Annotated in this window: 96 protein-coding genes, 1 tRNA gene and 3 pseudogenes (2 of these 100 cut by a window edge); 38 read left to right on the forward strand and 62 right to left on the reverse strand. The window is 60.2% G+C overall.

Features of this window, described 5'->3' with window-relative positions:
* Together H4V96_RS21600 and H4V96_RS21605 are read right to left on the reverse strand one after the other, a co-directional pair.
* Positions 1-543, reverse strand: the 5' portion of a protein-coding gene (locus tag H4V96_RS21600; RefSeq protein ID WP_280721152.1) for a response regulator. 2514 nt of this gene lie to the left of the window's left edge; only the first 543 of its 3057 coding nucleotides appear in the window; it begins with the start codon at positions 541-543; its stop codon lies off the left edge, out of view.
* Between the two features lie 113 nt (positions 544-656).
* Positions 657-839 (reverse strand): cysteine-rich CWC family protein, encoded by a 183-nt coding sequence (locus H4V96_RS21605; RefSeq protein ID WP_080570560.1) that lies wholly within the window; start codon positions 837-839, stop codon positions 657-659.
* 231 nt (positions 840-1070) lie between these two features.
* Here H4V96_RS21605 and argB point away from each other — a divergent pair, with 231 nt between their 5' ends.
* Both argB and H4V96_RS21615 read left to right on the forward strand, forming a co-directional pair.
* A complete protein-coding gene (argB, locus tag H4V96_RS21610) occupies positions 1071-1964 on the forward strand; it encodes an acetylglutamate kinase (RefSeq protein ID WP_010393729.1) in 894 nt (297 codons plus the stop codon).
* A gap of 40 nt (positions 1965-2004) precedes the next feature.
* Positions 2005-2079, forward strand: a tRNA-Thr gene (locus tag H4V96_RS21615).
* Between the two features lie 156 nt (positions 2080-2235).
* Here H4V96_RS21615 and H4V96_RS21620 read toward each other — a convergent pair.
* Entirely contained in the window at positions 2236-3123 is an 888-nt protein-coding gene (locus H4V96_RS21620) for a TraB/GumN family protein (RefSeq protein ID WP_280721153.1), read from the reverse strand.
* A gap of 78 nt (positions 3124-3201) precedes the next feature.
* Between H4V96_RS21620 and H4V96_RS21625 the strand changes: the two genes are divergently transcribed.
* The 3 genes from H4V96_RS21625 (at position 3202) to pabB (ending at position 6473) form a co-directional block, all read left to right on the forward strand.
* Entirely contained in the window at positions 3202-3930 is a 729-nt protein-coding gene (locus tag H4V96_RS21625; protein WP_029496082.1) for a pyrimidine 5'-nucleotidase, read from the forward strand.
* 101 nt (positions 3931-4031) lie between these two features.
* On the forward strand, positions 4032-4607 hold the full coding sequence (gene slmA, locus H4V96_RS21630) for a nucleoid occlusion factor SlmA (protein ID WP_029496083.1): 576 nt from the start codon (positions 4032-4034) through the stop codon (positions 4605-4607).
* A 21-nt stretch (positions 4608-4628) separates the two neighbouring features.
* A complete protein-coding gene (gene pabB / locus H4V96_RS21635; protein ID WP_196856180.1) occupies positions 4629-6473 on the forward strand; it encodes an aminodeoxychorismate synthase component I in 1845 nt (614 codons plus the stop codon).
* A 195-nt stretch (positions 6474-6668) separates the two neighbouring features.
* Here the strand turns inward: pabB and H4V96_RS21640 are convergent, their stop codons facing one another.
* Positions 6669-7265 carry a glutathione peroxidase gene (locus H4V96_RS21640; RefSeq protein ID WP_196856179.1) on the reverse strand — a complete coding sequence of 199 codons (597 nt, stop codon included), beginning with the start codon at positions 7263-7265 and terminating at the stop codon, positions 6669-6671.
* Positions 7266-7441: 176 nt separating this feature from the next.
* Between H4V96_RS21640 and H4V96_RS21645 the strand changes: the two genes are divergently transcribed.
* Positions 7442-8569: a poly(3-hydroxybutyrate) depolymerase gene (locus tag H4V96_RS21645; protein ID WP_196856178.1), complete on the forward strand. Its 1128-nt coding sequence runs from the start codon at positions 7442-7444 to the stop codon at positions 8567-8569.
* Positions 8570-8575: 6 nt separating this feature from the next.
* Here H4V96_RS21645 and gabD read toward each other — a convergent pair whose 3' ends face one another.
* The 3 genes from gabD to H4V96_RS21660 form a co-directional block, all read right to left on the reverse strand.
* Positions 8576-10030 (reverse strand): NADP-dependent succinate-semialdehyde dehydrogenase, encoded by a 1455-nt coding sequence (gene gabD / locus H4V96_RS21650; RefSeq protein ID WP_280721154.1) that lies wholly within the window; start codon positions 10028-10030, stop codon positions 8576-8578.
* Between the two features lie 80 nt (positions 10031-10110).
* Positions 10111-10953, reverse strand: coding sequence for a PPK2 family polyphosphate kinase (locus H4V96_RS21655; RefSeq protein ID WP_010393746.1), 843 nt, complete (start codon positions 10951-10953; stop codon positions 10111-10113).
* Positions 10950-11372, reverse strand: a complete 423-nt coding sequence (locus H4V96_RS21660; RefSeq protein ID WP_010393748.1) for a CoA-binding protein — start codon at positions 11370-11372, stop codon at positions 10950-10952. The genes H4V96_RS21655 and H4V96_RS21660 overlap by 4 nt, the downstream gene beginning before the upstream one ends.
* Positions 11373-11525: 153 nt before the next feature.
* Between H4V96_RS21660 and H4V96_RS21665 the strand changes: the two are divergent.
* Positions 11526-11718: pseudogene (locus H4V96_RS21665) on the forward strand (hypothetical protein); the annotation flags it as partial.
* 134 nt (positions 11719-11852) lie between these two features.
* Here the strand turns inward: H4V96_RS21665 and H4V96_RS21670 are convergent.
* The gene (locus H4V96_RS21670) at positions 11853-13484 is read right to left on the reverse strand and encodes an NAD(P)-binding protein (protein ID WP_196856176.1); all 1632 of its coding nucleotides are present in this window, start codon (positions 13482-13484) and stop codon (positions 11853-11855) included.
* Positions 13484-14995 (reverse strand): polyamine aminopropyltransferase, encoded by a 1512-nt coding sequence (locus H4V96_RS21675; protein WP_196856175.1) that lies wholly within the window; start codon positions 14993-14995, stop codon positions 13484-13486. The genes H4V96_RS21670 and H4V96_RS21675 overlap by 1 nt, the downstream gene beginning before the upstream one ends.
* A 58-nt stretch (positions 14996-15053) precedes the next feature.
* On the opposite strand from H4V96_RS21675, the gene H4V96_RS21680 reads away from it, so the two are divergent.
* The 7 genes from H4V96_RS21680 (at position 15054) to H4V96_RS21710 (ending at position 19428) form a co-directional block, all read left to right on the forward strand.
* The gene (locus H4V96_RS21680; protein ID WP_010393765.1) at positions 15054-15440 is read left to right on the forward strand and encodes a DUF350 domain-containing protein; all 387 of its coding nucleotides are present in this window, start codon (positions 15054-15056) and stop codon (positions 15438-15440) included.
* A gap of 31 nt (positions 15441-15471) precedes the next feature.
* Positions 15472-16512 (forward strand): SPFH domain-containing protein, encoded by a 1041-nt coding sequence (locus H4V96_RS21685; protein WP_196856174.1) that lies wholly within the window; start codon positions 15472-15474, stop codon positions 16510-16512.
* A gap of 21 nt (positions 16513-16533) precedes the next feature.
* A complete protein-coding gene (locus H4V96_RS21690; protein WP_196856173.1) occupies positions 16534-17997 on the forward strand; it encodes a DUF4178 domain-containing protein in 1464 nt (487 codons plus the stop codon).
* On the forward strand, positions 17994-18170 hold the full coding sequence (locus tag H4V96_RS21695) for a hypothetical protein (protein ID WP_196856172.1): 177 nt from the start codon (positions 17994-17996) through the stop codon (positions 18168-18170). Before H4V96_RS21690 ends, H4V96_RS21695 begins: the two co-directional genes overlap by 4 nt.
* A gap of 2 nt (positions 18171-18172) precedes the next feature.
* Positions 18173-18544 carry an adenosylmethionine decarboxylase gene (speD, locus tag H4V96_RS21700; protein ID WP_196856171.1) on the forward strand — a complete coding sequence of 124 codons (372 nt, stop codon included), beginning with the start codon at positions 18173-18175 and terminating at the stop codon, positions 18542-18544.
* Between the two features lie 65 nt (positions 18545-18609).
* Complete coding sequence (locus H4V96_RS21705; RefSeq protein WP_010393774.1) at positions 18610-19164, forward strand: hypothetical protein; 555 nt, start codon at positions 18610-18612, stop codon at positions 19162-19164.
* Positions 19165-19239: 75 nt separating this feature from the next.
* Entirely contained in the window at positions 19240-19428 is a 189-nt protein-coding gene (locus tag H4V96_RS21710; RefSeq protein WP_196856170.1) for a hypothetical protein, read from the forward strand.
* On the opposite strand, the gene H4V96_RS21715 is transcribed toward H4V96_RS21710, so the two are convergent.
* The 13 genes from H4V96_RS21715 to mnmG all read right to left on the reverse strand — a co-directional run bounded on the left by H4V96_RS21715 (position 19425) and on the right by mnmG (position 31313).
* Positions 19425-19844, reverse strand: a complete 420-nt coding sequence (locus tag H4V96_RS21715) for a F0F1 ATP synthase subunit epsilon (protein ID WP_010393776.1) — start codon at positions 19842-19844, stop codon at positions 19425-19427. The genes H4V96_RS21710 and H4V96_RS21715 overlap by 4 nt on opposite strands.
* 62 nt (positions 19845-19906) lie before the next feature.
* Positions 19907-21307 carry a F0F1 ATP synthase subunit beta gene (atpD, locus tag H4V96_RS21720; RefSeq protein WP_010393778.1) on the reverse strand — a complete coding sequence of 467 codons (1401 nt, stop codon included), beginning with the start codon at positions 21305-21307 and terminating at the stop codon, positions 19907-19909.
* A 29-nt stretch (positions 21308-21336) separates the two neighbouring features.
* Complete coding sequence (atpG, locus tag H4V96_RS21725; protein WP_070346001.1) at positions 21337-22212, reverse strand: F0F1 ATP synthase subunit gamma; 876 nt, start codon at positions 22210-22212, stop codon at positions 21337-21339.
* Positions 22213-22274: 62 nt separating this feature from the next.
* Positions 22275-23816: a F0F1 ATP synthase subunit alpha gene (gene atpA / locus H4V96_RS21730; protein WP_010393784.1), complete on the reverse strand. Its 1542-nt coding sequence runs from the start codon at positions 23814-23816 to the stop codon at positions 22275-22277.
* 78 nt (positions 23817-23894) lie between these two features.
* The gene (locus tag H4V96_RS21735; protein WP_010393786.1) at positions 23895-24440 is read right to left on the reverse strand and encodes a F0F1 ATP synthase subunit delta; all 546 of its coding nucleotides are present in this window, start codon (positions 24438-24440) and stop codon (positions 23895-23897) included.
* 2 nt (positions 24441-24442) lie between these two features.
* Positions 24443-24913 carry a F0F1 ATP synthase subunit B gene (locus tag H4V96_RS21740; protein ID WP_010393788.1) on the reverse strand — a complete coding sequence of 157 codons (471 nt, stop codon included), beginning with the start codon at positions 24911-24913 and terminating at the stop codon, positions 24443-24445.
* A gap of 43 nt (positions 24914-24956) precedes the next feature.
* Positions 24957-25238 carry a F0F1 ATP synthase subunit C gene (gene atpE / locus H4V96_RS21745; RefSeq protein ID WP_010393790.1) on the reverse strand — a complete coding sequence of 94 codons (282 nt, stop codon included), beginning with the start codon at positions 25236-25238 and terminating at the stop codon, positions 24957-24959.
* 62 nt (positions 25239-25300) lie between these two features.
* The gene (gene atpB, locus H4V96_RS21750; protein WP_196856169.1) at positions 25301-26110 is read right to left on the reverse strand and encodes a F0F1 ATP synthase subunit A; all 810 of its coding nucleotides are present in this window, start codon (positions 26108-26110) and stop codon (positions 25301-25303) included.
* 51 nt (positions 26111-26161) lie between these two features.
* Positions 26162-26530: an ATP synthase subunit I gene (locus tag H4V96_RS21755; RefSeq protein ID WP_196856168.1), complete on the reverse strand. Its 369-nt coding sequence runs from the start codon at positions 26528-26530 to the stop codon at positions 26162-26164.
* Between the two features lie 270 nt (positions 26531-26800).
* Positions 26801-27685: a ParB/RepB/Spo0J family partition protein gene (locus H4V96_RS21760; protein WP_010393797.1), complete on the reverse strand. Its 885-nt coding sequence runs from the start codon at positions 27683-27685 to the stop codon at positions 26801-26803.
* 92 nt (positions 27686-27777) lie between these two features.
* Positions 27778-28548 (reverse strand): AAA family ATPase, encoded by a 771-nt coding sequence (locus tag H4V96_RS21765; RefSeq protein WP_010393800.1) that lies wholly within the window; start codon positions 28546-28548, stop codon positions 27778-27780.
* A gap of 186 nt (positions 28549-28734) precedes the next feature.
* Positions 28735-29379: a 16S rRNA (guanine(527)-N(7))-methyltransferase RsmG gene (rsmG, locus tag H4V96_RS21770; RefSeq protein ID WP_010393802.1), complete on the reverse strand. Its 645-nt coding sequence runs from the start codon at positions 29377-29379 to the stop codon at positions 28735-28737.
* Positions 29376-31313, reverse strand: a complete 1938-nt coding sequence (gene mnmG, locus H4V96_RS21775) for a tRNA uridine-5-carboxymethylaminomethyl(34) synthesis enzyme MnmG (RefSeq protein ID WP_196856166.1) — start codon at positions 31311-31313, stop codon at positions 29376-29378. The genes rsmG and mnmG overlap by 4 nt, the downstream gene beginning before the upstream one ends.
* 473 nt (positions 31314-31786) lie before the next feature.
* On the opposite strand from mnmG, the gene H4V96_RS21780 reads away from it, so the two are divergent.
* Positions 31787-32944, forward strand: coding sequence for an iron-containing alcohol dehydrogenase (locus H4V96_RS21780; RefSeq protein ID WP_196856165.1), 1158 nt, complete (start codon positions 31787-31789; stop codon positions 32942-32944).
* 3 nt (positions 32945-32947) lie between these two features.
* Here H4V96_RS21780 and H4V96_RS21785 read toward each other — a convergent pair whose 3' ends face one another.
* A complete protein-coding gene (locus H4V96_RS21785; protein ID WP_196856164.1) occupies positions 32948-35020 on the reverse strand; it encodes a 3-hydroxybutyrate oligomer hydrolase family protein in 2073 nt (690 codons plus the stop codon).
* A gap of 101 nt (positions 35021-35121) precedes the next feature.
* Here H4V96_RS21785 and H4V96_RS21790 point away from each other — a divergent pair.
* Positions 35122-36491 (forward strand): annotated as a pseudogene (locus tag H4V96_RS21790) (IS3 family transposase).
* Positions 36492-36551: 60 nt separating this feature from the next.
* Here the strand turns inward: H4V96_RS21790 and H4V96_RS21795 are convergent.
* From H4V96_RS21795 to H4V96_RS21820, 6 genes are all read right to left on the reverse strand, one after another.
* Positions 36552-37532, reverse strand: coding sequence for a branched-chain amino acid ABC transporter permease (locus H4V96_RS21795; protein ID WP_010393813.1), 981 nt, complete (start codon positions 37530-37532; stop codon positions 36552-36554).
* Positions 37533-37563: 31 nt separating this feature from the next.
* Positions 37564-38448: a branched-chain amino acid ABC transporter permease gene (locus H4V96_RS21800; RefSeq protein ID WP_010393815.1), complete on the reverse strand. Its 885-nt coding sequence runs from the start codon at positions 38446-38448 to the stop codon at positions 37564-37566.
* Between the two features lie 166 nt (positions 38449-38614).
* Positions 38615-39832 (reverse strand): ABC transporter substrate-binding protein, encoded by a 1218-nt coding sequence (locus H4V96_RS21805; RefSeq protein WP_010393816.1) that lies wholly within the window; start codon positions 39830-39832, stop codon positions 38615-38617.
* Positions 39833-39902: 70 nt separating this feature from the next.
* On the reverse strand, positions 39903-40631 hold the full coding sequence (locus H4V96_RS21810; protein WP_070345997.1) for an ABC transporter ATP-binding protein: 729 nt from the start codon (positions 40629-40631) through the stop codon (positions 39903-39905).
* A complete protein-coding gene (locus tag H4V96_RS21815; protein ID WP_196856986.1) occupies positions 40631-41401 on the reverse strand; it encodes an ABC transporter ATP-binding protein in 771 nt (256 codons plus the stop codon). Before H4V96_RS21815 ends, H4V96_RS21810 begins: the two co-directional genes overlap by 1 nt.
* A 133-nt stretch (positions 41402-41534) precedes the next feature.
* The gene (locus H4V96_RS21820) at positions 41535-43160 is read right to left on the reverse strand and encodes a GMC family oxidoreductase N-terminal domain-containing protein (protein ID WP_010393822.1); all 1626 of its coding nucleotides are present in this window, start codon (positions 43158-43160) and stop codon (positions 41535-41537) included.
* Positions 43161-44636: 1476 nt separating this feature from the next.
* On the opposite strand from H4V96_RS21820, the gene H4V96_RS21825 reads away from it, so the two are divergent.
* Complete coding sequence (locus tag H4V96_RS21825) at positions 44637-45395, forward strand: 5'-methylthioadenosine/adenosylhomocysteine nucleosidase (protein WP_196856985.1); 759 nt, start codon at positions 44637-44639, stop codon at positions 45393-45395.
* Positions 45396-45468: 73 nt separating this feature from the next.
* Here H4V96_RS21825 and putA read toward each other — a convergent pair whose 3' ends face one another.
* Positions 45469-49122, reverse strand: a complete 3654-nt coding sequence (putA, locus tag H4V96_RS21830; RefSeq protein ID WP_196856984.1) for a trifunctional transcriptional regulator/proline dehydrogenase/L-glutamate gamma-semialdehyde dehydrogenase — start codon at positions 49120-49122, stop codon at positions 45469-45471.
* 207 nt (positions 49123-49329) lie between these two features.
* Between putA and H4V96_RS21835 the strand changes: the two genes are divergently transcribed.
* Together H4V96_RS21835 and H4V96_RS21840 are read left to right on the forward strand one after the other, a co-directional pair.
* Positions 49330-49785, forward strand: coding sequence for an Lrp/AsnC ligand binding domain-containing protein (locus tag H4V96_RS21835; RefSeq protein WP_010393827.1), 456 nt, complete (start codon positions 49330-49332; stop codon positions 49783-49785).
* A 202-nt stretch (positions 49786-49987) separates the two neighbouring features.
* Positions 49988-51547: a methyl-accepting chemotaxis protein gene (locus H4V96_RS21840; protein WP_196856983.1), complete on the forward strand. Its 1560-nt coding sequence runs from the start codon at positions 49988-49990 to the stop codon at positions 51545-51547.
* A 52-nt stretch (positions 51548-51599) separates the two neighbouring features.
* Here H4V96_RS21840 and H4V96_RS21845 read toward each other — a convergent pair whose 3' ends face one another.
* On the reverse strand, positions 51600-52580 hold the full coding sequence (locus H4V96_RS21845) for a LysR family transcriptional regulator (protein ID WP_010393829.1): 981 nt from the start codon (positions 52578-52580) through the stop codon (positions 51600-51602).
* Positions 52581-52771: 191 nt separating this feature from the next.
* Here H4V96_RS21845 and H4V96_RS21850 point away from each other — a divergent pair, with 191 nt between their 5' ends.
* Complete coding sequence (locus H4V96_RS21850; protein WP_010393830.1) at positions 52772-53077, forward strand: hypothetical protein; 306 nt, start codon at positions 52772-52774, stop codon at positions 53075-53077.
* Between the two features lie 378 nt (positions 53078-53455).
* Here H4V96_RS21850 and H4V96_RS21855 read toward each other — a convergent pair whose 3' ends face one another.
* The 4 genes from H4V96_RS21855 to H4V96_RS21870 all read right to left on the reverse strand — a co-directional run bounded on the left by H4V96_RS21855 (position 53456) and on the right by H4V96_RS21870 (position 55969).
* Positions 53456-53722, reverse strand: a complete 267-nt coding sequence (locus H4V96_RS21855; RefSeq protein ID WP_010393832.1) for a YfhL family 4Fe-4S dicluster ferredoxin — start codon at positions 53720-53722, stop codon at positions 53456-53458.
* Between the two features lie 14 nt (positions 53723-53736).
* The gene (gene coaD / locus H4V96_RS21860; RefSeq protein ID WP_010393833.1) at positions 53737-54234 is read right to left on the reverse strand and encodes a pantetheine-phosphate adenylyltransferase; all 498 of its coding nucleotides are present in this window, start codon (positions 54232-54234) and stop codon (positions 53737-53739) included.
* 100 nt (positions 54235-54334) lie between these two features.
* Complete coding sequence (rsmD, locus tag H4V96_RS21865; protein ID WP_010393836.1) at positions 54335-54994, reverse strand: 16S rRNA (guanine(966)-N(2))-methyltransferase RsmD; 660 nt, start codon at positions 54992-54994, stop codon at positions 54335-54337.
* A gap of 69 nt (positions 54995-55063) precedes the next feature.
* The gene (locus H4V96_RS21870) at positions 55064-55969 is read right to left on the reverse strand and encodes a DUF6279 family lipoprotein (protein WP_196856982.1); all 906 of its coding nucleotides are present in this window, start codon (positions 55967-55969) and stop codon (positions 55064-55066) included.
* Between the two features lie 27 nt (positions 55970-55996).
* On the opposite strand from H4V96_RS21870, the gene glmU reads away from it, so the two are divergent.
* Positions 55997-57373, forward strand: a complete 1377-nt coding sequence (gene glmU / locus H4V96_RS21875; protein WP_196856981.1) for a bifunctional UDP-N-acetylglucosamine diphosphorylase/glucosamine-1-phosphate N-acetyltransferase GlmU — start codon at positions 55997-55999, stop codon at positions 57371-57373.
* Between the two features lie 439 nt (positions 57374-57812).
* Here the strand turns inward: glmU and H4V96_RS21880 are convergent, their stop codons facing one another.
* Positions 57813-59819 (reverse strand): sensor histidine kinase, encoded by a 2007-nt coding sequence (locus H4V96_RS21880; RefSeq protein WP_196856980.1) that lies wholly within the window; start codon positions 59817-59819, stop codon positions 57813-57815.
* Between the two features lie 56 nt (positions 59820-59875).
* On the opposite strand from H4V96_RS21880, the gene H4V96_RS21885 reads away from it, so the two are divergent.
* Positions 59876-60601, forward strand: a complete 726-nt coding sequence (locus H4V96_RS21885; protein WP_280721155.1) for a response regulator transcription factor — start codon at positions 59876-59878, stop codon at positions 60599-60601.
* 305 nt (positions 60602-60906) lie between these two features.
* On the opposite strand, the gene H4V96_RS21890 is transcribed toward H4V96_RS21885, so the two are convergent.
* On the reverse strand, positions 60907-61380 hold the full coding sequence (locus H4V96_RS21890; RefSeq protein WP_010393847.1) for an Lrp/AsnC family transcriptional regulator: 474 nt from the start codon (positions 61378-61380) through the stop codon (positions 60907-60909).
* A gap of 159 nt (positions 61381-61539) precedes the next feature.
* On the opposite strand from H4V96_RS21890, the gene glmS reads away from it, so the two are divergent.
* Both glmS and H4V96_RS21900 read left to right on the forward strand, forming a co-directional pair.
* Positions 61540-63369, forward strand: a complete 1830-nt coding sequence (gene glmS / locus H4V96_RS21895) for a glutamine--fructose-6-phosphate transaminase (isomerizing) (protein ID WP_196856979.1) — start codon at positions 61540-61542, stop codon at positions 63367-63369.
* Between the two features lie 287 nt (positions 63370-63656).
* Positions 63657-68168, forward strand: a complete 4512-nt coding sequence (locus H4V96_RS21900) for a response regulator (protein ID WP_196856978.1) — start codon at positions 63657-63659, stop codon at positions 68166-68168.
* Positions 68169-68179: 11 nt separating this feature from the next.
* Here H4V96_RS21900 and H4V96_RS21905 read toward each other — a convergent pair whose 3' ends face one another.
* The 5 genes from H4V96_RS21905 to H4V96_RS21925 form a co-directional block, all read right to left on the reverse strand.
* Entirely contained in the window at positions 68180-69181 is a 1002-nt protein-coding gene (locus tag H4V96_RS21905) for a diguanylate cyclase (RefSeq protein WP_280721156.1), read from the reverse strand.
* A 128-nt stretch (positions 69182-69309) separates the two neighbouring features.
* Positions 69310-72012: a hybrid sensor histidine kinase/response regulator gene (locus tag H4V96_RS21910; protein WP_280721157.1), complete on the reverse strand. Its 2703-nt coding sequence runs from the start codon at positions 72010-72012 to the stop codon at positions 69310-69312.
* 30 nt (positions 72013-72042) lie between these two features.
* Positions 72043-73083, reverse strand: coding sequence for an NrtA/SsuA/CpmA family ABC transporter substrate-binding protein (locus H4V96_RS21915; RefSeq protein ID WP_082260938.1), 1041 nt, complete (start codon positions 73081-73083; stop codon positions 72043-72045).
* Positions 73084-73129: 46 nt separating this feature from the next.
* Entirely contained in the window at positions 73130-75604 is a 2475-nt protein-coding gene (locus H4V96_RS21920) for a GGDEF domain-containing protein (protein ID WP_280721158.1), read from the reverse strand.
* Between the two features lie 490 nt (positions 75605-76094).
* Positions 76095-76376, reverse strand: a complete 282-nt coding sequence (locus H4V96_RS21925; protein ID WP_128089120.1) for a hypothetical protein — start codon at positions 76374-76376, stop codon at positions 76095-76097.
* Here H4V96_RS21925 and H4V96_RS21930 point away from each other — a divergent pair.
* On the forward strand, positions 76375-78810 hold the full coding sequence (locus H4V96_RS21930; RefSeq protein ID WP_196856486.1) for a DUF3772 domain-containing protein: 2436 nt from the start codon (positions 76375-76377) through the stop codon (positions 78808-78810). The genes H4V96_RS21925 and H4V96_RS21930 overlap by 2 nt on opposite strands.
* Here H4V96_RS21930 and H4V96_RS21935 read toward each other — a convergent pair whose 3' ends face one another.
* Positions 78811-79299 (reverse strand): DUF2938 domain-containing protein, encoded by a 489-nt coding sequence (locus tag H4V96_RS21935; RefSeq protein WP_196856487.1) that lies wholly within the window; start codon positions 79297-79299, stop codon positions 78811-78813.
* 63 nt (positions 79300-79362) lie between these two features.
* Here H4V96_RS21935 and H4V96_RS21940 point away from each other — a divergent pair, with 63 nt between their 5' ends.
* Together H4V96_RS21940 and H4V96_RS21945 are read left to right on the forward strand one after the other, a co-directional pair.
* On the forward strand, positions 79363-80007 hold the full coding sequence (locus tag H4V96_RS21940; protein WP_010393866.1) for a metalloregulator ArsR/SmtB family transcription factor: 645 nt from the start codon (positions 79363-79365) through the stop codon (positions 80005-80007).
* Between the two features lie 323 nt (positions 80008-80330).
* Positions 80331-81402 (forward strand): annotated as a pseudogene (locus tag H4V96_RS21945) (bifunctional nicotinamide-nucleotide adenylyltransferase/Nudix hydroxylase).
* A gap of 33 nt (positions 81403-81435) precedes the next feature.
* Here H4V96_RS21945 and H4V96_RS21950 read toward each other — a convergent pair.
* The gene (locus tag H4V96_RS21950; RefSeq protein WP_196856488.1) at positions 81436-82293 is read right to left on the reverse strand and encodes a hypothetical protein; all 858 of its coding nucleotides are present in this window, start codon (positions 82291-82293) and stop codon (positions 81436-81438) included.
* 139 nt (positions 82294-82432) lie between these two features.
* Positions 82433-83317, reverse strand: a complete 885-nt coding sequence (locus tag H4V96_RS21955) for a LysR family transcriptional regulator (protein ID WP_280721159.1) — start codon at positions 83315-83317, stop codon at positions 82433-82435.
* 124 nt (positions 83318-83441) lie between these two features.
* Here H4V96_RS21955 and H4V96_RS21960 point away from each other — a divergent pair, with 124 nt between their 5' ends.
* On the forward strand, positions 83442-83996 hold the full coding sequence (locus H4V96_RS21960) for a hypothetical protein (RefSeq protein ID WP_196856490.1): 555 nt from the start codon (positions 83442-83444) through the stop codon (positions 83994-83996).
* 59 nt (positions 83997-84055) lie between these two features.
* On the opposite strand, the gene H4V96_RS21965 is transcribed toward H4V96_RS21960, so the two are convergent.
* Positions 84056-86926 carry an insulinase family protein gene (locus H4V96_RS21965; RefSeq protein ID WP_196856491.1) on the reverse strand — a complete coding sequence of 957 codons (2871 nt, stop codon included), beginning with the start codon at positions 86924-86926 and terminating at the stop codon, positions 84056-84058.
* A gap of 299 nt (positions 86927-87225) precedes the next feature.
* Between H4V96_RS21965 and H4V96_RS21970 the strand changes: the two genes are divergently transcribed.
* From H4V96_RS21970 to H4V96_RS21985, 4 genes are all read left to right on the forward strand, one after another.
* Positions 87226-88638: an ATP-binding protein gene (locus H4V96_RS21970; protein WP_196856492.1), complete on the forward strand. Its 1413-nt coding sequence runs from the start codon at positions 87226-87228 to the stop codon at positions 88636-88638.
* Complete coding sequence (locus H4V96_RS21975; RefSeq protein WP_280721160.1) at positions 88638-89183, forward strand: hypothetical protein; 546 nt, start codon at positions 88638-88640, stop codon at positions 89181-89183. The genes H4V96_RS21970 and H4V96_RS21975 overlap by 1 nt, the downstream gene beginning before the upstream one ends.
* The gene (locus H4V96_RS21980) at positions 89180-90547 is read left to right on the forward strand and encodes a sigma 54-interacting transcriptional regulator (RefSeq protein WP_280721161.1); all 1368 of its coding nucleotides are present in this window, start codon (positions 89180-89182) and stop codon (positions 90545-90547) included. The genes H4V96_RS21975 and H4V96_RS21980 overlap by 4 nt, the downstream gene beginning before the upstream one ends.
* A gap of 287 nt (positions 90548-90834) precedes the next feature.
* Positions 90835-91197 (forward strand): BON domain-containing protein, encoded by a 363-nt coding sequence (locus H4V96_RS21985; RefSeq protein ID WP_196856494.1) that lies wholly within the window; start codon positions 90835-90837, stop codon positions 91195-91197.
* A gap of 65 nt (positions 91198-91262) precedes the next feature.
* On the opposite strand, the gene H4V96_RS21990 is transcribed toward H4V96_RS21985, so the two are convergent.
* Positions 91263-91706 carry a hypothetical protein gene (locus H4V96_RS21990; RefSeq protein ID WP_196856495.1) on the reverse strand — a complete coding sequence of 148 codons (444 nt, stop codon included), beginning with the start codon at positions 91704-91706 and terminating at the stop codon, positions 91263-91265.
* A gap of 285 nt (positions 91707-91991) precedes the next feature.
* On the opposite strand from H4V96_RS21990, the gene H4V96_RS21995 reads away from it, so the two are divergent.
* Entirely contained in the window at positions 91992-93005 is a 1014-nt protein-coding gene (locus H4V96_RS21995; protein WP_196856496.1) for a bile acid:sodium symporter family protein, read from the forward strand.
* On the opposite strand, the gene H4V96_RS22000 is transcribed toward H4V96_RS21995, so the two are convergent.
* The gene (locus H4V96_RS22000; RefSeq protein ID WP_196856497.1) at positions 92957-94420 is read right to left on the reverse strand and encodes a UdgX family uracil-DNA binding protein; all 1464 of its coding nucleotides are present in this window, start codon (positions 94418-94420) and stop codon (positions 92957-92959) included. The two genes, H4V96_RS21995 and H4V96_RS22000, sit on opposite strands and share 49 nt — an antisense overlap.
* Positions 94417-95649 carry a putative DNA modification/repair radical SAM protein gene (locus H4V96_RS22005; RefSeq protein WP_010393895.1) on the reverse strand — a complete coding sequence of 411 codons (1233 nt, stop codon included), beginning with the start codon at positions 95647-95649 and terminating at the stop codon, positions 94417-94419. The genes H4V96_RS22000 and H4V96_RS22005 overlap by 4 nt, the downstream gene beginning before the upstream one ends.
* Before the next feature lie 139 nt (positions 95650-95788).
* Between H4V96_RS22005 and modA the strand changes: the two genes are divergently transcribed.
* The 4 genes from modA to H4V96_RS22025 are packed head-to-tail and all read left to right on the forward strand — an operon-like array spanning position 95789 to position 98775.
* On the forward strand, positions 95789-96559 hold the full coding sequence (gene modA / locus H4V96_RS22010; protein WP_196856498.1) for a molybdate ABC transporter substrate-binding protein: 771 nt from the start codon (positions 95789-95791) through the stop codon (positions 96557-96559).
* Between the two features lie 17 nt (positions 96560-96576).
* A complete protein-coding gene (gene modB / locus H4V96_RS22015; RefSeq protein WP_196856499.1) occupies positions 96577-97248 on the forward strand; it encodes a molybdate ABC transporter permease subunit in 672 nt (223 codons plus the stop codon).
* 17 nt (positions 97249-97265) lie between these two features.
* The gene (locus H4V96_RS22020; protein WP_196856524.1) at positions 97266-97967 is read left to right on the forward strand and encodes an ATP-binding cassette domain-containing protein; all 702 of its coding nucleotides are present in this window, start codon (positions 97266-97268) and stop codon (positions 97965-97967) included.
* Positions 97968-97977: 10 nt separating this feature from the next.
* On the forward strand, positions 97978-98775 hold the full coding sequence (locus H4V96_RS22025; protein WP_196856525.1) for a TOBE domain-containing protein: 798 nt from the start codon (positions 97978-97980) through the stop codon (positions 98773-98775).
* Between the two features lie 99 nt (positions 98776-98874).
* Here H4V96_RS22025 and H4V96_RS22030 read toward each other — a convergent pair whose 3' ends face one another.
* Positions 98875-101961: a response regulator gene (locus tag H4V96_RS22030; protein WP_280721162.1), complete on the reverse strand. Its 3087-nt coding sequence runs from the start codon at positions 101959-101961 to the stop codon at positions 98875-98877.
* Positions 101962-102200: 239 nt separating this feature from the next.
* Between H4V96_RS22030 and fnr the strand changes: the two genes are divergently transcribed.
* Entirely contained in the window at positions 102201-102959 is a 759-nt protein-coding gene (gene fnr / locus H4V96_RS22035) for a fumarate/nitrate reduction transcriptional regulator Fnr (protein ID WP_196856501.1), read from the forward strand.
* Positions 102960-103068: 109 nt separating this feature from the next.
* Here fnr and H4V96_RS22040 read toward each other — a convergent pair whose 3' ends face one another.
* The 12 genes from H4V96_RS22040 to H4V96_RS22095 form a co-directional block, all read right to left on the reverse strand.
* Positions 103069-103593 carry a FixH family protein gene (locus H4V96_RS22040; RefSeq protein WP_010393913.1) on the reverse strand — a complete coding sequence of 175 codons (525 nt, stop codon included), beginning with the start codon at positions 103591-103593 and terminating at the stop codon, positions 103069-103071.
* A 147-nt stretch (positions 103594-103740) separates the two neighbouring features.
* Positions 103741-105126: a cytochrome c oxidase accessory protein CcoG gene (ccoG, locus tag H4V96_RS22045; protein WP_010393915.1), complete on the reverse strand. Its 1386-nt coding sequence runs from the start codon at positions 105124-105126 to the stop codon at positions 103741-103743.
* A complete protein-coding gene (gene ccoP / locus H4V96_RS22050) occupies positions 105126-106046 on the reverse strand; it encodes a cytochrome-c oxidase, cbb3-type subunit III (RefSeq protein WP_010393918.1) in 921 nt (306 codons plus the stop codon). Before ccoP ends, ccoG begins: the two co-directional genes overlap by 1 nt.
* Positions 106039-106251: a cbb3-type cytochrome c oxidase subunit 3 gene (locus H4V96_RS22055; RefSeq protein WP_010393919.1), complete on the reverse strand. Its 213-nt coding sequence runs from the start codon at positions 106249-106251 to the stop codon at positions 106039-106041. Before H4V96_RS22055 ends, ccoP begins: the two co-directional genes overlap by 8 nt.
* Before the next feature lies 1 nt (position 106252).
* Complete coding sequence (gene ccoO / locus H4V96_RS22060) at positions 106253-106867, reverse strand: cytochrome-c oxidase, cbb3-type subunit II (protein ID WP_010393921.1); 615 nt, start codon at positions 106865-106867, stop codon at positions 106253-106255.
* A 15-nt stretch (positions 106868-106882) separates the two neighbouring features.
* A complete protein-coding gene (gene ccoN, locus H4V96_RS22065; RefSeq protein ID WP_010393924.1) occupies positions 106883-108310 on the reverse strand; it encodes a cytochrome-c oxidase, cbb3-type subunit I in 1428 nt (475 codons plus the stop codon).
* A gap of 233 nt (positions 108311-108543) precedes the next feature.
* On the reverse strand, positions 108544-108723 hold the full coding sequence (gene ccoS, locus H4V96_RS22070) for a cbb3-type cytochrome oxidase assembly protein CcoS (protein WP_196856502.1): 180 nt from the start codon (positions 108721-108723) through the stop codon (positions 108544-108546).
* A 3-nt stretch (positions 108724-108726) separates the two neighbouring features.
* Complete coding sequence (locus tag H4V96_RS22075; protein WP_196856503.1) at positions 108727-111168, reverse strand: heavy metal translocating P-type ATPase; 2442 nt, start codon at positions 111166-111168, stop codon at positions 108727-108729.
* Between the two features lie 22 nt (positions 111169-111190).
* Positions 111191-111961: a sulfite exporter TauE/SafE family protein gene (locus H4V96_RS22080; RefSeq protein ID WP_196856504.1), complete on the reverse strand. Its 771-nt coding sequence runs from the start codon at positions 111959-111961 to the stop codon at positions 111191-111193.
* Between the two features lie 9 nt (positions 111962-111970).
* On the reverse strand, positions 111971-113419 hold the full coding sequence (gene hemN, locus H4V96_RS22085) for an oxygen-independent coproporphyrinogen III oxidase (protein WP_070345973.1): 1449 nt from the start codon (positions 113417-113419) through the stop codon (positions 111971-111973).
* Positions 113420-113444: 25 nt separating this feature from the next.
* Positions 113445-115106 (reverse strand): PAS domain-containing methyl-accepting chemotaxis protein, encoded by a 1662-nt coding sequence (locus H4V96_RS22090; protein ID WP_196856506.1) that lies wholly within the window; start codon positions 115104-115106, stop codon positions 113445-113447.
* Between the two features lie 195 nt (positions 115107-115301).
* A protein-coding gene (locus tag H4V96_RS22095; protein WP_280721163.1) for an EAL domain-containing protein crosses the window boundary here: on the reverse strand, positions 115302-115343 show its final stretch. Its footprint extends 372 nt past the window's final position; only the last 42 of its 414 coding nucleotides appear in the window; the start codon falls outside the window, past its right edge — the gene reads right to left on this strand; its stop codon occupies positions 115302-115304.

Genomic DNA, 115343 nt, shown 5'->3' on the forward strand with positions numbered 1-115343 from the left:
TATCCCGGCGGCGCTGTCGCGTATCAAGTGCTGCTGCAAGTCATCGAGCTGGCCCACATGCAGCAGCACTTTTTCCAGCACCGGCAAGGTTTGCGTCTGCACGGCCAGCTCTGCGCCAGCATCGTCACCGCGCTCGGCCAGTTCGAACGTCGTCTTGAGCGTCACGTAGTAGTCGGCGCGTGCAAGGCGCATCTGTTCCAGCAGGCGCCGTTGTTCCGGCCGCGTATCGAGACCATCGAGAATGCGCACCTGCTCGTCGATGGCTTGCTTGATCGCTTCCAGGCGCGCCTGATTCGCCTGGCGGCGTGCCAACTCGTGCTGGCTCGGCAAGCTGCCTATGCGCGCGGCAGCCTCGCGCGCTAGCCCATAGATCTTGCTGGTGGCCTTGGCCGCGATCCAATCGCGCTGCAAAATATCGTCGGTCTCGGCGCGGATGGCATAGATACAACTGCTCGCAAGGGCAATGACGACCAGCATCAGCACGATCAAAATGGCATAACCGGCATTGATACGCACGCCGATGCGGATATCCCTGAAGCGCATGACTTTCCTGTCAGAAATTCTTAAAAATCGAAATCTAAACGTATTCCCCTACGGAAAGCAAGGTTTATTACAAAGCAATTTATACTGCAGCGCTTAATCAGCCAACGTGACCGCTATTGCGAGCGGGGCAGGGTGGCGATATGCGCTTGCAGGCAGGCTGGGCACCAGCAACCGACGACGCGACTGCCGGGCACGGGTATGGCGGGCGGCAAGGCCATGCACCAGCATGCTGCGCCGGCCTGCGGGTCAGTCTGGCCGCACTGGAAGGTGGCGCCGCAGAGAGTGCACTGGCTCATGGCTGTGTTTAAATTAACAAGTGTGTGTCATGCTGCACCGGGGTGTGACGCAGATGTAACGGGCAGTAAAAGGGCTGGCTGGCGGACATATCGAACCAGACTATAGGATCATCAGGGAAAATACAACAAGATCGCCCTATAATGCCGCCAAGATTTTCTTCTTCACTGTAAAATCTCACAAATCTATTTTCCGGACTCGCCATGAATCAACTAGCTAACTTGAACCTGGACATGAATGACGACTTGACGGCGGTGTCGCCACAAATCAAGGCGCAGATTCTGGCCGAGGCCCTTCCCTACATTCGCAATTTCCATGGCAAGACCATCGTCATCAAATACGGTGGCAATGCCATGACGGACGAACGCCTGAAGCACGGCTTCGCGCGCGACGTCATTTTGCTCAAGCTGGTCGGCATGAACCCGGTCGTGGTGCACGGCGGCGGACCGCAGATCGACAACGCACTGAAAAAAATCGGCAAGCAAGGCACCTTTGTGCAAGGCATGCGCATCACTGATGAAGAAACCATGGAAGTGGTGGAGTGGGTACTGGGCGGCGAAGTGCAACAGGATATCGTCATGCTGATCAACCATTACGGCGGCCAGGCAGTTGGCTTGACGGGCAAGGATGGCGGCTTGATCCGGGCACGCAAGATGCAGATGCCAGACCGCGAACATCCGGGCGAATTCCTCGACATCGGCTTTGTGGGCGAGATCGACGCGATCAATCCGGCCGTCGTCAAGGCGCTGCAGGACGATGCCTTCATTCCCATCATCTCGCCTATCGGTTTCGGCCAGGATGGCCAGGCCTACAACATCAACGCCGACGTCGTGGCGGGCAAGATCGCGGAAATCCTGAAAGCGGAAAAGCTGATCATGATGACCAACATCGCCGGCGTCCAGGACAAGCAGGGCAATCTGGTGACCGACCTGTCCGCGCGCGAAATCGACGAGATGTTTGCCGACGGCACGATCTCGGGCGGCATGCTGCCAAAGATCTCGTCCGCGCTCGACGCCGCCAAGTCCGGCGTCAACACGGTGCACATCATCGATGGCCGCATCGAACACTCATTATTGCTGGAAGTGTTGACCGAGCAGGCTTTTGGTACTATGATCCGTTCGCACTAAAGATTAATTCGGCGCAATTCACCCAGCGCCGATTTTTTATGCCCTTGTAGCTCAGTGGTAGAGCACTCCCTTGGTAAGGGAGAGGCCACGTGTTCGATCCACGTCAAGGGCACCATCGACTTATCCCCGTATCTGAAAAATGTCCATGGCTGCGTTGCCTCGCCTCGCCGACCATGCGTACTGTCTTCGGCTCGACGCCTTGCCCTGAACACTTTTCATCTACTCTGCCGCGTGTTTTGCGCGGCTGAGCTGCCGTCATCGCTTCTGCCGTTCAATAAATCCGCTCGACCTTCAAGCCCTTTTGACGCAACAAGTCCGGCACGCTTTTCGTTCCCACCAGATGCAGTATGCCGATAGCGGCCAGGCTATTTTTTTCGCGCGCCAGTAGTTGCGCGATGCCCTCGGCGAGGGCCGGGTTGCGGCCATCTAACAACACCTTTTGCACGAACTGCGCGGCAAACGACGGGTCTTGCGCCGCCTTTGCCGCCAGCGTATCGAAGGCCGCCGCGTCGGCCGTGCGCCAAGCGTCGGCGATCGCGCGCGCTTCCTGACTTTGTTCCTGCTCCTCGATCGAGACTACGCTGTCTTCCAGGAAACGACACTGCTCAAGCGGTGTCATGGCGCCAAACAGTGCCATCTGGCCTTCCATCGATTCGAGTTCCAGCACGGGAATCTTGCGCGCCTTGGCCTGCTGCGCCAGATAATTGTCGACCGCCAGGTCGGAGCGGTAGCCGAGGCTGGAAAATTCGCCGATGGCCAGCATGCTGGCTAGCATCCACGGCTTCATCGGCGCCACCGATTCGGCTGGAATCGCGTATTTTTGCAACAGCGGCGCCAGACGCGGTGCCAGGGTCTGACGGCAATCAGCCGGTACTTTGCTGCCCGGCGCCTCCATGCCATATTTCAGTATGGCGCCCACGGCGGCGCGCGGATCGGCGCCGGGATCGATCTCCAGCGCCAGCGCCCCGGCGTCTTCCAATGCCTGCGTCACCAACGGCTCGAGCGGATAGAAATCAGGCGCGCCGACATGGATGGTGCCGAACAGATACAGAGTGTGGCTGGCGTCCTGCACCTTGAACAAGGCGCCCCGATTTTGTACCAAGGGCGACGCGTCGGCGAGGGCCGCCTGCAACGGCAGCAAGAATAATCCGCAAAACATCACTATAATCTGGCGTCGCATGGTTTTCCTGATTGTTGAATTTTTCATCTTCTCTCGCTAGCAAAGACTCTTGTGCCTGTGTCCCATCTTAACCGCTCGTCGCCGGTCTGGCTGTTTGACCTCGACAACACGCTGCACAATGCATCGCATGCCATTTTCCCCACCATCACGGCCAATATGAACACGTATATTGCCCGCGTACTGGGCGACGGCGTGACGCCGGCCGACGCCGCCATCGTCAATGCGGCGCGCGCGGGCTACTGGCGCCGCTATGGCGCCACCTTGCTGGGCATGGTCAAGCACCACCAGGTGCAGGCAGCGCATTTTTTGCACGAGACGCATACCTTCGACGATTTGCGCGCCATGATACGCGCCGAGCGGGGGCTGGGGGCTTTACTCAAACGCCTGCCTGGCCGTAAAATTTTGCTCACCAACGCGCCGCTGCGCTATTCGAGCGACGTGATGCGCCACCTGGGCTTGCAGCGACACTTTGCGCAGCATATCGCCATCGAGGCGATGCATGTGCACCGCCAGTTGCGGCCCAAGCCATCGACCCTGATGCTGCGCAAACTGATGCGCAAGCACCACATCCGCCCTGGCCGCTGCATCTTGGTGGAAGACACCCTGGCCAACTTGCGGGGCGCAAAAAAACTGGGGCTGCGCACGGCCTGGATTACGCAATACCTGAAAATGGCTGATCCGATCGGCGTGGCAAAGTTGCCAAAGGCGTTAAATCGCCCCGCTTACGTCGATGTCAAAGTAAAATCTGTCCGGCATTTGGCACGCCGCCTTCACCGTCTTCGCTGAAGGCGGCTCCTAGGCTTCCGGTTGACGCCGGGGGCCGCACCGCTAGCGGCGGTGACGGACCTCCTCATCAAGGCAGCATTTTTTTAACGACAAGAGAAAATATGGCAAGCACACCGCCGGGCCAACGCAGGCTACAAATTCTTCAGGCCCTCGCCGCAATGCTGGAGCAGCCGAAAGGCGAAAAAATCACCACTGCCGCACTGGCCGCCAGACTGGCCGTGTCGGAAGCGGCCCTGTACCGCCATTTCGCCAGCAAGGCGCAAATGTTCGAAGGGCTGATCGAGTTCATCGAGTCGAGCGTCTTCGGCCTGATCAACCAGATCGCGGACAAGCACAGCGACGGCATGACGCAGACGCGCGACATCATCGGCATGCTGCTCAATTTTGCCATCAGCAATCCGGGCATGACGCGCGTGCTGATCGGCGATGCGCTGGTGAATGAGGACGAACGCTTGCAAGTACGCATGAACCAGTTCTACGACCGCGTGGAGCTGGCGCTCAAGCAGGCCTTGCGCGTGGCCGCCGCCGAAGGCCATGGCAAGGAAAGCGAAGTGGCGGCGCGCGCCACCCTGATCATCAGCTTCGTCATCGGGCGCTGGCACCGCTATGCAAAGAGCGGCTTCAAGATCAATCCGTCCCAGGAAGCGGCGCTGCAAATCGCCATGCTGCTGGGATAAATCATCGCCGCCGCTGTCCCTATGCACACCGACTGTTTCGCCCTGCTCGATGACGCCAGCACGCCAGGCGCCAGTTCGCGCCTGTACACGGGTCTGGTAGAGGTCTTGCAGTGCACCGACGGCGATAGCTGGCCAGCCCTGCTCGAAGGGCTGCAAGGGGCCTTGCAACGCGGCCAGTACGCCGTCAGCGTGTGCAGCTATGAGCTGGGGGCGCACTTGCTGGCCATGCCACCACGTGCAGCAGGCATCGACGCCGCGCCGCTGGCGCAGGTGCTGGTCTTTGAACATTGCAGCCAGCTGTCACAGGATGCGGTGCTGCAATGGCTGGCTGAACGGACGCCAGCGGCGGACACGCCGGCCGGTATCGCCGGCATACACGCAAATGTGGATCACAGCCAATTCACGCGCGCACTGAACCGCATCCACGACTACATCGTGGCTGGCGACACCTACCAGATCAACTACACATACCGTTTGCGCTTCGACGCCTTCGGCTCGCCCTTGGCGCTGTATGCACGGCTGCGCGCGCGCCAGCCGGTGCCGTATGGCGCGCTGATAATGCTGCCCGATGGCGGTGCCCTGCTGTCGCTGTCGCCGGAGCTGTTCGTGCGCCATGCGCAGGGCGAGCTGACGGCGCGTCCCATGAAAGGCACGGCGCCGGCCGCCCCTGCCGAACAGGTGGAAGAAAACGCGCATCGTGCCAGCGCCCTGGCCAATGATCCGAAGAACCGCGCGGAAAACCTGATGATCGTCGACCTGCTGCGCAACGACATCGGCCGCATCGCCGTCACGGGTTCGGTCAAGGTGCCGGCACTGTTCCAGGTGACACGCTACAGCAGCGTGCTGCAAATGACGTCCACCGTGCAAGCGCGTTTGCGCGACGATGCCAGCCTGGCTGATATCTTCCAGGCCTTGTACCCTTGCGGTTCGATCACGGGCGCGCCCAAGCGGCGCAGCATGGAAATCATCGCCGAACTGGAAGCGGCGCCACGCGGCATCTACACGGGCGCCATCGGCTGGTTCGATCCGCCAGCCATCGGCGCTGTCCACGCGGTGGGCGACTTCTGCATGTCCGTACCGATCCGCACCCTGGCGCTGCAGCCGGCTGGCGCTGGCGCTGGCAGTATCCGGCGCGGCGAAATGGGCGTGGGCGCCGGCATCGTACTCGACAGCGATGCGCAAGAGGAATTTGCCGAGTGTCAGCTCAAGGCCCGCTTCCTGACCGGCTTGAGCAACGACTTTGAACTGTTCGAGACCCTGCACGCCAGCCGCGCCGATGGCTGCCGCCAGCAAGAGCGCCACTTGGCGCGCCTGGCCGCTTCCAGCGCCTACTTCGGTTTTACCTGGGATGACAATGCTGCCCGCTCAGCACTGCAGGCGGCATGCGCGCAACGATCCGACGATGCGCCATTCCGCCTGCGCCTGGCGCTGCGCCAGGACGGCAAATACACGCTGCAGAGTGGTGCTCTCAGCGCCTTGCCGGAGAGCGTAACAGTCATGCTGGCCCCCGAGGCCACCACGGCAGACGACCTGTTCCTGCGCCACAAGAGCAGCCTGCGCACGCGCTATGACGCCGCCTGGCGCGCTGCCGAAGCGCAGGGCTGCTTCGACATGCTGTTCTTTAACGAGCGGGGAGAGCTGACGGAAGGTGGACGCAGCAATGTCTTCGTGCAGCTCGATACGCGCTGGCACACGCCGCCGCTGTCCTGCGGCGTGCTGCCCGGCGTGCAGCGTGCAGCCATGCTGGCCGATCCCGCCTGGAACGCGCAGGAAACCATCATCACGCGCGCCATGCTGGCGCGCGCCGAAGCGATCGTCGTGTGCAATGCGCTGCGCGGCGCACTGCCGGCCAAGCTCATCGATTAAGCGTCTATCCGCATCGTGTCACCACCGTAGGATGGGCTTGCGGTAAGACACCCCAAGACCATCGACATACGCCATGATGCTCTGCTTGCCGCTGCTTGTGACTAAGCCGGACAAGCAGCGCCGGCCAATGGTGGCAAACCAACAGGCACAGCATAAAAAAATGCAGGCGCGCAGGCTTGCTGGTATAGCGACAACTTACAGCGCCAGCGCTTTTTCTACGGCGCCCAGCAGTTTCTTGTCGTCCGGCGTCACCTTGCTGGGGAAGCTTTCCACCACTTTACCGTTGCGGTCGATCAGGTATTTATGAAAATTCCAGCCCGGCGTCTTGCCCGTCTGCTTGATCAGCTCCGCGTACAGCGGATTCGGTGCCGGCCCCGATACCACCGATTTGGCAAACATGGGGAACTTCACGCCATAGGTGTTGTAGCAAAGATCAGCGATTTCCTTGCTGTTGCCAGGCTCCTGCTTGCCAAAATCGTTCGACGGGAAGCCCAGCACCACCAGACCCTTGCTGCCATATTTGGCGTACAGCGCTTCCAGCCCTTGGTATTGATTGGTAAAACCACAGTAACTGGCCGTGTTCACCACCAGCACGACCTTGCCCGCGTACTGGCACAAGTTTTGCGGCGCTTCATCTTGCAAGCGGTTGAAGGTCTGCTTGAGAATGGCGGGACAGGCGGGCGCTGCGGCAATCGTGGCAGCCGCGGTTTCGGCAGCATGGGCCGGCACGACCAGACTGGCGCTGGCGGCAAGGGTGGCGAAGGCAAACAACTGGGCAAGGGTCTTGGACATGAGGGGCACCATGGTCGAAAAGTAAAAAAACCATTCTATGCCAAACGCCGCACACGCGTATGAGGGCCACCGCAACAGCGATTACTTGAGCGATATCAAGAACGATGCAGTACTTGCCCAAGGCACAGTTTTTTTACCTATGCTCGGCCTTCCTGCCCTTGCCCCGTGGAGTAGCCATGTCCTTCCTGCACCTGAACGCATTACCCACCACCGTGCTGGCCGCCAGCCTGCTCGTCCTGGCGCCAGACGGCGCGCACGCTGCCAAGGCTGTCACGGCCGTCAAGGCGGCTAGCGCGCACAAGAACGCCCCCGCCCTGCCCGCCTACCAGGCCGACTTGAGCCAGACCAGCGTATCGGGCCTGTCCTCGGGCGGCTTCATGGCGGCGCAATTTGCCGTTGCCTACTCGGCCACTGTGGCCGGCGCCGGCATCATCGCTGGCGGGCCGTACTTCTGCTCGGGCCAGCCGGGTCGCTTCCCTTTCATTGCCTACCTGACCAATGCCCTGACCACCTGCATGAATCCTGGCAGCGCGCAGGTGGCGCCGCCCGTAGCGAGCGAATTGCTGCGCGCCGCGAACGATTTTGCGCGTGCCCGTCTCATCGACGATACGGCCAACCTGAAACGTCAGCGCGTGTATCTGTTCAGTGGCACGAAAGACCAGACCGTGACGCGGCCGGTGGTGGAGCAGGTGGAAAAGTTCTATCAACTGGCGGGCACGCCAGCGGCGCAGATCCGCTTCATTGACACGCTAGTCGCGGGCCACGCCATCCTGACCGACAGCAATCAGGACAAGCCCTGCGCCACAACGGAATCGCCGTTCATCAACGACTGCGACTACGTGCAGGCAGGCGACATCTTGCAGCACCTGTACCCCGATTTGCTGCCCGCGTCGAGCGCACTGACGGGCAAGCTGATCGCCTTCAACCAGCGCAGCTTCATCCAGAGCGCGTACTCCAGCATGCACCATACGGGGTACGCCTACATCCCGAAAGCCTGCGACAGCGAGAGTTGCCGCGTGCACGTGGTGTTCCACGGCTGCCTGCAAACGACGCAAGCGATCGGCGACCGTTTCTATACCAGCACCGGCTACAACCAGGTAGCCGATGCCAACAAGATCATCGTGCTGTATCCGCAGGTCGAACCGAGCCCGGTCTACCCCTACAACCCGAAAGGCTGCTGGGATTTTTGGGGCTACACCAGCATCAATCCGATCGACCCGAATTTTTACCGCAAGAGCGGCACGCAGATGGCAGCGGTCAAGGGCATGCTCGATCGTTTGGCTGCGCGCCGCGGCTCACGCTAGCTTGCCTTAAATACCGCCCATGCAGATGTATTTGATGACCAGGTAGTCATCGATACCGTAGGTCGAGCCTTCACGGCCCAGGCCCGATTGCTTGACGCCGCCGAACGGTGCGATCTCGTTCGAGATCAAGCCGGTGTTGACGCCAACCATGCCCGTTTCCAGGCCTTCGGCCACACGCCAGATGCGACCGATATCGCGCGAATAGAAGTAGGCGGCCAGGCCGAATTCCGTGTTGTTGGCCAAGGCGATGACTTCATCATCGGTCTTGAAGCGGAACAGCGGTGCCAGCGGGCCGAAGGTTTCTTCCGTGGCCACGCGCATGTCATTCGTCACGTCGGCGATGATGGTCGGCTCGAAGAAGCCGTTGCCCAGCACATGGCGCTTGCCACCGGCCAGCAGGCGGCCGCCCTTGGCCAATGCATCGGCCACGTGCTCTTCCACCTTGGCGACAGCCTTGCCATCAATCAGCGGGCCTTGCGTGACGCCCGCCTCGATGCCATTGCCGACCTTCAGCTTGGCGACGGCGGCCACCAGCTTCTCGGCGAAGGCGTCATAGACACTGTCTTGCACGTACAGACGGTTGGCGCAAACGCAGGTCTGGCCAGCATTGCGGTATTTGGAGGCGATGGCGCCTTCCACGGCAGCGTCCAAGTCGGCGTCATCGAAGACGATGAAGGGCGCATTGCCGCCCAGTTCCAGCGACAGCTTCTTGATCGTTGGAGCGCATTGCTCGGCCAGCAAACGGCCCACCTTGGTCGAGCCCGTAAACGTCAGCTTGCGCACGATGGGGTTCGAGGTCATTTCGCCGCCGATGTCTTTGGGCGCACCGGTGACGATGCTAAATACGCCCGCAGGCACGCCAGCACGCTCGGCCAGCACGGCCAGCGCCAGCGCGGAAAATGGTGTCGCTTCGGCCGGTTTCAACACCATCGGGCAGCCGGCGGCCAGGGCCGGACCGACTTTGCGGGTGATCATGGCGGCGGGGAAATTCCACGGCGTGATGGCAGCACACACGCCGATAGGCTCTTTAGTGACGACCAGGCGACGGTCCGGCCACGGCGATTGCAGGGTCTCTCCCGCGACGCGCTTGCCTTCTTCGGCAAACCACTCGATGAACGAGGCGCCGAACTGCACTTCGCCTTTCGCTTCCGGCAAAGGCTTGCCCTGTTCGGTGGTCATGATCAGCGCCAGGTCGTCGGCGTTTTCCAGAATCAGGTCATGCCAGCGGCGCAGCACGGCCGCGCGCTCCTTGGCCGTCTTCTTGCGCCAGGCAGGCCAGGCGACATTGGCCGCCTCGATGGCGCGGCGCGTTTCGGCAGCACCCATCAGGGGTACCGTGCCGATATGCTCGCCGGTGGCGGGATTGCTCACATTAATTGTCTGGCCAGCGTCGGCATCCGTCCAGGCTCCATTCACGTAAGCCTGGTGGCGCAACAAGGTAGGATCTTTCAACTGCAGCATATGCATCTCCGGTCTGGTTTGAATTATCGACGAAGGATACTATGCCACAGCACGGTCGATTCCGCAGGCAAAGTACGGAACTACTCGACCTTGAAAGATGACAGTTTCGGCACCGGTGGCGGATAGCCCAGCTGCATGCCCTGTAGCGTTTCCAGCAGCAATGAAGCCACCACCAAGTTGCGCTGGGTCTTGGAATTGGACGGCACCACGTACCACGGCGCGTGATCGGCGTCGGTCTCGCGGATCGCCGTTTCGTAGGCACGCTGGTAGCCATCCCACTTCTTGCGCTGGGCAATATCATTAGGGTCGAACTTCCACTGGCGGTCGGGGTCATCGAGCCGCTCCTGCAGCCGTCCCCGCTGTTCCTCCTTGGAGATATGCAAGAACACTTTCAGGATGACGGTGCCCGTTTCGCTTAGCATGCGCTCGAAATCGCGGATCTGCGCATAACGGCGCTGACATTCTGCCTTGTCGATCATGTCCTGCACGCGCGTGATCAGCACATCCTCGTAGTGGCTACGGTTGAAGATGGCGATCTCGCCCTTGACGGGCACATGCTGGTGTACGCGCCAAAGGTAATCGTGTGCCAGCTCGATATCGGTGGGCCCTTTGAATGCCACGGCACGGATGCCCATCGGATTGATGTTGCTGAAAATCGCCTTGACGGTACCATCCTTGCCCGACGTATCCATGCCCTGCAACACCAGCAGCACCTTTTTCTTGTGCTGTGCATACAGCATGCTCTGGCACTCGGCGATCTGCGCCGTCAACGCCATGGTTTCCTCGATATCCAGGGCTTTGCACTGGGCCGCTGTCAGCTTTTTATTCGCCGCCTTGGAAGCAGCACCCAGCAGGCGCTTGCCGGCGAATTCCTCGTTCAGGTGCAAGCCCTGGCCGGCACGGAATTGCTTGCGCGCCTTCATGCTGCCAGCGCCAGCTTGCGGTGCTCGATTTTCGTGCAGTGATCCATGACCACCGCCAGCCCAGCGGCACGCGCCAGTTGCGCCGCAGCCTCGTTGATAATATCGAGCTGCAGCCACAAACAGCCTGCCTTGACGGCGATGGCTTCCTCGGCGATGGGCACGATATCCTCGGACTTGCGGAAACAATCGACGATGTCGATGCGCGCCGGAGCGACAAAGGCAGCAGCTTCGCTCAGACTGGCATGAACACGCTGGCCCAGCACTTCCTTGCCAGCGAGTGCAGGATTGACGGGTAGCACGCGGTAGCCATGCTGCAGCAAGTAGTCAGCTACTTCGTGGCTGGCGCGTTCGGGCTTGTCGGACATGCCGACGATGGCGATGATGCGGCTGTCTTGCAAAATGCGGGCGATGTTGGACATATTCTGGTCGTGGTTAGGCGTGCGACATTGCCCGCCTAGCGTAGCAGAATTATCCCGCTGCGGGAGCTAGCAAGAAGATCCTGCCGTGCGCAGCAACGCCATCTTTGCCACAAATTCAGACGCGCGATCCTGACACGCGGGCCCGTCGGCTGCACAGCCACGCCGAAAGCCGGTGCCGACTTCAAACTGGACGTGATCGCAGCCTGCTTTATCGGCGGCCTTCGACATCGATTTTCAGCAGGTGATCAAGGCACTGGTGCTGCTGGTGGCCGATTTTTCGATATGCTCCACAAGCACGAATAAGCCGGTTCGAGTAATCGGGGGCCCTGGACTGCGCTTGCGCTAGCCTAGATTCATCATTTCCCGCTATGAAAATTTTCATGACATCGGCCCGCAGGCGACACCGCCGAAGCGGATTTAGTATGTTTCGGAAATAATATGTCGTGCTTGCGAAAAATCAGCGAATGACGCACTTGACTATCAGACGGCGGCCAAGCGCGCCGCCCTGTCCCCCCACCACGCCGCTTCCTCGAACACGGAAAAGCCCGACAGATCGGCATGCGCGAACAGGATGGCGCCATCGTGTTCGCGCAGCGCCTTCAAGCCCGCATTGCTGCGAAATCCCGGCAAGGGAGCAGCCATGGCGTGGCCGCGCACGGTAATGTCGACGCGCTCGACGCAGCGGGCAAAATCGCGTCCATACGCCGCTTTCAGGTCGACGCTGGCCAGCGCCAGCAATTGCTCGGGGCTGGCCGTATCGAGCCACTTGCGGGCTTCCTGCGGCGTGCGGTCGGACAGCGCCACGTAGGCGCTGAAGACGGTTTTCTCGGGAGGGCGCACGCGGATATCCTGATGCGTGGAGACGACATAGCCGAGGCCCGGTTCCTGGTACACCACGTTGTCCCAGCATAGCGGCGCATGCGGTAGTTCGTCGGGAAAGCGCTTAAGCAGAAAATTGGCCACCAGCCACGGCGCATACGCGGGCGTATCGCGTTTGACGTCGAAGCCATAGTCGGCGATGTTGTTCACCACGCGCGCCGCCACATACAGAGGCATGGCGCAGATGGCCTTGCGTGCCTTGACCAGATAAGTACGCGGCTGGCCGTCGACCAGTTGCAGGCAAAGTGCTTCTACGCCCTTGTCCGTCGTCTGCACGGACACCACCGTGCCCGCCTTGCGTCGCACGCCCGACGCCTGCTCCATGGCTGTGGCCACGGGCTGCATGCCGCCCGGCCAAGTCAGCCAGGCACCATTGCCGGCATTGGCCGCCTGTCCCCAGCGGCTGCAGTAGTAATGCAGGCCGGCCCAGGCCGAAACCTGGTCATAACGCGTACCGTAATCGTCGCGGCAACAGTAATTCAGATACCAGTGCAAGGTGGGCGATGTATAGCCTTCGCGCTCCATCCACTGCTTCAAGGTGATGGCGTCGAGCGCCTGCCAGGCCGGGTCATGCGACGATTCCACGGTGGGAAAGACAAAGACGCGTTTGCCATCGTTGCCGCGCGCCTGACGCAAACGCCGTACCTCGGCAAAGAAGCGTGCGTGCTGCGCCAGTTCCTCGGCAGAGACGCCTTCGGTGGGAATGAAGCCGTCTTGCCACTGGCCGTTGAACAGCAAGCGCTCTTCGGGCGCGTGCAAAATATAGCGCTCGTCGTAAGTCGGCTTTTCCGCCTGCGGATTGCGCTCGATGATGCCGAGGTCAAACAGGATCTCGCGCACATGCGTGGACTCGGGCGAGGGCAGCGGCAAATAATGACCACCTGTCGGATAAGCCAGGTCGCCGAAGTGGCCGCCTGCCGCGTTACCGTATGGCTGCGGCCCATCGATCATCAGGAAGTCCTGCTTACCAAGCTTGTTCAGGCGCCATGCAGCCGTCAGGCCCGCGATGCCGGAGCCAAGAATGGCAACATCCGTGCTGACGCTTTCCGAGGGCGGTGGCAAGGCCTTGCGCTCGCGCAGCAGGTCGCGCATATAGTGTCCTTCGCTGCGGCCCGGATACAGCACCTTGGGCGTGATTTCCTGCCAGCGCAGATACGCGCCTATGCTGCCGATGCCGACGGCGGCCGCCGCAGTACCGCCGGCAGCCCACAACATGAAGGAACGGCGCTGCATCAGCGGATCACCCGGTTCCAGTCCTGCTCGAATTCATGCACAAGCGACTGGGTGTTGAGGCGATTTGGCGCCATCGGCAGCGGCTGCATATCGGGCGGGAAGATGAACATTTCGCGCGTGGTGTCCGCATTCAGGTAGCGCATGGGCAGGCGATAGCTGGTGGGCGGCTTGTAGTCGAGCTGGGGCGAAGCGAGAATAAAACCCCATTCGCCAAATGAGGGCACGTAAGCGTGGTAGGGCCAGGTGCGCATGCCCACTTCGCGCAGGGTCGCATTGATGGTCCAGTAGGCGTGCGGGGCAAAGAACGGCGACGTCGATTGCACCACCATCAAGCCCTTGGCCGCCAAGTGCTTTTTCACCAGGTCGTAGAACGGCACGGAATACAGCTTGCCGAGCACGAAGCTCGATGGGTCCGGGAAATCGACGATGGCCGCGTCAAACATAGCGCCGTTATTGCGCAGCCAGACGGCGGCATCGGCATTGACGACGCTGACGCGCTTGTCCGAGAACGCGCTCTTGTTCAACTTTGCCAGCTCCGGGCGCGTGGTAAACGCGGCCGTCATGGCCGGGTCGAGGTCGACCACGGTGACGTGTTCGATCTGTGGATAACGGAGGATTTCGCGCAGCGCCAGGCCATCGCCGCCGCCCAGCACCAGCACGCGGCGCGCCCACGGCAAGGCTTCCAGCACGGGGTGCACCAGCGCCTCGTGGTAGCGGTACTCGTCGCGCGAGGAAAACTGCAGGTTGCCGTTGATGTACAGCCGCGTATCGTCCTTCCAGCGCGTGATCACCAGGCGCTGGTAGGGCGTGGTGGTGGAATACACGATCTGGTCGCCGAACAGGCCGTGTTCACCCCAAGCCACCATACGGTCCGACATGGCAAAGCCGACGATCAGCAGCAGCATCACGGCGCAGGCGCGCAGGAAGCGACCCGTGAGGTTCTTCAGCTCCGCGCGAAATACATAAATCGTCCACAGCCCCACGCCCACGTTGAGCATGCCGAACAGGAAGCCCGTGCGCACCAGGCCCAGATACGGCGACAGCACCAGCGGGAACAACAGCGAGACAGCCAGCGCGCCCAGGTAATCAAACGTGAGCACGCGGCTGACCAGTTCAGAAAATTCCGTCTGGCGCGAATTCAGGGCGCGCATCACCAGCGGCACTTCCATGCCAACCAGTGCGCCGATCAGGAACACCATCACATACAATAAGGTGCGAAATGGCGCGGCCATCCACGAAAACGTCATGAACAGGATGGCGGCCGACAGGCCACCGATCAGGCCCACGGCCAGTTCGATGTCGACGAAGCGCGAGAGCACATCATCATCCTGCACATACTTTGAAAAGTGAGCACCAACACCCATGGCAAACAGGTAGCAGCCAATGATGGTGGAAAACTGCAGGATGGAATCGCCGAGCAGGTAACTGGACATGGCGCCGGCGATCAGCTCATACGCCAGGCCGCAAGAGGCGACCACGAAGACGGACAAGATCAGAATCTTTTTGTTCATTGGACTTTTTTGTTCTAATATGCGTTGACGTTATCAAATACTCATTGCAAGGAAAGCCGTGCCCGCCATCCTAAACTATCTGATCCATCTTATACTGGCTGCCGGACTGTTGATTGCCTTTTTTATCATCTATACGCGCGTCACGCCGTATAAGGAAGTGCTGCTGATCCGCCAGGGCAATCAAGCGGCGGCGCTATCACTGGGTGGCGCCCTGCTGGGCTTTTCCGCCACCATCGCCTCGTCCCTGATGCACACGGCCGACTACCAGCAATTCTTCGCCTGGGCCTTCGGCGCCATGGTCGTGCAGTTGCTCGCCTATCTGGTCACCACGCGCTTGCTGCGCATGTCGAAGGATCAGATCGAATCGAACAACAGCGCCTTCGGCGGCCTGCTGGGCGCCATTTCCCTGTCGATCGGCGCCATCAACGCCGCCTGCATTTCCTGACACCGCATTATTTTATTCAAGGACATCCATCATGAGCCTGGGCAGCTTTATCAAGAAGCAGTTTATCGACGTACTGCAGTGGAACGAAGAGACAGAAGGCGTGCTGGCATGGCGTTTTCCCATGCAGGACTTCGAAATCCAGAATGACGCCATCCTGAATGTGCGCGAATCGCAGGTCGCCGTCTTCGTCAATGAAGGCAAGATCGCCGACGTCTTCGGTCCTGGCACGCACAAGCTGACAACGCAGACTTTACCGCTGCTGACCAACCTGAAAAACTGGGACAAGCTGTTCGATTCGCCCTTCAAGTCGGACGTGTATTACTTCAGCACCCGCGTACAGACGGGCCGCAAATGGGGCACGCCGCAGCCAATCACCATCCGCGACAAGGACTTCGACATGATCCGCGTGCGCGCCTTCGGCATGTACTCGTACCGCATCGCCGATGCCCGCACCTTTTTCACCGAGATCAGTGGCACGCGCGAAGTCTATACGCGCGACGAGGTGGAAGATCAGTTGCGCGGCATTTTGATGTCGAGCATGGCCAGTTCCTTGGGCGGCGCGAACGTCCCCTTCCTCGACATGGCGGCCAACCAGGCGCTGATGGCGCAAGAGGTCAAACATGGCCTGGCGCAGGCGTTCGCCCGCTATGGCGTGGGCCTCGATGAATTCAACGTGGCCAGTATCAGCCTGCCCGAGCAATTGCAGACGGCACTCGATGAGCGCATTTCCGCCGGCATGAAGGGCGGCCTGGGCGCCGACAAGATGAGCGGCTACACCAAATTCCAGGTGGCCAATGCGATCCCGCTGGCGGCGCAAAACGAAGGCGGCATGGCCGGCATTGGCGCAGGTCTCGGTGCCGGGCTGTCGATCGGCCAAGTGATGGCGCAAAGCATGGGTGGCGCTTTGCAGCAGCCCGCCCCGGCACCAGCTCCGGCGGCACCACCCGCCCCCGCGGAAGAACCGATCGAGGCGCGCCTGGAAAGGCTCAAGGGCTTGCTCGACAAGGGCCTCATTTCGCCAGCCGACTACGACGGCGCCAAGGCTGAACTACTGAAAAAACTGATCGGCTAAATATTAGCGAAATACGACTGCATGCAAACTGTTTCCTGTCCCAGCTGCGGCGCGGACGTTCGTTTCCGCTCGCACGCTTCCGTGCTCGCCGTGTGCGAGTACTGCCACAGCAGCATCCTCAAGGACGCCGACTCCGTCAGGGACGCAGGCAAGATGTCGGCTATCCTGGAAGACTATACGCCGATCCAGATCGGCACGGCCGGCGTGCACGATGGCGTCCACTTCACGGTCGTCGGGCGTATCCAGCAGCGCTACAGCGCCGGCACGTGGAACGAGTGGTATGTGCTGTTCGACGATGCCAGCACGGCCTGGCTGGGCGACTCGTCCGGCCTGTACACCCTGACGCGTGTGCGCCCGACGCAAGATGCCCTGCCCGCCTTTGGCGAGCTGGCGCCAGGCAAGCGCTACACCATTTGCGGCGAGCCGTACACGGCGGCCGAGATCCGCAATGCCGAATGCATTGCCGGCCAGGGTGAATTGCCGTTCAAGGTGGGTGCCGGTTGGCGCATCCAGGTGGCAGACTTGCGCAACTACGCCAGCTTTGTCACGCTCGACTACACGGATGGCCCGCAAGCAGTCGTCTACCAGGGCGTCGCTGTCACCTTGGATGGCTTGCAATGCCAGCTGCTGCGCGACGACGACGCCATCGCCAGGAGCGCCGGCAAGTACCGTGGCAAGCTCGATACCCTCGACTGCACATCCTGCGGCAGCGGCATCCAATATGTGCCCGGTGCGGCGGCGCAGCTGGTATGCCCTGCCTGCCAGGCGCAGCTTGATGCCAGCGGTCCGGAAGCGCAGGTGCTGGCCATCGGCAAGCAGGTGCACGACAACGCTGACATCACGCTGGAGCTGGGCGCCAGCGCGAAGATCAGCAATGTCGATTTCACGGTCATCGGCATGATGCGCCGCGCCGACGATGAAGGCAGCGAATGGAATGAATACCTGCTGTACAACGCGCGCGCCGGCTTCTTCTGGCTGGTGGAAACGAACGATGGCTGGTCGCGATCGAACGTGCTGCCGAACTGGCCCACTTGGCCATCCATGAATGCCGAGCGCTGCACGCTCGATGGTGCCACCTATGCCAAGCTATATGACTACGGCTCACAGGTGGTGTATGCGGCGGGCGCCTTCAACTGGCAGGTGGCCGTCGGCGACAGCACGCGCGTATTTGAATTCGAACAGGGACAGACCAAGCTGGCGGCCGAAATCAGCGGCGAGGAAATGACCTGGTCGCGCTCAGTGCCCGTCGCCTATGACCAGATGGCCGCCTGGTTCGGCGCCGCCTTCCATGGCGCTCCAAAGAAACAAAATATTCAACTGAGCCATTGTGGCATCGCCAAGGTCTTCATCGTCATCGTGCTGGTATTGAATGCGATCCCGATGTTCGTCTCGTTCTCCAGCACCTTGATGTGGAGTTTGCTGGGCTGCCTGGCACTCTTCCTGCCAGCCCTTTTTCTCGATAAAAATGCAAAGAATACTCCATGAGTAAATACATGATCTATGCCTTGATGGTGACGTTTTCCGTCACCGCCGCCAATTGGGTGCGCATGTTCAAGGTGGCCGGCAGTGGCGGCAACGGTGGCAGCAGCTGGAGTTCGCGCACGGGTAGCGGCGGCGGCAGCTACGGCGGCGGTTCCAGCGGCGGCAGCCACAAATAAGCATGGCAGAGTCACCGCATCTGCCCCTGGGCACCCATTTGCTGGCCGACTTATCGGGCATCGCAGCAAAACGCCTGCGCGATAGCGTAGCGCTCGAACGCCTGCTGCGCGAGGCGGCCGTTGCGGCCGGCGCGCAGGTACTGCACAGCCATTTCCACAGCTTTGGCGCGGGCCAGGGCATCACTGGCGTGGTGTTGCTGGCCGAGTCGCACATCTCCATCCACACTTGGCCGGAATGCAGCTTTGCCGCCGTAGATATCTTTATGTGCGGCGCGGCGCGGCCGCAACTGGCGCTCGACCTCATCAAGGACGCCTTGCAGGCGACGCAATGCCAGTTGCAATCCGTGCGGCGCGCCCCGCCCGAGCATGCGTAGCGCCGCTGGTGGATCACAAGGCGATCGCTTACACTGTCGGCTCATTTCCCCAACCACTGCCTGCCATGCGCCGCTCCACCCTGTCCCTGCTGCCACTCCTACTGCTCGTCACCGCCTGCGATGACTACACGGCGCCCAGCCTGTACCAGGCCACCACGCCAGAGTGCAAGACATGGACGGAAGGTTCGCGTTTCGAGCTGCCGCGCGGCATCAGCGTGTATGCCACGCCGCCCGTCACGCTGAAGGAAGGCGGCACGGAACTGGCGCTGATCTTCACCTTGCCCGTCGGCACGCAAGCGAGCTTCACGCGCCTGTCCTTCCTGCTGGAAGAACCACACAAGCCACCATTCGGCGAGGCCAAGGTGCTGACCATTTACCAGCGCGGCATGAACCGGAAGGCAGAGATAGTCGACGTCATCGAAAAGCTGCCTATCATGTTTGCCGCCGTCGGCAACAGCAAGGAAACCCAGTGGCGGCTGCGCCTGCAACTGCCGCGCCAGTTGCCGCAGCGTTTTGATTTATCGATGCCCGACATGCTCGTCGCCGGCAAGCGCTATCCGGTGCGCACGTTTACGTATCGCTATTTTCCCGAACGCAGCGCCTACGGCATGTGCAGCTGAGTCACACCGTCTATTGACGCCAGCGCATGTCGCTGGTGCACTGACGTTTTCCATCACTCAGCAGGAACAGACAACATGCGCCATTCGAACGCTGCCATGCTGTCGGCTGCCCAGTCACTGTCCTGCCCTGCCCTGAGTCTGGCCAGGTTTTTCTTCATCGCATTCGATTTTGCGCCACTGCGCCTTATCGTGCAGCAGCTGAACTGCATAAAAAAAGGCAGCCCGAAAGGCTGCCTTTTTTTCTGCTGCTTGCTAGCGAATTAATGCTTGCGCAGCTTCTGGATCGCTGCCAGCTGCGCAATTGCGCTGGCCAGTTCGGCTTGCGCTTGCGCGTAGTCGATGCCCGAATCCTTGTTGTGGATATTTTCTTCCGCCAACTTCTTCGCTTCCAGCGCTTTCGCTTCATCCAGGTCGTGACCGCGGATCGCGGTATCGGCCAGGACGGTCACGGTGCCCGGTTGCACTTCCAGCAGACCGCCAGCAACGAAGACGAATTCTTCTTCAGCCTGGCCGACTACCTTGATGCGCACGGCGCCCGGACGGATGCGGGTAATCAAAGGCGTGTGGCGTGGGTAGATACCCAGCTCGCCCTGTTCACCCGGCAACGCGACGAATTCTGCTTCGCCTGAAAAAATCAGTTCTTCAGCGGAAACCACGTCAACGTGAATTGTGTGTGCCATGTGTGTCCTATCGGGTTGAAGAACCCCGCCTTGTAAGGGGCGGGGTTAGGCCCAGACTTAACTTAGTTAAGTTTCTTGGCTTTTTCGATTGCTTCTTCGATCGTGCCGACCATGTAGAACGCTTGTTCCGGCAGGTGATCGAGTTCGCCCGAAGCGATCATTTTGAAGCCCTTGATCGTGTCTTTGAGCGAAACGTATTTACCAGGCGCGCCGGTAAAGACTTCAGCGACGTGGAAAGGCTGCGACAGGAAACGCTGCATCTTACGTGCACGGGCGACCAGCAGTTTGTCTTCCGGTGCCAGCTCGTCCATACCCAGAATCGCGATAATATCGCGCAATTCCTTGTAGCGTTGCAGGGTCGTTTGCACGGCACGCGCGGTGTCATAGTGCTCTTGACCAACGATCAACGGATCGAGCTGACGCGAGGTCGAATCGAGTGGGTCCACGGCTGGGTAGATACCCAGGGAAGCGATGTCACGCGACAGCGCAACGGTCGAATCCAAGTGAGCAAACGTGGTAGCAGGCGATGGATCGGTGTAATCATCGGCAGGAACGTAGACGGCCTGGATCGAGGTGATCGAACCGGTCTTGGTCGACGTAATACGCTCTTGCAGACGGCCCATTTCTTCAGCCAGGGTTGGTTGGTAACCCACAGCCGATGGCATACGACCGAGCAGTGCCGATACTTCGGTACCGGCCAGCGTGAAGCGGTAGATGTTGTCGACGAAGAACAGAACGTCCTTGCCTTCATCACGGAACGATTCAGCGATCGTCAGGCCGGTCAGCGCAACGCGCAGACGGTTACCTGGCGGTTCATTCATCTGACCGTAGACCATCGCAACTTTGGAGTTCTCTGGATTTTCCAGATCGACCACTTTCGCGTCAGCCATCTCGTGGTAGAAGTCGTTACCTTCACGCGTACGCTCACCAACACCGGCGAACACGGACACGCCGCTGTGCGCTTTAGCGATGTTGTTAATCAGTTCCATCATGTTGACGGTCTTGCCTACACCAGCGCCGCCGAACAGACCAACTTTACCGCCTTTTGCAAACGGGCAAACCAGGTCGATCACCTTGATGCCGGTTTCCAGCAGTTCTTGCGATGGCGACAGTTCGTCGTATGCAGGAGCGGTGCGGTGGATCGACGCGACTTGTTCGTGCGACACTGGGCCGCATTCGTCGATCGGGTTACCCAGCACGTCCATGATGCGACCCAGGGTTGCTTTACCGACTGGCACCATGATAGGTTTGCCGGTATTTTGAATCATCATGCCGCGACGCAAGCCATCGGACGAGCCGAGTGCAATGGTACGGACAATGCCGTCGCCCAACTGCTGTTGTACTTCCAGGGTCAGTTCCGAGCCTGCCATCTTCAAGGCATCAAATACCTTAGGCATCGCGTTGCGGGGAAACTCAACGTCCACCACAGCGCCGATACACTGAACGATTTTGCCATCAGCCATGTTCGTTCCTTCAATATAGTTAAATTCGTTTAAACCGCAGCCGCACCGGCGACGATTTCGGAGAGTTCTTTGGTAATCGCAGCTTGACGGGTCTTGTTGTAGATCAGCTTCAATTCGCCGATCACACTACCCGCGTTGTCGCTTGCAGCCTTCATCGCGACCATCCGTGCCGATTGCTCGGACGCCAGATTCTCCGCGACTGCCTGGTACACCAGCGCTTCTACATAGCGCTCCAGCAATTCGTCGATCACGCTTTGCGCATCGGGCTCGTAGATGTAATCCCACGTGTGGGCGCTCTTGTCAGCGACCATCTTGTCGGCCGTCAGGGGCAGCAATTGCTCCACGACTGGTTCCTGTTTCATCGTATTGATGAATTTGGTGTAGCACAGGTACACTGCATCGATCTTGCCTGCCTGGAACTCTTCGAGCATGACCTTGACGGGTCCGATCAATTTGTCCAGGTGGGGCGTATCACCGGTTTGAATGGCGTGCGCGATAATCTTGACGCCGATGCGATTCAAAAAACCCAAACCCTTGTTACCGATGGCGACTGCTTCAATCCGATTGCCAGCTGCTTCCAGCTCGCGCGACTTGCTCGTCACCTGACGCAGGATGTTGGTGTTCATGCCGCCGCACAGACCCTTGTCGGTCGTGACAACGATGAAACCTACTGCCTTCGCTTGCGTAGCCTGGGCAGCTGCCAGGAACGGGTGCGTGTATTCTGGATTGGCGGTCGCCAGATTGGCGGCGATATTGCGAATCTTGTCACTATAGGGACGGGCGGCCCGCATCCGGTCTTGCGCCTTGCGCATTTTGGACGCGGCGACCATTTCCATCGCCTTGGTGATCTTCTTCGTATTCTCTACGCTCTTGATCTTGCCTCGTATCTCTTTGCTTGATGCCATGAGTCCTTACTCCTTCTGCGCGTAGGGCGGCGCCTCACTCGAGGTGGGCGCCGCCTGGCCGCTTAATATGCGCCGGATTTCTTGAAATCAGCAATGGCCGCCGACAGAGTTGCTTCGCTGTCTTTGTCGAGTTGCTTGGTTTCTTCGATCTTGGCCAGCAGAGCAGCTTGCTTGGTCTTCATGTAAGCGTGGACACCAGCTTCGAACGACAGCACTTGCTTGACTGGCACGTCGTCCATGAAGCCTTTGTTCACCGAGAACAGCGATACGGCCATCAGCGAGATCGACAGTGGCGAGTATTGGGCTTGCTTGAGCAATTCCGTTACGCGGGCACCACGGTCCAGCTGCTTGCGGGTCGATTCATCCAAGTCCGAAGCGAACTGCGCAAACGCGGCCAGTTCACGGTACTGCGCCAAGTCGGTACGGATACCGCCGGACAGGTTTTTGATGACCTTGGTCTGGGCGGCGCCACCGACGCGCGATACGGAAATACCGGCGTTAATTGCAGGACGGATACCGGCGTTGAACAGCGACGTTTCCAGGAAGATCTGACCGTCGGTAATCGAAATGACGTTGGTTGGAACGAATGCGGACACGTCGCCAGCTTGCGTTTCAATGATCGGCAGTGCCGTCAGGGAACCGGTCTTGCCTTTAACGGCGCCGTTGGTGAACTTCTCGACATAGTCGGCGTTCACGCGTGCTGCGCGTTCCAGCAGGCGGCTGTGCAGGTAGAACACGTCGCCTGGGTACGCTTCGCGACCTGGTGGACGGCGCAGCAGCAGCGAGATTTGACGGTATGCAACAGCTTGTTTGGACAGATCATCATAGACGATCAGTGCATCTTCGCCGCGGTCACGGAAGTATTCGCCCATGGCGCAACCGGAGTACGGCGAAATGTATTGCATGGCGGCCGATTCCGAAGCGGAAGCGGCGACAACGATGGTGTATTCCATCGCGCCGTGCTGTTCCAGCGAGCGCACGATGTTCTTGATCGACGAGGCTTTTTGGCCAATCGCGACGTAGATACATTTCATGCCCTGGCCTTTTTGATTGATGATCGCATCAATCGCCACAGCCGACTTACCGGTTTGACGGTCGCCGATGATCAGTTCGCGCTGGCCGCGGCCAACTGGAACCATCGCATCGATCGACTTCAGGCCGGTTTGCATAGGTTGCGACACGGACTCACGAGCGATCACGCCCGGTGCGATTTTTTCAATCGCGGCCGTCAATTTGGTCTCGATGGCGCCTTTGCCGTCGATTGGCTGACCCAGCGCGTTAACAACGCGGCCGAGCAGTTCAGGACCGACTGGCACTTCCAGAATGCGGCCGGTGCATTTCACCGTGTCGCCTTCGGAGATGTGCTCATAGGCACCCAGAATCACGGAACCGACGGAGTCGCGTTCCAGATTCATTGCCAGGCCAAACGTGTTGCCTGGGAATTCCAGCATCTCGCCTTGCATCACGTCCGACAAACCGTGGATGCGGCAGATACCGTCGGCGACGGAAATAACCGTGCCTTGATTACGCACTTCAGCGCCGCCGTCAAGACCTTGGATCCGGCTCTTGATCAACTCGCTGATTTCAGATGGGTTGAGTTGCATACTAACTCCTAAAAGTGTTTCTCTCAGCTTGCGCGAGGGGTAAGGGTCTGTCTAAGCTGGCCTGCCGAAGCGCGTGTCTTACGACACCAATGCAGCATGCAGTTGCTGCAGCTTGGCGCGCACCGAGGTGTCGAGCACTTGGTCGCCAACAACCACGCGCACGCCGCCGAGCAGCGATGGATCCACTGTGACGGCAGGGTTGAGCTTACGACTGAATTTCTTTTCCAGCGTTGCGACCAGCTCGGCCGTTTGGCCTTCGCTCAGATCGAAAGCGCTCGTGATCTCGGCGTCAGCCGCACCTTCCAGACCGTTTTTCAAGGTGTGGAATTGCGCGCCGATTTCCGGCAGCAGGCTGATGCGGCCATTTTCGATCAACAACGTGACGAAGTTTTTCACTTCCTCATTGAGCGGCGATTTCAACAACGACAGGATGGTGGCGGCGACGTCGCTTTCCGAAACTTTCGGATTGCGCGCGTACGCCTGTACCTCGGGGTGGCTACCGATCTGTGCCAGTTCGGACACCAGTTCGGACCACGCCGCGAGGTTGCTTGACTCCTTACCAGCTTGGGCTACGCGGAACAAAGCTTCCGCGTAGGGACGGGCGACGGTTGCGAGTTCTGCCATGATTACAGCTCGACAGCAAGACGCTGCAACATTTCGGCGTGAGCCGTAGCGTTGACTTCACGCTTCAAGATCTGCTCGGCACCCTTGACAGCCAGGTCAGCCACCTGAGCGCGCAATTGTTCGCGTGCTTTCGACAGTTGCTGTTCGGCGTCCGACTGGGCTTGCGCAATGATACGCGCAGCTTCAGCTTGTGCATTTTGCTTGATCTCTTCAGCAACCAGCTGCGCGCGCTTTTCAGCGTCCGCAACGCGTTGCGACGCTTCTTCACGTGCACTGTTCAATGCCTCTTGCGCACGCTTTTCAGCGACAGCCATCGAAGCTTGACCTTGATCGGCCGCAGCCAATCCATCCGCGATTCGTTTGGCACGCTCATCCAGCGCACTGTTCAGCGCTGGAAATACGAACTTCATCGAGACCCAGACCAACACCGCGAAGGTGATCATCTGGCCGATGAGCGACATATTGATGTCCATACCTTTGCTCCTGACTAAAAGTTTCTCCTAGGATTGGAGCGAATTACTGAGCAACAGCAGCCATCAATGGAGCCAGGAACGGGTTAGCGAACGTGTACAGCAGAGCGATACCAACGCCGATCATCGAGATAGCATCCAGCAGACCAGCGATAACGAACAGTTTGGTTTGCAGTTGTGGCATCAGTTCTGGTTGACGTGCCGAAGCTTCCAGGAATTTACCACCCAAGATAGCGAAGCCCAAAGCGGTACCGATTGCGGCCAGGCCGATGATGATTGCTGCTGCCAGAACGGTCATGCTTTGTACTTGTGCGATCAGAGCTTGCATAAAATTCTCCTAAATTTAAAAACGAAAGGTACTAACAAAAAAACAAAATATAAAGTTGCTGATTAATGCTTCTCAACCGCAAGGCTCAGATACACAACCGTCAACGCCATAAACACAAAAGCTTGCAAAGTTACAATCAAGATATGGAAAATTGCCCATGGACCACCCAACGCCCACTGTGCCCACCAAGGCAACAACGCGATCAAGATGAAAATCAGTTCGCCGGCATACATATTGCCGAACAGTCGCAGCGACAGGGAGATCAGTTTCGCAACCAACTCAACCATTTGCAGCAAGAAATTAATTGGTGCCAACAAGATCGTGCCGATGATGCCGCTTGCGTGGAACGGCGCGGTGAACAATTCCTTGATCCAGCCGCCCAGGCCCTTGGCCTTGACGGAAAACGCGATAATACACAGAACCACCGACAACGACATGCCAAAAGTATGGTTCACGTCGGCGGTTGGCACCACGCGCAGGTTATATACGCCAAACCAGCTCAAAATCATCGGCAGCAAGTCAACTGGCAAGAAGTCCATCGCGTTCATCAGCCAGACCCACACGAAAATCGTGATGGCCAGCGGTGCGATGATCTTGCTTTTTGCGTGAAAGGCCCCATTAATGGTTTCATTGACCATTTCCATGATCATTTCGACGAAGTTCTGCAGCTTGCCGGGAACACCGGCCGTCGCGCGGCGCGAAGCCATGTAGAAAACGGCAAGGAAAACAAAGCCCAGAATGGCAGAAATCCAGAAGGTATCCAGATTGAAGGTGCCAGTGGCACTTTTCAAGTGGGTCAAATGGTGACTGATGTATTCTGTGGCGTTGGCCGGGGCAGCATGGCCCGCTTCAATAGCGTGTTCTGTGGTCATAATGAATTTAGATTTGTCGTTTCAGAGCACAACAGGCCCCAAAACCAATGATTAAACAGCGAGCAATGAAAACCAGTATGCTAAGGTTGCCACCGCGAAACCCAAGATCAGCCATAACCAGGCGGCCGACTTAAACAACACCAGTGCCAATATAAACAGCACCGCTGTGATAAATATTTTCATCACTTCTGCGCGCAAATGCGCCCGGAATGCCATTTTAGCGTCGCTAGAACCGCGAACCACCAACATGGCATATACCAGGCTACCGATGACTGCGATAGCACCGCCGTATGCGGCGGACCAGCCTCTGACACTGCCACCGAAAAACAGGGTGACTGTGGCAAAACTGATAGCGATTGCTAACTGCAATGCAACTACTTTGTAGACGGGTTTGGCAATACTTTGTTGTGAATCACTCAATTGCCAGGTTCCCAGAAAAATCTACACACGCAAAGACACGGGATTATAGTTGGCTTTGATCTATAGAGTCAAACGTTGCTGCGCCGCAGCAGGGCGATTGCGGCGTGAAACTGACGCTTTACCGACTATTCCCTGTCACTTGCACCACCATATGGCAAAGTTGCTTGTCTGGCCGATTTCTGGCGTGTTAACAAGCAATCCCGTGGTAGATCCGGGAAGTATGGCCAGATTGTCTGCACGCATACTCCCCAGATTTTTGCAACTTGCTATTTAACCACGCAAGCGGGTCAGCACGCCATCGAGCACGTCAAGATCGGCAAAATCGATCACCAGTTGACCACGGCCTTTGTTGCCCATTTTAAATACCACGGGTGTGGCTAGCGTATCGGACAACTCTTCTTCCAGGCGCGCGATGTCGCCGGACTTTTCCTTTTGCCGCGGTTCGACGGGATTGGTCGCTTCCTCGACGGTGCGCGTCACCAGCTTTTCCGTTTCGCGCACCGACAAGCGTTTGGCCACGACCTGGTTAGCCAAGTTGATCTGGCTGGCTGGATCGACCGCCAGCAAGGCACGCGCATGGCCCATGTCGATATCACCGGCCATCAACATGGTCTGCACGGGACTGGCCAGGTTCATCAGGCGCAACAGGTTCGACACCGCACTGCGCGAGCGTCCCAGCGCAGTGGCCGCTTGCTCATGCGTAAAATTGAAGTCAGCGATCAGGCGGTGGATACCTTGCGCCTCTTCCAGTGGATTAAGGTCTTCGCGCTGGATATTCTCAATCAGCGCCATGGCCGCGGCGGCCAAGTCGTCCACATCGCGCACCAGCACCGGCACTTCCGTCAAGCCCGCCAACTGCGAGGCGCGGAAACGGCGTTCACCAGCGATAATTTCATATTTAATCACACCGCTCAGGGTGTCTTGCCCGATCGGGCGCACCAGGATGGGCTGCATCAATCCTTGCGCCTTGATCGAAGCGGCCAATTCGTTCAGGGCTCCCTCGTCCATGCGCGTGCGCGGTTGGTACTTGCCAGCTTGCATTTGTGACACGGGTAAGCTGGAGGGTTGATGCGTGTCCGGACTGGCGAAATCGCCGCCGCCGCCCAGGAGGGCGTCGAGTCCGCGACCCAGTCCTTTTAATTTTTTCGTAGCCATGCTGTCCTAATAATCTTATCTATATTGCTATTTGCCTTTAACCCAACGGCAAGTGCTGGGGTCAGACCCGCCGGGTCTGACCTCGGGCTTGTTTACATATGTTTGATACGTTCGACCATCTCGGCGCCAAAGGCGATATACGCCTGGGCACCTTTCGAACTAGGGTCGAAGGTCACGCCTGGCAAGCCGTACGATGGCGCTTCGGCCAGTCGCACATTGCGCGGAATGATGGTTTTGAAAACCTTGTCGCCGAAGTGCTGCTCCAGTTGCGCAGACACTTGTTGCGATAATGTCATGCGCGGATCGAACATCACGCGCAGCAAGCCGATGATCTTCAAATCCGGGTTCAGATTGGCGTGCACCTTCTTGATGGTGTTGACCAGATCGGACAAGCCTTCGAGCGCGTAGTACTCGCACTGCATTGGAATGATCACACCATGCGCGGCGCACAGGCCATTCAAGGTCAACATCGACAGTGCCGGAGGGCAATCAACCAGGATGAAGTCGTATTCGCTGTCCACTTCGGCCAGCGCTTCCTTCAGGCGGCGTTCGCGGTTATCCAGTTCGACCATCTCGACTTCTGCACCGGCCAGTTCGCGGTTCGACGGCAAGACATCGAAGCGCCCTGCTTCCGAACGTTGGCGTGCCGTCTTGACATCGGACTCGCCCAGCATGACTTCATAGGTGGACGCCTTCAAGCCGGCCTTGTTGATGCCGGCCCCCATGGTCGCATTGCCCTGCGGGTCGAGGTCGACCAGCAGCACGCGCTGGTTCAGCTTGGCCAGACCGGCGGAGAGATTGACGCTTGTTGTGGTTTTACCAACACCACCCTTTTGATTTGCTACACAAAAAATTTTGGCCATGTATCTTCTAGTCGTAAAGAAATGCAAACTTCATCGTGCGCCCCGGCATCCGACCGAAACGATTTATATTGTTTATTTTATTTATACTATTTATATGGTATAAATTGTTTATACGGTTTATACGGTTTATATAATTTATACCGTATAAATTGTTTATACTATTTATACCATTTAATTTACCAGCCCTTACAATCTTGCTATAAAGATCAGATGACGCTCCGCATTTAGCCCTGGCACCTGGATAGGCCGTAATTGCGTTATTTGCCAGTCTGCCGGCAGTCGCTCGCGCTCGTCTGGTGGTGCCACCCCTTTCAAGGCGATGAATTGCCCCCCCTCGGCCAGCACATGGTTCGACCAGTTGACGAAATCGGACAGGTCGGCAAAAGCGCGCGAGGTGATGACATCGAATTTCTGCTGCACTTCCAGCTGTTCCACGCGCTTGGTGTAGACGGTGACGTTGGCCAGACCCAGTTCGGCCTTCACTTGCGTCAAAAAAGCCGTCTTCTTATGCACCGTGTCGATCATCGAGACTTTCACATCGGGCCGCGCGATAGCCAGCACCATGCCCGGCAAACCGCCACCGGCGCCCACGTCGAGCACGTTTTTCGCGTCTGCGAACGCTGGCACGGCGGCCAGCGAATCGAGTACATGCAAGGTCAGCATCTGCATGGGATCGCGCACCGACGTGAGGTTGTAGACGCTGTTCCATTTGGCCAGCAAGGCCAGGTAGTCGAGCAGTTGTTCCGTCTGATCCGCGCTCAGGTCCAGCTCCAGCGCGGCGATGCCTTCATTCAAAATGGGGGCCAGTGCGGCCCGGTCAAACTGCTTCATTCAACAACCTCGTCCTTTAAAGTGGTAGTCTGCGCGGCACCGAAACCACGCTTTTTCAAATGCACCAGCAGCAGCGAAATCGCCGCCGGGGTCACGCCGGAAATGCGCGATGCCTGGCCCAGGGTTTCAGGGCGCTGCTTGTCGAGTTTTTGCCGTACTTCGACCGACAACGCGCCGATATCGAGATAGTTGAAACCGACTGGCAGGGCCAGGTTTTCATAGTGTTCATGACGCTCGATTTCCTTGCTCTGGCGCTCGATATAGCCCGCATATTTGAGCTGGATTTCCACCTGCTCGCGCACGGCGGGATCTTCTACTCCGGGGCCGGCCAGGGCCTGGCCTTCCATGCCCGTCATGCTCATCAGGGTATCGTAGGCCACGTTCGGACGGCATAACAGGTCGGCCAGCGAATATTCGCGCTCGATGGCCTGGCCGACGATGCGTTCAGATTCGGCCGCCTCCAATATGCGCGGATTGACCCAGGTAGAACGCAGGCGCTGCAGTTCCAGCGCCACCGCTTCGCGCTTGATTTCGAAGGCTTGCCACTGGGCATCGCCGACGCAGCCCAGGGTGCGACCGATTTCCGTCAGGCGCATGTCGGCATTGTCTTCGCGCAGGCTCAAGCGGTACTCGGCGCGGCTGGTGAACATGCGGTACGGTTCCTGCACGCCCTGGGTGATCAGATCGTCAACCAGCACGCCAAGATACGCCTCGGAGCGGCCCGGTACCCAGGCTTCTTTGTCCTGCGTCAGCAAGGCTGCGTTCAGGCCGGCCAACATGCCTTGCGCGGCCGCTTCTTCGTAACCGGTAGTACCGTTGATCTGACCGGCGAAGAACAGACCAGCCACGGCCTTCGTTTCCAGCGACGCCTTCAAGCCGCGCGGGTCGAAATAATCATATTCAATGGCGTAACCGGGGCGCATGATGTGAGCGTTTTCCATGCCCTTCATCGATTGCACCAGGGCGATCTGCACATCGAATGGCAGGCTCGTGGAGATGCCGTTAGGATAGAACTCATGCGTCGTCAAGCCTTCCGGCTCAAGGAAGATCTGGTGCGAGTCCTTGCCCGAGAAACGGTGGATCTTGTCTTCGATCGAGGGGCAATAGCGGGGACCCACGCCTTCGATGACGCCCGTGTACATGGGGCTGCGATCGAGGCCGGCGCGGATAATGTCATGCGTCTGCGTATTCGTGTGCGTGACCCAGCAGGGCACCTGGCGCGGATGCATGGACGTGTTGCCCATCACCGAGAAGACGGGCACGGGATCGAGATCACCGGCCTGTTCTTGCATCACGGAAAAATCGATCGTGCGCCCATCGATGCGCGGCGGCGTGCCCGTTTTCAAACGCCCTTGCGGCAGTTTCAGCTCTTTCAGGCGGGCGGACAGCGAAATGGCGGGCGGGTCACCGGCGCGACCAGCCGAGTAATTATTCAAGCCCACGTGAATCTTCCCGTCAAGGAAAGTACCAGCCGTCAGCACCACGGCGCGCGCCAAAAACTTCAGGCCGATCTGCGTCACGGCGCCGACGACACGGTCGCCTTCGACGATCAAGTCGTCCACGGCTTGCTGGAACAGCCATAAATTCGGCTGGTTTTCCAGGCGTGTACGGATGGCGGCTTTGTATAAAATGCGGTCAGCCTGGGCGCGCGTGGCGCGTACTGCCGGACCTTTCGAAGAGTTCAGGATGCGGAACTGGATACCGGACTCGTCGGTGGCAATTGCCATCGCACCGCCCATGGCATCGACCTCTTTAACCAAATGGCCCTTGCCGATGCCGCCAATCGAGGGATTACACGACATCTGGCCCAGTGTCTCAATATTATGCGTAAGCAATAGCGTCTTCTGCCCCATGCGGGCGGAAGCGAGGGCCGCCTCGGTACCGGCGTGACCACCACCGACAACGATAACGTCGAATTCTGTAGGAAATAACATAATTAATAGGTAACAGTGCAAGTAAAAATGCGGGAAGAGAGCCCGATTATAGAGTCTTTTTGCGAGCGTAACCTTCCATGGGCCAATTTTTGCTTAATTTTTACTCCGCAGTAGAGCGGAAGAGGGCATTTCTGTTTCACGTGGAACACGCACCGGACTCGCGTGTGCACCGTCATCCCCCTGCTGTACGCCATCCGCTGCCAGCGGCCTTCCACTCTCTCCATCCTGCCCATCCTGCTCATCCTGCTAAATAGCGAGGTCGTCCTCCTGAAGTCTAGGAATGCGAACGTCAGCGAACTTGGTTTGCCGGTTCTCTTGGCCGTCATGGACTTTTGGAGGATATTGGCCTTCGGCCGGTCATCCGATAGGCAACACGGCATTGATGGATGCCCCCGTTCCCGTTCCACGTGAAACACACGCGGGACGGAAAAGCGGAGTAAGCTTGGCACATGACTCGACTGCCAGGAGTATGCATGCCCGCCTTCCAGTTCCGCACCGTGCCGCATCTGATCGTTGCGCCAGGCGCCGCCACCCAACTGGGCGCGCACGTCGCCCATCACTTCCCCACCGTGCGCCGCGCGCTGCTCGTCACCGACGCTGGTTTTCTAGGTACGGGACTTGCAGATGATCCGCTGCATAGCTTGCGAACGGCAGGCATTGACGTGCATGTCTTTTCCGATGTGCAAGCGGATCCGTCGGAAGCGGTCGTGCTTGCAGGCGTGAGCCGAGCCCAAATGTTTCACGTGGAACTCATCATCGGTCTCGGTGGCGGCAGCTCGCTGGACGTGGCCAAACTGGTCGCCGTGCTGGTAGCAGGACACCAGGATCTGGCGCAACTGTATGGCATCGGTAATGTCCACAGCCAACGCCTGCCCCTGGTGCAATTACCCACTACGGCAGGCACAGGTTCCGAAGTGACGCAGATTGCCATCGTCACCACAGGCGCCAGCAGCAAGATGGGCATAGTCGCGCCGCAACTATATGCGGACTTGGCCATCCTCGATGCCAAGCTGACCCTGAGCTTGCCGCCCGCCGTGACAGCCGCTACCGGCATCGACGCCATGGTGCATGCGATCGAGGCGTACACCAGCCGCCTGCTGAAAAATCCCTTGTCCGACATGCTGGCTATCGAAGCCTTGTCGCTATTGTCCGGTAATCTGCTCACGGCCTGCCGCGATGGCAGCAACTTGCCGGCGCGCGAAGCCATGCTGCTAGGCGCCATGCTGGCCGGCCAGGCATTTGCCAATGCGCCCGTGGCCGCCGTGCATGCGCTTGCCTATCCCATTGGCAGCCTGTTCCACGTGCCACACGGCCTGTCGAATGCGCTGGTGCTGCCACACGTGCTGCGCTTCAATCTGTCCCACGCAGCGCCCCTGTATGCGCAACTGGCGAGCGTCGTGCAACCGGGCATCACGGGCAGCGAGAAAGCACGGGCCGAGGCCTTGATCGACGCCATGCAGGACATTAGCGCTGCCACCGGCATCGCGCGTACGCTGCGCGAAGTGGGCGTCATGACCAGCGACCTGGACCGACTCGCCGATGACGCCATGCTGCAGACGCGATTGCTGGGCAACAATGCGCGCGTTGTCACACGCAAGGATGCCCGCGCCATCTATGCGGCAGCGCTATGAGACTCAGTTGGGTACATCCACCACCGTGCCCGTCACGCTGATCGCATTACCCGCCAATGGCGTTGCCGCTATCGCTGGCACGTTGACATTCGTGATCAAGGTCGACGCGTCAGCGCGTGTCACCGCGCGCACCACCTGCGAGGGCGGCAACGCTTGCTTGGCAGACAAATGCGCAAACATCGCGTCGAGTGCCCGGTTCAGGTACACATGCAAGGGCACGATCAGGGTCGGCAAGGCGCTGCTGAAGGAATCGAAGTGGTTGGCGTTAGTCACCTCCACATAGCGCAGTTTGCTGTTGCTCCCTTCCACGGCCGCGTTCAGGCCAAGATAGGCGCGCGAAGCTTGATTGACGGGAATCAGGGTATCGCTGCGGCCATGCACGATGATGGCTGGCTTGCCATGCAATTTTCCGCTGGCAGCTACTTCGGCCATGCCTGCCCGCACGCGCACGCTTTGCCCTTCCAAGGTGCCCTGCAAGTTGGCGCCGCTGACGGCATCCTTGCCTATCGCCAAGCTGCGCAGGCACAGAAATCCATCGAGCGACTGGTCCGCAATGTTGCTTGAGGGCGACACGCCAGCCGTGTAGCCCTTGGTGCCGCCCACGCTGTTCTCGTAGACGACACTGCCCGGTATACCGTTTTGCGCCGCAAAACTGGCCGCCTTTTGCACCGAGGTAAAAGGAATCGGATTAGCGCTGCCATCGGTCTGTGCAAACGTGAAACCGCATACCTTGTCGGTCACGGAAAATTTTCCATAAGCATAGGCGTACGTCACGGCCACCAGGATATTCGTGCCCGCATGCGCGGCCTGCAGCGGATCGGAATCGACCAGCCAGCCATACGCGCGCAAGCGTTGCTTCGCATCCGCTTGCTGCGCCGCCAGGTCGGCGCCGTTCAACAGCCCCTTGGTAAGCAGCGCCGTGCAGCGTCCCGCATTACTGGCGACGGAAGCCACGCAAGGCTGATACAAGGCTGCATAGGTAGCGTAGTCGAACAACGCGCGGCCCGGATTGGCAAGCTGCACTCCGCCTTGCCGCACGCTGTAAGCACTAGACGCCGCCGGCTGAATCTGCGGCTCACTGGCGACGACGCCGCTGATCAAGTCCTGCGTATCGTGTTGCGCCGCCAGCAGGGCCGAGCCGGCACCGTTGGAAATGCTCGATGCTATCGTGATGGTGTTCTTCGGCGTCAACCGCACGATGCGCGAACTGCCGTCGCGCGCCAGTACGCCATAACGTTGGTTCAAGACGTAATACGCCATCTCGACCGCCTGCAAGGTCACCTTGCCCCAATCCTTCTCCGGGTTTTGCTGCGAGTGCGCATGCTTGAAGGCGATACGGTTCGGATAGGCGCTAGACCAGGCCAGCCGGTCGGCATCGCTCAAGTCGGGCACGAAGAGTGCATTCTTGCCGGCAGCCACCCTGCCCGCGCGCGCGCCGTTCTGCAAATTGACGCTGTCGTCTTCAAACACATACAGCCCTGTGCCGGAACCTTTGTCCGCATACGCCACGGCGCAGCCCTTCTTCAAACCCCACTCGCCCGAACTGCCGATGGCGCCATAGATGCCGCGCGAGCCGCTCGATGTACCCGTGACGATGCAGGCACGCTCGGGATCGAAGCTGGCCGGTACCTGCACCATCAAGCTGACATTCTTCTTGCCCGTGCCATCGTCGGCATAGGCGATGTATTCACTGCCGGCTACCAGGCCCTCGCCCGCGCCCACGTTTCCCGACGCATCGACGTTCGGGCCATACAGGGTGCCATAGCCGCTGTTGGCGGCAATATCGAGCACGGCGCGATAATTGGCGTAGATGGCATTGCGGCGCAGTTCGAGCGGCGTCGGCTGCTCCGCATTCGCATACGCGGGCATGGCGCCCGCCAGCCCCGTCTTGCCCAGACCTGCCGTGAGTAAATCGTTCGTCTTGCCGTCGTAATCAGCGCGCGTGATCACGCCCAGGTAGCTGGGCAATTGATTCAGTTCTTCCGCTGCATGGTCGCTGCCGCAGCCTGCCAAGGCCAGCATGGCGCACAAACCCATGCCAGTGCCCGCCCGCGTGATCGTGATCATCGTTTGCATGGAGCTTCTCTCCGTTCTAGTAACAGTGGGTGCAGAATGAAAAACGCCGGACTATCTGAACTGACCCCAATAAGTTGGACACCAACCTATTGGGGTTTTTCATGTCGAAGTACGCAGAACAGTTCAAGCTGGCAGTGGTCAAGCAATACCTTGCCGGCGCGAGTGGTTTCCAATTCTTGGCGAACCAGCATGGTGTTCCTTACTCCATGGTTCGCAAGTGGGTGGGACTATTTCGCCAGCATGGTGAGGACGGCTTGCGAAAGAAGTTCAGCCACTATGATGCAGACTTCAAGCTTTCGGTATTGCAACATATGTGGGCCAATGACTTGTCTTATGGCAAGACTGCTGCAGTTTTCAATATTCGGCATCATGCCGCCGTGGGCGTATGGGAGCGCTGCTATCATACGGGCGGTATAGACGCCCTCATGCCACGTCGCCGTGGCAGACCCACGAAAATGCCCAGCCCTCCAGACACAAAGCCATCTTTGCCCGTTAATGATTCAGAGCGTACCCACGAGGAGTTGGTCGCAGAGGTGAATCAGTTGCGCATGGAGGTGGCCTACCTAAAAAAGTTGCGGGCCTTAGTTCAATCACAGCAGCTACCGCAGGCGACAGCACGCAAAAAGCGCAAGTAATTATTGAACTAAGGCAGCACTTTCCCCTGGCTGGCCTGCTCAAGCTGGCCGGCTTGGCGCGCAGCACTTTTTACTATCAACAGAAGGCGGCGCAGGTCTGCGACAAGCATCAGGAACTGAAAAAGCAGATTGGCATCATCTTTGCCCTCCATAAGGGGCGCTACGGCTATCGGAGGGTCACAGCGGCGATTCGGCAGCTGGGCGAAAAGGTCAACCACAAGACCGTTCAAAGCATGATGGGCAAGCTCGGTCTCAAGTCACTGGTGCGGCCAAAGAAATACCGTTCGTACAAAGGCGAAGTAGGCCACGCTGCCCCTAACGTTCTGAAGCGGCAATTTGATGCACCATGCGCCAATCAGAAATGGGTCACCGACGTGACGGAATTCAATGTCTCTGGCGAGAAGCTGTATCTATCTCCGGTGATGGACTTGTACAACGGCGAAATCGTTGCATTTGAGACCGCCAGGCGGCCAGCGTTCGAACTGGTGGGTGTCATGCTCAAGAAGGCGCTGGCGAAGCTTAAAGCGGGCGAGAACCCCATTCTTCATTCGGACCAGGGATGGCAAGGCCGAATGCCTGCGTATCAGCGGGCGTTGCGGAACAAGCACGTTGTGCAAAGCATGTCGCGTAAGGGCAACTGCCTCGATAACGCGGCAATGGAGAGCTTCTTCGCAGTGCTGAAATCGGAGTTCTTTTACCTGAACAAATTCAGCAGCGTCGAAGAGCTACAAACCGGCATCAAGAAATACATTCACTACTATAATCACGACCGTATTAAGATGAAACTAAAAGGGCTGAGTCCCGTGCAATACAGAACCCAGCCCTTGGCCGCCTAACAAACTTAACCGTCCAACTTTACGGGGTCAGTTCACTATCGGTCCGGCGTTGCTTGAAAATCAGACAGCGGCTTTGGCAGCCCTGCCGCCGAAGCGCGCAATGGCTTCGCCGACGATGCCGCGCCGGAACAGCAAGACGCAAATGACAAAGATCACGCCAGTGACCATACCCACCGATTCGCCCAGAGTGCCAAACCACTCGATACCCGTGTGCGTGGCCAGATACGTGCCAACATCGCCCAACTTGTTTTCCAGCGCGATGATCAATACTGCGCCAAGGATGGGACCGGACAGCGTGCCCATGCCACCGACCAAGGTCATCAGCACGACCAGGCCGGACATGCCCCAGTAGACATCGGTAAGGGTTTCAAAGCCCAGCACCAGCGTCTTGGTGGCGCCGGCCAGTGCCGCCAGCGAGGCCGACAGCACGATGGCCATCAGCTTGTACTTGTTGACGTCGTAACCGAGCGAGATGGCGCGCGGTTCATTTTCCTTGATGGCCTTGAGTACTTGGCCGAACGGCGAGTGGATGGTGCGCACGATCAGGGCAAAGCCGGCGATGAAGATGGCCAGCACCACGTAGTACAGCACCGTGTCATTAGCCAGGTCTATCATGCCCAACAAGGTTCCACGTGGAACACCCTGCAAGCCATCCTCGCCACCGGTGAACGGCAGGCGCAAGGCAAGGAAGTACACCATCTGCGCCAGCGCCAAGGTGATCATCGTAAAGTAAATGCCTTGACGGCGGATCGCCAGGCCGCCGATCACCAGGCCTAGCAAGGCTCCCGTGGCAACGCCAGCCAGCAAGCCCAGTTCCGTTGGCCAACCCCAGGTGCGCAGCGCGTAGCCGGTCACATAGCCGGCACCGCCAAAGAAGGCGGCATGACCGAACGACAGCAAGCCGGTATAGCCGATCAGCAAGTTAAAGGCGCAGGCAAACAGGGCAAAGCACAATAACTTCATCAGGAAGACGGGATAACCGTAAAACGGCGCCGCCAACGCCAGCAGCAAGGCAATGGCGTAGCCTACATTCTTATTCATCGTGGTAGCTCCAATACATGACTGATGAGGATTACTTTTCTTTGCCGAACAGGCCGGCGGGACGCAGCAGGAGCACGATGACCATCACCACGAACACCACGGTGGCCGAGCCTTCCGGGTAGAACACGCGAGTCAGGCCCTCGATCACACCCAAGCCCAGGCCCGTCAAGATGGAGCCCATGATGGAACCCATGCCGCCGATCACCACCACGGCAAACACGACGATGATCAGGTTCGAGCCCATCAGCGGCGACACCTGAATGATGGGCGCCGCCAGCACGCCGGCGAAACCGGCCAGTGCCACGCCAAAGCCATACGTCAGTGTCACCATCAGCGGCACATTGATGCCGAACGCTTCCACCAATTTCGGGTTTTCCGTGCCGGCCCGCAGGTAGGCCCCCAATTTGGTTTTTTCAATGACGAACCAGGTGGCCAGGCACACGGAGAGCGAAGCGATCACCACCCAGGCGCGGTAGTTCGGCAATATCATGAAACCCAGATCGGTTGCGCCAGCGAGCGCTTCAGGCACGGCGTACGGCTGGCCCGAAACGCCATAGAAGGAGCGAAACACGCCTTCCATGATCAGGGTGATGCCAAAAGTCAGCAGCAAGCCATACAGGTGGTCGAGCTTATACAGCCAGCGCAGCATGGTTTTTTCGATCACGATGCCGACCAGGCCGACCAGGATCGGGGCAATGACCAGCATGGCCCAGTAATTGATGTCGAAGTAACTGAGGCCCATCCAGGCCAGAAAGGCGCCCATCATGTACATGGCGCCATGCGAGAAATTAATGACATTAAGCAAGCCGAAGATGACGGCCAGACCGAGGGACAACATGGCATAAAACGAGCCGTTGACAAGACCCAGCAGCAGCTGGCTCATCATCGCTTGTAATGGAACGCCGAAAATTTCCATGGCATCACAGTATAAAAAGCACCGCCACAGGACGGTGTCATATCAAGGGAAACACGCCACCGCAGACCAGGCTGGCGCGGCGGCGCAAGGCGAACCCTGCGCGCAAAGAGCGTACAGGACAGAGCGCCCGCGCAGTGGCGGGCAAGCTGTAGATATTGCTACAGCCTTACTTCCACAGGGAACACTTCGATTCGGCCTTGGTCACAAACGCTTGCGCACCAGGCACGGTGGCGACCACCTTGTAGTAATCCCACGGGTATTTCGACTCGGATGGCTTCTTCACTTCCATCAGATACATATCGTGCACCATGCGGCCATCGGGGCGCACTTCGCCATTGTGGGTAAACATATCGTTGATTTTGGTCTTTTTCAGGTGGGCCATGACCTTTTCGGTGTCGTCCGTGCCCAGCGCCTTGACGGCATTGAGGTAGTTCGCCGCAGCCGAATAGTCGGCCGCCTGCAGCATCGACGGTTCCTTCTTCATCTTTGCGAAATAGCGTTTCGACCAGGCGCGCGTTTCCGCATTCAAGTCCCAGTACCAGCCGTCCGTCAAGTACATGCCTTGCGTCAGGTTCAAGCCCAGCGAATGGATGTCATTGATGAAGATCAGCAAGCCGGCCAGCTTCATCGTTTTCGTCAAGCCAAACTCATTGGCAGCCTTGATGCTGTTGATGGCATCGCCGCCCGCATTGGCCAGGCCCAGAATCTGCGGCTTGGCAGCCTGCGCCTGCAACAGGAACGAGGAGAAATCCGAGGCGCCCAACGGATGCTTGACGCTACCGAGTACCTTGCCGCCAGCCGCCTTGACGACCTCGGCCGTGTCTTTTTCCAGCGAGTGGCCAAACGCGTAATCGGCCGTCATGAAATACCAGCTCTTGCCGCCCTGCTTGACGATAGTGCCGCCCGTCCCGCGCGCCAGCGCTACCGTGTCGTAGGCGTAATGCACGGTGTAAGGCGTGCATTCTTCATTCGTCAGGCGCGAGGAACCGGCGCCGATGGCGATGAAGATTTTTTTCTTTTCCGCCGCAACCTTGGCCATGGCCAGGCTGGCACCGGAGTTGGTACCGCCGATCAGCATGTCGACGCCTTGCTGGTCAAACCACTCGCGCGCCTTCGAGGCGGCGATGTCGGCCTTGTTTTGATGGTCGGCAGAGATGAATTCCACCTTTTTTCCGGCCAATACCACGCCGGCATCGGCGATCGCCATCTTGATGGCTTCGGCGCCACCGAGGCCGTCGACGTCGGAATACACGCCGGACATGTCGGAAATGAAGCCGATCTTGATGGTGTCACCCGATACCTGGGCGTGCGCGGCGCTGGACAAGCCCAGTGCCGACAAGGTACACAGAGTGGCAGTGGCAATGGCGATAGCGTTACGTTTCATAGTGTCTCCGTTGGGATTATTGTTGGCTATTTAAACGATTGCTCGATGACGATACGGAACTACATGGGCATTACACGCCAAGCAGCTCGGTCAATACCGGCATCTTGGCTTCCAGTTCGGATGCAGCAAAAGTCTCGACAATCTGACCGTGCTCCATCACATAAAACCGGTCCGCCAGCGGTGCGGCAAACCGGAAATTCTGTTCCACCATGACAATGGTGTAACCTTTCGCTTTCAGGGTGGTGATCATGCGCGCCAGCCCTTGCACGATGACAGGTGCCAAGCCTTCGGATATTTCATCGAGCAGCAGCAGGCGCGCACCGGTGCGCAAGATACGCGCCACGGCCAGCATCTGTTGTTCCCCGCCCGACAGGCGCGTGCCCTGGCTGTGGCGGCGCTCCTGCAAATTTGGGAACATGGCATAGATTTCCTCGACCGACATGCCCTTCTCGCCGCTAGCCAGAGTCGGCGGCAACATCAGGTTTTCCTCGGTCGACAGCGATGAAAAAATACCGCGCTCTTCGGGACAATAGCCGATGCCCAGGTGGGCGATTTTGTGCGTGGGCAAACCTATTGCTTCAACACCATTGACTTTGATGGAGCCCGTGCGTGCGCCCGTCAAGCCCATGATGGCGCGCAAGGTGGTTGTCCGTCCGGCGCCATTGCGGCCCAGCAAAGTCACCACTTCGCCCTGCCCTACTTTCAGATTCACGTCGTGCAAGATGTGCGATTCACCGTACCAGGTGTGCAGTTGTGTAATTTCCAGCGCCGGCGTGCCTGTCTTCGATTGCGTCGTCATCAATGCGCCCCTTCCAGCTCGGCGTGGGTGGTGCCCATGTACGCTTCCATCACCTGTGGATTACGCGACACTTCCGCATAACTGCCTTCGGCCAGCATGGCGCCGCGCTGCAGGACAGAAATCTTGTCGCAAATGCCGGAGACCACGCTCATATTGTGTTCCACCATCAGGATGGTGCGCCCAGCCGACACCTTTTTGATCAGTTCCGTCACACGATGCACGTCTTCATGACCCATGCCCTGCGTCGGCTCGTCGAGCAACATCATTTCCGGCGCCATTGCCAAGGTGGTGGCAATTTCCAGCGCCCGCTTGCGGCCATACGGCATATCGACCGTGATGGTGTCGGCAAACTCCGCCAGGTCGACTTCGGCCAGCAAGGCCATGGCACGGTCGTTGAGCTGGCTCAGGGAACGTTCGCTTTTCCAGAAATGAAAGGAAGTGCCCAGCTGGCGCTGCAAGCCGATGCGCACATTTTGCAGCACGGACAAATGCGGGAAAACGGCGGAAATCTGGAAGGAACGAATCACGCCCATGCGGGCGATTTGCGCCGGTTTGGCAGCCGTGATGTCTTTCCCATTGAACAGGATCTGTCCGGAAGTGGGGATCAGGAATTTGGTGAGCAAGTTGAAGCACGTGGTCTTGCCGGCGCCGTTGGGACCGATCAAGGCATGAATATGACCGCGCTCTACCTGCAGGTTCACCTCGCTCACTGCGGTGAATCCCCTGAATTGCTTGGTCAAATTTCTTGTTTCCAAGATGACGTTTGACATCATGTCTCCTAGTTGTACTTTTTGTACTATTTAGTCATTTTTATAATACACAACTTAAATTTAACGCACAATACAGTATAACTACGGGGAATTTTCGCCAGCCCGAATGGCGCAAAGCCATGCTGGCACGTGCTCATTTCCAGGCCGCATGTATCATTTGCGCTGCTTTTTCCGCGATCATCACGGTCGGTGAGTTGGTATTACCAGAAGTAATGTACGGCATGATGGAAGCATCGACGACGCGTAAACCTGCCACGCCGAGCACGCGCAATTGGCTGTCGACGACGCTCGATGCATCGCTGGCAAGGCCCATGCGGCAAGTGCCCACCGGGTGAAAGATGGTGGTGCCGATCTGGCTGGCCGCCTGCGCCAGTTCTTCCTCGCTCTGGAATTGCAAGCCAGGCTTGTATTCCTGCGGCGCAAATTTTTTCAAGGCGGGCGCGGCGGCAATGGCCCGCGTCAGGCGCAAGGCGTCGGCCGCCACGCTAAGATCGTGCTGCGTACTGAGGTAATTAGGCACGATGTTTGGCGCTGCATAACTGTCGGCACTGGCGATTTGCACATGGCCGCGCGAGGTGGGGCGCAAATTGCATACGCTGGCGGTAAACGCGGGAAACGTGTGCAGCGGCTCGCCGAATTTGTCGAGCGACAAGGGCTGCACATGGTATTGCAGATTCGGCGTGGCTTGCTGCGGATCGGACTTGGCAAACGCACCCAGTTGCGACGGCGCCATCGACATGGGCCCGCTCTGAAACAAGGCATATTGCAAACCGATCTGCATCTTGCCCAGCAAATTGCCCGCCATTACGTTCAAGGTTTTCACGCCCTGCACTTTAAATACCATGCGCAGCTGAAGATGGTCTTGCAAATTGCCGCCCACGCCAGCGATATCGAGCACGGGAACAATGCCATGCTGCTGCAGCAAGGCGGCCGGGCCAATACCGGACAATTGCAACAATTGGGGTGAGCCGATGGCGCCCGCCGTGAGCAAGGTTTCCCGCTTGGCCGTCGCCTGCCACTGCGTGCCACCGCCGGTAAACACGATACCCGTGCAGCGCGCTCCCGTTGGCGTCGTTTCCAGCAGCAGACGTTCCACGTGACAACCCGTCATGATGGTCAGATTCGCACGGCGGGCGGCCGGTTTTAAAAATGCTTTCGACGTATTCCAGCGGATGCCGCGGCGCTGGTTGACGTCGAAATACGCGCTGCCGCTGTTGTCGCCGCCATTGAAATCACTGGTTTTTGGAATACCAACCTGCTGCGCCGCGTCGCGAAAAGCGTTCAAAATATCCCACGATAGCCGCTGTTTTTCCACCCGCCACTCGCCGCCCACGCCATGGTTTTCCGAGGCCCCGCCGTAGTGATCCTCGCTTTGTTTGAATAGCGGCAAGACTTTGTCCCAGCGCCAGGATGCATCGTCCGTCAAGTTGGCCCAGTGGTCGTAATCATTGGCCTGTCCGCGCATATAAATCATGCCATTGATGGAAGAACAACCGCCCAGCACTTTGCCGCGCGGATACATCAAGCTGCGCCCACCGAGTCCCGCCTCTGCCTGCGTGGCATACAACCAGTCTGTGCGGGGATTGCCGATGCAATGCAGATAGCCTACAGGGATGTGTATCCATACATAATCGTCCTTGCCACCCGCTTCCACGAGTAAAACGTTGGCGTCCTTGTCGCGTGTGAGCCGGTTGGCCAGCACGCAGCCTGCCGTACCGCCGCCCACAATGATGTAGTCGTATTCGCCTGCTGATTCCAATGAAGCTCCTTTTGGTATGCCATCAAGCTGTCGCGCGGCGTGTCTCCCCACCGCGTGCCTTTACCAGAGTCTGTCTTTCTTCATGCGTGCATAGCTGTTGCGCCACATTAAGATTACCACCAGTGCTGCACCAGGGCGACATTAATCGCCGCCAGCGACAGGAACAAACATGGCAGCGAGCAAAAAAACAGGGCAAAACGGCGGTCGCAGGCTGTGGATAAGCGTATGGATATCCACAGGGACGATATGTGCGTAAACGAAAAATTTTTTCGGCGGCGTTTTTTTGTTCAGAAACCATCCCACGCAGATACACCGCTTACTCAGCGCTTATCCGCACGCCAAGCACTTGTTTACAAGGATAAATCAAGACTTATCCACAGAAAATGTCAGCGTTAACTACTATTACTATTCTTGTATACGTACTTGTTAGGGTAAACCTGACGACACACACTTTGCTTGCCGTTCACCGTCAACGGCATCAGCCAACCTGTCTTCAAAAAAATGCGGGCAAGCTGCTTGTGCTGTCAAAAAAAACAGCCAACAACTGAGCGACGAAAACCAGCGCAACCGGCATCACGCACACAGCACTGCAAAACCGTTATGCAAAATGTCAACGTCAACATGCCTGAACAGGCACAGTGCCAGCATGCGGTTCGATGTAGAAAAAAGAGAGGATTTGCATCGACTGTGGATAAGTCACTTGATATCCACAGGATGACTTGTGAGTAAACACGAAGTTATGCGCAGGCCGGCATTTTATACAATTTTACTCCTCGCGTGATACAACGATTATGCACGTTTTATTTTTCGCGTAAACAGTTGATCCTGTTGAAAAAAAACGACTTATCCACAGAAAAAACTGCGTTTACTATTACTACTATTTTTATATATAGATTTATTGTAAATCAATGAAAAAAGCGGAAGTCCACGGATATTTCCAAAAAACATGCATAAAACGTCAAAGCCAACGACGACATCACGACCCACTACCAAACCGTCTGCCAAGAATCCACTCGATGCCAGCATTCGCGAAGGAACGACATTCGTGGTCGCTCAAGTCTGATTGCCAAACAAGCGTCAGAGCATGTGAAACAGGTCAAACATGCCACTACGGCAAAAAAAGCCCTGATTTTCGCTAGGCACTGTGGATAAGTGTCTGCATATCCACAGGACGAGATGTGGGAAAAGTCGTTCTTTGTCCACAGCTCAATTTTTATCCCAAACAAGTCCTACGTAGATACAATGCTTGTGCGCCTACTTTTTTGTGCGCTAAGTCGATGATTCTTCAACGATATACCGACTTATCCACAAAAAAACGAGCGTTTACTATCACTACTATTTTTATGTATACGTCTTTATTTAAAACACAGAGACAAACGCAAACGGTGGAAAAGTCGCCCAAACAGGTGTTTTCACCATAAAAACAGTCTTGCAATCCAAAAAACCTGTAAAGACAGCATGAATTCAAGCAAAAAAATGCGTTTAGGCATCATTAGTGCCTTACACGAAGAACAGCAGGGGCTGGTAGAAGCCATGCAAGGCCCCCAGAAGCGTTCGCACGGCATGCGTGACTTCACCCTAGGCACCCTCTGGAATATCCACGCTGTGTGCGTCCTGTCGCGTCTGGGCAAGGTTGCCGCTGCCATGACAGCGTCTATCCTTGTGGAAAAGTACGCAGTTACCCACATTGTCTTCACCGGCGTCGCCGGCAGCGCCGATCCACACGTCAACGTCGGCGATATCGTGGTGGCAGAAGCGCTGCTACAGCACGATATGGACGCGCGGCCTTTGTTTCCCCGCTTCGAAGTGCCGCTAACGGGCTTGCAACGCTTCGCCACGGATCTTGAGTTGAGTACGCAACTGGCCGGTGCGGCAAAAGATTTTTTGCGCGATGAACTTGCCAAAGTAATACAGGCGTCGGAAAGGCAAGAGTTTGCGTTACAGCACGCGCAAGTCCACCGCGGCTTGATCGCCAGCGGCGACCAGTTCATCAGCAGCGCCATGCACGTGAAACAGCTGAAAGCGGATATTCCCGATTTGCTGGCCGTCGAAATGGAAGGCGCCGCCGTGGCACAAGTGTGTTTTGAACTGGGCGTGCCGTTTACGGTCATGCGTACCATTTCCGATAACGCTAACGAAGAGGCGGCCGTCGACTTCATGCGTTTTGTGCAAACGGTCGCCTCGCCGTATGCGTTTGCCGTGATTCAAAGACTGTGTCAGCGCCTGGCGGGCTAACTCCTGGGCGTAGTGTAAAAAAGAGGGCAGAACCAATGGTTCTGCCCTCTTTTGTTAGCTGCCTGCTTAAATTTTAGACGCTGAGCATCATCAAACTCGCATTGCCGCCGGCTGCCGTCGTATTCACGCACAGCGCCCGCTCAGCGACCAGGCGCCACAGAGGGATGACACCCTCCTGGGTAGTGGCGATGGTGCCCACCAGAGCCCCTTCCAGGGACGCCAGCAGCGGTTTGAGCTGGCCAGCAAGGCTAGGCTCGATCATGGCGATCTGGAAATCATGCTTGATCGATGCCAGACTGCTGATGACCTGAATACGGTCCTTCAGCGCCGCAGGTAAATCGCCAGGGATCAGATCCGGCGATTGCGCCAGCACCAAAGCCTGGTTACCGGTGGCCAGTACGGCTGCCAATTGGTTCATCAGGGTGCCGGAGGTGGCCGCCGCGCACAAAATCGTGCCCCGTGCGGCAAAGCTCAGGGTATTGCGTTCACCGGTCGGGCCTGGCAAGACGATGGTGCTGCCCAGCAAAGTGATACGTGCATAGTCTTGCGCCAACTGCTCGACCTGGTCGTGGCCATGCATCTTTGCCCATACGGTCAGTGCATCCAATGCCGGCGGCGCCTGGCGCTGGTGCTGTGCGCCGGTCGGTGCATTGTGTTGCAGACGTTTCAGATACAGCGGGCCGCCCGCCTTCGGGCCCGTGCCCGATTTGCCTTCGCCACCGAACGGTTGCACGCCGACGACGGCGCCGACGATGTTGCGGTTGACATAAATATTGCCCACATGCGCGCGCTTGGTGATGAAGGCGATGGTTTCATCGATGCGCGTATGGATGCCCAGGGTCAAGCCGTAACCGCTGTCGTTAATCGATTGCACCAGTTGCGGCAGTTCGGAGCGTTTATAGCGGATCACGTGCAGCACGGGGCCAAAGACTTCTTGCGTCAATTGCGCCAGCGACTTAATTTCCAGCACGGTCGGGGCGACGAACGTGCCTTTCACGGTAGGCAAATCGAGCGAAAAATGGTTGATGGCGACGCTTTTCATCTTGTTGATGTGCGCCAGCAGATTGCTTTGCGCTTCTGCATCGATGACAGGACCGATATCGGTCGCCAGTCGGTCAGGATTACCTACGCGCAATTCCTGCATGGCGCCCTTGAGCATATGGATAGTCTTGTCGGCGATTTCCGACTGCAGGAACAGCACGCGCAAGGCCGAGCAGCGCTGGCCGGCGCTGTCAAAGGCCGACGACATGACGTCTTGCACCACTTGTTCCGGCAAGGCAGACGAATCGACGATCAAGGCGTTCTGGCCACCGGTTTCGGCGATCAAAGGAATGTCGATGCCTTCGGCCACGGCACGCGCAGCCAAGTTGCGGTTGATCAATTGCGCTACTTCTGTCGAGCCCGTAAAAATCACGCCTTTGACGCGCGCGTCATTGCACAGGCCGGCGCCGACGATTTCGCCACTGCCAGGCAGTAATTGCAGTGCACCGCGCGGCACGCCTGCCGCATGCAACAGTTGCACGGCGCGGTAGGCGATCAATGGCGTTTGCTCGGCCGGCTTGGCCAGCACCACGTTGCCTGCTGCCAGGGCGGCGGCCAGCTGGCCCGTAAAAATGGCCAGCGGGAAGTTCCACGGACTGATGCAGGTGACGGGACCGAGTGCCACGGTGTTCGGCGCATGTTCTACCTGCGCTGCGTAGTAGCGCAGGAAGTCGACGGCTTCGCGGATTTCCGCGATCGCGTTCGGCAAGGATTTACCCGCTTCGCGTACGGCCAGGGCCATCAGCTCGATGTGGTGCTCTTCAAACAGGTCGGCCGCGCGTAGTAACGCTTGTGCGCGGACCGATGGTTCTGTCGTTTGCCAGTTCATGGCGTAAGCGCTGGCGCTGGCCAGCGCCGTTTCTACGTCGGCCGGACCGGCTTGCATGACTTTGCCCACGACATCGTCGTGCTGGGCCGGATTATGCAGCAGCTGTGTAGGGCTATTGAGGCTGACGGCGCCATCGATCAACGGCGCTGCCTGCCATTGCTGCTGTTGCGCCAGGCCGGTGGCCAGCGTGCGCAAGGTGTCTTCATTCGACAGGTCCAGGCCGGCCGAGTTCCTGCGTTCGCTGCCAAACATGTCCAGCGGCAAGGGGATCGATGGATGCGGCAAGCCGCCCTGCAGACGTGCCTGCTCCAGAGGATCGCGGATCAGGCTATCGATGGCCACGCTTTCGTCGACGATCTGGTTGACGAACGAGGAGTTGGCGCCGTTTTCCAGCAAACGGCGCACCAGGTAGGCCAGCAGGGTTTCATGCGAACCGACGGGCGCGTAAATGCGGCACGGCTTGTCCAGGTTATCGGGACCGACGACTTGGTCATACAGGGTTTCTCCCATGCCATGCAGGCACTGGAATTCGTAGTCGGTAATACCGTCGCGCCGTGCCCAGGTGTAGATGGTCGACAAGGTTTGCGCGTTATGCGTGGCAAATTGTGGATAGATCAGGCTGCTGGCGTCGAGCAATTTTTGTGCGCACACAAGGTAAGAGACGTCCGTGTAGACCTTGCGCGTGTAGACGGGATAGCCGTCCTGGCCATCGACTTGCGCGCGTTTGACTTCCGCATCCCAATACGCGCCCTTGACCAGGCGCACCATGAACTTGCGGCCGCTGCGGTGCGCCAGGTCGATCAGGAAATCGATGGCGTAGGGGCAGCGTTTTTGATACGCCTGCACCACATAACCGATGCCTTCGAAGCCGGCCAGGTCTGCATCGAAGGCAAGTGCTTCCATCAGGTCCAGCGACAGCTCCAGACGATCCGTTTCTTCCGCATCGATGTTGAAGCCGATGTTGTACTGTTTGGCCAGCAACAGCAGCGCTTTGACTTTTGGCAATAATTCTTCCATGACGCGGGCCCGCTGGGCGCGGCTGTAGCGCGCGTGCAGTGCCGACAGTTTCACGGAAATGCCAGGGCCGTTGCGGATGCCGCGACCGTTCGACGCCTTGCCGATCGCGTGGATCGCGGTTTCGTACGAGGCGTAGTAGTTGGCGGCATCCTGTTGCGTCAGGGCCGCTTCGCCCAGCATGTCGTACGAGTAGCGGTAGCCGCGGGTTTCATTCTCGCGGCTGTTTTTCAAGGCTTCTTCGATCGTCTGGCCCGTGACGAACTGGTTGCCCAGCATGCGCATGGCCAGGTCGACACCTTTGCGTATCAGCGGTTCGCCGCCTTTGGCGATGAGCTTGCTCATGGCCGAGCCGAGGCCCGATTCGCTGCTGGTACTGACCAGTTTGCCCGTGATCAGCAAGCCCCAGGTGGCGGCATTCACGAACAGCGACGGCGATTCGCCCAGATGTTTGCGCCAGTCGCCCTTGCTGATTTTGTCGGCGATCAAACGGTCGGCCGTTTGACTGTCGGGTATACGCAACAGCGCTTCAGCCAGACACATCAATGCAACCCCTTCTTCAGACGACAGCGAGAACTCGTGCATCAGCGCATCGACGCCGGATGCGCGTGTGCGTTTGTGGCGCACGTTCGAGACCAGGCGGTGCGCCAGGGCTTGTCCCTCGGCCGTCGTTTCGGTGCTGCTGGGGCGCACTTGTTGCAACAGCCACTGCACGGCGGAAACCTCATCGCGCCTATAGGCGGCGGTGATGGCGGCGCGTTGTAGGGTCGCTTCGGGCAGGATTTCTGCCTGGAACGCAGCAAAAGGAATCGGGGTAAAAGCCGAGGGGCCTGCAGGGTGCATAAGTGCTCTTTACAAGGAAATGGGGACGAAAACCAAGGTAATTCTTGCTCTTTTTTTGTGCAAAAAAATACGCAAAGTCGGACGCTAAGATGATTTGATTGTAAAGGGGATTCTTGTGGATTAATTCTGGTAATACAGGGGACTAGCAATAGATAGTTTTTGATGCGACAATTTAACCAAATAATATTAATTTTGGGGGTGACGGTAATGCTGGACAAGATCAGTAAGAAAATCTTGATGGAATTGCAAAGCGATGGACGCATCAGCAATGTGGAGCTGGCCGCGCGCGTTAACCTGTCGCCGGCCGCTTGCCTGGAGCGCGTGCGCAAGTTGCACGAATCCGGTTACATCATGGGCTATACGGCACAGTTGAACCCGCAGCTGCTCGACGTGTCGCTGTTGGTGTTCATCGAAGTCGTGCTCGATCGCACGACGCCGGAAGTGTTTGACGCCTTCAAGCATAGCGTACAAATCATTCCAGAGGTACTCGAATGTCATATGGTCGCTGGCGGCTTCGATTACTTGGTCAAGGCACGCGTCAAGGACATGGCCGCCTACCGCGAATTCCTGGGCAAGACGCTGTTGCAGAAAGGTGTGCGCGAAACCCACACTTATGCCGTCATGGAAGAGGTAAAAAATACCACCAAATTGCCGATTAAGTGAGCGTATTGCAGCTAGCCAACTTTTATGATTGAGCTATCGGAGCAAATGTTGTAGGGTAGAGCTACAATTCTGCTATCCGGTAGCCGCCTGAAACGCCGCGCAGACGTCACGTTCAGGGTGCAAGGTGGGCAATCGTGCCCAGTCGCATACGGCTATAGCACGTTCCCCTGGGGACGTGACGGGTTCGTGCAGCGGGGGACAAATGAAGCAGTTGCAGCATCAGCTGGTGCGTATCCTTGTGTTGACCATCCTGGCAATGGCCGTGGCCTGTTGTCTGGTCTTTCTTCTGCTGCTTTTCGGCGGCGACCATCCGTATCTGATTGCCTGCTTGGCCGCTGCCATTGGCGCTGCGCTGCTGGCGTTCGACGGCCGCACGCGTGCTGAGCATGGCTTGCACCAGTTTGCCGACACGGTGGGCCAGGCCATCGACGCTATCATGATAGGCGCCGCAGAAACCTCGTACTTTGTCGATTCCGTCAAACAAAAGGTGGAACTCGATGTGCGCACCGCCAGTGAGATCGCCGACAGCTCCGCACAAAATGCCGTGACGACGGAAAAGATCGCCGCCAACGCGGAACGTGCCGCCAAGGTAGCTGCCGGCGTGCGCGTGGAAAGCGTGGCGGCGCGCGCCGAAGTGGACCAGGGCTTGCGCCGCATCAATAAGGCACGCGAGGAAGCGCAAGGCGCCTCAGGCACCATGCTGAGCTTGCAGGAAAAATCCAAGCGCATCACCGGTTTTACGGAAGCCATTTCCGATATTTCTGCACGCACCAATTTGCTGGCGCTGAACGCCGCCATCGAAGCTGCGCGCGCCGGTGAACACGGGCGCGGTTTTGCCGTAGTGGCCGGCGAAGTGCGGCAACTGGCGCAGCGCACCAAGGAAGCTTCCGATGAAATCAGCGTGATGGTGCGCGAAATCAATGAGCAGTCGGAAAAAGCGGCGCGCGGCATGAGTTTATTGGCGACGGGCGTGACGGAAGCGGCGCGCAATGTGGAAAGCGTGCATGCCTCGCTCACCCACATCGAGGAATCCTCGGGCGTGTCGGAAGACGAGATCGGGCAAATCGCCCATGCCTCGCGCGAACACGTCGATACGACGCAGCTGATCGCCGACGCCATCCTGAAAATCCGCGACAGCATGCTGTCGACGAATGTCGAATTGCCGCGCGCCACGCAGTCGGCCATGGCCCTGGCCGAGCGCGCCGAAGTGATCGCCGGCGCCCTGGGCGAATCGGGTGTGAGCACGCCGCACGATGAGATCCGTATCGCGGCACAGCGCGCCGCGCGCGAGGTGGGCAAACTGTTCGAGCAAGCTATCGCTGCCGGGCGCATCACGCGCGAAGCCCTGTTCGACCGCCACTATCGCCCTATCCCGAACACCAATCCGCCCAAGCACAACACGAAGTTCGACGCGTTTACGGACAAGGTATTGCCGGACCTGCAGGAAAGCGTGCTGGCCGCCCTGCCCTACCTGGCGTATGCGGGCGCTGTCGACAACAATGGATATTTTCCAACGCACAACAAGAAATTTTCGCAGCCGCTGACGGGCGATTACGCCATCGATATCGTGAATAACCGCACCAAGCGCATCTTCAGTGACCGCACTGGGTCGCGCTGCGGCAGCAATACCAAACCGTTCCTGTTGCAGACGTACAAGCGCGACACGGGCGAAGTCATGCATGATTTATCTGTGCCCATCCACGTCGATGGCAAGCATTGGGGTGGTTTCCGAATCGGCTATCGCTCCAGCAACCACGCATAGCAAAACGCCTGATGCATCCTCATCAGGCGTTTTTTCTTGAGCCGGCTACGCTTTATTCCATATGCGGCTTGGCCGCCACACCGCCGCCGGCCGCCGTGGCCGTGCGCAGGGTGGGCGTGTTCATGCTTTCCAGATGATTACGCAGCCATTTGTGGGCGGGGCTGCGAGCGTCGCGTTCGTGCCATAGCATGTCCAGGTGGACGGCTGGCAGGGTCAGCGGCAGGTCCTTGTGCAGCAGCGATTCCGTCATGCCCGTCGAGGCGATCAAGTGGCGCGGCAAGACCGTGATCAGGTCGGAATTGGCCACTACGCGTCCGGCCGTGAAGAACTGGTTGACCGTCAGCAAGATGCGCCGCTCGCGATGGATTTGCGACAGCGCCTCGTCGATCAAGCCATGCGCGCGGCCGGAAAAACTCACCAATAAATGGTTCGCTGCGCAATAGTTATCCAAGGTCAATTCTTTGTCGGCCAGCGGATGGCCACGCCGCATCACACACACATATTTACCGGAATACAGGCGCTCATGGCGGATGGGCGAACCCGTTTCGCTCGACAATTGCGCCGCCACGCCGGGGAAGAAGCCCACGGCCAGGTCGATATCGCCGCGCAGCAGCATGGGACGCGGTTCGCGCGTAGTCAGTGGCATCATGCGCACATTCACGCCCGGTGCCTCACTTTCGATCGAGCGCATCAGGGAGGGCAGCCAGAACGCGGCGGTCGCGTCGGCCATGGCCATGCGGAAGGTGGCATGTGTTTTCGACACGTCGAAGGTTTCCGGCGTGACGGCCGCTTCCAGGCTGGCAAGGGCCGAGCGCACGGACGGCCACAGCGCTTCGGCACGGGGCGTCGGTTTCACGCCATACGCCGTGCGTATCAGCAATTCGTCACCGAGGCTCTCGCGCAGGCGTTTGATGGCATTCGATACCGCCGGCTGCGTCATCGCCAGGTGGCCGGCTGCGCGCGTCAGGTTTTGTTCCGTCATGACGGCGTCGAAAACACGCAGCAAGTTCAGATCCAGCGTCAGAAAACTCATGGAAAGCCCAAGGTAAAAGTTGAATTGATTACTTAGGAGTGTAAACCGCGCCGGGCGCAAAAATTTTCACTCACAAAAAATATTACAGTTTTCCATTCACGATTCATATAATTGGTATCAGGAAATGGAATTAGATTTATATGTTGCACTGCACTATAGTACTCACAAATTCTATAATGCACAGGAACAGTATGTCCACCTTCGCCTCCGCCTTGTACGCAGTATCCGCACCCGTGCTGGAGATTTCCCTGCTGAACACCCTGCAACTCGTGCTGGTGATCGTCGCCGTGGGCGCATTCTCCCTGCTGTTCAAGCCTTTGCTGGTGGGCATCGCCCGCGCCATGGTACTGCTGGTGCGTCCCAAACTGAGCCGCGAAGAGCGTCAGGCGCGTCAACAGATGCGCGAAGCACGAGCCTTGCAGCGCACTCTGGGCAAGATGGATGGCGTGTCGCCCAGCAATGCCGCCGAATTGCGCGCTCTGTCGACACGCGCCTGAGCGATAAACTGTTGCACAATGATACGCCGGCGTGAGCCGGCTTTTTTACGCCCGCGTTTTTGTTCAGGCCATGTCGCCCAGCAAATGCGTGCGCAATACGGCGTCAGCCGGATGGCTACCGATCCAGATTTCAGCAGCGCAGTGTAAAAGGCCAGCTCCGGCACCGTGTCGCCTAGCTTGACCCCGCCTACCTCGGCGGTCAGTGCAGCTTGTGCGACGGCGGCGCACAGACAGGCACAAGCCAGGGGGCGGCCCAAACGGGATGTGCTGATGTGCATCTTCTACCTCCGTGGAAAGCATAGACTGTGGAGATGTCAGCACGCAGTGTAGAACGGTTGGCAGCGCTGCGCGGGCGGCGCTGAGGCGCTGGAGCAGTGCTTAGGCCTTCGTCGCAGGCAGTTCCGCCTGCAGGCGTTCGTACTTGGCCATCAATTGCTCCGGGCTTTCGCGCCAGGCGGGATTGAAGGGGATGCAGCTGACGGGGCACACTTGCTGGCATTGCGGCTCGTCAAAGTGTCCCACGCATTCGGTGCATTTGTTGGGATCGATTTCGTAGATTTCCGCGCCCATATAGATCGCATCATTCGGGCACTCTGGCTCGCAAATGTCGCAATTGATGCATTCGTCGGTGATCAGTAATGCCATGATTTCACTCTTACTTATTGCGATGATGCAGCGTTGGCAGCAATCTTTTTTTGCAGCCAGCGGTTCACCGAGGGGAAGACAAACTTGGAGACGTCCCCGCCCAGCGCCGCGATTTCGCGCACGATGGTGCCCGAAATGAACTGGTACTGGTCGGACGGCGTCAGGAACATGGTTTCGACATCGGGCAGCAGGTAGCGGTTCATGCCTGCCATCTGGAATTCGTATTCGAAGTCGGAAACGGCGCGCAAGCCGCGCACGATGACTCTAGCTTCGTGCGTGCGCACGAAATCCTTGAGCAGGCCGGAAAAGCTTTCCACCTGCACATTCGGATAGTGACCCAGCACTTCATTGGCGATTTCCAGGCGTTCGTCGAGCGAGAAAAACGGTTGCTTGTTCTTGCTGTCGGCCACACCGACGATCAGCTTGTCAAACAGACCCGATGCGCGGCGCACCAAATCTTCATGACCGCGCGTGAGCGGATCGAACGTTCCTGGATAAACGGCTACAACCATTGCGGCTCCCTAACGATGCACCAATATAGACGCGCATTATGCCTGAAATTGGTGCTGCGCCCGGGGCCAGGAAGCCATTTTGCCTCATTTATAGGCAGATTCAGGCAGTTGCCGGCACTTTGTTGTAAGTTAGCAAATGATAATAAACGGTGCCCGCCTTGTCGGCGCGGATGACTTCCCACCCTGCCATCCACTCTGGTTTTTCCAGTGTGCTGCTGTCATCGAATACCAGCGACAAGCCCGATTCCGCGTAAATCATGCCGCCTTCCTTGAGCAGCTTGGCGCACAAAGGCAATACCTTGGCCAGGAAATCTTGCTGGTATGGCGGATCGAGGAAGATCAGGTCGAAACGCTGGCCGCGCGAGGCCATGCCTTGCGCCGTCAACAGGGCGTCGCCGCGCAGCAGCTCCACGTTGTCGGCGCGTAATTTCACCTTGTTCTGTTCCAGCTGGCGGATCACGGGTGTGTGCGTGTCGACCATGGTGACGGCGGCGGCGCCGCGGCTGGCCGCTTCGAAGCCCAGTGCGCCGCTGCCCGCGAACAGGTCCAGCACCTGGGCGTTGGCCCAGTCGCCATCGCGCAAGTGGTTGATCCAGTTAAATACGGTTTCACGCACGCGGTCCGGTGTCGGGCGCAAACCCAGTGCCTGTAAAACAGGCAGTACGGAGCGTTTCCACTGGCCGCCGATGATGCGTACCTGGTTCGGTGGCGGCGCGTGGTGGACAGGGACTTTGGCGGGTTTTTTTATCTTTTTTTGCATGGGGATTTCTTCAATTCGATGGCGGCCACTATAGCATAATGCCCCAGCTCCCCTGCTGGCGCTGCCTGTCTATTTGGGCTGTGCCGCCAGGGAATTGAAATCGTCGATCCAGCCCTGCATGCGCTTGATGGCGTGGGCTTTTTGCGCCGGCGTGGTGATCTTGATCAGCGTCAAGACCATCTGCGCCGTGCTCGCTTCGTAGCTGTCAAAAAAAGCCTTGTGCTCGGAATGTTCCTGGCGCTCGAAACTGTCCTTGATCAGCGTCGTGAGCAAGGCTGTGGCGGCTTCCTTGCCGAGTTTTTCTTGCTGGACTTTCTTGACCAGGCCCAATACGTTCTGTTGACGCCGCATGCGTTCGTCGAGCCAGATGTCATTGTTCAACGGGCGCGCGTCCGATGCTTTGCGTATGATGGCTTCCTGCTCGCTGCTGAAGCTGCCGAACCACAATTCGAATTGCTCCATGGCTTTCTTGTAGCGCAGTTTCTGGCGCTTGTCTTGGTCACCGCTCAGATATTTCTTGCGGTAATCGTCATTGTTCGACTTGAACTTTTTCTCCACCTGCGCGATCTGCTCGGGCTTGAGTGAGCGTGCCAGCTCGGCCAGCTCGGGCGCCGCTTTCAGCAGCAGCGCCTGGGTGCGTTGCTTGATCTCGCTGTAGTCTGCCATCAGGTCCGCTTGCGTGATATTGCCTTGCAGCTGCTTCTGGCCCGTGCGCAAAATTTCCACGTAATCCTTCAATTGCGTCTTGCGGTGCCAATCAAACAGCTTGTCGATGTCTTCGCGCACCCAGCCTTTTTGGTCGCGGTCCAGGTCGACATAGGCGTTCAGCCACCAGTACAGCACGGTATCGCCATTGTTGTAGGCCAGGCGCAAGCCGCTGCAGCCGGCCATGACAACCAGCACGATGGCCAGTACGGCATAAGTAATGCGCTTGAAGGGCGTGGAAGACGGGGGCTGCGTGTTAAACTTTTTCATATTATTAACTTATAAAAATTACGCACTATGAACGTTGTCATTCTCGCTGCTGGTATGGGCAAACGCATGCAGTCGGCACTGCCCAAGGTATTGCACCCGCTGGCTGGCAAGCCGCTGTTGTCGCACGTCATCGACACGGCGCGCAGCCTGGCGCCGTCTCGATTATGCGTGATTTATGGGCATGGGGGCGCAGCGGTCCTGAAGTTGCTTGACAGCTACAACGCCAGCCACGCCGTACAGATCGACGCCGCAGAGCAGGCCCAGCAGCTGGGCACCGGCCACGCCGTCCAGCAAGCGCTGTCTTTGCTCGATGACGCCGTGCCGACCCTGATCCTGTACGGCGATGTGCCGCTGACCAGCGCCGCCTCCCTGCAGCAACTGGTGCAAGCGGCCGGCAAGGACCAGCTGGCCATCCTGACCGTGGAACAGAACGATCCCTTCGGCTTGGGCCGCATCGTGCGCGAGCACGGCGCCATCGTGCGCATCGTCGAGGAAAAAGATGCCACGTCGTCCGAGCGGGCCATCCGCGAAATCAATAGCGGCATCATGGTCGCGCCCACTGTGGCGCTGAAGAAGTGGCTGTCGTCTTTGTCGAATGACAATGCCCAAGGGGAATATTATCTGACCGATATCGTCGCCCAGGCCGTCGCCGATGGCGTAGCCGTCACCTCGGCGCATCCGGCTGCCGTGTGGGAAGTGGCGGGCGTCAATAGCAAGGTGCAGCTGGCGCAGCTGGAACGCATCCACCAAAACAATATCGCGCAAGCGTTGCTGGAGCGGGGCGTGACCCTGTTTGATCCGGCCCGCATCGATGTGCGCGGCGAACTCATCTGCGGCCGTGATGTCAGCATCGACGTCGGCTGCGTGTTCGAAGGCCGCGTGGAATTGGGCGATGGCGTGCGCGTCGGTGCCAACAATGTCATCATCAACGCCACCGTGGCCGCTGGTGCGCACATCAAGCCGTTTTGTCATATCGAGGACGCCGTCGTCGGTGCTGCCTCTCTCATCGGCCCTTACGCGCGTTTGCGCCCGGGTACGGTATTGGCAGAAGACGTGCATATCGGCAACTTTGTCGAAGTGAAAAATAGCCAGGTCGCCGCGCACAGCAAGGCCAACCATCTGGCATACATCGGCGACGCCAGCATCGGTTCGAGGGTCAACATCGGCGCCGGCACGATTACTTGCAACTACGATGGCGTCAACAAGTTCCGCACCGTTATCGAAGACGACGCCTTCATTGGCAGCGACAGCCAGCTGATCGCACCTGTTACCGTCGGCAAGGGGGCCACCCTGGGCGCCGGCACGACGCTGTCGAAAGATGCGCCGGCCGGCAAGTTGACGGTCTCGCGCGCGCGGCAAGTGAGTATCGAGGGTTGGACGCGCCCCGAGAAAATCAAGAAGTAAGCTGCGCCGTCCACTGTTGCACACAGGCAGGCCTTGCAGCCCGCCTGTGGATAACTATGTGGGTAAAGTGTCGTACAAGTGGCGCACAAGCCTGTGTACAAACCCGTGCATAAGCTTTAGCCAAGTCTCTCTCTACCGCTTGGCGCGCGCCTCGTGCTGCCTTTTTCTTCGATTGTCGCTCGCTGCCAGCGGTGCAGCGGTGTTTATCCCTGTATTGTGGACAAGTCTGTGCATAAGAGCGCGCATAAGCGCTGTAATATCGGTGTATAAGTAGGGATAACTGTACTTCAGTGCCGTTTATCCACGCATGGCCGTGGATAAACCTGTGGAAAAGTGTGTGCATCGCCAGTGGATAGCGTCGTGGAAATTGGACGTTGAGCGAAACTCAGCGATTTGCGATTAATGCAATCGGGAACGCGGGCGCAAACGTGGGCGAAAATCAGGCGGGCAGGCGCAAGGCGAAGCTGATGGTGCCGTTGTTGCCGGCGCTGTCGAGGGTGACCTGGCCGCCGTGCAATTTGGCGATGCGTTGCACCAGGTACAGGCCCAAGCCGGCGCCAGGCTTGTGCTGGGCAATGCGGCCGCGGAAGTATTTCTGGAACAGGCGCGGGATTTCATCTGCAGGCACGGGCTCGCCCGCATTGCTGACGATGATCTGTACGCGGCCATCATCGAGTGTGACAGCTTGCACACGAATTGCCTGGGCCTGCGGCGCATACCGGTCAGCATTGCTGAGCAGATTGCGCAGGGCCACGCGCAGCAGGCTGGCATCGGCCATGATGCTGTCGGGCAGCGCCTGCACACTGGCGTCGATGCGGCCATCGGGCCATTCGGCCAGCACGGCTTGCAGCAGGGCGCGCAAGTCGCATGGCTGCTGACAGAGCGTCGCCGCGCTCGTTTCCATGCGGTCGGCGCTCAGGTATTCATCCACCAGTGCCGCCATGCGGCTGCTTGCTGCGCGTAAATTCTGGCAGCGCTGCAAGGTTTTTTCCCGTGGCGCTTCCGTGTTGCGGGCAATTTGCTGGGCCGTGGTGTTGATGATGGCGAGCGGCGTGTGGAATTCATGCGACACCATGGCAACGAAATCCTGCTGTTCTTCGCGCGTGCGGGTTTCCACTTCCAGGGCAGCCCGCAATTCTCCTTCGAGCACGGCGCGCCGGCCGATTTCCTGTTGCAGCGCCAGCGTGCGCTGCGCCACCTGCTCTTCCAGGCGTTCATTGAGTGCGCGCACGGCATGCACAGCCTCGGCCTGTGCCCTGTCTTTGGCGCGGCGCAATTCGGCGTAACGTCGGTTCAGGCGCAGGCTCATCAGCATCATGTGGACAAAGGCGCCCAGGGTGGCTGCATGGTTGCTCCAGAAATTCGGCGGCACCAAGGCCATGTTGCGCAAGAAGCTGATGATGACACCGGCGTAGAAAATGCCAAAAATGAATAGAAAGGCACGCGCCGGGCGATGGCCGCGCAGCGCCAGCCAGCTGGCCAGGCAGGTCAGTAGTGCGATCAGCGGCAAGGCTGTCATTTGCACCATCAGCACGCCTGCGGCATAGTCGCCGTGCAGTACCAGCAGCGCCCCACACAGGGTGGTGGCGGCCGTGATGCCCACCACCGCGCGGCTGAAACGCGGATACACAGCGGGCAGCTCCAGTTGCAAGGTGGAAAAACGCGCGCCGGCGGCAAGCGACATGGCCATCGATATGCCCAGCATGGGGTCGGACAGCTGATTTGGCATGGTGAAGATTTGCTGGGGGATGGCGATGGTCAGCGCCTCCGTGATGGCACTCGTCGTTACATATAGCAGGTACCAGCCGCTGTGGGCCTCGCGTGTCATGCGCCAGAAAAAGATATGAAACAGGATCAGCAGTAAATAACTGCCGAACTGCAAGCCGTAATACAGGTATTCGCGGCGCGAGGAAGCGTCGAAGCTGGCGCTGGGCAACAACGTCAGCTCGGTCGACATGGCTTTCTTGCTGGTCAGCCTTACCAGCCAGCGCTGCGGCTGATCCGGCTGCAACTGCACGGGAAACACCACCTGGCGCGCATCGATGGGCCAGGCGTTGCGGATCACGTTGGCACCCGCCTGTTGCAGCAGCCAGTGTCCAGCCCTATCCTGGCGATACAGGCGTACGTCATCGAGTCCTGCGTTGCTAAAGCGCAACACCCATTCATCGGCTGACTGCGCCGCGCGTGTTACCTCTAGGCTCAACCAGATGGCATCTTGCGTATAGCCGGCACTCACGGCGCCAGGCAGTGGCTGCCAGCCTGACGCGGCCAGCGCGGCCTGCGGATCGAGCTGTCCGGAAGTGTCGCGCAGCATCTGCATATGGCCGCTGGCCGACACGGGCTGACCGCTGGCCGGTAGCGTGAGTGGCGCCGACATGGGCGCGGCCAGCCCGGCCAAGGGTTGCAAGGTGGCGAACAAGAGGGCAAGGGCGAACAGGATTTTCATGGCGCAGGAGCTTATCATGCGGTGCATGAAGCCCTTGCGGCTTACTTCTCGGCAGCATGACGATCGATTATCCTTGCGCCATGTTGAACCTCATTTTGCTTGAAGACGAAGCCGTGCTGCGGCAGGAATTGGCCGAGTTTCTCGGCGACTGCGGCTATCGCGTGACCGCCGTGGCCGATATGGCGGCGTTTCATGCCTGTTACGCACCGGCGCTGCACCGCATCGCCGTGATTGACTTGGGCTTGCCCGACGGCGAAGGCATGCTGCTGGTGCGCGCCTTGCGGGAGCAGGGGCGGCCCATCGGCATCGTCGTGTTTACGGCGCGCGGCACGACGCGCGACAAGGTGAACGGGCTCAGTGGCGGCGCCGACTATTATCTGCCCAAGAGCGCCGACCTCGACGAACTGGCCGCCACCCTGGGCGCGCTGGTACGGCGCCTGGGCGAGTCGGCCGCTGCTGTCAGCGTCGCGCCCGTTACGGCCTGGGTGCTGGAATTGGGGCCACGCCGTCTGCTGCCGCCCGGTGGCGAGGCCATCGCGTTGTCGCAACAGGATGCCACGGTGTTGCACGTCCTGATGGCGGAACCGGAGCACATCGTCAGTCGCCAGCAGATCGTCCAGTCCATGGACGAGGATTTTCTCAGTTATGACCAGCGCCGCCTGGATACCCAGATCAGCCGCCTGCGGCGCAAGGTCGAGCAGGCCTGCGGCATGACCTTGCCCATCAACACCGCGCGCAATGCCGGCTACCGGTTTTATGCCGACGCGCAAGTGTGTCTCTGAGTTTTTCGCCTGTGAAAGCTGTGGATAAACCTGTCGACAAGTGGTGCAAAAGCCTGTTGGCAAGCTGTGTGAAAGCGGTGTAAAAGTCACTCTAGCAATGCCTTGCTCTGCCGGTATGCATGAGCAGCACTGGCTTGCCGGGTGCGGCGTCGTCGCGTCTGGAGATGGTGGCAGAAAAATGCCGATGCCATCGCTCATGCAGCGTAGCCTGCTTGTGCATAAGCCTGTGCAAAAGTGCCGTATAAGCGGTGTGCAAGATGCGTACAAACATGTGGGTAAGCGGTGGATAATCGGCTGTTGCTACATCAGACGGCGATGCGCGTCTCGAACTTGCTGCGCAATGTGGAAAAATAGCTTTTCACATTGCGCACATTCGCGTGCGCAGCAAACAGACGGTGCGCCAGCGCATGGTAGGCGGGCATGTCGGCCACCTGCACCATCAGCACGAAGTCGGGGCCGGGCGAGACGCGGTAGCACTGCAGTACGGCCGCTTCCAGCGCCACAAGTTGTTCGAATTCGGCCATGCGTTCAGCCGCTTGCACGTCGAGCGTGATTTCCACGATGGCCGTCAGGCGCGCCCCCACCAGTTGCGGCGCGACGATGGCCACCTGCCGCTCGATGACGCCGCTTTCCGTCAAATGCTTGACGCGCCGCAAACAAGTGGGCGCCGAAACATGCACCAAACGCGCCAGCTCACTGTTGGTCTGCGATGCATCAATTTGCAAGGCGTTCAGGATGCGACGATCAATCTCGTCGAGGATGATGTTGTGTTCGCTCATTATTTTGATGAATTGAAAAATATATCGAGTATAAATGAAATAATATTTCATCGTGAAATAGTCGTGAAATATTTAGTCAAAAATATATCTATTTAGAAAGCATATTTCATGTGCTCTGCATTAGCATGTTTGCATTGATTAACATAGATAGAGGTTTCCATGTGCGGCATTGTCGGCGCGGTAGCGCAACGTAATATCACTCCCATCCTGCTCGAAGGCTTGAAGCGCCTGGAATACCGTGGCTACGATTCCTGTGGCATCGCCCTGCATGCCGATGGCCGTTTGCAGCGTTCGCGCTCCACGTCGCGCGTCGCCGAGCTGGAAAAGCAGATCGGCGAAGAAGGCTTGAGCGGTTTTACGGGCATCGCCCACACGCGCTGGGCCACGCATGGCGCCCCTGTTTCCTTCAATGCCCACCCGCACTTTTCCCCAACGGAAGAAAACGCCCGCGTAGCGCTGGTGCACAACGGCATCATTGAAAATCATGATGAATTGCGCGCCGAGCTGACGGCCTTGGGTTACGTCTTCCAGAGCCAGACGGACACGGAAGTGATTGCCCACCTGGTCGAACACATGTACGACGGCGACTTGTTCGAGACTGTGCAGCAAGCCGTGAAACGCCTCGATGGCGCGTATGCGATTGCCGTGTTCTGCCGCGACGAGCCGCACCGCGTGGTGGCTGCGCGCCAGGGCTCGCCCCTGATCGTCGGCCTGGGTAATGGTGAAAATTTTGTCGCCTCCGACGCCATGGCGCTGGCCGGCACGACGGACCAGATCATCTACCTGGAAGAAGGCGATGTGGTCGACCTGCAACTGTCGCGCTGCTGGATCGTCGACGTCGATGGCAAGTCCGTTGAACGCGAAGTGAAAACCGTGCATGCGCACACCGGGGCAGCCGAGCTGGGTCCGTACCGCCACTACATGCAGAAGGAAATTTTTGAGCAGCCGCGCGCCATCGGCGACACGCTAGAAGGCGTGACCGGCATCATGCCGGAACTGTTCGGCGACAACGCCTATGCCATCTTCAAGCAGATCGACCGCGTGCTGATCCTGGCCTGCGGCACCAGCTCGTATGCGGGCATGACCGCCAAGTACTGGATCGAAGCGATCGCCAAAGTGCCCGTCAGCGTGGAAGTGGCCAGCGAATACCGCTACCGCGACAGCGTGCCGCACCCGAACACCCTGGTGGTGACGATTTCGCAGAGCGGCGAAACGGCCGATACCCTGGCCGCCCTGAAGCATGCGCGCAGCCTGGGCATGCTGCACACCTTAACCATCTGCAACGTGGCCACCAGCGCCATGGTGCGCGAATGCGCGCTGGCCTACATCACGCGCGCCGGTGTGGAAGTGGGCGTGGCGTCGACCAAAGCCTTCACGACGCAGCTGGCGGGCCTGTTCCTGCTGACCTTGTGCTTGGCGCAAGTCAACGGTCGCTTGAGCGAAGAACAGGAAGCGGCGCACCTGAAAGCCATGCGTCACCTGCCCGTCGCCATCGCGTCCGTGCTGGCGCTGGAGCCGCAAATCATCGCCTGGTCCGAAGAATTTGCGCGCAAGGAAAACGCCCTCTTCCTGGGCCGCGGCATGCATTATCCGATTGCCTTGGAAGGCGCGCTAAAACTGAAAGAAATTTCCTATATCCACGCCGAAGCGTATCCGGCCGGCGAATTGAAGCATGGCCCGCTGGCCCTGGTGACGAATGAAATGCCGGTCGTCACCATCGCACCGAACGATGCCCTGATCGAAAAGCTGAAATCGAATATGCAGGAAGTGCGCGCCCGTGGCGGCCAGCTGTACGTCTTTGCCGACGTCGATTCGCGCATCAGCTCCGGCGAAGGCTTGCACGTCATCCGCCTGCCCGAGCACTACGGCGATTTGTCGCCGATCCTGCACGTGGTGGCACTGCAATTGCTGGCGTATCACACGGCACTGGCGCGCGGCACGGATGTGGACAAGCCGCGCAATTTGGCCAAATCGGTGACGGTGGAATAAGATCTGCCACTGCCTTACAAGGCAGTGTCAATCAATAAAAAAGTTTGACACAAACTAAAAATGTTTGTCGCGAATGGCGCAGTCCGTAATGGGCTGCGCCATTTTTCGTTGCTGCCGAGTTCAGAGCGCGAACGCGACCATGCCGGCATCTGTGGCCATTGCTGCACGCCGCCTGGCCGCACGGTTCTGGCGCCGCAGCGACTGGTCTACCGACCGATTACAAGATACTATGAGTTAATTGTTTGGAAGACATGTTAGCATCGTGTACCCCTTCGATAAGGATAGCCATGCTGCAACGGAGACTTGGTTCGCAGAGCGCAAAAGTCGCCCTGTTCATTGCGCTCATTGGTGTACTGGCGGTGGCGGCCATGCTGACCTATCAAGCCGGCGAACGCGAGCGGCGCCAGATACTAAGCGGCTACGCTGCGCGGATGAGCGCCTCCGTCAACCTGCGCAGCGAAACCATCTCTACCGCGCTGGCGTCGATGCGCCGCGATGTAGTTTTCCTTGCTAACGTGCCGCCGGTCGGCGGTGTCACACGCGCCATCGCCCATCATGGTTACGACCCACAGGAGGCATCCAGTGGCTTCCTGTGGGAACGGCGCCTGGGGCAGATCTTTGGCAATTTCATGCAAGCCAACCGGGAATTGACCTGTATCCGCTTCATCGGCCTGGTAGACGGCGGCAAGGAGATTTTACGCACGCAGCGCCTCGGCCAACAGGTCAGCACCGTGCCGGCCAACGCGTTGACGCGTCATGGCGCAGAAGATTTTTTCCTGGCTGCGAGCAAACTCGTGGCGGGACAAGTCTATCTGTCGGAATTGCGCCTGGAAGCACCGAGCGGCTGCTCGTATGGCCCTGATCAGCGGGTGATCCACGCCGCCACGCCGGTGTTCGGTGCGAACGGTGCGGTTTTCGGGATGGTGGTCATGAGCGCGGATGCGGATGCCATGCTGGCCAGCCTGCACAGCAGCCTGGGCCGAGAGTTCCAGTTGTTTCTTACCGCCCCCGATGGCAGCTATTTGATAGCCCCTCGCGCCGCGTTGCCGCGCACGCGCTGGCAACGCGACTACCAAATCGTCCCGGATCAGGCCGATAGCGGCCAGGTGTTGTATCGGCTCGCCGGTCCGGAGGGCATCCTGCACGCCTTCAGCGCGCCGGTGCGACTCGACCTCGACGCCCCGGCACGCAACCCGACCTTGACGCTGGCCTTGCCCGACAGCGTGGCCGAGACGGCCGCAGAAGCGGCACGCTGGTCGCAGCTGCGCATCGTAGCGGGCCTGTGCATCGCGGCGGCGCTGGTTCTTTACTTGCTGCGCACGATGCGCCGCCGCGCCAGTAAACAGATTGAAGAGCTGGCGGCCATCGTGCGCAGCTCGCACGACGCCATCATCGGCCAGACATTAGACGGCCGCGTAAGCAGCTGGAATGAGGGCGCCCAGCACATGTTCGGCTATACCGCCGAGCAGGCAATCGGGCACTCTCTGGCCGCATTGATCGTTCCCGACTTCGCGCTAGCCCAGGACGCTGCCATCTTGGAGCGGGTAAAAAACGGCGAGGTCGTGACTAACCAGCATACCCGGCGACGCCGGCGTGACGGCACGCTGCTTTATATTGCGGTGACGATCTCTCCCATTCTTGACGCCAGCGGCCGCGTGATCGGTGCTGCCAAAACCGCCCGCGACATCAGCGAACAAACCGCAGCGCAGGCGCGCATCTTGGAACTGAACCGTTCTCTCGAAATGCAGGTGGCCGAACGCACTGCGCAAATACGACAGGTCTCGGCCATGCAACAGGCGATATTCCAGCATGCTGGCTACGCCATCATCGCCACCGACCTCGAGGGCAAGATCATCACATTCAATCCGGCAGCGGAAAGACTGCTCGACTACCAGGCCGCTGACCTTATCGCACAACACACGCCCGCCTTGTTCCACGACCCGGCGGAAGTGGCGTCCCGGGCGAAGGAATTCAGTTTGCAGCTGGGTGAGGAGATTGAACCGGGGTTCGAGGTGTTTGTCGTCAAGGCGCTGCGCGGGCTGCCCAACGAGCACGAGTGGACGTACCTCCGGCGAGATGGCAGTGCGGTGCCGGTGCTGCTGGCTGTCACGACGCTGAAGGATGATACCGGTGCGCTCATGGGCTACCTCGGCATGGCCGCAGACCTGAGCGCCCAGCGCGCGGTGGAGCAGCAGCTCGTCGCCAATCATCGTTTCCTCAACAGCCTGGCCGACAATATTCCCGGCATGGTGGCGTACTGGGACGCCGACTTGCTGTGCCGCTTCTCTAACGGCGCATACCTGAAGTGGTTCGGCCGCAGCAAGGCCGAGATGTCGGGCATCCACTTGCGCGCCTTGCTGGGCGACGAAATCTTCCAACGAAATGAAAACTATGTGCTGGCCGCCTTGTGCGGCGAGCCGCAGCGATTCGAGCGCAGCCTGACCATGAGCGATGGCGCCCAGCGCCATATCTGGGCCCATTACATCCCCGATGTCGAGGGCGAGGACGTGCGCGGCTTCATTGTGCTGGTGTTCGACGTGACGGAACTCAAGCAAGCCCAGCTGGATCTGGAATTGCTTAACCGTACGCTGGGCCAGCGCACTGCCGAGGCCGAGCAGGCCAGCCGCGCCAAATCTGAATTCCTCGCCAACATGAGCCATGAAATCCGCACGCCGATGAATGCGATCCTGGGCATGCTGCAGCTGCTGCAGCGTAGCGGCCTCGCTACACGCCAGTCTGACTATACCAGCAAGGCCGAAGCGGCCGCGCGCGCATTGTTGGGCATTCTGAATGACATCCTGGACTTTTCCAAGGTCGAGGCTGGAAAGATGGCTCTCGAACTACAGCCATTCAATATCGACCGTCTGCTGCGTGAGATCGGCGTTATCTTGTCGACCAATCTGGGCGAAAAACCGGTAGAGTTGATCTTTGAACAGTGCGCCGACGTACCGGCCTGTATCGTCGGCGATGCCATGCGCCTACAGCAGATCCTGATCAACCTGGCGGGCAACGCCGTCAAGTTTACCGATGCGGGCGAAATCCATGTGCGGGTGGCGGTGCTGGAAACGCGTGGTGACGAGCTCGTTCTGGAATTTTCCGTGCGCGATACCGGCATCGGCATCGCGCCGGAGCAGCTGGAGCGCATTTTTGACGGCTTCGCCCAGGCTGACGCCTCCACCGCGCGCCGTTACGGCGGATCCGGCCTGGGTCTGGCCATTAGCCGACGCCTGGTGTCGATGATGGGTGGGCAGCTTGAGGCCGACAGCCAGCGCGGCAGCGGTAGTACATTCCGCTTCACCATCGTTTGCCAGCGCGATCCGGCGTATCACCCCACCGACGTGCTGCAGAAAATGACCGGCCTGCGTTGTTTGATCGTGGATGATCATGATGGCGCCCGCAGTACGTGCGCAAACATGCTTCAGTCCTTGGGCTGGCAGGTGCGGCAAGCTGCCAGTGGCCGCGCTGCGCTGGAGTTGGCGAGTCGTGCTTCCTACGACGTCATCCTGCTCGATTGGCGCATGCCCGATCTGGACGGCCGCCAGACTGCCGAACGGCTGCGGTGCCTGGACCTCACGCCAACCCCGATCCTGATCGCGCTGACGGCGGGTAGTGGCAGTGAAGAATGCGCATTGCTGCAGGAAGCACAACCGGCGTTGTTTGATGGTGCCGTCAGCAAGCCGCTGACGGCGTCGGCCCTCTATGATGTCGTGGCAGAATTGCGCCTGGGGGCTTCGCTCACGGCAGCGCCCGAGCCACATGGCGCAGGCCAGCTTGCCGGCCTGCGCCTGCTGCTGGTGGAAGACAATGCCATCAACCAGCAGGTGGCGCGTGAACTGCTGTGCTCGGAAGGGGCGACGGTGGTGGTCGCCAATGATGGTCTGGCGGCGGTGGCCATGGTCACTGGCAAAGACGATGCCTATGATGCGGTGCTGATGGATGTGCAAATGCCCGGCATGGATGGCTACAGCGCGACCCGCGCCATACGCCAGCGCGCCGATCTGGCGAACTTGCCCATCATCGCCATTACCGCCAACGCCATGGCCAGCGATCGTGCCGAGGCGCTGGCCGCTGGCATGAACGATCATGTGGGCAAGCCTTTCCAGTTGGCAGAACTGGTCAGCGTGATCCGCCACCACTGCCAGTCCGGCCGGCATCTGTCCTACGCCCGCGAGCCCGCAGCGGCGGTGGCGGCTGCAGCGCAGCCAGAGCCACTGGTATCGGCGTGGAACGAAGCGGCCGCGCTGGCACGCTTGGGCGGAAACCAGGCCACCTATGCGCGCGCCTTGCAAGCCTTTCCGGGCGAATCACGCACCTTGAGCGAGCGCTTGCGCGCCGCCGCATTGGAGGGGCAGCGCAGCAGCGCGGCCCAAATCCTGCATAATCTCAAGGGCATCGCCGCGCTGGTGGGCGCCGAGGCTTTGGCGACACTCGCCGCCGAGGTGGAACACGCGCTGTTGGCATCGACCAGCCAGCCTTGGCCATCGCTGGACCCCTTGTTCGATGCCTGTGTCAGTGCCGCCGACCACGCAGGCCAGCGCGCCGCCTTTTACAGTCCTGCCGCCCTTCCGCCACGGGCACCGGACCAGCCGCTCCTGGCGGCGCAGCTTGATCGGCTGGCGCAACTGTTGGCCGCCTCCAATATGCTGGCCTTATCCGTCTTTGACGAACTCGAAGGTATGCACTTACCTGCTCATCAGCACACTCTCGATGCGCTGGGCCAGGCGATACGTGCACTGGACTTTAGCGCCGGCCTCGAGCTTTGTACGGCCCTGAAAGGCGCGCTGGCTGAGGCCGCTTAATTGCGACCAACTCAGACCGGTCCAGTTTGCCCGGCATCATCGGCATCGCCGTGCGGACGCTGTTCGCTAAATTGCTGGCCGCAGACGCGCGCGCGCCCGCTTTGTTTGGCGCAGTACAACTGGGCATCGGCCGCCGCCAGCAGTGCGGCGGCGCTGCCGCCCTCGCTTGGCCTTCCCACCGCCACGCCGATGCTGACGGTGACGACCGGCGCGGCTTCGGAGTCTGGATGCGGCAACGCCAGCGCACGCACCCACTGTTCCAGCATTTTGCTGAAAATCAAGGCACCATCGAGCCCGGTGGCAGGCAGCACGCAGGCGAACTCTTCGCCGCCATAACGCGCCAGCAAGTCGGACGAACGGATAATTCGCTGTTGCAACGCTTTAGCGACCTGTTGCAAGCAATTGTCTCCCGCCAGATGTCCAAAGCGATCGTTATACCGTTTGAAAAAATCGACGTCGATCATGATGACCGCCAGCTCCTTGCGTTCTCTGGCCGCCCGTCGCCATTCAATTTCCAGCACCGCGTCGTAGCGACGCCGGTTGGCCACGCCGGTCAAGCCATCGACCATCGCCATGGAGCGCAGTTGATCGGCCTGTCGTTTGACGGTCAGCTGAGTTTTGACGCGTGCCTTGACCACGGTGGCGTGAAAGGGCTTGATGATAAAGTCCACTGCGCCCGCCACCAGCCCGCGCGCCTCCTCCTCGGGATCGTTGTTGGCCGTGACAAAAATCACCGGTATATCGGCGGTGCGCGCCGATTCCTTGATGCGCTTGCAAACGGCGAAGCCACCAATATCGGGCATCACAATGTCAAGCAAGATCAAGTCGGGCTGGCGTTGCTCGATGAATGCAAACGCAGCCTCGCCCGAAAGCGCCATGCACACTTCGCAATCGTCCTTGAAGATATCGAACAAGACCTGGATGTTGCTGGGCTGATCGTCCACGATCAGCAATAGCGGTCGGCTCCCTTCCCTCGCGTTGCCGCTCCCTTCCGGTTCGCTATCGATGCTCATTGCCTCTCTCGCTTCCGCGCGCTCGTCGCGCCTTGACTGTCGTGTTTCAAATTAAGCCGTGAGATCGTCGTCCGGCGGCGCCCATTACTGGCTTGGCCAGTGCGCCACGTACCCCCTTGTAGCGCCCGCTAAGTCGGCGCATCTATGCCAGCGAACTGCTCCAGCTCGGACACGCTGCGCTCGGTCAGCTGCGTCAGGGCTGCCAACGATGGCCCATCGCCATCCTGCCCCGTTCGCCAACAGGTCTCAAGCTCTGCTGCACATTCCTGTAGCGACACCGCACCGATCACGCCAGCGGCGCTTTGGAATGCCTGCAGGCGCTCTACGCCGGCGCCCAGCATATTGTGTCGCTGCGCCAGGCGCAGCGCCTTGAGCGTGCTGCTGCATTCCTTTTGGAACGACTGTACCATGCTCGCATAACGCTGTATATCGCCTCCCAGACGCGAGAGCGCCAGCGCGCTGTCAATCACCGGCTCCCGTGCCGCTGACAGAGCGCCAGCGACGTCGCCGACAAAGGCAGAGTCAAGCTGCCGAGCTTTGCAGACGCTGAGTAAAGTGCGCACCAACTCGTCTTGCGCAACCGGCTTGCCCAGGTGTGCGTCCATCCCTGCGGCCAGGCTGGCGGCGCGGTCGCTCTCAAGTACATTGGAGGTGAGCGCAATGATAGGCAGCTCGGCGGTTCGCGGGTCTGCGCGCAGTCGTCGCGTGGTCTCCAGACCATCCATGTCGGGCATTTGAATATCCATCAGGACGGCGTCGTAGCTGCGATCACCGCGCTGCGCCAGCGCGATGGCCGCCAGCCCGCCCTCGGCACACTCGGCATGTGCGCCTTCCCGCTGCAGTAATTCGCAGGCTACCTGCAGGTTCATCGGATTGTCATCGACCACCAGTATGCGCAGGCCCGCCAGACGTGCATAGTCCGCGACGCTAGCGCTGCGCTCGACCTCGAACGCAGCCGTGACCGCTTCCCGTAGCAGCGATAACGTTACTGGTTTACTCAGGTAGCCATCGATCAACGCGCGTTCGGCATCGCTGCGGGCCGCCAGTTCAATACTGCTGCAGCCAGTCACCATGATGATGACGGGGCGGCTCTGTCCGTGTCGCATCGCCCGCAAGTGCGCAGCGAGCTGCCATCCATTCATGTCCGGCATGCGCCAGTCGAGCAATACCACGTCAAATCCAGCACCGTCCTGCTTCTGCTTCTCCAGGCACGCCAGCGCTTGCGCGCCGCCGGCTACCGCCTCGCCACGCCAGCCGGCGACCTCGACCATGCCCAATATCGCCTCCCGCGCCAGCGCATGATCGTCGACTACCAGCACCCGGTAGGGCGCTGTCTGCGCTTCGGTCATGGCCAATGCGCCCATCGCCAGGCGCAAGCGGAAACGGAACACGCTGCCAACGCCGGGCTCACTGGCGACTTCAAGCTCACCGCCCATCAGTGCCACCAGGCGACGGCTGATGGACAGTCCAAGGCCGGCGCCGCCGTAGCGTCGGGTCGTGGCGCTCTCGGACTGCCTGAACTGTTCGAAGATCACGTCGAGGTGTTCTGCGGCGATGCCAATGCCGGTGTCGCGCACGCTAAACTCAAGCTCTGCGGTCTTGCCGTCGGTGTGCAAGCAGTTGACGTCGACGACGACCTCGCCGTGCTCGGTGAATTTCAAGCCGTTGCTGGCTAAAATCAACATGACTTGGCGCAGGCGCGCGCCGTCCCCTATCAGCATTGCCGGTACGTCAGGGGCACAGCGGATCACCAACTCTAATGCTTTGCAGCCGTGTAATACGCGCAGCCGGATCGCCATATCGGTGAGGACGGTCTCGATCTCGAAAGGCGCCGCCTCGATCTCCAACGCATGCATTTCAATGCGGGAAAAATCGAGCAAGTCGTCCAGCAAGGCGAGCAAAGACTGCGCCTCCAAGCTGCTCTTTGCCACGTAGTCCTGTTGTTGCTTTGTCAGCCGGGTATAGCGCAGCAATTGCAGCATGCCCAGCATGCCGTTCATCGGTGTGCGCAATTCATGGCTCATGTTGGCCAGGAACTGGCTCTTGGCGACATTCGCTGCCTGTGCCAGGTCGCGTGCCGTCGCCAGTTCGGTCACGGTCTCCTGTAATGCAGACTCGGCGCGTCGACGTTCTTGCACCTCGGCACTGATGGCGTTGTGCGTCTGCGCCAATTGCTCAGTCATCGCATCGAACCGATGTGCCAGAAAACCGATCTCGTTGTCCAGGCTTAGCGCGACGCGTGGCGTCAGATCGCCTCGCGCCACCCGCTCCACCACCAGGCGGATCAGCGTGACTGGCAGCAACACCCGCCGTCGCAGTATCAGGTACGCCGAGGCGATCAGGCCAGTCAGCAGGGCCAGGGCAAACAGGACCACCTGGTTATACCGGGCTTGCGCGCGCTGCAAATCATCGCGGTTCATGCGTATCAATTCGAACGCGTCGCTTGCCATCTGCTCGGTGGTCAGGAACAGCGCGCTGACGGCCGACGCCGTGCGCGCACTGTCGGTCGCCCCCGTCAAACTATCAAACAGCCGTTCGATCACGGCCAGATTGCTGCGTTCGCGGTCGAGCAGCGCCCGCTGCCTGCCCTCGCTGTAACGGTTCGCTGCCAGTTGGCGGCGGAAACTGTCGACACGTTGGCGCCACTGCTGGCCCGAACGCGCTTCGCGATACAGCGCCGTTTCCATGATGAGATAGCGGAAATTTCCCACCGCTCTGGCGGTGCTTTCCGCCATCTCGCTCTGCTCGGTCTGCCTACGCACCTCGCTGGCCGCACTCATGGTCACGCCGGCCAGCAGCAGCAGTGCCAGAACGGCGAGCCAGGCCAGCAATGTCGATTGTCGCTGTAGTGTCATACGCGCCTACCGGATAATTGAAATCGCACTGGGCAGCACCGCCTGCAATGGCTGGGGACGCAGGTAGTCCAGGTAGTTCGGCACCGCACGGTTGGTGATGATTTGCCGCTGGCGCGCCCAGCGCGTCTGATCATCAAGGGCGAGCAACAGGGATTGATCCAGTGACAGTCCATAGTCGACAGGCTCGAAGAAACTCGACATCAGTTCTGGCGGCAGCCCGACGGCGGCAGCCACGGTCTGGCGGGCGTCCAACGGTTGGTCGAGCATATATTGCTGAGTGTCGGCCAATGCCGCCAGCAGCCGTTGTATTTCTTGCTGATGGCTGTCGATAAATTCGACCTTCCCGACCAACAAAAAACGATACACGAACAGGTCTTGCTCAAACAGGGCGGCGACTTTCTTGCCTAGCGCTTGCTGCAGCCTTGCCAGCTCCGGTTGCCAGGTAGTGATGGCATCGACCTCGCCGTCACGCATGGCCGTGAGCAACGCTGCCGGGGCGTAATCGACGATGCTCACCTCATGCGCGGCTATGCCCTGATGTTCGAGTAATTTATCGAGGAAATACTGGGCATTGGTGCCAAATACCGTGCCGATGCGGCGCCCACGCAGGTCGGCTGCGGTACGCATGCCACGGTCGGCGCGCACCAGCAGCGCCGCCGTCTTACGCGAGCCAAAGACCGTGCTGACCACCGCGACCTGGTTTCCTTTGGCGATGGCCAAGACAAAGGGGGTATCGGCGACGACCGCCATGTCGGCCCGTCCCTCGATCACCGCTGCCAGTGCCTGCTTGCCGAGCGCATAACGCTGGGTCTGCAAAACCAGACCATGCTGCGGGAACAGTTGCCGCTGCTCGGCGACGAAGAAAGCGCCGCTGGCCGCCTGTACCGGCAAGGCTAGCGTCAATGGCAGCGGCGCCACTACCGCGGCAGTTGGCCGCGTATATCGCCAAGCCAGCGCGATGAGCAGCGCAAGTAGCACTCCAGTTGCGATCACGCCGAGTATGCGTTGCCGCGAGGACCAAGGCCGCCCAACCCGCAGATTTTTCATCAAGTTCACACTCCTGTGTGCCAGCGGCGCGGCGCCGCTGACTGGTTCACGCCGGCACTGGCGGCAAGCCAAAGATCGTTTCGTGGCGAAGCAAGGTCAACATTTCTTCGAACGGCACAGGACGACTATACAAATAGCCTTGCATGATCGTGCACCCCATCGCCAGTAGCCGATCAGCCTGGGCCTGCTGTTCCACGCCCTCGGCCACCAGATCCATGCGCAAGCTGCTGGCCAGACTGATAATGGCTGAGATGATGGCCGCATCGCTGCTGTCGGTGAGCATGTCGCGCACGAAGGATTGGTCAGTCTTGAGTACATCGATGGGAAACTTTTTAAGATACGATAGGCTCGAATAGCCGGTGCCGAAGTCATCGATTGAAGTCCGTATTCCCAGCTCGGACAGCGTGCGCAGATTCTCCAACGAGTGTATGACATCTTCGATCAGCGTGCCCTCTGTGATCTCGACCTCCAGCAGATGGCTGGGCAAATCATGGCTGGCCAGCGTCCTGGCGATGTCGGCGGCCAGCGCCAGATCGTCGAACTGCTGCCCCGCCAAATTGATGCTGATTGGCACTGCCACCTGCGCGTCGACCAGCCGGGCCAAGTCGGTGCAGACCTGGTGCAGCACGAACTGGCCCAGCGGGACGATCAATCCACACTCTTCGGCCAGCGCAATGAAACTGGCGGGCGGCACCAGTACGCCGTGATGACGCCAGCGTATCAGTGCCTCGAGCCCGACCACGCGCCCCACTCTGGCATCGACTTTTGGCTGGTAATGCATTTCCAGCCCGCCATCCTCGATTGCCTTGCGCAACTCGCCGATCAAGGCATGCCGGGCCAGCAGTTTTTCCTCCAACTCGGCCGAGAAGAAGCAGAACCGGTTCTTTCCTTCTTGCTTGGCCCGGTACATCGCAGAATCGGCATGCCGGTACAGGCCATCCTGATCATTGCTATCGCCGGGAAACAGGCTGACGCCGATACTGGCGGACAGATCAAAGCGCTGGTTGCCGACCATAAACGCCTCCACCAGCACCGCGAGCAGCTTGCGCGCGACGACCCCGGCGTATTCCACATCATCGAGAGCGCTCAGCAAGATGATGAACTCGTCGCCCCCCTGGCGACAAATGGTATCGCCGGCGCGCAGCGCCTGCTGCAGGCGTAAAGAGACTTGCTGCAACAGCGTATCGCCAACGGCGTGCCCGGCCGTGCTGTTGATCACCTTGAAATTGTCGAGGTCAATCAGCAGCATCGCCACATGCTGATCTTGGCGCGAGGCCTGCTCCAGCGCCTGTGTTGTGCGGTCCCGCAGCAAGGTGCGGTTGGGCAGATTGGTCAATGCGTCGTGCTGGGCCAGATGGGTCATCTTGTACGCCATCGCGCGCGCTTCGCTGACGTCGTGGAACACGATGATGGCGCCGCTCTGGACGCCGTTGCGGTCACGCACTGGCGCCGCTGAATCTTCGACCATCAGGCGCCGTCCATCGCGCCGCACCAGCACGCAGTCTAGCGCCATGCCGACGATGCGGTCTTCGCTCAGGGCCAGTCGCACCGGGTTGCGCGTCACCGCGCCGCTGTCGCCGTCGATCAAGGGCATCACGTGCTCGATCAGTTGCCCTACCGCCTCCTCGCTGCTCCATCCCGTCATCTCTTCGGCGATGGGATTGAGAAAGGTGACGCAACCGTAGCGGTCCGTGGCGATGACCGCATCGCCGATGGAATTGAGCATGATGCGCATGCGCTCTTTTTCATCGTACAGGGCGAGCTCGGCTTGCTTGCGGGCGCTGACATCGGTAATCAGCAATAGAAAGCTGCTGTCCCGTTTGCCGCGCTCGCGCCGCACCACTGATGCCTGGGTATGCACGGTGCCGCCGTCAGCGTTGTGGAGGGACATTTCAAACGCCGGCGCGGCGTCCGGCGGGCCCACATACAAGCGGCGCCGTATCAGCAAGGCGTTCGCGCTACCCACCACTTCGGGCAAGGCCATGCCCTCCATCGACGCCGCAGTCACACCAAACCACCTGCCGGCGACATCGTTACAAAAACGGTTCAGATGCTGGTCGTCCCAATAACTGAGAAAGGCGGGCAGGTGCGCGACCACATCGGCCAAGTCCTGGCGTGCCTGTGCCAACGCACGCGTCTGCATTCTAATCCTTAAATGATTGAATACCCGCGCCCGCACTACGGCCAGATCCAGCGGCTTTTGCAAGTAATCCACCCCACCCTGTTGCAGCGATAGCAACTCACGGTCTGCGCAGGTGTAACCGGTGACGAAAATCACGGCGCAGTCGGCCGTGAGCGGATCGGCCTTCAACGCTTCACAGACCGCGTAACCATCCATGCCCGGCATGGCAATATCGAGCAAGACCACGTCGGGACGACAATGGCGGGCCAACGCCAGGCCGCTCGCTCCGCTGGTCGCAAAAAATACTTCGGCCAGCCCATCGACAGCATCGCGCAACACCGTAATGTTGCTGGTCATATCGTCGATGATCAGGATCGCCATGGGCGAAGTTTCTTGCATGGTGAACATTCTGGTGCCTAGTCCATGGATGATGTGATCGTGCAATGATGCTAACTCTGACGCCTCCATGGCGCAAGCGCTATCGTGAAGGCAGGCGCATGCCTGCGCCGCCCCAGGCAAGAGCGAGCGCTTCGCATTCGCGTAGACTGTGTGCGACCAGGGTGGGCAAGCCCGGCAGCCTGCTTCGTTCCCCCCTCGAACTGCTTTGTGTCCAGGGTGCCCATCGTTGCGCGTAGCGTCGCGTATGCGTGTGCCATGTCGTCAAATTGGCCGGCTTCCAAGTGCTGGCGAGCGCTGGTGGCTGTCTGCATGGCGAGGCGCTCCCTTCAACGGCGCCGATGTTGCGAATTGACAACATCGGCAGGCATGCAATGACGCCCATCGGCAGCGCGCGCCCAGGCTGGCGAGGCTGGCGCCATCGTTGCATGCTGGCCAGCATCTGTGCCAACGCCAAAGGCTGGGCGATGCCATCGTCGATGGACCCGCCGGCTTAGCCCTTGTCAGGCGCCACACCTGACCTCAGTGGCAGATGGACGGTAAAGATACTGGCGCCGCCGTGCACCAAACCCATTCTCTTGCCGATCAGTGGCGGGACACGGATGGATAAGCGTTTTGGCGTGCTGACGCCATTTTCAGCTATATTGACGAGCCATACGCCCAGCTGGCGCCATATGTGCGATGGCGACACCATTGCCGTTGCGCTTGACGCGTCTGCGCACGACATCACCCCTGTTTTCTGACAGTACTCATTTCTCCAGCCATAGGTCAGCATGCCTTCTTTCCGTCTCCGTTTTTTCCCCTTCCTGCTGGCGCTGTTGCTGGCATGCTCGCTGGCCGCACCACCGGCCTGGTCGCAGCCTGTCGACGATGCCGCCACGGCCGACCAGCGCCTCGATGGCTTGCGCAAGCAGATCACCACCATCCAGAAGGCGCTCGATGGCGAGGCCGATCTCGATGACGCAGCCCTGTCGCAGATGCGTGCTGATGCGCTGGCAGCGAGCGCATCGGCGGACAAGGTGGCCGATGCGCTCGCGCCCACCCTGTCGAGCGTGCAGGCACGGCTGGCCGAGCTGGGCAAGCCGGCGGCGGGCATGAAAGATGCCCCTGACGTGGCGGCGCAGCGCAGCTTGCTGGACCGCACCAGCAGCGCGCTCGATGCGCAAGTGAAGCTGGCGCGATTGCTCGCGGTGGAGGCGACGCAGGCGTCCGAGCAGGTATCGACGGTGCGCCGCGCACAATTGCAGGCGCGCCTGGGTGAGCGCACGGCGTCGATTTTGGCCGCTTCGTTCTGGCAACAGCTGCATGCCGAATTGCCGCAGAATTTGCAACGCCTGCGGGTGCTGGGGCTGGAGTTGGCCCACGCGGCAAGCGCGACGCCGTGGTCGGCCTGGGGTGGCTTGCTGGCCGGTATCGTGGCCGTGATCGCCGCCAGCGTCTGGGTTTCGCGCTATCTGCTGGTGATCACGGCCACACGCGTGCCACACGGCCGTTTGCGCCGTTCGCTGCATGCGCTGGCCGTGCTGGTGCTGGCGCTGGCCACGCCGGGGCTGGTGGCGGAATTGCTGGCCATGGGCTTGCGCTGGGATGGCGGCCTGTCCGAAAAAACCGCGACTTTTCTCGGTAGCTTGATCGGTATCATCTGTTTTGCCGGTTTTACGGCCGGTCTCGGCCATGCGCTGCTGTCGCCCTGGCGCGTGTCGTGGCGCTTGCTGCCCTTGCCCGATGCGCTGGCGCACCGCTTGCGCCATTTTCCCTCGATATTTTCCTTTATCGTGGTGCTGGTGTGGGCCACGGAACGCGTCACCATCGTCATCAATGCGGGCCTGTCGACGGCCGTGGCTGTCAACTGCATCGTCGCCCTGGTGATGAGCACGACCATCGCCTATGGCTCGATGCGCGCCGAGCGCAGCTGGCGCCTGTTGCGCGAGGCCGATCCGGCCACCCTGGTCACGCCTTTGTGGCTGCGTTGCGTTACGGTGCTGCTATGGCTGGCGCTGGCGTCGAGTGTCATCAGTTTGCTGATCGGCTATGTGGCGTTTGGCAGTTTTATCGCCAAGCAAATCGCCTGGGTTATCGTGGTGGTGGGCAGTACCTATCTGCTGACGGTGCTGGTCGATGATATCTGCATGCTGCTGGCCTCGACCCCGCCGCCGCCGGATGCCGTCAATCCCGTGCTGGCCACGCCCAAGGCGCGCGACCAGGCGGCCGTGCTACTGTCGGGCATCGGCCGCGCCATCGTCGTGCTGCTGGCCCTGATGCTGTTGCTGGCGCCGTTCGGCGAAGGTCCGGGCGAGCTGTTCCAGCGCATGGGCAAGCTGCAAGATGGCCTGGCCATCGGCGAGGTGGCGATACGTCCTGCCGCGCTAATCCAGGCCCTGCTGGTGCTGGTCGTCGGTTTCGTGGCGCTGGGCCTGTTCAAGCGCTGGCTGCAAAATAGTTATTTGCCGACCACCAATCTCGATTCCGGCATGCAAGTGTCGTTCATCACCTTGTTCGGCTACATCGGCGGCGTGCTGGCTGTGGCGTTGGCCCTGTCGGCGGCCGGCATCGGCCTGGAACGCATCGCGTGGGTGGCGTCGGCCTTGTCGGTGGGTATCGGTTTTGGCTTGCAGGCGGTGGTGCAGAACTTCGTGTCCGGCCTGATTTTATTGGCCGAACGCCCCGTCAAAGTCGGCGACTGGGTTTCGCTGGGCGGCGTGGAAGGCGACATTCGCCGCATCAATGTGCGCGCCACGGAAATTCAATTGGGCGATCGTTCCACGGTGATCGTGCCGAACTCGGAATTCATCACCAAGACGGTGCGCAACGTTACGCACGCCAATCCCCTGGGACTGGTGCAGGTCAAGCTGCCGTTGCCGCTGGGTACGGATGCGCAGGCGGCGCGCGCGCTGATCCTGTCCACCTTTGTCGACAATCCCGACGTGCTAGACACGCCGGCGCCCAGCGTGCAGCTCGACGGTATCGACAATGGCCTGTTGCTGTTCAACGCCACCGGCTATGCTTCGTCGCCGCGCCTGACGTCGGGCATCCGCAGCGCCCTGCTGTTCGAGCTGCTCAAGCGCCTCGACGAGGCGCACATTGCGATTGCCAAGCCCAGCACGATGGTGCTGAGCACCGTGCCGGCGCAGCCGCAGACGCCGGCCATCTCGGCGGCTGTACCCGCACCGACGGCGGCACCCGCACCCGTGCCGCCAATGACGAGTTAGTCAGCGCACCGTCGACCACAGCGCCGCCGCCAGGTACAGACCGATGCCGAATGCCATGTGGGCCATCAGGCTGCGCAGGCGGGCGGCGGTCGGATGCGCCGTCTTGCTGGCGGCGACACCGGCACCCATGCCCGGTTGCAAGATGAAAAACGGCGCGGCCACGCTCACGAGGCCCGCTAGCAGCGCCGGCGCGAACGTCGGCTGTTGCACCCACTGCTGTCCCATCAGCGCCAGCAGCATGGCCGCAAACAGCACGCCGATCACATAATGGGCGCTCCAGCCCAGCAGCGCCTCATCGCGTACGGCTGCCGCCTGGACGATGTTGGCATGCGTGAAGGTACCGCGCGGCAGATGGCCGAGCCAGCGTCCCAGCATGGCCAAGTTCAGCGAGGGGATACACCAGAAGTGTTTCAAGGCTAGCGCCCATACATCCATCACCGCCGTTGCGCCCACGCCGATGGCCAAGGCATCAAGCCAGAGTATTTGCATCGTTATCGCCTTATAACATTCAATAGATTGATTGAATGTTATAAGGGTGCTAGCATCGTGTCAATGAAAAATGCTGATATCGAATTTCTCACCGGTTCTGCCGGATTTGCCCATATTTTAGGCAGCGCGCCGCGTCTGCGCCTGCTTGAGCAAATCGCGCAGGGCGAATATGCAGTGGAGCAACTGGTGGCGTTGACAGGCTTGTCCGTGGCGAATACCTCCCAGCATTTGCAGCAACTGCGGCGCGCCGGTTTCGTGCAGGCGCAGCGTGACGGCAAGCGCGTGCTGTACCGGCTCGGTAGCGGTCCCATCGTGCAACTGCTGGCCGCGCTGGACGTGTACGCGCAGCACCAGCGCAGCGAGGTGCATGCGCTGAGCCGGGGTGACCATGTGGAAGCGATCACGGGCGACGAGTTGCTGGCACGTATCCGCGAGGCCAGCATCACCGTGCTCGACGTGCGGCCAGCACAGGAATTTGCCGCTGGCCACTTGCCTGGCGCGATCAATATTCCTGTTGATGACTTGCAGCGCCGCCTCGGCGAATTGCCAGCGAACGCAGAAATCGCCGCGTATTGCCGCGGCCCGTATTGCGTGTTGTCCGTGCAGGCGGTGGCGGCCCTGCGCCAACACGGCTTGCCTGCGCGTCGTCTTGGTAGCGGCTTTGAGCACTGGCAGGCGGCCGGCTTGCCAGTCGTCAAGGCTGCATGACGGCGATCCCGAACAGCAAGCAGTAAGGCATCGAGGACATCGTCCTTGCCGTCGAAGGTTTCACGTGGAACGCTCTGCGGACATTGGCGCAGCGCCGCCGTGTGCCTATGTTGCACGGGACATGGAAGTTCGCTGCCAGGCCTGCCGCAGGTAAAAACCAGCTGCTGGCGCTGCAGCACGCGAGCGCCACCCGCGCACGATTGCATCAGTACGCTCAGAAAATTTTTCAGGCAGGATAGTACTCTGGTACGCGTGCGTTCGCATGCTTTTTGCAGTGGGCGCCAATTGCCGATCACCGCCCACTACCCGACTGGAGACGATGCATGACCCTCGCCTATCCTGCCCATCCTGCCTATTCCGCCGACGCGGCCATCCTGATCGGCCGCTTCCAGCCTTTTCACAATGGCCATGCCGGCTTGCTGCAAACGGCGCTGGCCAGCGCCGCCCAGGTGGTGGTGGTGCTCGGTTCCGCCTTCCATGCGCGCAGCGCGAAGAATCCGTTTACGTGGCAGGAGCGCGCTGCCATGATCGCCGCCACCCTGCCCGAGACGCAGCGCGCGCGTGCACTACGTGGCCGTGCGCGATTACTATGACGACGGCCTGTGGGCCGATGCCGTGCGGCGCGCCGTGGCGGGCGCCGTGCCGACGGCGCAGCGCGCCACGCTGGTGGCCTGCTTCAAGGACGCCAGCAGTTACTATCTGCACCACTTCCCGCACTGGCAGTTGCTGAACCCGCAGATCGATGCCGGTGCACCGATTGGCGCGACGGCGATTCGCAGCGTGCTGTTCGAAGCCGAAGACGTGGACGTGTCGCTGAGTGCCGTGGCGCAGCTGCTGCCGGCGGCTATTAGCCAGTACTTGAAAGCATGGACCTTGTTGCCGTGGTACGCGCCACTGGTGCAGGAATACCGGGCCATCGAAGTGTACAAGGCGCGCTGGCGCACGGCACCGTATGCACCCATTTTTTGCACCGTGGATGCGCTGGTGCAGACGGGTGGCCACGTCTTGCTGGTGCGCCGCGGCGACTATCCGGGCAAGGGCTTGTGGGCGTTGCCTGGGGGCTTCCTGGCACCGCGCGAGCGCCTGCTGCAGGGGGCTCTGCGCGAGCTGGCGGAAGAGACCCGGCTGGGGGTGCTGGCGCCCACCCTTGTCGAGGCGCTGGTCGACGTCGCCGTGTTCGACCACCCTGACCGCAGCCAGCGCGGACGCACCATCACGCATGCGCATTATTTTGACCTGAAAACGCGCCAACTGCCGGCCGTGACGGCGGCCGACGATGCGGCGCTGGCGCAGTGGGTGCCCGTAGCGTCGCTACCGGCCATGGAAGAGCAATTCTTCGAAGACCATTTTCATATCCTGAACCATTTCCTGCAACTGACGCACGAGGGGCACTGAAGCACCGGGGGCAGCCGCAGCGCCGCGCTGTGCTCAGGACGTCACGCGTTCCCAGCCATGCTGGATGGCCGCCTTGAAGTCGTCCCACGCCGATTGCGGGTACGTGTGTTCCCAGGTATTGCGCAGTTCCACTTCGACCTGCTCCCAGCTTTGCCCCCGGTAGCTGTCACTGCCCGCCATCGAATGGCCATAGCGGTAGGCGGGATCGTAGTCGTCGAAGTGTCCGCCGCCGGCAGCATATTGGCCACTCCAGTGCTTGCGGTAATACTGCTCGTCGTCGTCGCTGGTGCCGGGCAGGTTGTCGGCGCCCGGATAGCGGCGCGCGTTGGCGCTCGCGCTCGGTGGTGGCGGCGCCGTGCCGCCGGCAAATTGCTGCGACGCTGCCGTTGTCGAGTTCGGCTTGCCGGTGGCTGTGCCCTGCTGCGATGGCGCGCCCGATTGCATGCTGGCGCCGTGGCGCATCGCGCTATCGTGTTGCGGCGCGCCTTGCCAGCCGCCAGCGCGCCAGTGATCGGCGTGTGCATCGATGTCGAGCGGCGCATAGCGCTCGACGAGGTCGGTGGCGCGCCCGATATCGGCGTCGCTCGCCCCTTCCAAGGTCAGCACGACATGTCCGCGCCGCACGGCTTCGGCATAGATGTGGCGGTCGGCGTGGCTGCCGAACAGGTCGGCAAAGAAGTGCTTGATGTTGACGAGCAGGCTGTCGCTGTTGTCGCTGTTGTCGCTGTTGTTGCTATTGTCGCGGTACATGTTTTCCGTGGCGTAAATATCGTCACTGCCCGCATCGTGCAGGCGGACGCGGCCAGCGGGGAAGCCCGCCGTGATCAGGTCGTGCCGCGCGCGTTCGGCCATGTCGCGCACGGCGAAAACTGCTGCCAATGTATGTGCCATGATGCTCTCCAACCGTTGAACAAAGTAGGTTTAGTGTAGGCCGTGTACAAGGAAAGGGGCGCTCGTTTGCCCCTTGGAAATCGTTGTATTGAACAAGTACTGCCAACGTGATACGGGCAGCGTGGCACCACGTGCAACCTCAGGCGGGTGTGCCCACGAAGGCGCGCAAGAAGTCGATGAAGGCGCGCACCTTTTGCGCAACAGGCAGGGTGTCCGTAACCACGGCATACACGCCCTGCTCTGGAAAGACGACATCGGGCAGTAGGCGGCGCAGGCGTCCCGCGCGCACTTCCCCTTCCACCAGCCACTGTGGCATTAGCGCGACGCCGCAGCCGCCCAGGGCAAAGCCCAGCAGGGCCGAGGCGGAGTCGGAATGGATGGCGGCGGCGTCCTGCACGATGAAGTGGGCGGCGCCGTCCGGGGTCAGCACGTCCCAGTGCAGGGGCGTGCTGAGCCTGCTGTGCGCCAGCCAGCGCGCGCGCTGCAAGTCGGGCAAGGTGGCGATGTCCTTGGCGGGCAGGCTGGCCAGGTAGGCGGGCGAGGCCACGGGCCAGACGGCGTAGCGCTCGACCAGCGAAGCGCGGTCGCTCGCATCGTTGAGTGTATCCATGCAAATGGCCAGGTCGCAGCGGCCCGCGATCAGGTCTTCATGCGAGGACGAGGACGCATGCTGGATTTGCAGCTGCGGATGGGCGGCGGCAAAGGCGATCAGCGCGGGGATCACCGTGCGGCTAGCGTATTCGACGGTGGTGCTCAGGCGCAGGGTGCCGCGCAAGCTCTGGTGGCCCTGGCGCGCCGTTTCGATGGCGCCGTACGCTTCGCTCAGCACGCGCTGGCAATCTTCGTAAAAACGCTGCCCCACGTCGGTCAGCGCCAGGCTGCGCGTGCTGCGCGTGAGCAGCAATACGCCCAGTTCCGCCTCCAGCTGTTTCAAGTTGAAGCTGACGACGGCCTTGCTCTGGCCCAGCACGGCGGCAGCGGCTGTCAGCGAACCGGCGTCGACGATAGCGATGAAAATACCCAAGCGGTCAAGACTGATCATAAATAAGAATGAGGAGGCATGCGGGTTGTAGAGGTTTGTCAAAAATTATTTGACAGTGTAATCGGGGCTGGCCCGTTACGCAAATGCTCTGCAGCGCTTCCGCTGCTTGTTTGCCATTCGGAGCACCATCGACTATCGCAAAAAAGTCGCGGCCATCTATCTGCTGGTTTTTTTCGTTGACCTGATCAACATGTTCACCACCAGCGTCGCCTGCCCGGACATCGGCCACGCCTGGCAGGCTTTGGTGGCGCAGCTGGCCTGGATCAACACCGTCTGCATCCTTGGCCTGAGCATCGTCATTCCCGCCAGCGCCTGCTTGGCTGCCCATTATGGCAGTAAAACTGTGTTTGTGGCATCGTTGCTAACTTTTTTGTGCACCAGACTGTCACCGTCGATCGAGGCGCTGATTGCCTGGTGCCGTGGCTTTGAGGATGCACGACAGATTCAGGCTATTTGCGCCCGGGCAGCTGTGCTAAATCATTTGGGTGGGGGAAGTGCTGCGCTGTTTGTCGGCCGAGAGCCGGGGCGCAGTCGATCAGATGGTGGTGTAGGCCGTCCAGGCGAGTGGCAGCAGCGACAAGGAGGCGCGCGATTTCTGCTCCATGCAGGGCCACAGTTTCCAGAATGGCGATGGCCATCGATGAATATCGATGGGCGTTGATGTATGTCCCAGCGGCTTCAATACCGCAATAGCGCGGTATTGAAGCCGTGACAGCGCTTTTAGCTGGCCAAGGCCAATAAATCGACCACTTCCAGCCCTGCCAGGTCTTGCGTCGTGTTACCGGCAAACGCGGCGCGGCTCTGCTGGCCATTTTTTAGCCAGGTGCGTGTGACATCCTTGATCTGGCTTAAGGTGCAGGTCAATACGCCGCTGCGGAACTGCTGGCGCACGGCTTCCGTCGTGCCACGTTGCTGCATATTCCATGCCGTCAGCGCTTCCGCGTAAGGCGAGTGCGGCTTGTCCAGGCCCTTGATGACGCAGATGATGGCTTCCTCTACTTGCTCTTGCGAGAAATCGCCGTCGAGGATTTGATCCAAGGTCGTCGCGAAGTCGGCAAACGTGCCGGCCAGGCGCGGATCGCGGTAGGAACTGAGGGTAAACGTGCCGGCGCCAGCGGCATAGCTGGCGCTGCCGCCATAGGCGCCGCCTTTTTCGCGCAGGGCCGTATGCAGCACCTGGTTAGTCATCAGTTCAGCGGCCACGGCCAGGGCCGAGGCGTCCGGACTGTGCACGCCAGGCACGGCCCAGGACACGAAGCAATGGTTGATCTGGCTCGTTGCATGCAGGGCCGTGTTGGCCAGTGGTAATGCTGCTGGCGCTGGCGTTGCTGTAGCGACCGCCGTGTCGACGCTGGCCGCTGGCAGTTCCAGCAAACGGGCCAGGGTGATGCCATCTTGCTCCAGGCCCGCGCACAGCACGGTGGATGTCTGGGCGATGATGTGCGTGTGCAGGGTGTCGAGTTCGCGGGCGATTTCCTGCAAGCCTGCCGAGGTTTTGCTCAGTTGCTGCAAACGGCGGTAGAACGGCAATGCTGCCGGGCCGCCGACGATATCGTCGAAGCGGCGCGTGGGCGACAGGGGCGCCGCCGAGGCCAGCATGGCGTAGCGGTTGCCCGATTCGGCCAGGCTGCTCAATTTGTCTTGCACCAGGCTTTCGATCAGGAAAGCCAGGCGCTCTTCTTCATCGAAGCGTGGCTTGGCGATCCAGGCCGACAGCACGGCGGCAATCGCCGCGTGTTCTTCGCGCAAGCCGCTGGCCGAGAACGACAATTCCACGCGCATCGCTTGTTGCGGGCGAGGAATGGCTTCCAGGCCGATGTGGAACGAAGGCACCATGCTCTGGCGCCAGGCGCTGGCGTCGTCGAACGACATGTCGCCCACGCCCAGTTCCGGTGCCAGGTCCGTGTACAGGCGCAACCATGGCCACGACGCTTCCGGCAAGCTCGACACGTCATACAGCACGTTGGCATAGCTGATGCCGTTCGAGGCGATGGAAAACGCCACGGCGCCGTCGACGGCGGGCGGGATAGGCAGGGCCGGACGCGGCGCGGCGCTGACGTCGCCTGGGCGGATGCGCGGCAAGACTTCGGAATTCGATGGCAACTGCTGATGCGCTTCCAGCGCGGCGGATTCGGCCACGATGTGTTCGCGCTCGGCATCCGTCAGTGTCGCTTGCAGGGCTGCCAGCTTGGCGTCTTCCTGCGCGGCGCGGTCGGTGAAGTAGGCGTTGTCGGGCACCACGTGGGTGGTCAAACGGGTCGGATTGGCGATCAGCTCGCGCACCAGTTGCTTGAAAAATTGCGGGTCTTCGATTTGCTGTTCCAGCGTTTCCAGGATGGCCGCATTGTCAAAGGCGTCCATCACATCGCCGCCATACATGGCCAGTGGCAAGGCGTGCAGCAAGCGGCCCAGACCGTAAGGCATGCGCCCGCTGCTGATTTCGCGCTGGCTGTATTTGATATCGCGCAAGGCCGCGTGCAGTACTGCGGCTGGAATGCCCTCTTCCGCTGTTTCTTCCAGTGCCGTCCAGATGCGCTGGTGCGCATCGGCGATCTGTTCCTGGGTCAAACCTTCCATACCTATATGGAACACCATTTGGCGGATGCCCGCGTCGCGGCCATTCATGTCCGATGGGCGGCCATAGCCGGCCGATTCCATGGCGCGCATGACCGGTGCCGACGATTCGCCCAGCAAGCCGTGCGACAGCAGATGCGCGTGGTAGTAAGCGATGGGGTCGCTCGACTCGCCCATCAGCCAGGCCAATTGCAGGCCGAATTCGTCGTCGCGCGCTTCTTGCGACGGAATCTTGACGATATTTTCCTGCGGCGCGGTCCACGCTGGCGCCAGTTGCGGCAGGCGGCGCGGGCTAAAGCCGCTGAGTTTGGACAGCACGCGCTCGGCCACCTGCTCTTGCACGGCCGACGCTTCGATATTGCCGGCGGTCATGATGACGGCTTGTGAAGGATGGTAGTGGCTGGCGTGGAATTGTTTCAGCATTGCATGCGTCAGTTCCGGGATCACCAGCGGATCGCCGCCCGATTCCACTTCATACGTCGTGCCCTTGAGCAAGGCGCTGGCGATGCCGCTGTCGAGCGCGCGCATGGGGCTGTTGAAAGCGCCCTTCATTTCATTGAAGACGATGCCCTGGTACACCAGCTTGTCGCCTTCGAACGCGTGGCGCCAGCCTTCCTGGCGGAAGTTCAGGTAATCGAGGTTCGGGAAGAAGGCCGCGTCCAGGTACACGTCGAGCAGGTTGAAGAAATCCTTGCGGTCGGTGCTGGCGAACGGGTACACGGTGCGGTCCGGATAGGTCATCGCATTCATGAACGTGGCCGTCGAGCGGCGCAGCATCGAGAAGAACGGGTCGCGCACCGGGTAGCGCGACGAGCCGCACAGCGCCAGGTGTTCGAGGATGTGGGCGCGGCCGTCGCTCGCTTCTGGCACAGTGGGAAAGGCCACCAGGAACACCATCTCAGCCTGCTCGGTATGCATGTGGATATGGCGCATGCCCGTTGCCGGCTCGACATACTGCTCGATGGTTGCCTGCAAGACTGGAATGAAGTTGCTGCTGACTTTTTCAAATGTGCTCATGCGGTATGGGATCTCTTCGGTAGGTGATGCGGATAGTCGGTCGAGCTGCAGGACAGATGGGGGCAATGTGGCGCAATGCCAGAGCCGGCCCGCCAGGACGGATGCCCGCTTGATGTCTGTATGCAGCTTTTGCCTATTGTACTAGGAGTATCTGCGCGCCGCCGACGAGGCTTGCCAGTCGGCCGCAAAAGCAGCAATGTTGGCAAATAAGCCGGTTCGTGACAGGTGGCGCCCCAGTCTGCAGGCTTAGCGTACCATGCGCCTTTTCCCTCTCGCTGACCGCACTGAAGGCGCTTACTTTGTCCAGACTGTCCTTTCGCCAACTGTTATTTGCTGCCTTCATTTTGACGACGGGCATTTTGACGGCTACCTCCGTGCAAGCGCTGCTGACCCTGGAACACTTGGCGCGGCTGGGGCGCGAGACGGCGGCGCAGGCGATTACCTTGACGGAACAGTCGCAGCGTTTATCCGAGCGCACCCTGGCCATGGAGCGCAGCGCGCGCCAGTTCCTGGTGCTCGATGATCGCGTATTTCGTGAGCGCTACGCGGCAGCCCGCGCCGACGCCACGGCGGCGCTGCAAGTGTTGAGCCGCGCCACACCCGGGTTCGCGCCCCAGTTGGCCGAGGAATGGACGGTGCAAGCGCAAGCGGCCTGGGAAGTGTTGCAAGCAGGCCAGCGCCGCAAGCGCGATGGCCACGCCGTCGTGTACCGCGCGTTTGCGCGCATGACGCAGATCAATGACAGCCTGGCGCGTGAAAGCAAGACGCACATCGGCAGCCGCAACGATGCCCTGCTGGCCGAGCTGGAACGCCAGCGCCGCGTGCTGGGCATGCTGGTGGGCGGCGCCGTGCTGCTGGCGGCCGTGCTGGCCACCTGCTTCGGCTTTTTATTGTCGCGTCCGTTGCGCCGCATCGAGATGGCCATCGAGCGCCTGGGCGAGAAGCGCTATGACCAGCCCATCGTTGTCGGTGGTCCGGCCGATACGCGCCGCCTGGGCCAGCAGCTCGATTGGCTGCGCCAGCGCCTGGCGGACCTCGATGCTGACAAGGAACGCTTTTTGCGGCACATCTCGCACGAATTGAAGACGCCGCTGGCGGCCCTGTGCGAAGGCGTGGCCTTGCTGGAAGACGAGGTGGCAGGCAAACTCAGCGATGGCCAGCGCGAAATTGCCGGCATCCTGCAGCAAAACACGGCTTGCCTGCAAACCCAGATCGAAGACTTGCTACGCTACAATGCCGCCGCCTTTGACGCCCAGCATCTGGCGCGCAGCAAGGTGGACTTGCTGGTCTTGCTGCACGAGGTCGTGGCCGGACAGCGCTTGCAATGGCTGGCGCGCCACCTGACGGTCGAGGTGCAGGGCGAGTCCTTGAGCGTGCAGGCCGACCGCGACAAGCTGGCAACGGTACTGGCGAACCTGCTGTCGAATGCCGTGCGCTTCAGTCCGCCAGGCGGCAGCGTGCGGTTCAGCTTATCCAAGCAAGGCGGGCGCGTGTGCATCGACTGTATCGACGATGGCGCTGGCGTGGCACCCGAGGATGGCGCGCGCATCTTTGAGCCGTTTTACCAAGGCCTGCGGCAGGTCGCTGGCGCGCGCAATGGCAATGGCATCGGCCTGTCCATCGTCCGTGAATATATTGCTGCCCACGCTGGCAGCGTCACTCTTTTACCGCGCCATGCCGGCGCACATTTTCGGATAGAACTGCCCTTATGATGACGAGAACTTCTCTGGCCGGCATGGCCGTCTGCGCGCTGCTGTTGGGCGCTTGCGCCGCCAAGCCTCCCACCCAGACGCCCTTGCTGGCGCCAACGCCGCCACGCGTGGTGGTGCCGATGGACCCCCAGCTCACTGAACTGCTCGCATATCAAAGCGCCGTGCGCCTGATGCCGTCGTCGGAACTGCTGAAGGCGCAGCAAGATTTGGCGAAGGCCGATCACGCGCCGCACAACACTATCCGCCGCGCCATGCTGCTGGCGGCCTTGCGCGGCGCCGGTGACCTGGCCCGCGCACAGGCGCTGCTGGAACCGCTTTTGACGGCCACGGCCACGGGCAAGGATGCTCAGTTGCTGGCGCCGCTGGTGCAGTTGCTCAGCAACCAGTACGGGGAACTGCGCCGCCAGGAGGAAAATATCGACAAGCTCAACACGCAGCTGCGCGACACCCAGCGCCGCAACGACTTGCTCAATGAAAAACTCGAGGCACTGAAAAATATCGAGCGCAGCCTGTCCGTGCGCCCCGCTGCGGGAGCGCCAAAATGAGCGGGCAGGCCCACATTTTATTGGTCGACGATGACCCTGACCTGCTGCGCCTGTTGACCATCCGCTTACAGGCGGGTAATTATCGGGTGACGGCCGTGGGCAGCGCAGAAGCGGCGCTGGCGCGCCTGGCGGTGGAATTGCCGGCCCTGGTCATTACCGACGTGCAGTTACCGGGTCGCGACGGCCTGGCGCTGTTCGATGAAATTCGCCGCCAGCACGCAGCCCTGCCCGTCATCTTGCTGACGGCGCACGGCACCATTCCCGACGCCGTCGAAGCGACGGCACGCGGCGCATTTGCCTACCTGACGAAGCCGTTCGACGGCAAGCTGCTGATGGAAAAGGTGGCGCATGCGATTAACTTGTCTACGGTCATGCCGGCACCGGCGTCCGGTGACGAAAGCTGGCGCGCCGAGCTGCTCAGCCGTAGTTCGCAAATGGCCGAACTGCTGGCCGAAGCCAAGCTGGTGGCGGGATCGGACGCCAGCATTTTGATCCGCGGCCCCAGCGGTACGGGCAAGGAATTGCTGGCGCGTGCGCTGCACAACGCCAGCCGCCGAGCCAAGGCACCGTTCATTGCCGTCAACTGCGGCGCCATTCCCGAGCAGTTGCTGGAATCGGAACTGTTCGGCCACGTGAAGGGCGCGTTTACGGGTGCCGTGGGCAAGCGCGAAGGCTTGTTCCTGGCTGCCGACGGCGGCACCCTGTTTTTAGACGAGATCGGCGACATGCCGCTGCCGCTGCAAGTCAAACTGCTGCGCGTGCTGCAGGAGCGGGCTGTGCGCCCTGTCGGTGCCGACCAGACGCGCCCGGTCGACGTACGGCTCTTGTCGGCCACGCACCGCGACCTCGATGTGGCTATGGCGGAAGGGCAATTTCGCGAAGACTTGTATTACCGCCTGAACGTGGTGACCTTGACCCTGCCGGCGCTGGCCGAGCGCCGCGAAGACATTTCCCTGCTGGCCAACCATTTCTTGCAAAAACTGGCAGCCAAGTACCAGAAGCCCTTGAACGGCTTCGCCCCCGATGCGCTCACGGCCCTGGTCAGCGCGCCATGGCCCGGCAATGTGCGCCAGCTGGTCAATGTGGTCGAGCAAGTGTGCGCGCTGGCCACGGCGCCGCTGGTGCCCTTGTCCCTGGTGCAACGGGCCTTGCGCGTGCCATCGCTGGAAGCGCTCAGCTACAACGAAGCCAAGCAGCGCTTCGAGCGCGACTACCTGATTCAATTGCTGCGCCTGACGGACGGCAACGTGGCCGACGCGGCCCGCCTGGCCGACCGCAACCGCACGGAGTTCTACCGTTTATTACAGAAATATGCGCTGACGCCGGCCCTGTTCCGGCTTGACGGCGACCCTGTCGCTGAATAGCGACAAAAATAAAGCATGAATAATCAAAGGCTTACGGATAAATATTGATTCACTTGCCACAAGCTGTCGTCGTCAGGCGACAAAAAGTCCCGCTTTTCGGGCCAGATCCGGCGGAAAAGCCCTGGAAAAATCGAGTTTGGCTGTAAGTCGTTGATTTTTAATGCAATTTAAAAGCTGGCATGGTGCTTGCTGTATGGGTAGATGTGACGCTACAAAGTGTTGCTGTTTTGTTGCTTTTTATTGCTATCGCCAAATAAAAGCTTTTAACTTCATTGAGAGGAACTACCATGCAAACATCGAAACTGTTCAACACCCTGGTCGCCGCTATCGTACTGTCGGGCGCCTCGGTCACCGCTTCGCATGCAGCTGACTCCGCGTCAAAAGCACAAGCTCCTGTTGACACGGTAGTGGCCGCCAACGCCGCCGCCGCCGTCCCTGATGAAACCATTACTTCCTCGGCCAAGGCCGCCCTGAGCGCCGATGCGCAAGCCGCTGCCCTGCCAGTCAAGGTAGCAACCCAGCAAGGTGTCGTCGTCCTGTCGGGCGATGTACCGAGCGCCGAAGCGGGTGACCGCGTCGTGCAGATCGTCGCTTCCGTGAGCGGCGTGAAAGAAATCAAGAACGAGCTGAAAGTCAAAGCCGCCGGTTAAACGCCCTCGCGCTGTACTTTACTCCGGGTTGCCCTGTCTGCGGACAGGGCATTTTTTTGTCTATTTCAGTTGGTCTTGACAGTTTCGGCAGACGCTTGCGGGGGCGGCAGTGCCACCGGGGCTATGGCGATGTCCCGCATTTGGATTGTCGTCGTATTGGGATAATCAAAGCCAGCGCCGGTGTTCCGGTCGACAATGTAGCCGATGCCGCCACCCAGTAGAATATTGCCCCATACGGCGCCATTCGACTTCGATACCAGAGTCGAACTTCCAGATAAATTGCCTTTTTTGCAGTCGACGATCATGTCGCCGGTGCTCTTATGCACCATAACGCTGCCAGGGCTGACAACGAACCAGTTGCCTGCATCGTTGCTGAGATTGCAACCAATGCCGGACACTTCTTTGCTCTCATGAATGGTTTGGATAGATACAGGCTGAAATTTTTCCCCCGCGACGGATGCGCAGCCAGTCAATGCCAGTGATGCTAAAACAACAGATAATTTATACATGTTTTACCCTAGGTGTCGTTGTAATTTTTAAAACAAACTAGTGTAATTTGGCATTGTTTATTTATCTATGAAAATATTTTAATTGTGGAAATTTTGTTTCTTTTTTGATGAATCATTGGGAGTACACATCGGCTTCGTAGCAAATCTACGGTCATTCTCGTTGTATGATTTTTACCGATGAGGAATCCAGATCAACGGTAGAATAGCCAGCACTGGCGCCGTTTCCGGCGCTTTTTGTCATCCATGGCGCAGTGTTGCAAGGCTGGGCCGCTACCAGGCTACCGCATGTCTTCTTTTTCCCCCGCTGCCCTGTTGCGCAATCTGAAACCCGATAATTTCACCATCGCCCTGCTCGTCACCGTGGCCCTGGCCAGTTTCCTGCCTTGCACGGGCACGACGGCCTTGGTCTTCGGGCACGTCACCACCGTCGCCATCGGCGCCCTGTTTTTCTTGCACGGCGCCAAGCTGTCGCGCGAAGCCGTGGTGGCCGGTGTCATGCACTGGCGCTTGCACGTGCTGGTGCTGGCCAGCACGTTCATTTTGTTCCCCTTGCTGGGCCTGGCCCTGCGCCCGCTGGCGCTGACCTTTCTCACGCCTGAGCTGTACGTGGGCATCTTGTTCCTGTGCGCGCTGCCATCTACCGTGCAGTCGTCGATCGCCTTGACGGCCATGGCGCGCGGCAATGTGCCAGCGGCCATCTGCAGCGCCTCGGCCTCGAACTTCATCGGCATCTTTCTTGCCCCCATCCTGGTGGGCTTGCTGGTGGCGAAAGGCGCAGACAGCAAGTCGTCGCTCGATGCGGTGCTGTCCATCGTCATGCAACTACTGCTGCCTTTCCTGGCTGGCCAGTTCCTGCGCCGCTGGATAGGCCGCTGGGTCGACCGCCACAAGGCCATGCTGAAATTCTTCGATCAGGGTTCCATTTTGCTGGTGGTCTACACGGCTTTCAGCGAGGCCGTCAGCGAAGGCCTGTGGCAGACTGTCTCGGTGGAAACCCTGATCGCGCTGTGCCTGTTCAGCATCGTGCTGCTGGCGCTGGTCCTGTGCCTGATGACCTTCATCAGCCGCCGCCTGGGTTTTTCCAAGGAAGATGAAATCGCCATCGTCTTTTGCGGCTCGAAGAAAAGCCTGGCCAGCGGCGTGCCGATGGCCAAGGTATTGTTTGCCACGCACTCGCTGGGCATGGTGATCTTGCCGCTGATGCTGTTCCACCAGATTCAGCTGATGATCTGCGCCGTGATTGCGCAGCGCTATGCAAGGCGCGACGAGGTCGTGGAAGTGCCGGCGTCGACGCTGTGATCCTGTACTTGTAGTAGCCGCAGCGCCTGCTGCAGCCCGGCAACAATCACTGCATACGCCTGCCGCCGGCTCGCCTCGTCCGGCGCGCGCAGTACATACGACGGGTGATAGACGCTCACCACCCAGCGCCCGTCGTGCTGGAGGGGCGTGCCAAGCCGTGGCGTTATGCTGGCAGAGCCATCTTGCAGCACAGACTTTAACGCCGTACTGCCCAGTACCACGATCACTTGCGCTTGGACGCCTTGTATTTCTTCTTCCAGCCAGCCGTGGCAGGCGAGGATTTCGCGCTGCGCGGGTGTCTTGTGCAGGCGGCGTTTGCCGCGTGCTTCCCACTTGAAATGCTTGACGGCGTTGGTCAGATAGATGCTGTCGCGCGCCATGCCCGCTTCCTGCATGGCTTGCTCCAGCAGCGCGCCGGCCGGGCCGACAAAGGGCAGGCCCACCAGGTCTTCCTGGTCGCCCGGTTGCTCGCCGACGAGCATGATGCGCGCCTGTGGCGGCCCCACGCCGGGCACGGCCTGGGTGGCCGATTCCCATAGTTCGCAGCGGCGGCACTGGTCGAGTGTCTTGGGCGCGTCGCGCGCGGGCTGGGCGCGCTCGGCGGAAATCGCGATCATGTTGGCGCCGTTGCGCTGGCCCACGCTGGCGCTCTGGCCCGTGCGCCGTGCGCCATTCGCGGCGCCGCTGACCATGGCCGGTACGATGGCGCCTTCCGGCAAGTTCTTCCAGAAACGCGAGGGTATATGGCTGCGCAGCAGGTCGGCGTTCAGGCGCGCCGGGTTGAAGATGCTGCGGTAATACGTCAGCCACAGGGCTTCGCCCGCATCGTCGATATCGGCCGCGCCGCGCAGCAATGCGGGGCCGGCGTGCATGCTCGCGCCGTCCCACAGCATGGTGGCCGTGGGCGTGGCGATCATCCAGCTGATGCTGCCCATGCGGCGGGCGAAGTGGCGCGCCACTTGTGGCAGCACCTCGTGCGTCGGTTCGAACCAGGCGACAAAACGCGGCGCGCCTTCAGTTTCGGCCCGCTCGCGGAAGCGCACATACGCGTGCATGTCATGTTCCTCGCGGCGTACCGCCTTGACCATGGCGTGCAGGCGCGCACCGTCGGTGTCGGCGTGCGACAGCACGTCTTGCTGGCCCAGCTGCCAGCGCCACAGCACCTGGTACAGGAAGGCCCAGCGGTCTGGGGTGCTGAAACAGGCGGCGCTTTCCAGCAATTCCACCAGTTGGCGCGGCAGGCGCAGCAGGGGCGCGTTGGCATCCGTATCGTCTGGCATGAGCGAGAACAGGTCGCCCTCGCCCGCTTGCGACTGCCAGGTAACGTCGGCAGGTGGCACGCCGCGCGCGATCAATTCCCGGGCGGCCGCGCGCCACGCGTCGAATGACTGCGCCAGGCGGACGACAGGGCTCATGCCGCCTGCAGTTCGGGCCATAAATTCATTTGCTGCGGCACCTCCGTCATGGCGCGCCGCAGCTGTTCCGAGGTGCTGGTGTCGCGCGTGGGAAAGTAGTCGGCCGTAATGATGAACGGCGCAATCTTTTTCATGCTGCATCGCAGGCGCGACAAATCGGCATAGCGTACCTGCCGCAAGCGGCGCAGGTCGACGATGCGTTGCGCATTGCGCAAGCCGATGCCGGGCACGCGCGCGATCATGTGCTGGGCCGCGCGGTTCAAGTCCAGTGGAAAATGTTCGCGGTGCGCCAGCGCCCAGGCCAGCTTGGGATCGATGTCTAGCGCCAGGTTGCCGCCCGTGGCGGGCAGCAGTTCGCTGGCCTGAAAGCCGTAGCTGCGCAGCAGAAAATCTGCCTGATATAAGCGGTGTTCGCGCAGCATGGGCGGCGGCGCCAGCGGCACGCTTTTCGGGCTGTCGGGAATCGGACTGAAGGCTGAATAGTACACGCGCTTGAGTTTATAGCTGCCGTACAGCGTCTCGGCTGTGGAAAGAATTTGCTGGTCGTCGCTGGCATCGGCGCCGACGATCATCTGCGTGCTTTGCCCGGCGGGCGCGAAGCGCGGAGAACGCGGTTCCTCCGCCTTTTCATCGAGCTTGCGGCGGATGGTGCCCATCGCCAGTTTAATCGTATGCACGCTCTTTTCCGGCGCCAGCTTTTGTACGCTGTCTTGCGTCGGCAATTCGATATTCACGCTGAGCCGGTCGGCGTAGCGGCCCGCCTGCGCGATCAGGGCCGGATCGGCGTCGGGAATGGTTTTCAGATGGATATAGCCGCGGAACTGGTGTACCTCGCGCAACTCGCGCGCCACCTGCACCAGTTGCTCCATCGTGTAGTCAGCCGACTGGATGATGCCGGAACTGAGGAAGAGGCCATCGATGTAGTTGCGCAGGTAAAAGTCGCTCGTCAACTTGACCACTTCGGCCACCGTAAACCGCGCCCGCGGCACGTTCGAGCTACGCCGGTTGATGCAGTACTGGCAATCGTACAGGCAGTAATTGGTCAGCAGTACTTTCAGCAGCGAGACGCAGCGCCCGTCCGGCGTGTAGCTGTGGCAGATGCCCATGCCGGAGGTGGCGCCAAAGCCGTCTTTGCCGATGGAATCGCGTTTGGGCGCACCACTGCTGGCGCAGGACGCGTCGTACTTGGCCGCATCGGCCAGGATTTCCAGCTTGTCTGTCAGTTCCATGGGCGCCTCGATATACTGTGTTTATATACAGTATAGCAGGGAATCGAGCTTGTGCTGTCCTGACTTGCAGCATGACATAGCGCTATATATAGGTGTATATTACGCCTCTTGTGCAGCGTCACTTTATCAGGATACGATCATGCGCCTCACCTCTTTCGCCCGCCTGCTTGGCACTGCTTTGCTGGCCCCTGTGCTCGCCACTGCCGCTTCGTCCGCCTGTGCCGGCGAAGTGCTGGTATCGGCTGCGGCCAGCCTGACGAATGCGTTCAAGGATGTGGCGCACAGCTATGAGGCGCAGTATCCGGGCAGCAAGGTGTCCTTGAACTTTGCCGCCTCGGGCGTGCTGCTGCAACAAATCGTCAAGGGTGCGCCGGTGGATGTGTTTGCCTCGGCCGACCAGGAAACCATGGATGCGGCGCAAAAGCAGGGCTTGGTGCTGGCGGCCGAGCGTCAGGATTTCGTCAGCAACAGCCTGGTGCTGATCGTGCCGCACGATAGCAAGTTGGGCATCAATAGCTTGAACGACTTGACGCGCAAGGGCGTGACCCGCGTGGCCATTGCCAATCCTGCCAGCGTGCCTGTCGGCCGCTATGCGGAAAGTGCGCTGAAAAAGGCGCATCTGTGGGAAGCCGTGCAGCCGAAAGCCATCGGCACGCAGAACGTGCGCCAGTCGCTCGACTACGTGGCGCGTGGCGAAGTTGATGCGGGCTTTGTCTATGCCACCGACGCGGCCATCATGCAAGATAAGGTCAAGGTCGTGCTGGACGTGCCTTTGGCCTCGCCCGTGCTGTACCCGATTGCCAGCATCAAGGGCAGCAGCAATGCTCTTGATGCGAAGCGCTTCATCAACTATCTGCAGACGGCGCCGGCGCAAGCCATTCTGGCGCGCTACGGATTCAAAAAACCATAATGTAAGCACGCGCCTGCATGGATATCGCCTGGACCGCGCTGGCCCTGTCGCTCAAAGTAGCGGCCTGGGCCACGGCGCTTAATTTGTTGCTTGGCATCGGTACCGGCTATCTGCTGGCGCGCACGCGTTTTCCCGGACGTGAATTGCTCGATGCCGTCCTGACCCTGCCGATGGTGATGCCGCCCACCGTGCTCGGCTATTACCTGCTGGTGCTGCTGGGCCGGCGCGGCAGCTTGGGCATCTGGCTGCAGGACAATTTCGGCATCAACCTCATCTTTACCTGGCAGGGTGCCGTCGTCGCTTCGACCGTGGTGGCTTTTCCCCTCGTCTTCAAGCCGGCGCGCGCCGCCTTCGAGGCGGTCGATGGCCAGCTGGAGCAGGCGGCCCGCGTGCTGGGCATTTCTGAAATCGCCGTCTTTGTCCGCGTCACCTTGCCGCTCGCCTGGCGCGGTATCTTAGCTGGCGTGTTGCTCGGTTTTGTGCGCGCGCTGGGCGAGTTTGGCGCCACCCTGATGGTGGCCGGCAGCATTCCCGGCAAGACGCAAACCCTGTCGGTCGCCGTGTATGAAGCCGTACAGGCGGGCCAGGACGACGTGGCCAACACCCTGGTGCTGATTATCTCTGGCGTGTGTATCGTGGTGCTGCTGTCGGCTGGTCGCCTGGCGTCCGGGCGCATCGCGCACAAATGACGCTGACGACGATGCCCATGCAACTCGATCTCGACATTCGCGCCACCTTGCGCTCCGGCAAACGTCACTTTGACTTGCAGGTGCAATGCACCTCAAGCAGCCAGCGCATCGCCGTGTATGGTCCGTCCGGCGCTGGCAAGAGCATGACCCTGAAAGCCATTGCCGGACTGTTCACGCCAGAGGCGGGCCATATCCGCTTAAATGGGCGTACGCTGTTCGATTCCGCCGCCGGCATCAATCTGCCGCCGCAGCAGCGCAACGTGGCTTACCTGTTCCAGGATTACGCGCTGTTCCCGCACCTGACGGTGCGCCAGAATGTGGGCTTTGGCCTGAGCCGGGGCTGGTTCAACCCGCGCGCGCGCGAAAAACTGGACCAGGTCGAGCATTGGCTGGCTGCGTTTGATTTGCAGGAACTGGCGCAGCAGTTCCCCGATCAGTTGTCCGGTGGCCAGCGCCAAAGAGTGGCGCTGGCGAGAGCACTCGTGGCCGAACCAAACGCGCTGCTGCTCGACGAACCGTTCGCCGCCCTCGATCCGGCCTTGCGCGTCAGCATGCGTCTGGAACTGAGCCAGTGGCAGCAGCGCCTGGAGGTGCCCATGATCCTGATCTCACATGATCCGGAAGATGCGCGCATCTTGGGGGAGCATGTGTTGTACATGCGTGACGGAAAAATTGACAGCATGGAAGAAAATAGGGCACGGGGTGAACACATTGGATAAATCGGCGGCAATGGAAATCGGCCTGCAAGGCTCCGTATGGATGACGGTGGGCGGCGAGCACCTGGGCGGCGCCGGTCGCGTGGCATTGCTGGGTGCCATCGCCGAGTGTGGTTCCATCACGCAGGCGGCCAAACTCGTCAAGATGAGTTACAAGGCGGCCTGGGACGCCATTGACGCGATGAACAATCTGGCTGGCGAGCCACTGGTCGAGCGTTTGACTGGCGGCAAGGGCGGCGGCGGCACGCGGCTGACGCCACGCGGGCGTCAGCTGGTCGACAATTTCCGCATCATCGAGCGTGAGCATGCGCGCTACCTGCGCCAACTGGGCAGCCAGGCGGAAGGCATGGCCGACGATCTTTTACTCATACGCAGAATGGCCATGAAAACCACGGCACGCAATCAATTCCTGGGCAAAGTTGCCGAACTAAAACGCGGCGCCGTCAACGATGAAGTGACCCTGGAATTGCCGGGAGGCCAGCATATCGTTGCCGTCGTCACGCAGGGCAGCAGCGAGAGCCTGGGCCTGGTGCCGGGCGCGGAAGCGTTTGCGCTGATCAAGGCTTCGTCGATTATCCTCGTGCTTGAGGGCGCAGGGGCGCGCTATTCGGCGCGCAACCAGCTGAGCGGCATAGTCACGCGGGTGCAGACGGGCGCCGTCAACACGGAGGTGGTACTGGACTTGCCGCGCGGCGGCACGCTGGCGGCCATTATCACGCAGCAGAGCTGCATCGAGCTGGGCATCGCCCTCGGCAGCAGCGTGACGGCGCTGTTCAAAGCATCGAGCGTGATTCTGGGCGTGCCGGCGTAAATTGCGTAGGTCGGATTAGCGGCGGCACGCCGCGTAATCCGACAATATTGTTGGCGTATCATGTCGGATTACGCGCATGCGCTAATCCGACCTACTCTTTTAATCGTTCAGCCTGGACAACCAAGCGGACGCTGCCGCCAGCGCCTGCTCCAGTTCCTGCGCCGTGTGCGCCAGCAGCGCCGGCACCTCGTCCACGCGGCCCGCGTCGATGGCTTCCTCGGTAGCAAACGCGGCGCTTATCAGGCGCTTCGTGCCGAGGGTGCCAACGGAGCCGCGTACGCTGTGCAGGATGCGCGCCACGTCTCTGTGGTGGCCAGCCTGCAACGCTGTTTCGGCGTCGCGCACGGGCTTCATGCCTTTGCTCAATGCGTCTTCCACCATGCGCCGCAGCACGCCGCGCCCTTTCGCATCGCGTCCCATCACGCGCATTAGCGGTGCCATGGAAAATACTTCCTCATCGGCAACGGCTACCGGCTCGGCTGTCTGCTCGGCTGTCTGTATGGGCGGGTGCTTATGCAGATGACGCAGGATGACTTCCATCATCTCTTCCACCACCACGGGTTTGGCGATGAAATCGCTGATGCCGGCTGTCATGCAGCGCGCGCGCTCGGACGCCAGCACGCCTGCCGTCATGGCGATCACGGGCAAGTTCAAGCGTAGTTCCGTGCGGATGATGTGGGTGGCGCTAAAACCGTCCATGACGGGCATTTGCATGTCCATCAGCACGATGTCGTAGCGCAGCGCTTCGGTGCGCAGCCGTTCCACCGCTTGCAAGCCGTCGCCCACCACGTCCAGGGTGGCGCCCATGTGTTCGAGGATGCCGCGTGCCACCGCCTGGTTCAAATGGTTGTCTTCCACCAGCAATAAATGCACGCCGGTCAGTTGCGTGCCGAGCGGCTGGTGCAGGATGCGCTGCACGTCGCCGTCGTTCTTGGCGATCAACGCCTGGTGCAGGGCATCGAACAGGCTCGATCCTGTGATCGGCTTCATCAGCACGACATCGGCCTCGGCCGCGCTGGAGATCGCTTCCAGATGGTTGCGGGCGAAGGCGTTGACCATCACTACGATGGGCTGGCGCTGGCCGCCGGCCGCCTGGCGGATGGCCTTGGCCGTAGCCAGGCCATCCATCACGGGCATGTGCCAGTCGGCCAGCACCACATCGTAGGGCTGCTGCTGTGCCAGGCGTTCTCGGTACAGTTCGATGGCGGCAAAGCCGGAATCGACTTCGTCGGCTTGCCAGCCCCACGCTTCGATCAGCTTGACGATCAGTTCGCGCGCGGTGCGGTTATCGTCGGCTACCAGCAGGCGCAGCTGGCCCAAGGCTGGCGTGCGCCGCGTTTCGGCTGCTTGCGCCAGCATCTCGAATGGCACGCTGAAAGAGAAGCGGCTGCCCTTGCCTTCGCTGCTGGCGACGGCGATGTCGCCGCCCATCATGTGGATCAGCTGCTTGCTGATGGCCAGGCCCAGGCCCGTGCCGCCGAAGCGCCGCGTGATGCTCTGGTCGCCCTGTGAAAACGCGGCAAACAGCTGCTGTTGCTGCAGTTCCGTCATGCCTATGCCCGTGTCGCGCACTTCGAAGCGCAGCCAGGCGCGCCCTTTCCCGCTTTCGGCTTTGCTGACGGCCACCACCACTTCGCCGTTCTCGGTAAACTTGATGGCGTTGCCAGCGAGGTTGACGAGGATTTGTAGCAGGCGCTGGGCGTCGCCTACCAGGCACCGCGGCACGTCGGGCTCGACGGCGATGGCCAGTTCCAGCTCCTTTTTGCCCGCATTCATGGTCATCGTCGTGGCCAGGGAATTCATGACTTCATCGAGGTCGAACTCGACGGGCGACAATTCCATGCGGCGCGCTTCGATCTTCGAATAATCGAGCACGTCGTTGAGGATGCCCAGCAGTGATTGGCCCGCCACGCGCACCATGGTCAGATACTTGCGCTGTTCCGTGTCGAGCTTGGTATTTCCCAGCAGGTACACCATGCCCAGCACGGCATTGAGGGGTGTGCGGATTTCATGACTCATATTGGCTACGAAGTCGCTCTTTGCGCGGTTGGCCGCCTCGGCCCGGTCGCGCTCCTGTTCCAACTCCTCCGCGCGTGCTTCGAGCTCTTGCTGCAGGCGATCGCGTTCGCTCATCAGGTCGTTGAACGCTTCCGTCAGTTCGCCGATCTCGTCGCGCTGCCGCACCGGTACCGGGCTGAAACGGCTACCGCTGGTGCGCAGCGCTTGCAGGGTGTCGCGCAGGCGTACCAGCGGCGACAGCAGGCGCACGGTAAGCCAGCCCAGAACAAAAGCGGCCAGCAGCGAAGCGAGGATGCCCCACAGCACCAGCCGGTACAGCACACCATCGAACGGCTCGAAGGCATCATCGACGGGCAGCGAGGTAGCCAGCAGCCAGTTCACCGATTTCAGGCGCTTGAAGCTGTTGACGGCCGTGATGCCGCGGCTGTCGGTGCTGATCATGCTGCCTTCGCCATCTTGTTTCAGCAGCGCGGTGGTCGCCAGATTGGTGTCCGGCTGGCGCGGCTGCAGCAAACGGCTGGGGTCGGGGTGCAGCACGTAGCGCGGCACGGCGCCGCGCGTGAGAATCGAGTAATAGCCGTTCTTGCCGATTTTTTCCGAGCGCAGGCGCCCCAGCAGGTTGTCCTTGTACAAACGCAGCACGCCGACCACCATGCCGGCCACCTGGCCATCGGCGGCCATGACGGGTGCGACCATTTGCACGATGGGCATGCCGCTCGACTTGCTCAGCATTGGCTCGGTGATCATGGGTAGGCGCGTGCGCAGGACGGTCTGGAAATACTCGCGCTCGGTGACGTTGATGCCTGCGCGCCCCTTGACGAGCGGCATGTCGGCCACGATGGCGCCTTGCGCGTCGAGTACCAGTACATCGTCGAACAGGACTAGCATCGAGCGCCGCGTATAGTATTGGCGCAATTGGGCGGGCTGTGCGATCAATTCCGGCGGCTGCTGCCTGGCCGTCAGGGTGACAATCTGCAGCAGCATGCCCAGCTTGTCGTCGAGCTCGGCAGCGGTACGCGTGATCAGCGAGTATTGCTGGCCCAGCAGTACTTGGCTGAAGTCGTCGCGCATGTGCTGCACCTGGATCATGGTGACCAGCGCGATCATGGCGATCGAGGTCAGGCTGGTGGCCAGGGCGACTTTTGCTTTAATGCCGAGAGGCTTCATGATGTCCTTTTGAGTACCGGGCGGCACAGACGGCAGATAACGCCTTCAAGAATTCTCCTATCAATACATTAACTTTGCAAGCGGCGCTGAGTAAATTGCCCTCCCCGTATGGGCTTTTGACGATGTTGCCATATAATTAAAGGATGGACGTCGTTTATTCACCGAAATTACGCTGAAATTGGCACACGGCAACTCTGTATGCAGTAAACTTGTTATTGCATTTTCTAAAAGGTACCGACATGACTGAAGCGCTCCTCACTCTCACCTTGCCCGCAGTGAACGTGGAAGCATTGCGTGCGCGATGTTCGACTTGCAGCATGCATCAATTGTGCCTGCCGATGGGTCTCGATGTGGGCGACATGGACAGGCTAGACCAGATCATCGGCCGTCGTCGCAAGATTGTGCGTGGTGCCTCGCTGTTTCGCATCGGCGATTCGTTCCAGAACTTGTACGCGATTCGTCTGGGGCATTTCAAGACGTACCAGATCAATCCTGGCGGCGAAGAGCAAGTGACGGGTTTTCAGATGGCCGGCGAACTGCTGGGCATGGATGCCATCAGCGCCGACCGCCACCACTGTAATGCGGTGGCGCTGGAAGATAGTGAAGTGTGTGAAATTCCATTTTCCAGCCTGGAACAATTGCTGGGTAATATGCCAACCTTGCTGCGCCATTTCCATCGCATGATGAGTCAGGAAATCACGCGCGAGCAAAGTGTCATGCTGTTACTGGGCAATATGCAGGCGACCCAGCGTTTTGCCGCCTTTATCGTCAACTTGGCTTCGCGTTATGAAGCGCGCGGCTATTCGGCCAGCAAATTTCAGCTGCGCATGTCGCGCGAGGAAATTGGTAACTACCTGGGGTTGACCATCGAGAGCGTCAGCCGCTTATTGTCGAAGTTTAAGAAGGAAGGCTGGCTGCGCGTTTCCAACCGCGAGATCGAGATCTTGCAGCCGGCAATATTGAAGGCCATTACGGCCGGCACGGACGCCTGCAAATAATAGCACCGTCAAAACCTGCTGCGCGTCGCGCTTTGCGGCCTGAGATGCTCGCTGTGCTCTTAGCCACAAATCACTGCCGCTCGCTACGGTTTTTTCCCGGCGCTGTACGTTATAGTTCTGCATCCGCCTGCAGCGCGATGCTGCGCTGCAGTGGCCAGGTCCAGATGCCGGACAGGCGCCACTCGCGTTTGTCGTTTTCCACCAGCACTTGCCAGCGGCTGCGCTCTAGCATCGGTAGCGCTACTGAGAAGTTGCCGGCCGCATCGGGCTGCACCAGTAGCTTGATATCTTTTTCCGGCAGGGTCGCATGCGCCAGGTGCAGCTGCAACGGACCCTGGTAAGCCTTGCCGACGCTGCGCACGGAACCACTGAGACGCGCCGACGCCACGTCATAGGACAGGCTGGTAGCCATCGCCAGCTTGCTGGCGACCGTGTCGCGTCGCAAGTCCTGGTTGATGGCCTTACCCTGCTTGTAATAATCGCCCACCACCAGCGCATCGGGCTGCGTAAACGCGATATACGCCATGCAGCTGCCAACGACCATGGACAGGCCGGGACCGATCATCAGCAGCCAAGGCCAGCGATGCTTGTACCATGGTGCAACGGGTGCTTGCAGCTTGAGGCTGTCGGACATTTTGTTCTCCTTGAGGGCAGGCCCTTTGGGCCTGACCCCAGCTTTTGCTTCTGGGTTGAAAATAAAGTAAAGCTAACGCATGTTTGATGCTGGCCCAACGGCGAAATGCCGGGGTCAGACCCGAGGGATCTGACCCCAACATCAACCTTAGCGCGGCACGATGAATACCGCGCCTTCACGCACATGCAACGCTGGGTTATCCAGCGAGTGCAATTCGATGGCAATCTTGTTCGAGCCCTTCTCGCCGACACCGTGCGGCACGCGCAGGCGGATGGGCCAGCCCAGCGTTTCCGTCGGCTGTAACGTCACCTCTTCGCGCGTCAGCAAGGTCAGGCCCGGCAAGCCGGAAACGCTGATTTTAAAATGCTGAGTTTGCTCCGAGGTATTCATGATTTGCAAGCGGTAAACGTTCTCGACCATGCCGTCTTCCACTTCGCGACCCATCGAACCGCGGTCGCGGATGACGTCCATTTTCAGGGGGGTGCGCAGGGCCAGTGAGGTACACACGGCGATGATGATCAGCCCCAGGATGGCGGTGTAGATCAGTACGCGCGGGCGCGTGGCGCGCTGGCGGATTTGCTGCGAACTGAAGTTGTTTTCCATCGCATGGTCGGTACTGTAGCGTACCAGTCCGCGCGGCCGGTCGACCTTATCCATCACGCTGTTGCAGGCATCGACGCAGGCGGCGCAGCCGATGCATTCATACTGCAGGCCGTTGCGAATATCGATACCGGTCGGACACACTTGCACGCACAGGGTGCAGTCGATGCAGTCGCCCAGCTTGTCGTTGTTGCCGGCCTTCTTGCTCATGGCACCACGCGGTTCGCCGCGTTTGGCATCGTAGGTGATGATCAGGGTATCCTGGTCGAACATGGCGCTCTGGAAGCGCGCGTAGGGGCACATGTATTTGCACACCTGCTCGCGCAGCCAGCCCGCGTTGCCGTAGGTTGCCAGGCTGTAGAACAAGACCCAGAACCATTCCCAGGGACCGAAATCGAGGGTGATCACCTCGTGCGCCAGTTCCTTGATCGGCGTGAAATAGCCGACAAAAGTAAAGCCCGTCCACAGGGCGATGGCGCCCCACACCAAGTGCTTGGCCGTCTTCTTGACAACCTTGCGCACGGAGGGGCCTTGCTTGTCGAGGGCCATGCGCGCGCTGCGCGTGCCCTCGATTTTGCGTTCGACCCACAAGAAGATTTCCGTGTAGACCGTTTGCGGGCAGGAGAAGCCGCACCATACCCGCCCGGCGAGGGCTGTGACAAGGAACAAGGAATACGCACAGATGATCAGCAGAGCCGCCAGATAGATGAAATCCTGGGGCCACAGCACGACGCCAAAAATGTAGAACTTGCGCGTGGTCAAATCGAACAGCAGGGCTTGCCTGCCACTCCAGGTCAACCATGGCAAGCCGTAGAACGCCAGCTGGGTAAGCCAGACACATACCCAGCGCCAGGTAGCGTAGCGTCCTTTGGCCTCGCGAGGGTAGATTTGCTCGCGGGCCGCATACATCTTGATGACTTGAGGGTCTGACATTATTTCACGGGTGTCTGTGGATTCGACAGGCTCCAGACGTACGCCGACAGCACGTGCACTTTCGATTCCCCAAGGAAATCGTTGAAGGCCGGCATGGCGTTATTGCGCCCCTTGCGTATGGTTTCCATGATGGTATCGGCGCTGCCGCCGTACAGCCAGATCTTGTCCGTCAGGTTAGGCGAACCCAGCATCTGGTTGCCCTTCGCATCGGCACCATGGCAAGCCATGCAGGCGCCGAACTTGGCCTTGCCCAATACCGACTTGACCGGGTCCGAGGTCGAACCGGACAGGCTCAGCACATAATGGGCCACGTTCTCGACATCCTTTTCGGAGCCCAGGGCGGCACCCATCGGTGGCATCTGCCCATTGCGGCCGTGCATGATGGTCGTCTTGATGACGTCAGGTTCGCCGCCATACAGCCAATCCTTGTCAGTCAGGTTAGGGAAGCCCTTGTTGCCGCGTGCATCCGAACCGTGGCATTGCGCGCAGTAGGTCAGGAACAAACGCTGGCCGATGGCTTGCGCCTGCGGATCGGCGGCCACCGTCTTCAAGTCCTGGCTCAGGTACTTGTTGAACAGGGGACCGTAGTCGGCTTCCGCTTTCTTCAGCTCTTCCTCGTACTGGCCTGTCGATTTCCAGCCCAGGCTACCGGCATAGTTGCCCAGGCCCGGATACAGGAACAGATATGCCAGGGCGAAGACGATGGTGATGTAGAACAACCACATCCACCAGCGCGGCATCGGCGTATTGAGTTCCTTCAAGTCCTCGTCCCAGACGTGGCCCGTGGTGCCATCGGCAGGGGCACCGGCAGCCACTTTGACCTTCGACTGCGAGTACAGCAGCACGCCGCAGCCGATGATGCCCAGCAAGGACAATACGATGATGTAAATATTCCAGAAGCCATTGGTAAAGTCAGCCATGGTTGCGCTCCCCTTGTGCCGGCACGGGCATAGATACCGGCGCGGCCGGATAGTCGAGCGCTTCGTCGTCGAACGGCAGGTTCGCCGCCGCGTCAAAGTCGCTATTGCTGCGGCTGAAAGTCCACCACAGGATGCCTGCGAACGTCGTAAAGGAAACCACCGTCATGACGCTGCTGGCGCTGTCAAACAGGTTGTCGATTGCCATGCTAATTCCTTGTTTTAATTAATGTGCCGAGGCCTTGCAGATAGGCGACCAGGGCGTCCTCTTCGGTCTTGTCCTGCAGCTGTGCCGGACCGGCCGTGATTTCTTCATCGCTGTATGGCTGGCCCAGGCGTTTCAGGGCGCGCATCTTCGGCATGATGTCGTCAGGCACCAGTTTGGTCTTCGCCAGCCATGGGTAGGCTGGCATGTTCGACTCGGGCACCACGTCGCGCGGGTTGTTCAAGTGCGTGCGGTGCCATTCATCGCTGTAGCGGGCACCCACGCGGGCCAGGTCCGGCCCCGTGCGCTTGGAACCCCACTGGAACGGACGGTCATACACGAACTCGCCAGCGACCGAATAATGGCCATAGCGTTCCGTTTCCGCGCGCAGCGGACGCACCATCTGCGAGTGGCAGTTGTAGCAGCCTTCGCGCACGTAAATGTCGCGGCCCGCCAGGCGTAGCGGCGAGTACGGCTTCAGGCCGGCGATCGGTTCCGTCGTGCTCTTCTGGAAGAACAGGGGAACGATCTCGACGGCGCCACCGACGCTGATCACTAGCGTGACCAGGGCGATCAGCAGCCAGGGGTTTTTCTCAATCCATGCATGTGAAAATTTCATTTGCTTTCGCTCCTATCAGGCGTGCGCCGCGTTCAGTTCTGGAATGCGGGCGACGGGGAGTTTGCTGCCGCGCAAGGTCATCCAGGTGTTGTAGCCCATGATGCACATACCCGACAGGTACAGCAGGCCACCGCCCACGCGCACCACATAGTACGGATACGTTGCTTTCACGCTCTCGACAAAGGTGTAGGTCAGGGTGCCGTCCGGATTGACCGCACGCCACATCAGGCCCTGCATCACGCCGGCGATCCACATTGCCGCGATGTACAGCACGATGCCGATGGTAGCCACCCAGAAATGCACGTCGACCAGACGCGTGCTATACATCTGCGTGCGGCCCGCCAGGCGTGGCAGCAGATAGTAGATCGAACCCATGGTGATGAAGCCCACCCAACCCAGGGCACCTCCATGCACGTGGGCAACGGTCCAGTCGGTATAGTGCGACAGCGAGTTGATGGTCTTGATCGACATCATCGGACCTTCGAAGGTGGCGATGCCGTAGAACGACAGCGAGACGATCATGAATTTCAGGATCGGATCGGTGCGCAGCTTGTGCCAGGCGCCCGACAGGGTCATGATGCCGTTGATCATGCCGCCCCAGCTTGGTGCCAGCAGGACCAGCGAGAAGACCATGCCGATCGATTGCGTCCAGTCAGGCAATGCCGTGTAGTGCAGGTGATGCGGGCCGGCCCACATGTAGGTGAAGATCAGCGCCCAGAAGTGGACGATGGACAGGCGGTACGAGTACACGGGGCGCTCGGCCTGTTTTGGAATGAAGTAGTAGACCATGCCCAGGTAGCCGGCGGTCAGGATGAAACCCACCGCGTTATGGCCGTACCACCACTGTATCATGGCGTCCTGCACGCCCGCATAGGCGGAATATGACTTCGTAAACGACGCTGGCATGACGGCGCCATTGACCACGTGCAAAATCGTCACGGCCAGGATGTAGGCACCGAAGAACCAGTTGGCCACGTAGATGTGCTTGACCTTGCGCTTGATCAAGGTACCAAAGAACACGATGGCGTAGGCGATCCAGACGACGGCGATCAGGATGGAAATGGGCCACTCCAGCTCGGCGTATTCCTTGCCGCGCGTCAGGCCCATGGGCAGGGTGACGACGGCGCACAGGATCACCGCTTGCCAGCCCCAGAACGTGAAGGCAGCCAGTTTGTCGGAAAACAGACGCACCTGGCAGGTGCGTTGTACGACGTAGTACGAGGTGGCGAACAGGCCGCAGATGCCGAAGGCGAAAATCACCGCATTCGTGTGCAGCGGACGCAAACGTCCGTATGTTAGCCACGGTATGTCGAGGTTCAGGGCAGGCCAGGCCAACTGAGCGGCGATGATAACGCCAACCAGCATGCCGATGATGCCCCATACCACAGTAGCGACCGCGAATTGCTTCACGATCTTGTAGTTATAGTTCAGCGATTGATCCACAAAGACTCTCCCTGGAATTACTATTTATAATGGTGGGCAGAGAGTAAGTGTTTGACCGCGAAAAAACTTTGATGTGGATCAAAATTCCCCGGATGAAACAAGCGTAGTTAACTGACATCGAAATAAAGTGATATTTCGCTCAAAAAAGCCATGCAAGATGGCTGCAAGCGGGGCTCGATATGGGGTGCGACGCGCCGGCCATGGCGTGCAGGACGCCAGCCGGGCTGAGGCGGTCAGGGATGCGGTTCGCCGGGCGCCGGCGGCTTGACCGGCGTATCGTCGTCTTGCAGCACGCGCAAGCCCGGTCCGACGAGATCGTCGAACTGGCCGCTATCGGAGGCGGTGAAATACACCCACAGCGCGATGAAGACGACCACGACGCTTAAGGGAATGAGCAGGTAGAGTGCTTCCATGGTTCAGGCTTTCCGCAGGCGCAGGGCGTTGGCGATGACGACCGCCGAGCTGGCAGCCATGCCGACGCCGGACAGCCAGGGGTTCAGGAAACCCAGCGCGGCGGCCGGGATGGCCGTCAGATTGTACAGGGTGGCCCAGCCCAGGTTTTCGCGAATGATGCGCATGCTGCGCGCCGCCGTTTGCGCCGTGTCGAGTACGCAGCGCAGCTGCGACGACAGCAGCACCGTGTCCGCATGCGCCTGCGCCAGCGCGGCGCCGGAACCCATGGCAAAGGAAACATCGGCTGCGCTCAGCACGGCGGCGTCGTTGATGCCGTCGCCGACCATTGCCACCACGGCACCGGTCGCCTGCAGTTGCTGCACGAAATCGAGCTTTTCATCGGGCAGGCATTCACCGCAAGCCGTGGCGATGCCAAGCTGCGCCGCCACGCTTTGCGTCAGCGCTTCCTGGTCGCCGCTCAGCAGCACGACTTGCTTGCCGCGCTGCTGGAAATAGTCGACCACTTCGCGCGCTTCCGGGCGCAGCGCATCGCTGAGCAAGAAGCGCGTGAGCCACTGCTCCTGCGTGCCCAGGTACAGCGGTGTCATGCCGTGCATGCCGACGGCTGTGTCGCCTAGTGGCGGCCCGGCGATGGCGGCCACAAAGGCCGCATTGCCGAGACGGTAGCGCACGCCATTGAGCACGCCTTCGAGACCTTGGCCCTGCACTTCCTGCAATTGTTGCGCATGCGCGCGCGCCTGCTGTCCTGGCAATCCTTCGGCGGCTGCCAGGATCGCCTGTGCCAGCGGATGGGCGCTGCCCGCTTCCAGCGCGGCGGCCACTTGCAGGCAAGCGTCCTGCGGCATGCTGCCCAGGCTGTCGATTTGCTGCAGCACGGGTCGGCCCAGGGTCAATGTTCCCGTCTTGTCGAAGACGATGTGGGTAGCGCGGTGCAGGGTTTCCAGCACATGCGGCTGGACGATCAGCACGCCGCGCCGCAGCAGGCTGTCGGTGGCCGCTGCCAGCGCCGTCGGCGTTGCCAGGGATAAGGCACACGGGCACGAAACGACCAGCACGGCGATGGCCACGGGCCAGGCCCGCGACGCATCGTGCCAGCTCCAGAAGGCGAACACGGCGATGGCAAACAGCAATAGGCCCAGCACGAACCAGGCCGCCACTTTATCGGCCCATTGCGCGATCTGCGGCTTGCCGCTGCCGGCCCGCTCGATCAGTTTCAATAAATCCGACAGGGTGCTTTCGCGCGCCGGTTTGAGCACGCGCACGATCAGCGCGGCGCTGGCGTTAATCGCCCCGCCCGGCACCTGTTCTCCCGTTGTTTTGCGTTGCGCCGCGCTCTCGCCCGTCAGCAGCGATAAATCGAGCGCGCTCGTGCCTTCGATGATGACGCTGTCGGCGGCGACCGCCTCGCCCGGTTTCACGAGGATGATATCGCCCACGTCCAGCGTGCCGGCCGGCACCAGGGTGGTGGCGCGGTGCTCTGGAAAGCCCGCCATCAGCGAGGCAGAGGCAGGCAAGGCATGTTGCAGCCGCTCCAGCGCCGAGGCAGCCTTGCGGCGCGCCTGCAGCTCGAAATAGCGGCTGCACAGCAGCAGGAAAATGAACATCGTGGCCGAGTCGTAATATACCTCGCCGCGGCCTGTCAAGGTCGCCACCACGCTGCCGAAGAAGGCCGCCAGGATGCCCAGCGCCACGGGCACATCCATGCCCAGGGTGCGCGCGCGCAGGCTGGCCCAGGCGCCCTGGAAAAACGGCATGGCCGAATAGCAGATGGCCGGCAAGGTGAGCAGCAGGCTGGCCCAGCGCATCAGGCTGGCCATACTGTCGTCCAGTGTGCCGTCCTCGGCGGCCAGGTAGGCGGGCGCCACGTACATCATCACCTGCATCATCGACAGGCCCGCCACGAAGAGCTGGCGGCCCAGCGTCTTGCTGGCTTTTTGCAGGCGCTCGCCATGGCGCACGGCGTCGTAGGGATACGCCGTGTAGCCGACTTGCCGCACGGCTTGCAGGATATCGCCCGGCTCGCATTGCGCGCGACTCCAGCGCACGTACAGGCGCTCGGTGGCGACGTTCAGGCTGGCTGCCTGCACGCCGGGCAGGCGCGTCAGCTGGCGTTCGATCAGCCAGACGCAGGCCGCGCAGCGTATGCCTTCGACGGACAGGGTCGCTTCGCAGCTGCTGGCGTCGCGCGCAAATTGTGCATCGTCATTGCTGTACAGGCGCAATTCGGGCGGCACCATGGTCGCATCGGCTGCGTTGACGGCGTATTCATCGCGGTCGCGGTAATACGCGCTCTGGCCGATGTCGACGATGGTTTGCGCCACTGCTTCGCAGCCGGGGCAGCACATGGCGCGTGGCACGTCGTCGATAGTGACCTGCCATTTGCTTGCAGCGGGGACGGGCAAGCCGCAATGGAAGCAGGCGCAGGGTTTTAAAACAGCATTCATAGGTTTGTTTTCATGCGTCTTTTCATGGATGGCCGGTGACGCAGAGGGCGTCGAGCCAGCCCAGTGACACGCCATTCGCGGCGCGCAGCAGGCCCAGCAGGCCAAAGCCCAGTACCAGCAAGCCGCTGGCGATGCGCACGGGACGGCGCTGCATTTGCGTGCGCAAACGCGTGCCCAGTAAACCCATGCCCAGCAGGGTGGGCAGGGTGCCCAGGCCGAACGCGGCCATGCTGGCCGCGCCAGCGAGGGCCGAACCTTGCAGCATGGCCGTCAGCAGGGCGCTGTAGACCATGCCACATGGCACCCAGCCCCACAGGCCGCCCACGGCCAGCGCCTTGAACGGCGTATCCATCGGCATCAACGGATGCAGCAGGGGGCGCACGCGGCGCCAGACGACATTGCCGGCCGCTTCCAGATGGGCCAGGCCGCGCCAGACATCCATCAGGTACAGGCCCAGGGCGACGAGCATCAGGTTGGCCAGCCAGTAGCCGGCCACCTGTAGTGACGCCATGCGCAGCATGCCCGCGCCGGCCAGGCTACCGGCCATGGCACCGGCCAGCATATAGCTGGCGATACGCCCGCCGTTGTAGGCCAGCACGCGCAGCACATTCGATTGCACGGTTGTCTGCAATGCGGGCCGCGCCACGGCGATGGCGATCACGGGACGGCTGGGCGCGGGAGTTGCACCACCGCCCAGCGACAGGGCGCCGACGATGCCGCCGCACATGCCGATGCAGTGCACGCTGCCGGCCAGGCCGAGCATGAACATGGGCACGAGGCTGAGGGCATTCATCGGGCGCGATTACACTGTTTTCGAGTAGCGCAGCGGCTGCACCGCGTCCGGCGCCGCGTTGGCGCGGGCCTGCGTCAGGTAGCGGTCGAAGACCATGCAGATATTGCGGATCAGCAAGCGCCCTTTCGGCGTCACTGTCAGCCAGTCTTCCTCGATGACGAGCAAGCCGTCGCGCGCCAGTTCGCGCAGCTTTTCCAGCTCGACGGCGAAATAGTTGCGGAACTTTACGGGGTGCGCTTGCTCGATGGTGGCGATCGACAATTCGAAGTTGCACATCAGCATTTGGATGATAATACGGCGCAATAAGTCATCGGTATCGAGCTTGATGCCGCGCGCGATCGGCAGCACGCCTTCGTCGAGTTTTTCGTAATACGCGTCCAGCGTTTTCTCATTCTGGCTATAGACGGCGCCGACGGAGCTGATGGCCGACACGCCACAGGCGATCAGGTCGGCTTCCGCGCGCGTCGAGTAGCCTTGGAAGTTGCGGTGCAAACGGCCCTGGCGCTGCGCTACGGCCAAGTCGTCCGTTGGCTTGGCGAAATGGTCCATGCCAATGTAGACATAGCCGGCGGCGGTCAGGCGCGCGATGCACAGGCCCAGCATGGCCAGCTTGCTGGCGCTGTCGGGCATGTCGGCGTCGAGTATGCGGCGCTGCGGCTTGAACAGGTGCGGCATGTGCGCGTAGTGATACAGAGCGATACGGTCCGGGCTGGCGGAAATGACTTTGCGCAGGGTTTCCGTCATCGTTTCCAGGTTCTGCTTGGGCAATCCGTAGATCAGGTCGATGCTGATCGAGCGGAAACCGGCGTCGCGCGCCGCTTGCATGATGGCCACCGTTTCCGCTTCCGGCTGGATGCGGTTGACGGCCTTCTGCACGTCGGCGTCGAAATCCTGCACGCCCAGGCTGATGCGGTTGAAACCTTGCGCGCGTAGCGAAAACACGCGTTCGCGCGATACCGTGCGCGGATCGATTTCGATCGAATACTCGCCGTCTTCATCGGCAGCGAACTCGAAATGCTGGCGCAAATGCAGCATCAGGTCGTCCATCTGCTTTTCGCTCAGGTAGGTCGGCGTGCCGCCGCCGAAATGCAGCTGCTCGATCTGGTTCATACCGGCAAACAGCTTGCCCTGCATGGCGATTTCCTGTTTCAGATAGCTGAGGTAGGTGGCGGCCTTGCTGCGGTCTTTGGTGACGATTTTGTTGCAGGCGCAGTAGTAGCACAGGGTGTCGCAAAATGGCACGTGCACGTAGAGTGACAGTGGACGCCGGCCGCCGCGCATGCGCAGTGCGGCCAGCGCTTCGAGGAAGTTGCCGTAGCCGAAGTCGGCATTGAAACGGTCGGCGGTCGGATACGATGTGTAGCGCGGGCCGGACTGGCTCATCTTGCTGATGATGACCGGATCGAATTCGACGACGGCGTCCAGGTCGGCGGAAGCACTGCTGAGTAATGTAGGCATGATGTGTGTAAAGTCTTGTAAGGTTTTAGGCGGCCAGGCGTTTCGGCGCGGCGGGTTTGCCGGCGTTCGCGGCACCTCCCTTGCGGCCGGCAATGGCGACGCGGCGCGGTGGCGCGATCTTGCCGAAATTGAACAGGCTCACGGCTTGCGACAGGCTGGCTGCTTCTTCCGCCAGGCGCGTCGCTGCTGCTGCTGCTTCTTCCACCAGGGCCGCGTTCTGCTGCGTCACCTGGTCCATGTGGGCGATGGCCTGATTGACCTGGTCGACCCCGATGCTCTGTTCGCGCGAGGCGACGGAAATTTCTTGCATGATGGCCGTGACTTGCTTGACGGAACTCACCACCTGTTCCATGGTCTCACCGGCGCGGTTCACCTGCAGCATGCCGGCGCCCACCTTGCCGACGGAAATTTCAATCAGCTGTTTGATGTCCTTGGCCGCCCCGGACGAGCGTTGCGCCAGGTTGCGCACCTCGCCCGCCACCACCGCGAAGCCCCGGCCCTGCTCGCCGGCGCGGGCCGCTTCCACGGCCGCGTTCAAGGCCAGGATATTGGTCTGGAAGGCGATGCCTTCGATCAGGCCGATAATGTCAACGATCTTCTTCGACGAGGTGTTGATATCGTCCATGGTGGTGATCACATCGGCAACGATTTCGCCACCCTGCACGGCCACTTTCGAGGCCGCCACGGCCAGTTCGTTGGCCTGCACCGAGTTGTCCGCGTTCTGTTTTACCGTCGACGAGAATTCCTCGATGCTCGAGGCAGTTTCTTCCAGGCTGGCCGCCTGCGATTCGGTGCGGCCCGAGAGGTCCATATTGCCGGCGGCGATTTGTTTGGTGGCCACGGCCATGGTTTCCACGTTGATGCGCACGTCGCGGATGGTGGCGATCAGGTTGCTGTTCATCTGTTGCAGCGCGCGCAGCAATTGCCCTACTTCATCAGTGCTGTCCGTTTCAAAACTGCCCGACAGGTCGCCGGCCGCAATCGCCCGCGCGCCGTCCAGGGCCTTGCCCAGCGGCTTGAGTACGGACGTGCGCAAGGTGTACCAGAGGAAAACGTTGATCAGGAAGCCGAACAGGGTGGCGCCGAAGATGGCGTAATTGGTGATCTTGCCGCCGCTGGCGAACAGGCTGATGATGCACACCAGTAGTTGCAAACAGTTAACGATGGATGTGGCGGCCCAGATGCGCAGGTTGAGCGACATATGCGTCAGCTTGTGCAGCAAGTGCGCCAGGCCCGGGCGCACGATCAGCCCATTCTTGATGACAATCTTGCCGCCTTCCTTGTTGCGGATGGCCGCATAGGCTTGCTCCGTCGCCTGGACTTGATCCTTGTCGGCTTTCACGCGTACTGACATATAGCCGATGGTCTTGCCCGCTTCGCGGATCGGTGTGACGTTGGCGCGCACCCAGTAAAAATCGCCGTTCTTGCAGCGGTTCTTGACCAGGCCCGTCCACGGCGTACCGGCTTGTATCGAAGCCCACATGTCGGCAAACGCTTCGGCCGGCATGTCTGGATGACGCAGGATATTTTGCGGTGAACCGATCAGCTCTGCCTCGGTGTAGCCACTGACCTGGGTGAAGTAGGGATTCACATACACGATATTGCCGTTCATATCCGTTTTCGACACGATGGCCTGATCGTCCATGACGAGGACTTCACGGTTAGTCACTGGCAAATTTTGGCGCATGGTCGCGGCTTCCTGATCAGTTAAAGAGCAAATTGGTGAGTAAGACTTGCACGATTGCAAGAACGGAGATCAGTGTAAGGAGTCGCCTGCGCAAATTTATTGATGTAGATCAAAATCCTCCAGATTGGTCGGGCTCGCACGCATTTAGCGATGGCAAGGCGGCATTGTTTTAAAGTTACTGCTTGCCAGTGGCGACTAATTGACGCCGGCCGCCAGCGGCCGTGGGCTGCCCACGGC

The organism is Janthinobacterium sp. CG_23.4, assembly GCF_029892305.1.
In the GTDB taxonomy this organism is placed as follows: Bacteria; Pseudomonadota; Gammaproteobacteria; order Burkholderiales; family Burkholderiaceae_D; genus Janthinobacterium; species Janthinobacterium lividum_D.

Excerpts from the sequence above, each read along its gene's own strand:
- H4V96_RS21605 (WP_080570560.1), bottom strand. The coding sequence starts at position 839 with ATGAGCCAGTGCACTCTCTGCGGCGCCACCTTCCAGTGCGGCCAGACT.
- argB (WP_010393729.1), top strand. The coding sequence starts at position 1,071 with ATGAATGACGACTTGACGGCGGTGTCGCCACAAATCAAGGCGCAGATT.
- H4V96_RS21620 (WP_280721153.1), bottom strand. The coding sequence starts at position 3,123 with ATGTTTTGCGGATTATTCTTGCTGCCGTTGCAGGCGGCCCTCGCCGAC.
- slmA (WP_029496083.1), top strand. The coding sequence starts at position 4,032 with ATGGCAAGCACACCGCCGGGCCAACGCAGGCTACAAATTCTTCAGGCC.
- pabB (WP_196856180.1), top strand. The coding sequence starts at position 4,629 with ATGCACACCGACTGTTTCGCCCTGCTCGATGACGCCAGCACGCCAGGC.
- H4V96_RS21640 (WP_196856179.1), bottom strand. The coding sequence starts at position 7,265 with ATGTCCAAGACCCTTGCCCAGTTGTTTGCCTTCGCCACCCTTGCCGCC.
- H4V96_RS21645 (WP_196856178.1), top strand. The coding sequence starts at position 7,442 with ATGTCCTTCCTGCACCTGAACGCATTACCCACCACCGTGCTGGCCGCC.
- gabD (WP_280721154.1), bottom strand. The coding sequence starts at position 10,030 with ATGCTGCAGTTGAAAGATCCTACCTTGTTGCGCCACCAGGCTTACGTG.
- H4V96_RS21655 (WP_010393746.1), bottom strand. The coding sequence starts at position 10,953 with ATGAAGGCGCGCAAGCAATTCCGTGCCGGCCAGGGCTTGCACCTGAAC.
- H4V96_RS21660 (WP_010393748.1), bottom strand. The coding sequence starts at position 11,372 with ATGTCCAACATCGCCCGCATTTTGCAAGACAGCCGCATCATCGCCATC.
- H4V96_RS21670 (WP_196856176.1), bottom strand. The coding sequence starts at position 13,484 with ATGCAGCGCCGTTCCTTCATGTTGTGGGCTGCCGGCGGTACTGCGGCG.
- H4V96_RS21675 (WP_196856175.1), bottom strand. The coding sequence starts at position 14,995 with ATGAACAAAAAGATTCTGATCTTGTCCGTCTTCGTGGTCGCCTCTTGC.
- H4V96_RS21685 (WP_196856174.1), top strand. The coding sequence starts at position 15,472 with ATGAGCCTGGGCAGCTTTATCAAGAAGCAGTTTATCGACGTACTGCAG.
- H4V96_RS21690 (WP_196856173.1), top strand. The coding sequence starts at position 16,534 with ATGCAAACTGTTTCCTGTCCCAGCTGCGGCGCGGACGTTCGTTTCCGC.
- H4V96_RS21695 (WP_196856172.1), top strand. The coding sequence starts at position 17,994 with ATGAGTAAATACATGATCTATGCCTTGATGGTGACGTTTTCCGTCACC.
- speD (WP_196856171.1), top strand. The coding sequence starts at position 18,173 with ATGGCAGAGTCACCGCATCTGCCCCTGGGCACCCATTTGCTGGCCGAC.
- H4V96_RS21705 (WP_010393774.1), top strand. The coding sequence starts at position 18,610 with ATGCGCCGCTCCACCCTGTCCCTGCTGCCACTCCTACTGCTCGTCACC.
- H4V96_RS21710 (WP_196856170.1), top strand. The coding sequence starts at position 19,240 with ATGCGCCATTCGAACGCTGCCATGCTGTCGGCTGCCCAGTCACTGTCC.
- H4V96_RS21715 (WP_010393776.1), bottom strand. The coding sequence starts at position 19,844 with ATGGCACACACAATTCACGTTGACGTGGTTTCCGCTGAAGAACTGATT.
- atpD (WP_010393778.1), bottom strand. The coding sequence starts at position 21,307 with ATGGCTGATGGCAAAATCGTTCAGTGTATCGGCGCTGTGGTGGACGTT.
- atpG (WP_070346001.1), bottom strand. The coding sequence starts at position 22,212 with ATGGCATCAAGCAAAGAGATACGAGGCAAGATCAAGAGCGTAGAGAAT.
- atpA (WP_010393784.1), bottom strand. The coding sequence starts at position 23,816 with ATGCAACTCAACCCATCTGAAATCAGCGAGTTGATCAAGAGCCGGATC.
- H4V96_RS21735 (WP_010393786.1), bottom strand. The coding sequence starts at position 24,440 with ATGGCAGAACTCGCAACCGTCGCCCGTCCCTACGCGGAAGCTTTGTTC.
- H4V96_RS21740 (WP_010393788.1), bottom strand. The coding sequence starts at position 24,913 with ATGGACATCAATATGTCGCTCATCGGCCAGATGATCACCTTCGCGGTG.
- atpE (WP_010393790.1), bottom strand. The coding sequence starts at position 25,238 with ATGCAAGCTCTGATCGCACAAGTACAAAGCATGACCGTTCTGGCAGCA.
- atpB (WP_196856169.1), bottom strand. The coding sequence starts at position 26,110 with ATGACCACAGAACACGCTATTGAAGCGGGCCATGCTGCCCCGGCCAAC.
- H4V96_RS21760 (WP_010393797.1), bottom strand. The coding sequence starts at position 27,685 with ATGGCTACGAAAAAATTAAAAGGACTGGGTCGCGGACTCGACGCCCTC.
- H4V96_RS21765 (WP_010393800.1), bottom strand. The coding sequence starts at position 28,548 with ATGGCCAAAATTTTTTGTGTAGCAAATCAAAAGGGTGGTGTTGGTAAA.
- rsmG (WP_010393802.1), bottom strand. The coding sequence starts at position 29,379 with ATGAAGCAGTTTGACCGGGCCGCACTGGCCCCCATTTTGAATGAAGGC.
- mnmG (WP_196856166.1), bottom strand. The coding sequence starts at position 31,313 with ATGTTATTTCCTACAGAATTCGACGTTATCGTTGTCGGTGGTGGTCAC.
- H4V96_RS21780 (WP_196856165.1), top strand. The coding sequence starts at position 31,787 with ATGCCCGCCTTCCAGTTCCGCACCGTGCCGCATCTGATCGTTGCGCCA.
- H4V96_RS21785 (WP_196856164.1), bottom strand. The coding sequence starts at position 35,020 with ATGCAAACGATGATCACGATCACGCGGGCGGGCACTGGCATGGGTTTG.
- H4V96_RS21795 (WP_010393813.1), bottom strand. The coding sequence starts at position 37,532 with ATGAATAAGAATGTAGGCTACGCCATTGCCTTGCTGCTGGCGTTGGCG.
- H4V96_RS21800 (WP_010393815.1), bottom strand. The coding sequence starts at position 38,448 with ATGGAAATTTTCGGCGTTCCATTACAAGCGATGATGAGCCAGCTGCTG.
- H4V96_RS21805 (WP_010393816.1), bottom strand. The coding sequence starts at position 39,832 with ATGAAACGTAACGCTATCGCCATTGCCACTGCCACTCTGTGTACCTTG.
- H4V96_RS21810 (WP_070345997.1), bottom strand. The coding sequence starts at position 40,631 with ATGACGACGCAATCGAAGACAGGCACGCCGGCGCTGGAAATTACACAA.
- H4V96_RS21815 (WP_196856986.1), bottom strand. The coding sequence starts at position 41,401 with ATGTCAAACGTCATCTTGGAAACAAGAAATTTGACCAAGCAATTCAGG.
- H4V96_RS21825 (WP_196856985.1), top strand. The coding sequence starts at position 44,637 with ATGCGTTTAGGCATCATTAGTGCCTTACACGAAGAACAGCAGGGGCTG.
- putA (WP_196856984.1), bottom strand. The coding sequence starts at position 49,122 with ATGCACCCTGCAGGCCCCTCGGCTTTTACCCCGATTCCTTTTGCTGCG.
- H4V96_RS21835 (WP_010393827.1), top strand. The coding sequence starts at position 49,330 with ATGCTGGACAAGATCAGTAAGAAAATCTTGATGGAATTGCAAAGCGAT.
- H4V96_RS21840 (WP_196856983.1), top strand. The coding sequence starts at position 49,988 with ATGAAGCAGTTGCAGCATCAGCTGGTGCGTATCCTTGTGTTGACCATC.
- H4V96_RS21845 (WP_010393829.1), bottom strand. The coding sequence starts at position 52,580 with ATGAGTTTTCTGACGCTGGATCTGAACTTGCTGCGTGTTTTCGACGCC.
- H4V96_RS21850 (WP_010393830.1), top strand. The coding sequence starts at position 52,772 with ATGTCCACCTTCGCCTCCGCCTTGTACGCAGTATCCGCACCCGTGCTG.
- H4V96_RS21855 (WP_010393832.1), bottom strand. The coding sequence starts at position 53,722 with ATGGCATTACTGATCACCGACGAATGCATCAATTGCGACATTTGCGAG.
- coaD (WP_010393833.1), bottom strand. The coding sequence starts at position 54,234 with ATGGTTGTAGCCGTTTATCCAGGAACGTTCGATCCGCTCACGCGCGGT.
- rsmD (WP_010393836.1), bottom strand. The coding sequence starts at position 54,994 with ATGCAAAAAAAGATAAAAAAACCCGCCAAAGTCCCTGTCCACCACGCG.
- H4V96_RS21870 (WP_196856982.1), bottom strand. The coding sequence starts at position 55,969 with ATGAAAAAGTTTAACACGCAGCCCCCGTCTTCCACGCCCTTCAAGCGC.
- glmU (WP_196856981.1), top strand. The coding sequence starts at position 55,997 with ATGAACGTTGTCATTCTCGCTGCTGGTATGGGCAAACGCATGCAGTCG.
- H4V96_RS21880 (WP_196856980.1), bottom strand. The coding sequence starts at position 59,819 with ATGAAAATCCTGTTCGCCCTTGCCCTCTTGTTCGCCACCTTGCAACCC.
- H4V96_RS21885 (WP_280721155.1), top strand. The coding sequence starts at position 59,876 with ATGACGATCGATTATCCTTGCGCCATGTTGAACCTCATTTTGCTTGAA.
- H4V96_RS21890 (WP_010393847.1), bottom strand. The coding sequence starts at position 61,380 with ATGAGCGAACACAACATCATCCTCGACGAGATTGATCGTCGCATCCTG.
- glmS (WP_196856979.1), top strand. The coding sequence starts at position 61,540 with ATGTGCGGCATTGTCGGCGCGGTAGCGCAACGTAATATCACTCCCATC.
- H4V96_RS21900 (WP_196856978.1), top strand. The coding sequence starts at position 63,657 with ATGCTGCAACGGAGACTTGGTTCGCAGAGCGCAAAAGTCGCCCTGTTC.
- H4V96_RS21905 (WP_280721156.1), bottom strand. The coding sequence starts at position 69,181 with ATGAGCATCGATAGCGAACCGGAAGGGAGCGGCAACGCGAGGGAAGGG.
- H4V96_RS21915 (WP_082260938.1), bottom strand. The coding sequence starts at position 73,083 with ATGAAAAATCTGCGGGTTGGGCGGCCTTGGTCCTCGCGGCAACGCATA.
- H4V96_RS21920 (WP_280721158.1), bottom strand. The coding sequence starts at position 75,604 with ATGCAAGAAACTTCGCCCATGGCGATCCTGATCATCGACGATATGACC.
- H4V96_RS21930 (WP_196856486.1), top strand. The coding sequence starts at position 76,375 with ATGCCTTCTTTCCGTCTCCGTTTTTTCCCCTTCCTGCTGGCGCTGTTG.
- H4V96_RS21925 (WP_128089120.1), bottom strand. The coding sequence starts at position 76,376 with ATGCTGACCTATGGCTGGAGAAATGAGTACTGTCAGAAAACAGGGGTG.
- H4V96_RS21935 (WP_196856487.1), bottom strand. The coding sequence starts at position 79,299 with ATGCAAATACTCTGGCTTGATGCCTTGGCCATCGGCGTGGGCGCAACG.
- H4V96_RS21940 (WP_010393866.1), top strand. The coding sequence starts at position 79,363 with ATGAAAAATGCTGATATCGAATTTCTCACCGGTTCTGCCGGATTTGCC.
- H4V96_RS21950 (WP_196856488.1), bottom strand. The coding sequence starts at position 82,293 with ATGGCACATACATTGGCAGCAGTTTTCGCCGTGCGCGACATGGCCGAA.
- H4V96_RS21965 (WP_196856491.1), bottom strand. The coding sequence starts at position 86,926 with ATGAGCACATTTGAAAAAGTCAGCAGCAACTTCATTCCAGTCTTGCAG.
- H4V96_RS21975 (WP_280721160.1), top strand. The coding sequence starts at position 88,638 with ATGACGAGAACTTCTCTGGCCGGCATGGCCGTCTGCGCGCTGCTGTTG.
- H4V96_RS21980 (WP_280721161.1), top strand. The coding sequence starts at position 89,180 with ATGAGCGGGCAGGCCCACATTTTATTGGTCGACGATGACCCTGACCTG.
- H4V96_RS21985 (WP_196856494.1), top strand. The coding sequence starts at position 90,835 with ATGCAAACATCGAAACTGTTCAACACCCTGGTCGCCGCTATCGTACTG.
- H4V96_RS21990 (WP_196856495.1), bottom strand. The coding sequence starts at position 91,706 with ATGTATAAATTATCTGTTGTTTTAGCATCACTGGCATTGACTGGCTGC.
- H4V96_RS21995 (WP_196856496.1), top strand. The coding sequence starts at position 91,992 with ATGTCTTCTTTTTCCCCCGCTGCCCTGTTGCGCAATCTGAAACCCGAT.
- H4V96_RS22000 (WP_196856497.1), bottom strand. The coding sequence starts at position 94,420 with ATGAGCCCTGTCGTCCGCCTGGCGCAGTCATTCGACGCGTGGCGCGCG.
- H4V96_RS22005 (WP_010393895.1), bottom strand. The coding sequence starts at position 95,649 with ATGGAACTGACAGACAAGCTGGAAATCCTGGCCGATGCGGCCAAGTAC.
- modA (WP_196856498.1), top strand. The coding sequence starts at position 95,789 with ATGCGCCTCACCTCTTTCGCCCGCCTGCTTGGCACTGCTTTGCTGGCC.
- modB (WP_196856499.1), top strand. The coding sequence starts at position 96,577 with ATGGATATCGCCTGGACCGCGCTGGCCCTGTCGCTCAAAGTAGCGGCC.
- H4V96_RS22020 (WP_196856524.1), top strand. The coding sequence starts at position 97,266 with ATGCAACTCGATCTCGACATTCGCGCCACCTTGCGCTCCGGCAAACGT.
- H4V96_RS22025 (WP_196856525.1), top strand. The coding sequence starts at position 97,978 with ATGGAAATCGGCCTGCAAGGCTCCGTATGGATGACGGTGGGCGGCGAG.
- H4V96_RS22030 (WP_280721162.1), bottom strand. The coding sequence starts at position 101,961 with ATGAAGCCTCTCGGCATTAAAGCAAAAGTCGCCCTGGCCACCAGCCTG.
- fnr (WP_196856501.1), top strand. The coding sequence starts at position 102,201 with ATGACTGAAGCGCTCCTCACTCTCACCTTGCCCGCAGTGAACGTGGAA.
- H4V96_RS22040 (WP_010393913.1), bottom strand. The coding sequence starts at position 103,593 with ATGTCCGACAGCCTCAAGCTGCAAGCACCCGTTGCACCATGGTACAAG.
- ccoG (WP_010393915.1), bottom strand. The coding sequence starts at position 105,126 with ATGTCAGACCCTCAAGTCATCAAGATGTATGCGGCCCGCGAGCAAATC.
- ccoP (WP_010393918.1), bottom strand. The coding sequence starts at position 106,046 with ATGGCTGACTTTACCAATGGCTTCTGGAATATTTACATCATCGTATTG.
- H4V96_RS22055 (WP_010393919.1), bottom strand. The coding sequence starts at position 106,251 with ATGGCAATCGACAACCTGTTTGACAGCGCCAGCAGCGTCATGACGGTG.
- ccoO (WP_010393921.1), bottom strand. The coding sequence starts at position 106,867 with ATGAAATTTTCACATGCATGGATTGAGAAAAACCCCTGGCTGCTGATC.
- ccoS (WP_196856502.1), bottom strand. The coding sequence starts at position 108,723 with ATGGAAGCACTCTACCTGCTCATTCCCTTAAGCGTCGTGGTCGTCTTC.
- H4V96_RS22075 (WP_196856503.1), bottom strand. The coding sequence starts at position 111,168 with ATGAATGCTGTTTTAAAACCCTGCGCCTGCTTCCATTGCGGCTTGCCC.
- H4V96_RS22080 (WP_196856504.1), bottom strand. The coding sequence starts at position 111,961 with ATGAATGCCCTCAGCCTCGTGCCCATGTTCATGCTCGGCCTGGCCGGC.
- hemN (WP_070345973.1), bottom strand. The coding sequence starts at position 113,419 with ATGCCTACATTACTCAGCAGTGCTTCCGCCGACCTGGACGCCGTCGTC.
- H4V96_RS22090 (WP_196856506.1), bottom strand. The coding sequence starts at position 115,106 with ATGCGCCAAAATTTGCCAGTGACTAACCGTGAAGTCCTCGTCATGGAC.